Raw genomic sequence first — 114843 nt, 5'->3', positions numbered from 1 at the left:
CTGGCGGTGCCGCCGCAGGAGGCTCGCAGAACTCCGCACGAGACGCCCGCCAGCAGGGCCCCGGCGCACCCGCTGCCGAGTCGCCGCGCGAGCGACAGGCCTCGCTCAACGACCTGCCCAAGGACCCGTCGACGCGCCTCGAGCAGGACGCCCTTCGCGCGATCCTGCAGCTGCCCCAGCACCTCGAACGCCCCATGCTGGAGCGCGCGGTCCAGAGTTCGGTCGCCAACAGTTCCCTCGCCGTGGTGCGCGACGCCATGAGTGTGAGCCTGGACCACCTCGGGACGAACGCCTGGCTCGAGACCGTCATCGCGCAGGTCCCACCCGGCTTCGACGGACTGGTCCGCGAGCTCGGGGTGTCACCACTGCCCGAGACGAACGAAGAGAAGCTGCCGAGCTACGTCCGGGACATCGCGCGGGCGCTGATCGACCGCGACCTCCTCGGTCGCAAGGCGGCGCTGCTCGGGTCGTTGCGCCGTACCGACCCCCGCGACGAGTCCCACCGGGAGATCACCCGGCAGCTCGCAGACGTCGAGGCCGAACGGCGTGCGCTCCGCGCCGAGGCCTGACGCGGTCCGCCTCCTCCGAGCGTGGCACGTGGCCCCGCCGGGATCGCCGGATACACTCGATGGCGATCCGGTGGCTCCCCGTGCACCGGAAGGAGAGGTCTCATGAAGCACCCAGAGCAGGACGGACCGGCGGTCCGGGCGAGTGATCTGAGCGTCGACTACGCCGCGCACGGCGTGAGCCCGAGCAATCGAGCCCTGGACGGCATCAGCTTCGAGCTGCCCGTCGGCGGCTCGCTCGGGGTCATCGGCAGCTCGGGCTCGGGGAAGAGCACGCTCCTGCGGGTACTGTCCGGACGCCACCTGACCGGAGCGGACTCACGTCCGTTCGTGTCCGGCGGCGACGCGAGCACGCTCGGTCGCTCCATGCGCAAGGTGGGCCGCAAAGAACTCACGAAACTCACGTTCGAGGTGTCGCTGCTCGAGCAGGAGGCCGGTGCGCACCTGAAGCCCGAACTCACCGTCACGGAGCTCATCTCCGAACCCGTGCTCGCTCGCGACAAGAAGTTCAGCGAGCAGGCGCTCGGCGTCCGGGTCGCCACACTGCTGGACGCCGTGCAGATGCCCCTCTCCAGCCTCGACAAGTACCCCTACGAGCTGAGCGGTGGTCAGCGACAGCGCATCGCCATCGCGCGCGCCCTCGTCCTCGGCCCGAAGGTGTTCATCGCCGACGAACCGACGGCCGGCATCGACATCACGGTCCGGCACACGGTGACCGAGTTGCTCGACGGGTTCCGACGCGACGGCGGCACGGTCATCGTCGTGACACACGACCTCGCCATGCTCCGCGAGGTGACCGACGACGTCCTGGCGCTCCACCAGTCACGGGTCGTGGGCTACGGCCCGATCGACGCGATGCTCGCCGATCCGCCGCACGAGTTCCTCGCGGCGCTCGCCCAGTCGGGCGGCACCGAGACCCAGTACGAGACGCCCGAGGCCGTCGGCATCGATTGATCGCGTGTCGATTTGGAGTCTGCGAATCCTTTGCTACAGTAGATACGCGCTGCAACGCAGAGGCCGGATTCGTCCGGCCGGTCGAAGCACGTATTCCTCGATAGCTCAATTGGCAGAGCAATCGACTGTTAATCGATAGGTTGTTGGTTCGAGTCCAACTCGAGGAGCTGCACAGAATCCCTCGGTCCATACGGACCGGGGGATTCGTCGTTGGCGGCCGGTTTCACGAAACCGGCAAGGACGCCGTAGACTAGGCAACGAGGCCCGAAGACTCCACTCTTCGGGCCTCGTTGCATGTCCGGACACCCTGCGCCTGTCGAGGGGACACCGTGCCGATGGTGCCGGCGTCGTCTCCGTCGAGCTGGTTCAGCCCTCGAGGTCGTCGCGACCCGGCAGCCAGGAGATCCCGGGGACGCCCCAGCCAGCCTTGCGGATCGCCTTCGCCGCTCGGCGCGAGTGCGGCAGTTCCAAGCGGTCCACGTAGAGCACACCGTTGAGGTGGTCGAACTCGTGCTGCAGGATGCGTGCGCGCCAGCCGACGACCCGCAGCTCGACCGGGTCGCCCTCGAGGTCGGTCCCGGTGAGCATGGCTGCTTCCGCGCGACGGAGCGGGTGCCGCTCGCCGGGGACGGAGAGGCAGCCCTCCGACTCGGCCTCCTCGTCGAGCTCGCCCACCGGCGGGGGACTGATCCACAGCACCGGGTTGATCGCGACGCCACGCCACGGCTGGCCGTCGTCGTCCTCGTAGCTGTAGACGAAGAGGCGGAGCGGGACGCCGACCTGCGGGGCCGCGAGTCCGACGCCGGGAGCGAGGTCCATGGTCTCGTACATGTCGGCGACGAGCCGTCGGAGGTCGTCGTCCACCGTGGTGACCGGCCGGGCGACGGAGTGGAGCACCGGGTCACCGGTCACGTGGATCTCGAGAATTGCCATTGCTCGAGCCTATCCGCTGGGCTCGGCCTGCCGCGCCGGGATCAGCGGGACCGCGGGGTACCCTCGACGGGTGATCCACTCCGCCATCGACATCGCCGACCTCGCGGACGACTTCACCCGCAACCCCTCGCAGCTCCTCGGTATCCCGTTCGCGCTCCTCGGCGCTGTCTTCCTCTCGCTCGGCGCGCAGCTGCAGCACCGGGGCGTGGCCAAGGTCGAGTCGTCGAGCGGCACCGACGCGACGTCGGGGCTCAACGTCGCTCAGCTCCTGGCGCTGCTCAGTCGGCCGTCCTGGGTGACCGGAACGGTGATGCTCGGGCTCGCGATCGTGCTCCAGCTCGGCAGTCTGTCCCTCGCACCGATCACCCTCGTCCAGCCGTTGGGTGCGGTCGCGCTCGTCATCACCGCGGTGGTGAACAGCAGGATCAGCGGCGTCCGGTTGAACCGTCGATCGGTCGTCGCGATCGTCGCCTGCGTCGGCGGCGTCGGTCTGTTCGTGACGATCGCGGCGGTCTTCACGGGCGAGCACCGGATCACCGAGGCCGAGCTCGTCACGATCCTGGTGATGCTCGGCGTCGTGCTCGTCGTGTTCGGACTCGGTTTCATGGTGTTCCGTTCCCGCTTCACGGCCATCTTCTACATCGTCGGGACCGGCGTGCTCTACGGCTTCGTCGCGACGCTCGCCAAGGTCATCATCGGACGGCTGCAGCAGGGCGAGTTCGACTGGCTCACGGTCCTCTGCGGGCTCGGCCTCGTCGCCGCGAGTGCGCTCGGCGGCTACTTCGTGCAGACCGCCTACTCCTCGGGGCCGCCCGACCTGGTCATCGCGGGCCTCACCGTCATCGATCCGATGATCGCGGTCGGCATCGGCATCATCGTGCTGGGGGAGGCGAGCAACGCACCGTTCTGGGCTGGCTTCGGCTTCGTCGTGGCCGGCGCGATCGCCGTGTGGGGAGTCTTCCAGCTCGCTCGCCATCACCCACAGGTGAGCCAGACGCCGGCGGCCGCAGCAGCCGCGAAGGCCCTCGCGACCGGCGACGCGCCCGCCTGAGCCCTGGAGCCCGAACGGGCTGCAGGTATGCTTGAGCATGGCGTTCCGCGCCGCATCAGGGTCGTGAGCGACCGCCCGCACCCCCTCACATCACTGGCCAAGCACAGAGGAATCACCGATACCTTGACTTCTCCCGACGACCAGCACCTCGCGAAGGCGTCCAGCACGACGCCGAGCGCCGACACCCACAAGCCGCTGCGGGTGGTCATCGGTGCCGACACCTTCTCGCCCGACGTGAACGGCGCCGCACGCTTCGCCGAACGCCTCGCGGCCGGACTCGTCCGCCGAGGCCACGACGTCCACATCGTGGCGCCCGCCGGCTCGCGCAAGTTCGGCACGTGGAAGGAGACCCACGAGGGTCAGACGATGACGGCGCACCGCCTCTTCAGTCTCCGGTGGTACCCGCACGACTGGCTGCGCTTCGCGATGCCGTGGTCGATGCGACGGAACGCCCGGAAGATCCTCGACCGCGTGAAGCCCGACGTCGTGCACCTGCAGTCGCACATCGTGGTGGGCCGTGGCCTCTCGATCGAGGCCGAGCAACGCGGCATCCGCATGGTGGCGACGAACCACATCATGCCCGACAACATCCTCGACTTCACCGTCATCCCCAAGCGCACCCAGGAGTGGCTCGTCCGGACGCAGTGGGCTGCCGCCCGTCGCGTCTTCGATCGTGCCTTCGCCGTGACGACCCCGACGCGCAAGGCCGCCGACTTCCTGGAGCAGTTCACGGGCCTGACCGGTGTGCACGCGATCTCCTGCGGGATCGAGGCCGGACAGTACACGCCGTCGTTCGAACCGCGGAAGCGCAACACCATCCTCTTCGTGGGTCGCATCACGAGCGAGAAGCAGATCGACGTGCTCCTGCGCGCGCTCACGAAACTCCCGAAGGAACTCGACGCCCACGTCGACGTCATCGGTGGCGGCGACCAGGCGAAGAACCTCGAGCAGCTGACCCAGCAGCTCGGCATCGGCGACCGCGTCCGATTCCTCGGCAAGGTGTCCGACGATGAGGTGAAGCAGGCCTACACGAACGCCACCGTCTTCGCGATGCCGTCCATCGCGGAGCTGCAGAGCATCGCGACGATGGAGGCCATGGCCTCCGGTCTCCCGGTGGTCGCGGCCGATGCCATGGCGCTGCCCCACCTCGTGCACGATCAGGTCAACGGGTACCTGTTCGAGCCGGGCAACGTCGACGCACTGGCCGAGCGGCTCGCGACGGTACTCAGCGCCTCGCCCGAGGAGTACCGCCGGATGCAGGACGCCTCGTTGGAGCTCGTCTCCGCACACGACATCGAGCGCACGCTCGACACCTTCGAAGCGCTCTACCGCGGCGAGCAGGTCGTCGACCCGACGACCGAGCGTCACACGGCGACCGCAGACCGCCAGGAATCCCGCGACTGACTCCCGCCCGGCGGGCCACTCGGTACACTGGGTTCCGCACGGGGCGGTAGCCAAGCTGGTGAAGGCATTCGGCTCATAACCGAACGATGCGTGGGTTCAAGTCCCACCCGCCCTACCGATATCCGGTCCACCAGCCTTGGTTCCGGCCCCTGAGCTTGTCGAAGGGCGCCCTTCGACAGGCTCAGGGACCGGGGTGGGGCGGCTCAGGGACCAGGATGGGGCGGCTCAGGGACCGGTGGGGTCGCTCAGGACCGGGACGTGCGCGTTCAGTCCGCGAGGACGAGGGCGGCAGCACCGATGAGCGGGCCGTCGGCGTCCAGCCCGGCCGGGACCACGCGGAGTTCCCGGGCGTAGGCGTGCAGCGCAGCCGCGGTCGCAGCCGCTTGGACGAGGTCGAGGTAGTCGGGGGAGACCCGCGAGAAGCCGCCTCCGATCGCGACGCGTTCCAGGTCGAGCAGGGTCGTGATGCTGCCGAGGGCTTCGCCGACCGCCTCGGCGGAACGTCGGACGGCGCGGATCGCGATCTCCGTTCCAGCTGCGTAGTCGGCCCCGAGCTGTTCGCCCGTCGTGCCGGTCCATCCCTGGGCGCGCGCCCAGGCGACCGTCGCGGTCCCCGACGCGATGCCCTCCAACGTCCAGGGTGTGCCGACAGCATCCGGTTCGCGTCGGCGGAGCTGCATCTGGCCGAGGTGGCCGGCGTTGCCCGAGGTGCCGGGGACGAGTCGGGATCCGAGGATGATTCCGCCACCGATCCCGGTGGAGACGACGATGCCCATGCTGTTCTCGGTTCCGCGGAGTGCGCCCTGCCAGTGCTCGGCCAGGGCGATGCAGGTGCCGTCGAGTCGGAGTTCCACCGGACCGGACGTGAAGCACCGGAGCTCCGCCACGACGGGGAAGTCGGCGAGTCGGGGGAGGTTGATCGGCGAGACGGTACCGTCGGTCCTGCCGATGGGGCCCGCCGAACCGATCCCGACGCCGGACACCGGCCTGCCATGGGCCGCGATGCTCCGTTCGGCGGTCTGGAGGATCGACGCCACGAGTTCCTCGCGGGTGGCCGCGGCGCCCGTCGGACCGCGGAACCGGGTGCCGGGCAGGATCCGTCCCTCGGCATCGACGACGGCCGCTTCGACCTTCGTGCCGCCGATGTCGATCGCGAGGGCCTCGTGCATCACCGCTCCATCCTGGAGGGCCGTCAGTCCGGGCCGGCTCCCGATCCAGCGTACTGGGAACGACACGGTTGTCATTCCTCCAGGTCATGGGGCATAATGCTCGTATCGGCGCGAGTCGAACAACTGCATACACGGAGGTCCGGTCAGCCGGACACCGACATGGATCACACTGCATGGGTCGTTGGGGAAGACGCACCCGGACGCAGTGGAGGAATCATGTCGACACCGATGACGAAGGGTGTGCTGTTCGTGCACTCGTCGCCTCGCGCGCTCTGCCCGCACCTCGAATGGGCGGCAGGTCGCGCTCTTGGTCGTGCCATCAGTTTCGACTGGGAAGATCAGCCGATCCTCCGCGGTGCGCAGCGTGCCGAGGTCTTCTGGGAAGGCCCGCACGGCACCGGTGCCGCCCTCGCCTCAGCCCTGCGCGGCTGGGAGCACCTCCGCTACGAGGTGAGTGAAGACCCGGCCCAGGGCGTCGACGGTGCCCGTTGGATGCACACACCCGACCTCGGGATCTTCTACGCGCAGACCGACAGCATCGGCAACGTCGTCGTCCCGGAGGATCGCATCCGGTACGCCATGGAGGTCGGTGCCGGGAACGCCGCCGAACTCCAGCGCGAACTCCGCGTCGCGCTCGGACAGCCGTGGGACGACGAACTCGAGCCGTTCCGTCACGCCGGCGACGGGTCCTCCGTCATCTGGCTGCACAACGTGGGCTGATCCGGCCCCGCCGGCGCGGCGGCACCGCGCACGCGAGACAACTTCACAGACGACAGGGTGCCCACGTGGCGTGGACCGTGCGAGGTCGGTGACACTCCCGGCAGACACGAGGTGACGAAACGGCGGCACCCTGGTCAGTAGACGACGACGGGTCGTGGTGCATGCACCACGACCCGTCGTCGTCTCCGTCGCGGACGGCTCAGTAGCTCCGGAACGCGACGACCGCGTTGTGGCCGCCGAACCCGAACGAGTTGCTGATGGCGAGCAGGTCGCCGGACCCGAGCTCACGCGGCGTCGTGACGACGTCGAGCGGGATCTCCGGGTCCTGGTTGTCGAGGTTGATGGTCGGCGGGATGACCCGGTGGTGCAGGGCGAGCGCCGTGTAGGCCGCTTCGATGGCGCCCGCGCCACCGAGGAGGTGGCCGGTCGAGGCCTTGGTGGCCGTCACGGCGATGTCGTCGAGGTGGGCACCGAAGACCCGACGCAGTGCGTTGTACTCCGCGATGTCGCCGACGGGGGTGCTCGTGGCGTGTGCGTTGACGTGCACGACGTCGTCGAGCGACGCGCCGCCGTTCTCGACGGCCGCACGCATGGCGCGGGCAGCAGCCGAACCCTCGGGGTCGGGAGCGGTGATGTGGTACGCGTCGCTCGTCACCGCACCACCGAGGAGCTCGGCGTAGATGCGGGCGCCACGGGCCTTGGCGTGCTCCTCGGTCTCGACGATGAGCGCTGCCGCACCCTCACCGAGGACGAATCCGTCGCGGTCGACGTCGTAGGGACGCGAGGCGATGGCGGGGTCGTCGTTGCGCTTGGACAACGCCTGCATGGCCGCGAAGGACGCGAGCGGGAGCGGGTGGATGGCGGCTTCGGAGCCACCGGCCACGACGATGTCGGCGAGGCCGGCCTGGAGGTGGTCGTAGGCGTTGGCGAGCGACTCGGTGCTTGACGCACAAGCGGAGACGACGGTGCGCTCTCCACCGCGGGCGCCGAGGTCCATGCCGATCGCCGCTGCCGGGCCGTTCGGCATGAGCATCGGGACGGTCATGGGGAGGACGCGGCGGGGGCCCTTCTCGCGCAGGGTGTCCCAGGCGTCGAGGAGCGTCCACACGCCGCCGATGCCGGTGGCCCAGTCGACGAGGAGTCGCTCCGGATCGACCTCGGGGGCGCCGGCGTCCTGCCAGGCCTCGCGCGCGGCGATCAGGGCGAACTGGCTCGACGGGTCGAGTCGCTTGACCTCACGACGGTCGAGGATGTCCGCGGTGGGGACGGCGGCCTGTGCGGCGAAGCGTACGGGCAGCTCGAGCTCTTCGGCCCATGGCTGCTCGAGACGGCTTGCACCGCTCTTGCCGGCGAGGAGGTTGTCCCAGGAGTCGGTGGCGTTGCCGCCGAGGGGAGTGGTGGCACCGATGCCGGTGATGACGATGCGTTTGGTGGTCATTCAGTCAAACCTTCTGTGGAGACGACGAGGGGGTCCGAGCCCTGCGGCGGTCGAGCCCGTGTCCGGACGGACGAGCCGCCTCGAACGCTGAAGGGCCGGTCGGCCAACTGCCGGCCGACCCTTCAGCACTGCGCTGGGACTAGCCCTGAGCCTTGACGATGAAGTCGACGGCGTCGCCGACGGTCTTCAGGTTCTTGACTTCTTCGTCCGGGATCTTCACGTCGAACTTCTCCTCCGCGTTGACGACGATGGTCATCATGGAGATCGAGTCGATGTCGAGGTCGTCGGTGAACGACTTGTCCAGCTCGACGGTGTCGGTCGCGATGCCGGTCTCGTCGTTGATCAGCTCGGCCAGGCCGGCGAGGACTTCTTCGGTGGACAGTGCCATTGTTCTACTCCTTGGGTGAGGTTTGACCGTAGTCGAGTGTAGTCGCGTCGGGCGTCCTGCTACGGCAGGACGACGACCTGAGCGCCGAAGACCAGTCCGGCACCGAATCCGATCTGCAGGGCGAGGCCGCCGCTGAGCTCGGGGTGCCCCTGGAGGAGCCGGTGGGTGGCGAGCGGGATGGACGCCGCCGAGGTGTTGCCGGTGGTCTCGATGTCGCGCGCGATGACGACGGTCTCCGGCAGCTTGAGCTGCTTGGCGAACTCGTCGACGATGCGCATGTTGGCCTGGTGGGGGATGAAGGCCGCGAGGTCGGAGGCTTCGACGCCCGCTTCCTCGAGTGCCTGCTTGGCGACCTTGGCCATCTCCCAGACCGCCCACCGGAAGACCGTCTGGCCCTCCTGGCGCAGGGTCGGCCAGGCGGCCGTGCCGTCGCGGAACTCGGTGAGCGTACCGCTCATGCCGACGGCGTCGGCCTTCGAGCCGTCGGATCCCCACACGGTGGGGGAGATGCCGGGGAAGTCGCTCGGACCGACGACGGCCGCGCCTGCACCGTCGCCGAGGAGGAACGAGATCGACCGGTCGGTCGGGTCGACGATGTCGGACAGCTTCTCGGCGCCGATGACGAGCGCGTAGTGGGCCGCGCCCGATCGGATGAGGGCATCGGCCTGGGCGATCGCGTAGGCGTATCCGGCACATGCGGCGTTGAGGTCGTACGCGGCAGCGGGGTTCGCGCCCACGCGGTCGGCCACGACGGCCGCCATCGACGGGGACTGCTGGACGTTGCTGATCGTCGCGATGAGGACGAGGTCGACCTGGTCGGGCGAGATGCCCGCGGCCGCGATGGCCTCGGCGCCGGCTTCGGCTGCGAGGTCGACGGCGCTGACGTCGGCCGACGCCCGCGTGCGGGTGACGATGCCGGTGCGCTGCTGGATCCACTCGTCGGACGAGTTGATCGGACCGACGAGGTCGTCGTTCGGGACGCTGAGGTCTCCGCGAGCTGCGCCGAGGCCGAGGATGCGGGTGAACTCGGGACCGCGCGACTGCTTGAGGGTGGGGGTGGTCATTGACTGGTTCTCCGTCTGCGCTACTGCTGGGCGATGAGGTCGAGGGCTGCCGGCAGGTCGTCGGGGGTCTTGATGGCGACCGTCGGCACGCCCTTCAGGCCGCGACGTGCGAGTCCGGTGAGCGCCCCGGCGGGGGCGAGCTCGATGAGTCCGGTGATCCCTGCGGCGCTGAACGCGTCCATGCACAGGTCCCAGCGTACCGGGGAGGCGACCTGACCGATGAGGAGGTCGAAGAACGCCGTACCCGAGGTGACTTCGGTGCCGTCGTGGTTCGTCCAGATGCGGAGCGTCGGGTCCTGGGGCTCGACCGTGCGGCTCGCCCCGGCCAGCCAGTCGCGGGCCGACTGCATGTAGCTCGTGTGGAAGGCGCCGGCGACCTGCAGCGGGATCACCCGCGTGCCCTTGAGCGGCTCGTCGGCGAGGCGGGCGAGGGCGTCGTGCGCGCCGGCGACGACGATCTGGCCGCCGCCGTTGTAATTGGCGGGCTCCAGCCCGAATGAGCGGACGTGCGCGACGACGGCGTCCTGGTCGCCGCCGAGGACGGCACTCATGCCCGTCGGGGTGGTGGCTGCGGCTTCGGCCATTGCTACGGCGCGTTCGCTCACGAAGCTCATCGCGTCGCTGTCCGAGAGGATGCCGGCGCCGTAGGCCGCGGTGATCTCGCCGACGGAGTGTCCGGCGATGCCGCCGAACGGCGCGGCGTCGGCGGGGAGGGCCTTGCGCAGGGCGTCCAAGGCGACGATGCCGGCCGCGACGATGAGCGGCTGGGCCACCGCGGTGTCGCGGATGGTGTCGGCGTCGGAGACGGTGCCGTGCTTGACGAGGTCGAGTCCGGCTTCGTCGGAGAAGCGCGCGAGCGCGTCCTTCGCGGAGGCGTCCTGCAACCAGGGGTCGAGGAAGCCGGGGGTTTGGGAGCCCTGTCCAGGGCAGGCGATGACGATCACCGCTCTAGTCTGCCAACCGGAGGACGCCCAGCAGTGGAGCAACACCACGAACCTTTGGAAAAAGTGTTGTGTGGAGTCCACAAAACCGACCGGTCGAACGGCCCAGCGAGCGTCAGGAGGTCAGCCGACGTCGGGACGGCTCAGGCTCAGCGATGGCACCGAGGATGAGCGCCGCCTGCAGGATGAGCGACTCGCGGGCACCGGTCGCGTCCCAGCCGATGACCTCGGAGACCCGCTTGAGGCGGTACCGGACCGTGTTGGGGTGCACGAACAGCTCGCGCGCGGTCGCTTCGAGCGAGCGGCCGTTGTCGAGGTAGCACCAGAGCGTCGTCACGAGCTCGCCGGAGTAGTCCTTGAGCGGGCGGTAGACCCGCTCGATGAGCGTGGTCTTCGCGAGGTTGTCGCCGGCGAGGGCGCGTTCCGGAAGGAGGTCGTCCGCGGCGACCGGACGTGGCGCGTGTCGCCAGGACTTCGCCACGGCGAAGCCGGCCAGTGCAGCCTTCGCGCTGCGCGACGCCTCGATGAGGGAGGGCACGGCGTGACCGAGCACCAGGTGCCCCGGCCCGAAGCCGTGCTCGAGCTTGGCGGCGATGTCGAGGAACGTGAGTTGTGAGCTGGTGCGGGCGTCCGCGGCGGCCTGTTCGGCCTCGTCGACGGGCTCGCCGTCTCCGGGCTCGGTGCCGGGCAGCTCGGCGCGACCCAGGACGAGCACGAGCCGGTTGCCCTGGACGCCGATGAGGACGTCGGCGTCGAGGTGGCGGGCGGTCCGGCGGAGCATGTCGACATCGAGCACCCGTGGGGTCGTCCCGACCAGGACGCAGGCCTCGCCGTGACCGTGCCACCCGAGAGCGGCGATCCGGCTCGGTAGCTCGTCGTCGGCCTCGCCACTGAGGATCGAGTCGACGACGAGGGCCTCGAGGCGGGCGTCCCAGAGTCCGCGGGCTTCGGCCGCACGGGCGTACACGTCGGCCGAGGCGAACGCGATGTCGCGTGAGTAGAGGAGGATCGCCTCGCGGAGGTCGACGCTTCCGGACGCGACGCGTTCCTCGACGACCTCGACGGTGACCTTGATGAGTTGCAGCGTCTGCTGCAGGCTGACGGAACGGAGCAGCTCGCGAGGAGCCGCCCCGAACACGTCGGCCGCGATCCACGGCGTCGACCGGGGATCGTCGAACCACGAGATGAACGAACTGATGCCCGCCTGGGCCACCAGGCCGACCGCTGAGCGGCGGCCTGGTGGCATCTCGGCGTACCAGGGAAGGGTGTCCTCGAGGCGTTTGAGCGTCGCGGTCGCGAGCTCACCCGAGATCCGGCGGAGCCAGTCGAGTGTCTCGGCCTTCGTCTTCGTCTTCGTCACCGTGGTAGCGATGGAATCAGCTCTCGCCACCCGCGTTACCGGTGTTGCCGGCGTTCACGTCGTGGAGGCGGTAGCGGTCGATCGCCTGCTGCGGGAGGCTCGCGTCGACCTCACCCCGAGCAGCGAGCTGCTGGAGGGTGCGGACGACGAGCGACGGGCCGTCGATCTTGAAGAAGCGACGGGCAGCGGCGCGCGTGTCGGAGAAGCCGAAGTCGTCGGCTCCCAGCGTCGCGAAGTCGCCAGGCACGAACTGACGGATCTGGTCCGGCACGGCGTGCATGTGGTCGGTCACGGCGACGAACGGGCCTGCGGCACCGCTCAGCTTCTCCGTGACGTAAGGCACACGACGCTCCTCCTGCGGGTGCAGGAAGTTGTGCTGGTCTGCGGCGAGACCGTCGCGACGGAGCTCGGTCCAGCTCGTGACGCTCCAGACGTCTGCGGAGACGCCCCAGTCGTCGGCGAGGAGCTGCTGCGCCTCGATCGCCCACGGGACCGCGACACCGGAGGCCATGAGCTGAGCCTTCGGGCCCTGCTTGTCGCTCGTGCTGATGCGGTGGATACCGCGCACGATGCCGTCGACGTCCACGCCCTCGGGCTCGACGGGCATGACCATCGGCTCGTTGTACACCGTGAGGTAGTACATGACGTTCGGGTCCTCGTGCTCGCCGCCGTACATGCGCTGGATACCGCTGCGCACGATGTGCGCGATCTCGTAGCCGTAGGCCGGGTCGTAGCTGACGACCGCGGGGTTCGACGACGAGAGCAGCAGCGAGTGGCCGTCGGCGTGCTGGAGGCCCTCACCCGTGAGCGTCGTGCGACCGGCCGTGGCGCCGATCATGAAGCCACGGGTCATCTGGTCGCCGGCAGCCCAGATGGCGTCGGCGGTGCGCTGGAAGCCGAACATCGAGTAGAAGACGTAGACCGGGATGAGCGGCTCGCCCTGCACCGAGTACGAGGTTCCGATCGCGGAGAAGGCCGCGACGGCGCCCGCCTCGTTGATGCCCACGTGCACGATCTGACCCTGCGGGCTCTCCTTGTAGGCGAGCAGCAGTTCGCGGTCGACCGAGGTGTAGTGCTGACCGTTCGGGTTGTAGATCTTCGCGCTCGGGAAGAACGCGTCCATGCCGAAGGTGCGTGCCTCGTCGGGGATGATCGGGACGATCCGGTTGCCGAAGTCCTTGGCGCGGAGGAGGTCCTTCAGCAGTCGGACGAACGCCATGGTGGTGGCGATCTCCTGCGTGCCGGAGCCCTTCTTCGCTGCCGCGTACGCGGAGTCGTCGGGCAGGTTCAGCTGCGTGTACTTGCTGCGACGCTCGGGGACGTAGCCGCCGAGCGCGCGGCGACGCTCGTGCAGGTACTGGATCGCCTCGTCGTCCTCGCCCGGGTGGTAGTACGGCGGGAGGTAGGGGTTCTCTTCGAGCTGCGAGTCGGTGATCGGGATGCGCATCGTGTCCCTGAAGGTCTTCAGGTTGTCGAGCGTCATCTTCTTCATCTGGTGGGTCGCGTTGCGGCCCTCGAAGCTCGGGCCGAGGCCGTAGCCCTTGATGGTGTGCGCGAGGATGACCGTCGGCTGGCCCTTGTGCTCGCTGGCCGCCTTGAACGCCGCGTAGACCTTGCGGTAGTCGTGGCCGCCGCGCTTGAGGTTCCAGACCTCGTCGTCGGTGTAGCCCTCGACGAGCTTCAGGGCGCGCTCGTCGCGGCCGAAGAAGTTCTCGCGGACGTAGGCGCCGTCTTCCGTCTTGTACGTCTGGAAGTCGCCGTCGGGCGTGACGTTCATGAGGTTGAGGAGCGCGCCGTCGGTGTCGCGGTTGAGGAGGTCGTCCCACTCGCGGCCCCAGATGACCTTGATGACGTTCCAGCCGGCGCCGCGGAAGAAGCTCTCGAGCTCCTGGATGATCTTGCCGTTGCCGCGGACGGGACCGTCGAGGCGCTGCAGGTTGCAGTTGATCACGAAGTTGAGGTTGTCGAGGCCCTCGTTCGCGGCGACCTGGAGCTGACCGCGGCTCTCGACCTCGTCCATCTCGCCGTCGCCGAGGAAGGCCCAGACCTGCTGGTCGCTGGCGTCCTTGATGCCACGGTTGGTGACGTACTTGGCGAGGTGCGCCTGGTAGATCGCGTTGATCGGGCCGAGACCCATCGACACCGTCGGGAACTGCCAGAAGTCCGGCATGAGGCGCGGGTGCGGGTACGAGGAGAGCCCGTGCGGCGCGTGCGACTTCTCCTGACGGAAGCCGTCGAGCTGGTCGGTGCTGAGGCGGCCCTCGAGGAAGGCGCGGGCGTAGGTGCCGGGGGAGGCGTGGCCCTGGATGTAGATCTGGTCGCCACCGCCCGGCGCGTCCTGGCCGCGGAAGAAGTGGTTGAAGCCGACCTCGTAGAGCGCGGCCGACGACGCGTAGGTGGAGATGTGCCCGCCGACACCGATGCCGGGGCGCTGCGCGCGGTGCACGGTCATGGCCGCGTTCCAGCGGATCCAGGCGCGGTAGCGGCGTTCGATGTCCTCGTCGCCCGGGAAGTCGGGCTCGTTCTCCGAGGCGATGGTGTTGATGTAGTCGGTGGTGGGCACCATCGGCACGCCGAGGTGCAGCTCCTTCGAGCGCTTCAGGAGGCTCAGCATGATGTCGCGGCCGCGACCGCGGCCACGTTCGTCGACGAGGGCGTCGAGGGACTCATTCCACTCGGACGTCTCCTCAGGATCGGCGTCTACGTGGTTGGACGAGTATGGATCCTGGTCGTGAACAGTCACCGTCGACCTTTCTCTCGTGGCAGATCGTGCCTGGGTTGTGATGGTGAACTCCATGCGTCCTGATGGGTATGGACGCGGGCGCCACCTTTCACCCTATCCGGTCACCCCAGGGAACGGTGACCGAGCGGCGCACCCCTCCGGGTTTGTGCAGCTGCGGTGCGGGGTTAGGATGTGTGACCGGATCGGACCCGTCCACCGCTCGGGCGATCCGGAGCAGGCGAACCCGCCTGAAAGGACCCTCATGGCACTCGAGAACGACACCCTGGCACCCGACTTCGAACTGGCGAACCAGTTCGGTGAACTCGTCAGGTTGAGTCAGTTCCGCGGCAGTTCGGCTGTCGCCCTCGTCTTCTTCCCGCTGGCGTTCTCCGGCACCTGCACGGGGGAGCTGTGCGAGTTGCGCGACAACCTCAGCCTGTTCACGGACGACCAGGTCACGCTCGTCGGCATCTCCGTCGACTCGAAGCACACGTTGCGCGCGTGGGCGGAGCAGGAGCAGTACGGCTTCCAGCTGCTCGCCGACTTCTGGCCGCACGGCCAGGTCGCCAAGGAGTATGGGGTGTTCCTGCAGGAGAAGGGGTTCGCGAACCGTGCGACCTTCCTCATCGACCAGCAGGGCATCATCAGGGAGAGTTTCATCACGGCACCGGGTGAGGCTCGCTCGCTCGCGGCCTACCGCGCTGCGCTCGAAGAGCTGCGTCAGCCTGCCTGAGCCGCGTCTCACGCTGGCTGATCCGGATCGCCCGGTGTCTCAGCCGGTGATCGTGACCTCGGGCGCACGCTCGTAGCGGATGAACCGGTAGGGGACGCCCGTTCGTGACTCCGACCACCCGTGTGCCGGGTCGATCGTGACCGGCACCCACTCCTCGCCGATGGTCGGTGCGAAGGTGTCGCCCGCGACGTCGAGGTCGAGTTCGGTCACCTCGAGCCTGTCGGCGAGCGCGAGCGCTTCGGTGAAGAGACCCGCGCCGCCGGTGACCCAGGCCTGACCGTTGCCGGCGAGCTGTGCCGCTTCGAACGCGTCCTCCAGGGAATGCGCGACGATCGCGCCGTCGGCGGACCACGCGTGATCGCGGGTGACGACGATGTTCGGGCGTCCTGGGAGCGGACGGAACCGTGGGGGGAGTGAATCCCACGTGCGGCGTCCCATGATCACCGCATCCGACCCGGTGAGCGCCTTGAAGTGCGCGAGGTCTTCGGGGACGTGCCAGGGCATGTCGCCATCGGCGCCGATGACGCCGTCGTGGGCCTGGGCCCAGATGAGCGCCAGGCTCATACGGCGACGGCAGCTCGGATGGCGGGGTGGTGCTGGTAGTCGACGATCTCGAGGTCGTCGTACTCCACATCGAAGATGCTGTCGCGCTTCGTGTTGATACGCAGCTTCGGGTAGGGGAACGGGGCACGCGTGAGCTGCTCCGTCACCTGCTCGACGTGGTTGTCGTAGATGTGGCAGTCGCCGCCGGTCCACACGAAGTCACCGACCTCGAGGCCGACCTGCTCGGCGACGAGGTGGGTGAGGAGCGCGTAGCTGGCGATGTTGAAGGGGACGCCGAGGAAGAGGTCTGCGCTGCGCTGGTAGAGCTGGCAGGAGAGCCTGCCGTCGGCGACGTAGAACTGGAAGAAGGCGTGGCATGGGGCGAGCGCCATGTTGGGGATGTCGGCGACGTTCCAGGCGGAGACGATGATGCGGCGCGAGTTCGGATCAGTGCGCAGCTGGTCGATGACCTGCGAGATCTGGTCGATGTGCGAGCCGTCGGGGGTCGGCCAGGACCGCCACTGCACGCCGTAGACGGGACCGAGTTCGCCCTGGTCGTCGGCCCACTCGTCCCAGATGGAGACGCCGTGCTCCTGCAGCCAGCGGACGTTGCCGTCGCCGCGGAGGAACCACAGGAGTTCGTAGGCGATGGACTTCCAGTGCACCCGCTTGGTGGTGATGAGCGGGAAGCCCTGGGAGAGGTCGAAGCGGAGCTGGCGGCCGAACACACTGCGCGTGCCGGTTCCGGTGCGGTCGCCTTTGGTGGCGCCGTGCTCGAGCGTGTCGCGCAGGAGGTCTTCGTACGGGGTGGGGATCGTCGTATCCATCCCCTCGATCGTACGGCCAGGGAACGTCACCGCGCCCGACCGATCGTCCGGTGTCGCGGCGGATGCGCACGGACCCGGGTTGTGGAGCGTTCCGGCTCCGACGGCGACTCCGGCTAGACTCGACGAGTCGCATCGGATGGTTCCATCCGATCGCGGGCCTTTAGCTCAGCTGGTAGAGCGCCACGTTTACACCGTGGATGTCGTCGGTTCGATCCCGGCAGGGCCCACCGATCACGAAGCCCCTCACCACGAGGGTGAACCTCCAGGCGGGTGTCCTGGTCAGCAAACGTTTCGTGGGTGCCCTACAGGATCACCGAGCTCTTGTCCGAAGTTGTCCGACGTGCGCGCCCCTTCGACCGTTCGTGCGCATCGGAAGCCAATGTGCGTCGTTGCAGTGTCCTCGGTCTGAGGGGAGCGGGCAGCTGGCCTATACCGTCGACAGTATTCGGGTGCACACAGGTGCGAGCCGACTTTGAGTACACGCCGCGAACTGTTCGATCCGATCTCAACGCTGCTGGCGGCGAGCAGTGTCTTACGTCCTTCTCCCGAGACGAAGTCTTCCGATTCCGGAGGAAGGTGGCGTGCCGTGTAGAAGTCGGTGGTCCACACCCAGACGTTGCCGATCATGTCGAGGAGGCCGTGATCGTTCGGGGGAAGGTGCCGACGGGAGACGTACCGACCCAACCACGCGCACCTGCGTTGAGAAACGGGAATCTCCCGTTCCAGTGATTCGCCAGGAGGCTCTCGACATCCGGATCATCGCCCCAGGCGTACGGTGCACCGACGAGTCCGCCCCGGGCGGCGTACTCTCATTCCGTCTCTGTGGGCAGACGCTTTCCTGCCCAGGCCGCATACCGGGAGGCGTCCTCGAACGCGACTTGCACTGGCTAGTCGGCCACGATGTCGACGACGACCTTGTGGAGCAGGCCGGTGAAGCGGAATGGCACGTCGTAGTCTCGGACGACGGGCGTGCCTCCTGCCGCGGCGTACGCACCGCCGCATAGAGCACGGTCACCCCAGGATTCCGCGCCCATGGTCGCCAGGCCCGACGACGGACCATGTCTCGCAACTCTGCACCTTTCCGAGACCCACAGAGTGAGTCAGATGGGTCACCTCATCGGGCAGGTTCACCGGGCGGGGCAAGCGGGACGCTCGGCGCCGGCGGAAGAGTGGCGTCGAGATCCGCAGTCGGATCTCCGTACGAGGACCGGCTATCGGTCACCGAAACAACCCGCGACACCTGGTCGGTGCCGCAGGGATGTGCGTATGGGTCAGCCGCGGTCTCGCGCCATCCCCGCCTCGGTATTGCGGGTGCCGACGGCAACACCGTGCGGTGAGGCCGTCTCGATCCGTTCGAGGTCGCTGGCGGTGAGCACAACGTCCGCGGCGGCGACGTTCTCCTCGACCCGGGACGCCTTCGTGGTTCCGGGAATCGGGACGACGCCAGCTTGGATGAGCCACGCGAGCGCGAGCTGCGCGGTGGTGACGCCCTTCTCGTCGGCGATGACCCCGAGTGCGTCGACGACGCGGAGGTTCGCGTCGATGGCTTCGTCTGAGAACCGGGGAAGGTTCCGGCGGGCGTCACCCTCGGGCAGGTCGTCTTTCCGGGTGAGCGTGCCGGAGAGGAACCCGCGGCCGAGTGGGGAGAACGGTACGAACCCGATGCCGAGCTCCGAGGCGGTGTCGAGGACGCCATTGTGTTCGGCGTCACGCTCGAAGAGGCTGTACTCGGACTGGATCGCTGTGATCGGGAACGTCGCGTGCGCTCGTCGCAGGGTTTCTGCTGAGGTTTCTGAGACGCCGATGTATCGGGCCTTGCCTGCGGTGACGGCTTCGCTCATCGCTCCGATGGTGTCCTCGATCGGCACGTTCGGGTCGGCGCGGTGCAGGTACCAGAGGTCGACGTGGTCGGTGCCGAGGTGGCCGAGTGACCGGTCGATCGCGCGGCGGGCGTGCTCCGGAGACCCGTCAAGGCCGATCGGGGTGCCGTCGTCAGTGAAGTCTGTGGCGAACTTCGACGCGACGACGACCCGGTCCCGGTCGGCGCCGAGAGCCCGGCCGAGCAGTTGCTCGTTCGTGAACGGTCCGTACGCCTCTGCCGTGTCGAACAAGGTGATCCCGAGGTCGAGTGCGCGGCGGATGGTCTCGACGGAGCCGGCTTCGGTGGCGCCGCCGTAGAAGGCGCTCATCCCCATACACCCGAGTCCGAGCGCGGATGTGACGAGGCCCTGGGAGCCGAGAGGAATCAGCTGCATGTGTGTTCTCCGTTCACCGCCGGGTCGACCCGGACGACCCAACTCTCGACCCTGGTGCGCACACCATGTCAAGTGGGAGACTCAGGGCATGCTGCTTCCCGAGGTCCAGGTCGACGAGCCCGTCACGATCAGCGTCGCCGCTGAGTTACTCGGCATCACGGTCGACACGATCCGCTACTACGAGAAGGAAGGCATCGCGCCCGCGCCCGGCCGTGGTCCGGACGGGTGGCGTCGGTACGACACGGCTGCGTTGAGTTGGCTCGCCGGAACGGTGATGCTCCGCGGCACAGGGATGAGCGTCCAGGAGATGCGCGAGTACGCGGCCGCGTACCGGGCCGGCGCTGATGATGCCGAACGACTGGCCCTCCTCGAACAACACCACGCGGCAGTCCTCGACCGACAGGCCGAGGTCCAGCGGCACCTGGCCGCGCTGGAACGCAAGATCGCCGCGTACCGCCAGGCCATTGCCACGACGAGTTCCAGCGCGCAGCTCGAGGTCTGACGACGCTGACGGCACAGGTATCTGGCCGCACGCGCCACGGGTCTACAGATGGCCTGGGGTGTGCTGAGAGCTACGTTGGGCGCGACAGGCTCCCCGCCTGTCGCAGGTTCCTGGTCACACGCCCCCCGCGTGTTGGCCAGGAGCCGTTCTCAGCGCTACGGACACCCGCTGGTAGCCTCCGGTGGCTTGGTCCCCGGTATTGGTGCGCGGCAGCAACAGCTCCTTGCGCCCCGTGTGTGGCAGGCCTACTATCGCTCCCGCCCGGGGCAGTGTTGCCAGTACGGATTCGGGTTCCGGGTGTGCCGCTGCTCTGGTTTTCGGGGCGGCACGTTCGGGCGTGCCGCCCCGCCGCCTGTCCGCTCCAGCGTTATGCGAGCGTGCCGGGGTCGACGGTCGCTTCTCGGGTCAGGGAAGCGATCCACTGTGTGGTCGCGGCCGGGAAGTAGTAGCCGTCTGGCCAGCTCGTCACCCAGCAGGAACCGGAGGTGAGGTGCCCGCCGACGCTGAGGATTTCTGCTCGTGCGTCCGCGGGCACGAGGAGCCCCGTTGTGCTCGATCAGGTACTGCCGGGTGGCGGGTTTGAGTTTCGGCCACCACCGTTCGATGTGCATCATTGCTCCGCTCGTGTTGCCCAGAATCACCGGCGCTGGTGAAACAGATGACCCGCCGCTCAACGCTGAAGGGCGGGCCACTTGGTTCAGGCGCGGAGACTCTTGCCCCGCTGTCTCTCCGGACCCTAGTCATCCGATGCAGGCTCTCGTCGGGTGATGACCTGTTCGGAGCCTAGACCCAGCGAACACGCGCCGTCCGATCAGATTTGCGAGCGTCCACAGAAGTCCCAAAGGCGCCTGCGGAGACAGTGCGGAGACTCTGCCGTCAGATGGAGCTTGCCGTGGCTCGCTCCGCTGAACGTCGACGAGATGCGTGCCGGTGGAAATCCGAGGACATCGCAGTCGTGCACGAGCTACGCAATGGATGCATCGGTACCTCGGGGCGGGCATTCGGGCATCTGGTAGTTGCTATCCGGCGGTGCGTTCAGCTTGGGTGCGGTTCGTCTGGTCTGGTTCGAGTGCTCCGGGTGCAGTCTTGTCGGCACCGTCCCCTCGTGAGCTCGATGAGGATCGTGTGGGTCGGGGTGTGGCCGGTGTTCTGTCCAGAATGGCGCTGGATGGGAAGCCACATCGCCTGACCAGCGGCGAAGGGGACATCGAAAGTGCGCGCATCGGCCGAGTGCTGCCGTGAGAAGTCGCTGAAGGTGACAGTGGGCGCCTCACGCGATCACGGCTCGTCACCAAGGCGTCGCCTCACTCTGCAATGCGAGTGCCTAACGGGGCCTCTGGGCGAGCACTGAAGCCCGGAAACACGGGGAACCGTCCGACACGGGAGTATTTACACCCTGGATGTCGTCGGTTCGATCCCGGCAGGGCCCACCAGAGGAAGCTCCGGCAGCAGCAGAACCATCCGCCCACCGTCAGGCGTCGAGCGGTAGCTGTCGTTCGGTGCTGCGCATCCGTCCCGCGGTGGGTGCCACGAGGGCCAGTGCGGGCGGTACGACTCCCGCGACGACGAAGATCGTTTCCGCGGGGACGATCAGCGACAGCGGACCTGCGATCGCAATCGAGACGGGCATGAATGCGATCGAAACGCTTGCGACTCGACCGACCATGTCCCGCGAGACGAGTCGTTGCAGCAAGGTGCCCCAGATGACGACGCCCGCCCCGGTTGCTCCGCCGACGACGAACAGTGCTGCCGACATCAGCGCCAGATTGTCGGTCAGGCCCAGCAGGACGAGGGGGAGTGTTCCGCCGCCCCAGCAGAGGATCATGAACGTCAGGTAGCGGCGAGGCAGTCTCAACGAGGAGACGACAAGCGAGCCGACCGCACCGCCGATTCCGAACGCTGCCAGGAGAATTCCGAACGTCGCTTCCGCGTCGTCGAATCGGTCGCGGGTGAGGAACGGCAAGAGAACTTCGATCGGCCCCTGGATGATGAGCGCGAGCGATGATCCGAAGATGAGCGTCCAGAGCAGCCACCGAGTATGGGAGACGTAGCGGACGCCCGCGCGCAGGTCGTCCCACGCGTTCGTCTTCTCGGCAGGCGTCGCGGGGTCGGCTGTCTCGTGGCGTCGGCTGAGGAAGAGCACGATGACGAATGCGACCGTGTAGGACGCAGTCACGATCACCGCGCCGATCGCCGGGAAGAACGCGCCGACGATGATCCCGCCGAGCGCAGGCCCGAGGCCTTGCCCCAGCGAGGGGCGCAGCGCTCCTTCGAGGCCGTTCGCGGCGAGGAGATGCTCGGGAGGGAGCACTTGGGGGAGATAGGCGCTGTACGCGGGGTAGAAGAACGCACTGCCGGCGCCCATCGCGAACGAGGCGACCCCGACGTGCCACAGCTCGATCGTCCCGGCGAGGGACAGGGCTGCCACCGCGGCCATGACCACGGCAGTGCATCCCTGCACGGTGATGATGATGCGCCGTTTCGAGAACCGGTCGGCGACGACCCCTCCGAGGATGGAGAACGAGAACAGGCCGAGGCTCATCCCCGTGGCTACAGCGGACAACGCCAGTGGACTGTCGTCGAGGGAAATCACCTGGAACACCATGACGATGGTCCACATGCCGGTGCCGAAGACCTCGATACCGACGGCTGCGAACAACAGTCGGTAGTCGCGGTTGGCGAGGGGGCGCAGCGCGCGATGCGCGGCAGGATTCTTCTTGCTCATGCCTGTGCCTCACCCTCGGTCATCGCGTGAAGGCGCAGCGGCGGCCAGTCGTCGACGTCGCGGAGTAGCTGCCGGTCATGGGTGGAGATCACCACGGCTGCTTGCGTCGCCCTGAGGGCGTCGGTGAGTTCGTCGACGAGCGCGATCGACAGGTGATTGGTGGGCTCATCCAGCAGCAGGACGTGGGGTTTCGCCGCGAGCACCAACGCCAGGTCGAGTCGGCGTTGCTGTCCCATCGACAGTTCGCCGATGCGTTTGCTCGACTCCCGGGCGCGGAGGAGTCCGAGCTGCGAGAGCCCGATCGCTTCGGAGGCGTTGAGGATCCCAGCAACCTCCAGTGCATCGGCGTGCTCGGCGAAGACCTCGCTCGCCCGCCGATGCAGCGGCAGAGCCGTCTCCTGTCGAAGGAAGCCGAGACGGACGCTCTGTGGCATCCGCACTGAACCGGTGTCGGGGCGCAGCTCGCCGGCGAGCACGGCGAGCAGGGTCGACTTGCCGGCCCCGTTCAGGCCGGTCACAACGAGGCGGCCGCGGTGCGAGAGTGAGAACGACACCTCTTGCGCGAATCGGCCGGCGACGCTGACGCGCTCCGCACTCAGCAGGGCCGCGCCTGTCCTGATCGGCAGATCGGGGAACCGGAAGTGCAGGGGCGGTTCCGGCACGGTCACGGCGTGCGCTTCGAGCTGTTCCTGTCGGCGGTGGACGCTCTGTACGAGCCCGCCCGCACGGGTCGCGCGGCCGTGCTTGTTCGTGCCCTTCTCCGGTCGCCACCCCGAGACAAGGCGGTTCTGCGCGGAGGTGAGGCTGTCCTGCAGGCGAGCCTGCTCGGCTCGTTGCCGGTCGTACTCCTGTTCCCACCGTTCCCGCTCGGCCGTCCGACCCTCGCGATACCCGGCGTACCCGTTGCCGTACACCCGCACTCGACCGTCAGGCGTGGGGTCGAGGTCGACGATGGTCTCTGCCACGTCTGAGAGCAGCGCGCGATCGTGCGTGACGATGACGACCCCGCCGGCACGGGCTCGGAGCTGCGAGCTCAGAAACTCGAGGCCGGATCGGTCGAGGTGGTTCGTCGGCTCATCGAGCAGCAGGAAATCATGTTCCGCGCCGAGCAGGCACGCCAGGCGCACCCGATACCGCTGTCCCACAGAGAGGTCACCGAGCAGCCTGGCCGGATCGGTTTCAGCGTCGAGGGCATTCAGCGCTCTTCGCACCCGCCGTTCGGCGTCCCAGGCATCGAGCCCTTCGGCATGCTCCAACGCGGCCGCGTAACGCTCATCAGTGCCGGCCCCGCCGGCCGAGAGCGAACGGGCGGCCTCGTCGAGTGACGCCAGAGCTGCGAGCGGTTCGGCGATCACTTCCGCGATGGTCTGGCCCACGGTGCGGTCATCGTCCGCGGACATCTCCTGTTCCGCGACCGCGAGCGTTCCGATGCGCTGCACCGTGCCTCCATCAGGAGTCAGGGTGCCGTCGAGCACCTGGAGCAGCGTGGACTTCCCGCGCCCGTTCTCCCCGACGACAGCGATGCGGGAGGAAGCGGTGACGGTGAGGTCGACGTGGTTCAGGACACGGGTCGCTCCGCGAATCACGGAGATGTCGGAGGCGATGAGTTGGGCGCGCTGGCGCGCCGGTGGATGGTTGGTCGGGGTAAGCATTCGTGTCCTTCGAGACGACGCGCCGATGACACCGCAAGCGGCGGGGAGGGTGCGCAGGTGACGGCGACCCGCGAGGGGTCGGGAACGAGCGGCCGCCGCTGGCTCGGATGACTCAACGAGCGCGGTGGGCCTCACTCAACCGTCAGAGGAAGTACAAATGCACCCTTCGATCGTACGGGCCGCCACAGCGTGCCGCAAACGAAGGCCGGACGCTCGCTACGGCTCGCAGCTCCGAATGATGCGCCCCACGTGAGCACTGACCCATTCCGAATCGAACGGCCGGGTGCGAAGCAACCAGCGGTAGAAGATCGGTCCGACGAACAGCTCCGCAACGTCGCCTGGCGCAGGCACCCCGGCCTCATCGAGCCGAGCGGAGATCGCGCTCAATTGAGGCTCCAGCAGCAGCTCTCGGTACTGCGCGGCGAGAGCTGCATCCGATTGTAGGTCGGCAGTGACTGTGCGCAGCAAAGCCTCCTCGACCGGGTCGGTCAGCTCCGCGATCATCCCCGTAGCCATCGTGAGGAGGTCGCTCGCCAGATCGCCGGAGTTCGGCACCAAGACGCGACCGCTCTCGTCGGCGCTGCGCGCCAGGAGCGCATCGAACAGGACTGCCCCGGTCGACGGCCACGACCGATAGACGGTCTGCTTGCTGACGCCCGCCCGCGCAGCAATTCCCTCCATCGTGAGCGCCCCGGTCGCGCTCTCGTCGAGCGCCAGCGACAACGCGGCAGCATGTACCTTCACACGGGTTCGATCGCGAGCCATGTCCATACGATACCCGAGCAAACGAGACGCAACGTCCAGTTTGGCGGTACGCTGGGGATATGAGTTCACCGCAGACCTGGATGATCACCGGAGCCAATCGCGGCCTGGGCCGCGCCCTCGTCGACGCCGCCCTGGAAGCCGGACACGTCGTCGTTGCAACCGTCAGAGGAGAGCGTGCGCTACCCGAACGCGATCGCCTGACGGTGCTGAACCTCGACGTGCGGGATCACTCAGCGGCACAGGCCACAGTGCTGCGTGCGGCCGACATGCTCGGAAGCATCGATGTGCTCGTGAACAACGCCGGCTACGGACTCGTCGGCGCGATCGAAGAGGCGACCGAGGAGGACGCGCGCGCGATCATCGACACCAATCTGCTGGGCCCCCTCTGGCTGAGCCAGGCCGTCATCCCCATCATGCGTCGCCAAGGAGCCGGCCACATCGTCCAGATTTCCAGCGTAGGAGCGGTCGGAACGATGCCGATGCTCGGGCTCTACAATTCCACCAAGTGGGGTCTGGAAGCGTTCAGTGAGGCGATGGCCGCTGAGGTCGAGCGGTTCGGCATCCGCGTATCTCTGATCGAGCCGGGAGCCCTCGCAACGGATTGGGCGGGTGGCAGCATGCGATTCAGCTCGCCGCTAGACGACTACGACGCGCAGCGGATCGAGTTGTTCGCGACGGCCACGGTCCCCTGGCCATCTCAGCACGATCCAGCAGGCGGAACAGCGCCACGCGATGCTGCGGAAGTGATTCTTGAGCGGGTAGCCGCGGCCGATGATCGCCGCCTTCGGGTGCTCATCGGTGACGACGCACCTCTGCAGGTTCGGCAGGCGCTCGATCTCCGCCTGGAGGATTACGCCCGCGATCCCCGCTACGAAGGCACCGCCCGATAGGGAAGGCGGTCTCACCCGGTCAACGCGCCACCCAGGATCGATCTGGTGGTTCGTGTCTTCACGAAGGATCAGCGTGGGGCTCAGGTCACGCTGATGAAGATCGGATTCGTGTACAGCCAGGTGTCGGCCCAAGGGTCGGCTGGGGAGACCGGGTACGGCTGGGGTGCCCGCGGATCGACCTCGGCGCCGAGCGGACCGACCCCGTGCACTTGGCCGTCGCTGCCGCGAAGGCGGACGTAGCCGTTCTCCGTGGCCGGCTCGAGCGGCACCACGACACGGAACGGGGAGTCGCTGCGGTCGGCGACGTCGAGCATCTCGACGACTCGGGTGCCGGGTGCGCGCTGTTCATCACGGTCGGCGACGGGCCCGGTGACGCGCCCGCGGATCAGGTCGAGGTGCGCGAGTCTCGGCGTCGTGCCCCGCGAGGTGGGCGTCGTCGTGGGCGTGACGTCGACCACGAGCTCGAGGGCGGTGCCGCTTGCGACGGTGAGGGTCCCACCCAAGGTGGTGCTGATCTCCGGCTGGTCGGTGGCGCGGAGCACGACGGAGAGCCCGGCGACGAGGTGCCCGTGGTCGACCCAGACTCGGCCGGCGCGGATCGCGGCGAGCAGGGAGGCGGACGATCGGTCGACGGCCCCGACGTGCGTCCGACTGAACTCGCCCGGCCAGAAGTCGGCGCCGTTCTGGGGTGTGTCCGTCGCGATCGGGTCGGGCCGACGGCCGGCGCGGTTGAAGTTCGCGAGCGTCGCCCCGGACTCCCAGCCCGGCCCGGTCGGGAAGTCGCCGACGCGGGTCGCATCGGACTCCTTGAGGTGGAGATCGCTGTTCGTGGTGATCCACCAGCGCCGTCCCTCGCTCAGGAGCGAGTCCCACACGCCGCCGACGACGGCCGTCGTCCAGTCGAAGCCGCCGTGCGTCAGATAGGCCTCCGCGGGGTAGCCGGGGAACGAGAACTCGCTGGGGGTGTTCTCGTACTCGCCACGCCGTGAGCGTTCGGTCGCGTTCGCGGCGATCGCTCCGGCTTGGGCGCCGGGAGCGCCCTCCATGCCGACGAACACCTCGGGGTCGGCGTCCTGCCAGGCACGGAGCTCGCCGGGCGAGTCGATGCCGAGCCGGCTCGGGTGGTTCGCCAGGACGATCACGTCGTCGATGACGCCTGCACGCTTCTGGGCGCCGAGCCAGGCGATCCCGTCGGTCGCGTGCACGAGCCACTCGGCGGCGTCTTCGGTGCCGGGGCGCGGTTTCTCCCATCCGTTGAGCTTGCCGTCGTGGTCGAGCTCGAAGCGGCGCAACACGAGGGTCGTCTGGGGCCCGGGCGCGATCAGCACGGTCGCGTGCTCGGCTCCCGGGATGTACCACTCGAGCCCCTGGAGCACGAGCATGTCGGGGCGAGCCGCCCGCGCGGTGTCGATCTCGCGTGCCGCGTTGAACACCCCGCCGACGTTGGCATGCCCCTTGTTGCTGTGCTCGGTGAAGGCGATCGCGTCGACCGCGAAACGTTGCGCCTGGTCGAGGATCGTCGTCATCGGGTACTTGGCGTCGTGCGAGTAGACCGAGTGCACGTGGTGGTCGAACACCAGCCAGGTGAGCGCGTCCGGGTCGACGACTGCCGACGCGGACCGCAGCGGCGCGGCCTGGGCAGAAGCCGCGCTTCCGAGCCCCTGGGCGGTCGCTCCCACTGCGACCGTCGCAGCGACGGAGGCCCCCAGGAAGGACCGGCGTGAGAGGCCGTACCGGGCCGATGCGCCCCGCTCATCCTCGGGCACGGACGATGCGCCACCGGTTGGCGCGGGCTGCTCGGGGCGGGGATCGAAGGGCATGGCATCACTTTCATCGGACGGACGCGCCGATCGTAGGCAGCGGAGGTGAACCTCGGCCCAACGGCCGGTGCCGTGGGTGACGCCCGGCGTTCACGACCCATTCATCTGCGTCGGCAAGAGTCCTGGCGTCGCCGGGTATCCCCGTCCCGGAGGCCCACCGCACCCACCAAAGGTCCCGATGTCTTCCACTGCCCCCGTCATCCACCGTTCCCAGTTCCGTGCCGCAGGCCGCGCCCTGCTCGTCGCGGCAGCTCTCAGTGCCAGCGCAGTGCTCTGCCTCGTCGGCGCTGGTGCTGCCGTCGCCGCCTCGGCACCGGCACCGCTCACGCTGCGCGACACCACCGGCGCCGCGGTCACGTCAGGTGACGCGCGCGCCGTCCCGTCGTTCGGCTCCGCGGTGCTCGCCGCGGGCTGCCCAGCCGATGCGGACGACGCCGCCCGACTCTCCGTGACGGCGGGAGGGGTCACCGTCGTCACGTCTCCGACCGTCACTGTGGCCGCCGGGCAGCCGGTCGAGGTGCCGATGGCCATCTCGTTCCAGGAGGTCGTGGACGGCGGCGTCGAACAGGGAGATGCGACCCTCGCGCTCGAGTGCCTCGTCCTCGAGTCGGGCATCCCGTCGTCGGTGGTCACGGCGGCAACCCTGCCCGTCACGTTCGCCGCAGGAACCTGGTCCGTGCCCGGCGCTCAAGTCGAGCCGGTCCCTCCGACGGCCACTCCGACCGCTGGCCCGCCCTCGGGAGGTCCTGGAGCAGGGGCGATCGCGTCGCCGAGCCCGTCGGCCGCAGCACGACCCTCCGCTGACGGAGACCTGGCGCTGACGGGCTGGCAGCTCGGCGGGGCTGGCGTCGTCGCCGCCGGCCTGCTCGCGGGCGGAGCCGCCCTGCTCCTGCGCAGGCGTCTCCGGTAAAGCTCCGCGGTCAGGTCTCGCTCGGTGTCTCCTCCGCCGCTGCCAGGTTCTTCTGGACGGCGAACTGCGTCCGGTGCAACTCTTCGTACCGCCCACCGGCAGCGAGCAGCTCCTCGTGCGTGCCCCGCTCCACGATCGACCCTTCCTCGACCACGAGGATCAGGTCCGCACTGCGAATGGTGGAGAGCCGGTGCGCGATGACCATCGCTGTCCGGCCCTCGAGCGCCTCGCTGAGCGCCGCCTGCACGGCGGCCTCCGAGGTCGAGTCCAGTGCCGCTGTCGCCTCATCGAGGATGACGACGCGCGGCTGGGCGAGGAGCAGTCGTGCGATGGTCATCCGTTGGCGTTCACCACCGGAGAGTCGGTAGCCACGCTCACCCACCATGGTGTCCAGCTGGTCCGGCAGGGACCGGATGAGTGGTTCGAGCCGCGCGCGGCGGACGGCGTCCCACACCTCGTCCTCGGACGCCTCCGGACGTGCGAGACGCAGATTGGAGCTGATGGTCTCATGGAACAGGTGACCGTCCTGCGTCACCATGCCCAGGGTGTGCCGCATGGAGGCGAAGGCGACATCGCGGACGTCCGTCCCCGCGAGACGCACGGCGCCCTCATCGACGTCATACAGCCGCGACAGCAGCTGCGCGATCGTGGACTTCCCCGCTCCTGACGAGCCGACGAGGGCGACGGTCTGCCCCGGCTCGATCCGGAAGGAGACGCCGTGCAGCACCTCCTCGCCGCCGCGGGTGTCCAGCGTCGAAACCTCTTCCAGGGAGGCGAGGGACACCTTGTCCGCGGACGGGTAGGCGAAGTGGACGTCGTCGAACTCGACGGACACCGGACCATTGGCGACGGTGACGGCGTCGGGCTTCTCCTGGATGAGCGGTTCGAGGTCGAGCACCTCGAAGACGCGCTCGAAGCTGACCACCGCGCTCATGATCTCCACCCGGGCGTTCGCGAGGCCGGTCAGCGGCGCGTAGAGGCGGGTGAGGAGGAGCGCCAGGGTGACCACCTCACCGGTGTCCAGCTGCCCGGCGAGTGCGAGGAAACCGCCGAGGCCGTACACGAGGGCGAGCGCGAGGGCGGAGACGAGCATCAGCGCGGTGAAGAAGACGAACTGCAGCATCGCCGTCCGGACGCCGATGTCGCGGACGCGGGCGGCACGGACGCGGAACTCCTCAGCCTCCTGATCCGGTCGACCGAACAGCTTGACGAGCGTGGCACCGGGCGCTGAGAAGCGCTCGGTCATCTGCGTGCTCATGGCCGAGTTGTGGTCGGCGGCTTCGCGACGCAGCGCGGCGAGGCGGCTACCCATGCGGCGCGCAGGTACCAGGAAGATGGGCAGCATCACCACGGCGAGGACCGTCACGAGCCAGGACGTGCTGAGCATGACGATCAGCGTGAGGATCAGGGCCACGAGGTTCGTGATCACCCCGGACAGCGTGCCGCTGAAGGCCTGCTGCGCGCCGATCACGTCGTTGTTGAGGCGGCTCACGAGCGCGCCCGTCCTGGTGCGGGTGAAGAACGCGATCGGCATCTGCTGCACGTGGTTGAAGACGGCGGTGCGGAGGTCCAGGATCACGCCTTCGCCGATCCGGGCCGAATACCAGCGCGTCACGAGGGACACGGCGGCGTCGGCCACGGCCACGAGGGCGATGACGACGGCGAGGCGGACGATCGTGGCCACCTCGCCCCGGGCGACGATGACGTCGACCACCTGGCCGGCGAGCACCGGGGTCGCGACCGCGAGGAACGCTCCCGCGACGGAGAGCGCGATGAAGACCAACAGCTTGGACCGGTAAGGCACCGCGAACGTCATGATGCGCCGCACGGACTCACGGGAGATGCCGTGCTTACCGTCCTTGGCGGTCGAGATCTTGTACAGCGAGCTCCAGGCCGCGCTCTCCATGCTCATTGCGACTCCTCACGCCCCGCTGCGCATGAGCACGTCCCCGACCCCGGTCACGACCCGGGTGGCGACGCGAACGCAGACCTGCGAGAGCGTATCAGCCTCGCCGTTCCCGACCTGAACGCTCTGGCGTCGTCAGCGTTCGGCGCGCAGGGCCGTCCACATCACGACGAAGGCGGCGGCGATGCCGAGCACGCTTCCGGCGAGCCCGACGATCATGGCGGGATGGCCGGTGTCGGCGAGGCCGATCGAGCAGGCGACCACACCGACGCCGGACGCCATCAGCGCGACGAAGCTGAAGGCGGCGAGGATGAAGCGCTTCGTGGTCCGGGTGGGATCGGGGGCGGGAGGGAGCGACATCGTGCCTCGTTTCCGCCGTCGCGTGGGCTGCGTCGGCTCTTCGGCATCAGGCTAGAGGGCCGCCCATCGTTGCGGTGAGGGGGTATCCCCGGTCCTCACGACAGAACCGTCACGAACGCCTCCGGACTTCGTGGACGAGGAGCCAGACGAGGTAGCCGCCACCCACGATCACGGTGACGACCCCCACCGGGAGCGACGTCGGCAACAGGTGCTGCGCGACGATGTCGGATGCCAGCAGCACGAGGGCCCCGAGCAGCGCGGACGGCACCAGCGCGATGCCGGCCGTGCGGGTGATCCGCTGCGCGAGCTGCGGGGCGGCGAGCGCGACGAAGGCGATCGGCCCGGCTGCTCCCGTGACGACAGCGGTGAGCGCGACGGCGCACGCCACGAGGCCGAGCCGTGAGCGTTCGACCCGCGAGCCCAGCGCCTTCGCCGCGTCGTCGCCGAGCTCGAGTTGGCGGAGCGATCCGCCGAGCGGACCGAGGATGATTGCGATGGCGATGATCACCACTGCGGCGGGGATGAGCTGAGCCCAACCGACGGCGTTCAGCGAGCCAGCACCCCACACGGTGGCGAGCATCGCGACTTCGAGCTTCGCCCGCAGCACGAGGTAGGAGCTGAGCGCTTCGAGCATGGCCGAGACGCCGATGCCCACGACGATGAGCCGGAAACCCTGGATGCCGCGACGGTAGCTGAGGAGGTAGACCAGCGCCGTGGCGATCAGGCCGCCACCGATGGCACCGCCTGCGACGGCGGCGGAACCGGCGCCGGCACCGATCACGATGATCACGATGAGACCGCCCGCGTACGATCCCGCGGTGAGCCCGATGATGTCGGGGCTCGCGAGTGGGTTGCGGGTGAGGGACTGGAAGATCGCGCCGGAGAGTCCGAGGGCCCCTCCGAAGAGCAGCGCGGCGAGGACCCGCGGGAGGCGCCACTCGAGCACCACCGTCTGCACCAGACCGCCTGGCCCGCCGAGGAACGCCGACGCCACCTCGTCGACCGACAGTGGCAGGTCGCCGAGACACAACGCGAGCAGCGCCAGGGTGAAGAGGACCGCGCAGAACACGCCGCACACGACGATCGTGCGCAGCCGGACGCGGACGGAGAGGGATCGCCGACGCCACACGACCGTGCGCGGTCCCGTCTCGACGCCGGTCACAGTGCGCTCGCCTTCGCGCGCCGCACGAGGTGGATCAGCACGGGCGCGCCGATGAACGCGGTGACGATCCCGACCGGGACGTCACTCGGCCAGAGGATCACGCGACCGATCACGTCGGACGTGAGCAGCACGGCCGGCGCTATCAGGATCGAATACGCCACGATCCACCGCTGGTCGGGACCGACGATCCACCGCGCGATGTGGGGCACCATCAGGCCGACGAAGCCGACCGGCCCGGCGATCGCGGTCGCCGCACCAGCCAGCAGGGTGATCGCGACGACGGCGAGCACGCGGGTGCTCACGAGGCGAGTACCGAGTGAGGAGGCGAGATCGTCGCCCAGCGCCAGGGCGTTCAGCGATCGCGCGCTGAACAGCGCGATGACGACGCCCGCGACGACGAAGGGGAGTGCGGGCAGGATGACGTCGAAGCCGCGCTCCACGAAGGACCCGGCGTTCCAGCCGCGGAGCTGCCTGAAGGCGACCGGATCGAGGAGCATCATGGCGGTCGTGATGCCGCTGAGCACCGCTGCCAGGGCGACGCCGGCGAGGGTCAGCCGGACCGGATCCGCGCCACCACGTCCTGCCGAGCCGATCACGTAGACGAGTGCCGTCACGACCAGGGCTCCCAGGAACGCGAACGGCAGGTACTGCACGGGCGTGCGAGCGCCGAACAGGACACCGATCGCGACGAAGAGTGCCGCGCCCGCGTCGACGCCGAGGATACCTGGATCACCGAGGGGATTGCGGGTGAGGCCCTGGATCAGGGCGCCGGAGACGCCCAGCCCGACGCCGACGACGAGTCCTGCCACGGTGCGGGGGATCCGCAGATCGAGGACGACCAGATCGGTGACGGAGCCATCGGGCCTCGTGAGTGCCCGCCAGACGTCCGTCGGGCCCACGGGGTGGGACCCGACGAGGACGCCGAGCAGGACCGCGGTCGCGAGTGCCGCGACCGCGATCCCGAGCCCCAGCGAACGGCGCCCGCGAGGGGTGCGCGAGGTCACCGACGGGTCAGCCGTCGACGCTCTGCGGAGCTGTGCCGGCGACGGCGTCCACCAGGCGCGGCACCAGCTGCTCGAGGACGTACTTCTGGCTGAGTGGGGTGAGGAAGTAGATCGCGCCGGCGAGCTCGCCGTCGGTGAAGACCGCTCGCCCGCCGGTCACGGCGTCGAGGCTCGAGGTGGTGCCGAAGCCCAGCACCTCCTGGACGGCATCCGCGGACTCCGTGGCGAAGACGATCACGTCAGCGTCGATGACACCGACGTTCTCCGCGGCGATCTGCGCCTGTCCGCCCTCGCTCGGGACGTACTGCTGCAGCCCGGGCGTGATCGTGAACCCGAGATCCGTCAGGAAGTCGGTGTTGAGGCCGTCGGGGTAGACCCACAGGTTGCCGTCCCACGGCCCACCCTGCGAGAAGGTCGCCGTGAGGCCCGCGAACTCCGGGTGCGCTGCCGCCGCCGCAGCGTAGGCCTCGTCGACGCCGGTGATGAGCGCCTCGCCTTCCGCCGACCGACCCACGGCTTTGGAGACCATCCTGGTCTGGTCCCGCCAGTCCGCGAAGTAGAGCCCAGCGCCCTCCTCATTGGTCACGGTCGGCGCGATCTCCGCGAGCTTCCCGTAGTTCTCCTCGGTCATGCCGGCGTTCGTCCCGATGATCAGGTCCGGCCGCAGCGATGCGATCTTCTCGTACTCGAACCCGTCTGTCGTGGTGAGGACGGTCGGCTCAGCATCGCCCAGGAGATCCGTCGCCCACGGCCACACCGCATACGGCTGCTCGCCGTACCATTCCGTCGTCGCGATCGGTGTGACACCCAGTTCGAGGAGGATGTCCTGCTCGGTCAGGCCGACCACGACGATCCGCTGCGGTTCCGACGGGATGACCGTCTCGCCGTACTCGTGCTCGATCGTCACCGGGAACGAGTCGCTCGGCTCGGTCGTGTAGTTCGGGTTCTCGGCGGTGGTCGACGCGGCGCTCGAGCAGGCGGAGAGCGCGACACCGACGAGGGCGAGCGCGCTCACCGCGGCAAGCAGACGAGCGGTCCTCGCGCTCGGGGCGCGGTGGTGCTTCGGGACGATCATGGGGTCCTTCATCGGTTCGGCTGGCGGGATGACGACAGTCAGGTTAGCCTTGCCTAATCGCTTCGCGCTATCGCGCTGAGTGGACAGGACTTGTCGAATGGAGACAGCTGGATGTCTGGTCGCGATCACTCGGACGGCGGAATCAAGCTCCTCGGCCCGCTGGATGACGCCGAAGGGACATCGGGGGAGTTCCGGGTTTCCCGCTCGCGGGTCGACGCGACGACACGGTTCGATGAGCACTCCCACCGCGAGGACCAACTCGCGTGGATGAGTTCCGGCGCGATGGAGGTGTCGGTCCCCGGCGATCGACGGCGACTGCGGCGAGAGCACCTCGCATGGATCCCCGCGGGGATGGTGCACGAGATGAGCTTCAGCGAGCCCGGCGAGCTCATCAGCGTCTACGCCGACCCGGAACTGCGCCCCCAGGGCGGCCGGTGGAACGGTGCACGGACCGTCCGGGTCGACGAGCTGTCGGCAGCGCTGCTGGCCCACCTGCTCGACGCCGACCCGACCGGGCGCCGGCGATGGCGATGCTGGTCGCTCCTGATCGACTTGCTGTCGGCGGCGGCTCGCGACGATGAGGCGTTGGCCATGCCCCGTGAACCGCGCGCGCGTGCCATCGCGTCGGCCCTGATGGCGGACCCCGCCGACCCGCGTGGGCTCGACGATTGGGCTTCGGCGGCGGGCGTCAGCTCGAAGACGATCGGCCGGGCGTTCGTGGACGGCACGGGGTGCACCTTCCGCGAGTGGCGGGTCCGCGTGCGCCTGCATGCTGCCGCGGGCATGCTCGGACGGGGTGCCGCCGTGCAGGACGTCGCACCCGCGGTCGGCTACGAGTCGGTGAGCAGCTTCATCGGGGCGTTCCGGGCCCGGTTCTCCATGACCCCCGCCGTCTACGCCGCGAGGCGCCGGTCGGCGGAGGTCGTCTGATCCGAAGACGGGTGCGGCTTCAGACGCTCTGAGCAGACCGACCGCCCCCGTGGGTCTGGCCGACGCCTCGGCTTCCGCTCTAGGGTGGCCGTATGGCCCACCCGCATGCACAGCGGGCGACCACCCGGACACGTCTCGTCCTCCGGGTGACCGCCGGTGTCGTCGCCGCCGCGGCCGCCGCCGTGTTCCTGCTGGCGATCTGGATGGTGGTGTCGAGCCGGTTCGGCTGGGACGAACGCGACGTCCACGGCTACAGCCTGCTCTTCGGAACCCCGATTGCACTCTTCGCCGGGCTGGTCATGGCAGTCTCCTTACCGCTGGCGGTGCCGCCGGCGCACCGGAGCCGTACGCGGGCCGTGTCCCTGGGAGTGCTTGCGGCGACCGTCGTGCTGCTCGTCATCGCGGTCGTCACCGCCTGAATCCACCCAGCGCGACCTCTCCTCATCGCTCCTCAGCGATCAACCGGTCTCGGCCGATCGTAGGCGGGCTCGGAGTCCGAGCAGGACGTCGACCACGACGAAGGCGGCGAGGCTGAGGCCGAGGAGCGGCAGGAGCGTGCCGATACCGGCCGCGACGATGAGGACCGCGACGATGCCCCACCAGGGTGCACGGCGGATCGCGCCGCGCGCTGGTGTGCTGCCGACGAGGCGTCCAGGTTCGCGGGTCGGTCGTCGCTGCCACCACATGACGTAGCCCCAGACGACCATGGCGACGATCCCGGACGCGAGGGCGAAGAGGAGGAGCTGGTTCGGGAGGCCGAACATGGAGCCCATGTGGGTGTCGACGCCCCATCGGGTGAGCTTCGCGGCGAGGGGGAAGTCCGCGAAGTCGACCCGATCGGTGACCTGCATCGTCCGTCCGTCGATCGCGACCGCGTCGACCTCGGTCGGGAAACTGCGCTGGATCTCCTGCACCACCCACGCCGTGCCCGCGGTGGCCGGTGGCGTGATCTCGACGAGGCCCGTGTTGACGTTGACCTTCCGGGCGACGGAGAGCACCGCGTCGAATGTCGCCGGGTTCGCCGTCACCGTCTCGGGATCGGATGTGGGAGCCACGGTGCCTCCGTGGCCGGCGTGCTCATCGGCCGGTGCGGACTCACCGCCGAGGTCGGTGGTCACGGATGGCGTGGACCAGTCGAAGGCGGCGCGGATGGTGCCGACGTTGCCGCCCCCGTATTGGGACCAGGTGATGCCGGTGGCGGAGAGGAACAGTGCGCCGACGAGGAGCCAGATGCCGGTGGAGGTGTGCCAGGAGAGGATGCGCCGGTACCCCTTGGCTCGGTTGTTCGGGCGGACGAAGTCCTTCTTGGTGCGGGCTTTGCGGATGCGGGCGATCCAGAGGCCGAGGCCGGCGAGGGCGATGACACCGAGCCAGGAGGCGGCGAGTTCGCTGTAGAGGCGTCCGACCTCGCCGAGGTGCAGGTTACGGTGGAGCTGGTCGATCCAGGTGCGCAGCGGCAGTGCTCCGCTGGTGCCGTACGCGGTGAGGTCGCCGCGGATCTGGGCGGTGGCCGGGTCGACGAACACGGCGCGGGTCTCGCTCTCGCCGAGCCCGTCACCGGTGTACATGACGCGCGTGGTGTCGCCGGGGTTCGGGGCGGGACGCACGGCGACGATGGTGTCCTGGTCCTTCGTGTACGCGTTCGCGGCTTCGATCTGGTCTGCGAGCGGCAGATACTCGGCTTCCGGCGCATGGAGCTGCTCGGCGTACACGAGCTGCTCGAGTTGCGGGGTCAGGGCGTAGAGCGCGCCGCTGGTCGCCGCGACGAGGATGAACGGTCCGACGAAGATCGCGGCGATGAAGTGGAGGCGGAGCAGCAACTGCGGGAACCAGCCTCGGCTGCGGTCAGGTTTCGGGGGTGGGCCGTCGGCGTCGAGTTGGGTCGGTGCGTGTGTGGTCACGGGTGGTCCTTTCGAGGGGCCTGATCGTGGTCGTTGATGCGTGCGAGGCGGGCGTTGTAGTCGGTGAGTTCCGCGTCCCCGTCGCGGTCTGCACGGCGGTCGTAGCGTTTCGCGGCACGTTCGTCACTCCGCACCCATTGGGAGACGACGATGAGGGCGACGAGGACGGCCGGGATCTCGCCGACGCTCCACGCGATGCCGCCGCCGACCGCTTGATCGGCGAGGAGCGCCGCGGTGTTCGTGTAGCCGAGCGCGGTCCACCACCCTTCCGCGAGCACGGTGGCGCTGGACATGATCGCGAGTCCGAAGAAGGCGTGGAAGGCGAGGGTCGCGAGCAGCAGGATGATCCGGAACGGATAGGCCGGACGGTTCGGGCCCGGGTCGATGCCGATGAGGACCCAGAAGAACAGGTACCCGGTGGCGAGGAAGTGCACCGTCATCAGGATGTGACCCTGGTGGGCGAGCATCGCCCACTCGAACCAACCCGTGTAGTAGAACACCACCAGACTCCCGGCGAAGAGCACTCCTGCGACGGCCGGTTTCGACAGCAGCCGCAGGTACCGCGAGTGCACGACGGCGAGGATCCACTCCCGGAGGCCTCGGCCTCCGTCGGTGCGACTCGGCAGGGTTCGCAGTGCGAGGAGGATCGGGCCGCCCAGGACGAGCAACGGCGGCACGATCATCATGAGCGCCATGTGCTGCAGCATGTGCGTGCTGAAGTGGATCTGCCCGTACACGGCGAGGCCACCGCTGGTCGCGTACAACAGCGCCGCGCAGCCGGCCAGCCAAGCGATCAGGCGGACCACGGGCCAGGCGTCGCCGCGGCGCCGGAGCGTCCGGAACGCCCACAGGTACCAGGCCGCACCGACCACGGCGAGGCCGGCCCACATCCAGTCGACGTGCCACTCGGTGAACATCCGCAGTGGCGTCACCTCCGGCGGGTAGGCGAACCCGAGGAGCCGGCGGCGGACGTCGTCGGCGACCGGCTCCTGCGACACCGGCGGTTGGCTGCGCGACAACGCGACCGAGACGCCCATCGTGACCGCCATGACGACGACCTCGACGACGGCGAGCCGGATGAACGTCGACCGCTTCCCGGGTTCGGCCTGCAGGCGGGGGATGAGCCGGAGCCGGTGCCACACGCCGGCGAGTCCGAGCAGCACGAGGGCGACGGTCTTCGCGACCAGGAGCAGCCCATACGGGGTGAGGAGGTCCATCGGGCCCGCGAGGCGCAGCGAGGCGTTCACGACGCCCGAAAAGGCCACCGCACCGAACGCCCAACCGGCGAGCACCGAGTAGCGTGCGACGACCGCGCCGATCTGATCGCCGACCTTCCGACGGAGCAGGATCACGGCCACGAGACCGCCGACCCAGGCGGTGACGCCGATGAGGTGGATCGCGAGCGAGTTGACCGCGTTGCCGTGCTCGTCGGAGCCTGCCGCGTGACCCGACAGGGACAGCGGAAGCAGTGCGAAGACGGCGATCGCGTTCGCGGCCGCGATCCACGCCAGACGTCGGGCGAGGAGCACGATGCAGAACACCACCAGCACGCACGCGAGCGAGAACACCAGGGTCTGCCCGAGCTCCAGCTCCATCGCGTAGAACAGGAAGGTCTTCGCGAACGTCGGTGAGGACACCGGCACGCCGATGGAGTTCGCCGCGGTGAACACCAGCACCGCGATCCCCGCCGCGAGCCAGACTGAGGCCGCCCAGGCCGCCCAGCGGATCGCCTTCGACTGCGAGAACGACACGACACCCGGGAGGATCCGCTGCCCTGGCAGCAGGAAGGTCGCCGCGATGAGCAGGCCGATCGTGACCGACGCGGCCGCATCGTGGACGACCCTCGCGACCGGCAGACCGCGAGTGACGATCACCCCCGGATCCGACAGCAGCGTGCCGGTCGTGAACGCACCCGTGAACTGCAGCGCGGAGAGCGCCACGACGACCGCCACCGGCAACGCAGCCAGCATGACGGCTTCAGGTGCACGGATCGGGACGAGGACGGGCGACTGGCCTCGCTGACCGCTCGGATCGGCTTCGGGCGCACTCGACGGAATGGTTGTTTCTGCCACAGGAGGTGGCTCCTTCCCCGCGGGCTCGAGTGGACGAACCCAGCGGCACAGCTCACCCGGTGAGCCCGCGACCGCACCCGAACGGGCGCCGGGGCAGGACCGAGCGGCGGAAATGGTGGCACTCCGCCGGTGCACGGCGCATCGAGACGACGCTGGTTCGAGCGTCGTCGTCGAGGAAGCGTCCTATGCGCACGCAGCGGTGACCGTCGACCGAGCGTGCAGCTCGGCGAGGTCGTGCCGTGATCTCAGAGGAAGGACAGCGCCGGAGGCCCGCGCAAGGCGGTCGTCTCCGGATACACGCCGAGTGGGCGCAGGATCGGCACGTCACGCTGCGGCAGCACCCGGGCGGGCAGCACCGGCGACGCCAGAGCCGCGAGGACCGCGGGCACCAGCCGTGCGAGGACGAACTCCGTGATGGCTCCGGCCGTCGACAGCAGCGTCTCGGCTCGGTGGAGCGCGGCGATGGTCACGAGGCCGGCGACGAGGTGGGCGAACCACATGGCGGCACCGGCGTGGCCGTCGTGCATCATCGGCATCGACGACGTCTCGAGGATCACCGGTGATCCGTGGGAGAGGTGGCCGCTCGGCGTCGTCGTCGAGGTGGTGCCCTGGGCGGTGCCGAGGACGAAGAGCGTGTGGAACAGGACCTGACTCACCGCGACGGAGACTGACAGACGGACGATCGAAAGCCGTCTGCCCGCGAGCAGGACGCAGACGACGGTCGAGAACACGAGCGGCACGACGAGGCCGAGTGCTCCGGGTATGGTGCCGCCGCCGGCGACGTGCGACAGGAGTGCGACGAAGGTCGAGAACGCCGCGGCGACCACACCACGAAGGGTGCGGGTCGAGCGGGCGGACGACATGTGCCCATTCTTGCAGACCGTCACCACCGTCATGAGGCCGCGCCGTGCCGCCAGGCGAGCAGCGCCACCCCGATCGAGCGCGGTGCTGACGCGCATGCCCGGCGCTGATGGCAGACCGCGGCTTCCCGGCGCAACCCCGATGCGGCAGGACCATGCCAGGTTCGGCGACGGTATACCGTCGAGGCATGAGCCACACCCTGGAACCGGGTACGACCGCTGCACCCGCCGGGTCGCCGATCGAGGCACGCCGCAGGCACTACGCGGAGTTCTACGGCCTCGCTCCGTTGCCGACGGACTTCGGGGTGGTGCTCGGCAACTGCCAGGCGGAATCCCTGCGCACCGTGATGGATGCGCCGGACCGCAGGTTCGTGCGCGTGCCTGCCGTGCATGAGATGACCCCCGAGGACGCGGAGCGGCTGCACGAAGTGGTGGGCGTCGCGCACACCGTGGTGTCGCAACCCGTTCGGGACGATTACCACGATCTGCCTCTCGGCACGCGTCAGGTGGCAGCCTCCACGAGCGGCCGCGTGCTCACGGTGACGCCGGTGCGCTTCGGGGGCTTGCATCCGTTCCAGGCCGCCGTCCGGGTCCCCGGCGTCGAGGAGAACCCGCCGATCGTGGCGTACCACGACGTCCGGACGCTCGCCGCCGCCGCAGGCCTCCCCGTCGCGTCTGCGCTCCAGCCGGACGCCGTGCGCGGGATCGGCCGCGCCTCCGTCGAGGAACTGCGGAGACGCGAGGCCGCGACCGACGTGCCGGTCTCCGACCTCTTCGACTCGGTCACCGCCGACCACGCGCGCACCGTCAACCACCCGGGGAATGCGATCTGGTTGCCGCTCGGCGCCCGCGTCCTCGAAACCCTGGGGGCCCCTGGCGGCGTCACCGACCCCGGGCGCCCTTTGCTCAACGCGGTGCGCGCGCCCATCGCACCCGAGGTCGTCGACGCCTGGTCCCTGACGGACGAGCCCCGCGACCACTGGATCATCGATGGCGTCGAGGTCGATGATGCCGAGGTGCGCGCCGCCCACATCGATTGGTATGCGTCCCACCCCGAGTTCGTCGTCGCTGCCGTCGACCGGCTCGCGGCCCTGCTTTCCGTGTGGCGCAACGCGTGACCGGGAGTGCGCAGCCGTGGGTCGTCGGCAACCGGTGGGACACGCTCGACGACGTCCATCCTGATCCGCTGCCACGCGTCTCGGTGATCGTCGCGCACTACGACCAGCCCGGTGAGCTGCTCCGGACCCTGCACGCCCTCGCCGCGCAGGACTACCCGCGTCACCTCCTGGAGGTGATCGTCGCCGACGACGGATCCCCGGGTGACGTGTCGGTTCCGGACGACGTGATCCTCGTCCGGCAGGAGGACCAGGGGTTCCGGCTTGCCGCCGTCCGCAACCTAGGCGTGGGGGCGAGCAGCGGCGAGGTGTTGTGCTTCCTCGATGCCGACACGGTCCCCGAGCCGGGGTACGTGCGCGCGCTCACGCGGCTGCCCGCCCTGCTGCCCGAGGCGGTCACGGTGGGGCGGCGTCGCCACGCCGATTTCGCCGGGGTCGCCCCGGAGACACCGGTCGTCGAGGCGGCCGCCGGCCGTGAGCTCGCCGAACCGGCGTGGCTCGCCGAGGAGTACGCGCGCAGTCGAGATCTGCGCGACGCGGACGACCGCTCCTATCGATTCATGATCGGCGCGGTCATCGCATGCTCGCGGAGCATGTTCGACGAGGTCGGCGGATTCGACGAGTCCTTCACCTCCTACGGCGGGGAGGACTGGGAGTGGGCGCACCGCATGTGGCAGGCGGGAGCGGTCTTCGCCCACGTCCCGGCCGCGGTGGCCTGGCACGACGGCCCCGAATGGGCTGAGCGCGACGGCTCAGGCGTGGACCGCGCGAACGCCCAGACCATGCGGCTCCTCACGTCGATCCCCGTGTCGGGGTCAGCGCCACGAGCGCTCTGGTCGGACACGGTGGATCTCGTCGTGCGGTTGCGGGGCGCCCACACGGCGGCCGCTCGGTTCGTCGCGGCGGACTCGCTGTTCACCGCCTTCCCGCAGGCTCGGTTCGTCCTCGAGGACGGCGGAGCTGAGGAGCTCAGGGCAGACCCGCGCGTCCTGGGTGAAGTAGCCGGAGTCGACGCCCGAGTGACGTGGGAGCTCGACCGTCCGGTCGTGATCCTCGACCCGACGTGGATCGTCGATCTCGTCGCGCGCCTCGGCACCGGAGACGTGGGCACCGTCGAGCTCGTCGACCCGGACGGCGCGTTGCTCGGCCGCGTGCGATCCCGGCGGGCCGCGCGGCGTGAGGAACGCTGGGGCAGTCCCGATGCCTTCGAGACGCAGCAGCTCGTCGCCGACGGCGTCCACCAGCTCCGGCCTGATCCCCGGGTGGCGGCCTGGGTCGGCGGCTGGGGCGGACCCTCATCGTTCTGTTGACCCGATCGGCGACGACGCGCTCCACGCATGGATCACGCGGCCCGAACGCCGGCCCTCCGTCGGACGTCTGCACCACCGGACGCGCTGAGTGCAACCCCACCGGTTCCGGCCTGCGTCTCGTTTAGCGTGGTCGTCATGTCTCCGCGTGACCAGTACGACCTGACCAACCCCGTGACCCAGTACGACCGGGTCGAGCCCCCGCTGCAGCACCAGCCGGAGCCCGGCGTGCAGGCCAGGATGACCCCCGTTCCCGACCTCGGCGAAGCGAGCTACCGGGGCAGCGGACGCCTGAACGGTCGGAAGGCGCTCATCACGGGTGGCGACTCCGGGATCGGTGCGGCAACAGCGATCGCGTTCGCCCGCGAAGGCGCGGACGTCGTCATCGCCCACCTGCCTGGTGAGGAGGAGGACGCCGAGCACGTGCTGTCGCTCATCGCCGAGGCAGGGCGCCGAGGCAAAGCGATCGTCGCCGACATCTCGCACGCCGACCAGTGCCGCCGGCTCGTCGCGGAGGCCGCGGACTTCCTCGGAGGCCTGGACGTCCTCGTCAACAACGCGGGCAAGCAGATCGCGGTCGACCGGGTGGAAGATCTCAGCGACGAGCAGTTCGAGGAGACCTTCCGGACGAACGTGTTCGCGAACTTCTGGATCACCAAGGCGGCGCTCGAGCACCTGGGCGAGGGCGCGAGCATCGTGAACACGGCGTCGCTCGAGGCGTACAAGCCGTCACCCGACCGGCTCGACTACGCGGCGACCAAGGCCGCGATCAACAACCTCTCGAAGGGGCTCGCACTGCAGCTCGCCTCGCGCGGTATCCGCGTGAACGTGGTCGCTCCCGGCCCCGTGTGGACCGCGTTGCAGGTCTCGGACGGCGTCTCCGACGAGCAGATGGAGCACTTCGACGATGAGAACACGTATCAGCGTGCCGGGCAGCCGGCCGAGCTCGCGCCGGCGTACGTCTACCTCGCCTCGGCGGAGTCCGGTTACGTCTCCGGGGCCACGTTGAACGTCAACGGCGGCATGGTCACCCCGTGACCGCGGCTGTGTGCACGGTCTTCTTCCTCCCCGGGCTGGGCCTCGACGCCGCCGCTGTCGCACCGATGGCCCGTGAACTCGACGCTCGGTTCCGGGTGATCGCCGTCGAGCTGCCCGGCCAGGGCGACACGGCCGACGCGCCGGACGGCTCGGTCGAGTCGCAGGTCGACGCTGCCCTCGCCGTGATCGCGGAGCAGGCCGACGGCGGACCCTGGATGCTGTGCGCCCACAGCATGGGCGGCAAGGTCGCCGCCGGGATCGCCGCCCGGGTCCGCGACGGTGACGTCCCCGTGTTCGGGCTCCTCGGCGTCGTGCTCCTGGCACCGTCACCGCCCACGCCCGAGCCGATGCCGGACGCCAAGCGCCACCAGATGCTCACCTGGATCGAGGACGGGCCCATCGTCGAGGCGGACGCACAGACCTTCGTGGACGACAATGTTGGTGCGCCCCTGCCGGCCGAGCTGCAATCAGCCGCCGTGGCGTCCGTCCAGGCCATGTCGCCCGTCGCGTGGCGCCGCTGGCTGGAGCAGGGCAGCCTGGAGGACATCGCGTCCTCCGTCGGCACCCTCGACCTCCCGTGCACCGTGCTCGCCGGAGATCAGGACGATGCACTCGGAGCCGCGGTGCAGCCCGAGCTGCTCTCGGACGTCTACCCCCGCGCACGATTCGTGCCGTTCGCCGGAGCCGGACATCTGCTCTCCTTCGAGCGTCCGGTCGAGGTGGCGCGCGCGATCACCGAGCTGTGGGACGAGATCGTCGCACACAGTGCGGTCGTCCCCGCGGAGTGGGGGCTCGTCATCGCGTCCCCGCGGACCACGCCGCGGGTGCGGCGTGCGCTGGCACGACGCGCCTTGCCGGACGACCCCCGGTATCGGTCCCGCACCCTGAGCAGGGAACAGCTGGACCTGCTCCGCGCCGTCGCCGATCGCCTGGTTCCGCAGCCGGCGGGTGGGCGGATCGACCTCGCCGCGCGGGTCGACGCCGACCTCGCAGCCGGTGGTGGCGACGGATGGCGGCCGGTCGGAGGACTCACGGACGACGAGGCCTACCGCGCCGGACTGGATGCCCTCCGAACCGCTTGGCCGGACTCGGCCGATGACCAGGATGCGTTGGTCGGCGCCGTGATCGACGGCCAGGGCGTTCCCGGGGGTGCCATCGATGCGGATGATCTGCGTCGCTGGTTCGAGGACCTGCGCGTGGACGTCACGCGGGAGTGGCTCATCCACCCAGCGTCGTTGGCCCGGGTCGGGTACGACGGGTTCGCGACCGGCGCTGAAGACGTCGACTTCGCCGGCTATCGCGAGCTCGGTGCCGACACCCGAGACGACTGGGAGCCCTCCGACCTCGGCGCCGCGCCCGCACCCACGCACGAACAGCAGCAGGAGGACGCAGCGTGAACCTGGACGCGATGAAGACCTACGACCTCGACGACAGCGTCGATGTCGTGGTGGTCGGTACCGGTGCAGGTGGTGCACCACTGCTCGCGCGACTCGCTGAGGCGGGGTTGCGCGTCGTCGCGCTCGAGGCCGGGCCGAATCACGACCCCGCGGAGTCAACGCCGGACGAGGTCGACGCGACGACGATCAACTGGATGTCCAGCCGGTTCAGCGGCGGGGACGCTCCGACGGCGTTCGGTCCGAACAACAGCGGGTTCGGCGTCGGCGGTGGCACCGTACACTGGGGCGCGTTCACGCCCCGTCCGGACGCACGCGACCTGCGTCTGCGCAGCGAGACCGGTCTCGGCCGCGACTGGCCCGTCGACCATGCGGAGTTCACCCGCTACGTCGAGGAGGTCGAGGCGACCATCGGTGTCTCCGGGCCGACGCCGTATCCGTGGGACCCGTCGCGCACCTACCTGTATGCGCCGCCGAAGCGCAACGCCCCGGCGGACCTCATGGCGAAGGGCGCCGAGTCGCTCGGTATCCGTGCGACCGACGCACCCGCCGCGATCATCACCCGCGACCGCGATCAGCCGCACCACGGCCTGCGACGCGCCACGACGAACGTCGGCTCGATCCACCAGGGCGAGCGCCACGGTGCGAAGGCGACGACCGCCATCACGTACCTGCCTGCTGCGGTCGCGGCGGGGGCGGAGATCAGGCCGGACGCCGTCGTGCACACCATCGAGCGTGATGCGCGCGGTCGGGTGACGGGCGTCGTCTATCGCCAGGACGGCGTCGACAAGCGGCAGCGCTGCGAGGTGCTCGTGTTGGCCGGCGGAGGGGTGGAGACTCCTCGGCTCCTGCTGCACAACGACCTCGCGAACGCGAGCGGGCAGGTCGGACGCAACTTCCTGGCCCATGGCGCGGTGCAGGTGTGGGGACGGTTCGACGGGCAGATCCGCGGCTACCGCGGCTACCCGTCGGCGCTCATCACCGAAGACTTCGTCCGCCCTGAGGGCGCGGACTTCGCCGGAGGCTACCTGCTGCAGAGCCTCGGCGTCATGCCCTTCAACTATGCGACGACCCTCGTCCGCGGCGGCGGCCTCTGGGGCTCCGAGCTGGTCGACGAACTCGACGCGTCTCGGTACAACGCCGGCATCGGGATGAACGCCGAATGTCTGCCCGCCGACGGCAACCGGCTCGAGCTGTCCTCGGAGGAGGACGAGTGGGGTCTGCCGCGTGCGACCATTTCCTTCTCGCCCGGCGACAACGAGCAGGCCATCGACCGCCACGCCATCCGCACGATGACGGACATCCTCACGGCGGCCGGTGCGCGGAGCACCAGGGTCCTCGCGCGCACGGCGCACACGCTCGGCACGTGCCGGATGAGCGACGATCCGGGTGACGGCGTGGTCGACGGGGATGGTCGATCGCATGACATCGACAACCTGTGGATCTGCGACAACTCCACCTTCCCGAGCGCGCTCTCCGCGAACCCGGGCCTGGCGCAGATGGCGCTGTCGCTGCGCACGGCCGATCGGATGCTCGCGGCGCGGTAGCCGCCACAGCACGGCTCGGCGAGGAGTCGGACCGTGCTGTGGCGCCGTGACGCACAGCAGCAGTGGGCCGAGGCGCTTCGCACCTTCATCGATGCGCAGTGAGATGAGGCCGTGCGGACGGTTCTGGGCGGCCGTGTCGCCTTCCCCTGGCCCGCGGTCGGCGTAAGGTCGGCTTATGCACCCCGAGCGAACCCGCCAGCCGGCCGGGCGGCGAGCACCATCGAGGCCGCCGGCCGCGTCATCCACGGCGGCAGCCTGGAACGCCTTCCTGCTTCGAGCCGAGGCGAGGGCGTGGATCAGTGCCTCGGAACAAGGACGACGACAGCCCGAAGTCTCCGACGTCGCACTGGAGGTCCTGCTCCGGGAGTACGAGCGACCTGCGCGCTTGCTCCTCGGCCTCGCCGCCGCCGTGACGTTCGTCGTTTCCGCCACCCTGTCCGTGGCGACCGTGACGGTCTTGAATTCGTACTCGGCGGAGGCAGGGGCTGGCAGCCTGGGCATCGTGCTTTTCATCGGACTGGTCTTCGTGTTGCCGAGCGCCATCGTTTTGCTCCTGCTGCAGGTCTCCGGGTACCGAATGACCCGTTCCATCGCGGCGTGGTCCGGTGCGACACCGCAGACCGCCGGCAAGCCGGAGGCCCCCACCAAAGTGGCGGACGCCGTCGATCGTCGGGAGTCGGTGGCGTTGCGCGCCCTCTTCCTGACGGTCTCGGGGGTCGGGATCGCCTGCACGGTCGGTGAAGCCTTCTGGCTGTCCTCCGCCGAAGGCGGGTCGTTCGTGCTGCCACTCGTCGTCGCTGCGGTCCTGCAAGCGATCATCTGGCTCGCGGTCTGCGCCGGGGTCGTCCGCGTACTGCGGTCGTCGCGGGTCTGACGAGCGCGACGGTCGACCGTGTCGCGGTGCTCAGCTGACTCGGTCGGAACCGAGCCCGGGGCGAACCTACTGCTCGTGAACGATCCGAACGCGCGTGACCGAGAAACCGGCTCGATCGAAGGCGCCGCGCATCGGGGTGTTCGCGGCGTCCGTGGTGCCGACGATCCGGTCCTGCCCCGACCCGTGGTGCATGTGGACCATCTCCGCCAGGAGGTCGTGCACGTACCCGTGTCCGCGATGCTCGGGGAGCACACCCAGGTAGCTGATACTCGCGTCGTACGCCGTCCTCGTCGGGATGATGTACCCGACCATCGTCCCGTCGAGCAGCTCTGCGACCCGCCATGCGTCCCGTTCGCCGGGGAGCGAACGGTAGAACGCCAGGTCGTCGTCCGCGAGCGCCTCGAGTCCTTCGCGCGCGACCATGTCCTGCGTGTGCGCATCGAGGGTGCCGGTCGCGACCAGGGCGAACAGCTCGTGGAACGCGTCGTCCGGGGCGGCGACGAAACGAAGGCGCTGCGATCGTGCCGGCACCGGATCGGAGCTGGACCTCGCGAAGCTGACCCGCTCGGTCGTGCGCGAGAACCCACCCGCGCGAGCAGCCTCGTGGCGCCAGCGCACCGCCTCCACACTCGCAGCGTCATCCGCCCACGCAGGGGAGACGTCGACGTTGAACTCCAGTGCGGGACCCGCGCCGAAGGCGTCCAGTCCGGCACGGATGAGTGCGGCGCCGACACGTTCGGGCTCCGCGACCTCGACCGTGCTGGTGAGGCAGTCGAGCGTGGCGGGCCGGTTCGCGTCCGCCTGGCCCCACCAGAGTGCTCGTGCCATCGGGCGACCGTCCTGCTCGGCGATCCACGACCACTCCGGTCGATAGTTCCGACTCGCGAGTTCGGCGGTCAGCCGTTCCGGGTCGATCCAGGCGACGGGTTCGTCGCAGCTCCACGCTTGCAGGAGGGGGACGTCGTCCGGAGTGGCTCGTCGGATGGTGAAGTCGTCGCGGGTGTCGGTCATCGGTTCTAGCTTGGACAGGGTCGACTCGTTTGTCCAGGTCGGGCAGGAACACTGGGGCTACGCCGCCCAGACGGGAAGCGGACGCGCGGTGTTCGAGTGGGCCTTCACCCGATTTGTGCGGCCGCGTCACGGAGACACGCGATGAACGCGTCGTGGACCGGGCTCTCGTCCGTCCGTTCCTGACGAGCGGCCAGCAGGCGTGTCGTCGGCGAGCCGGCGAGCGGCACGACGACGATCGACGGCGGCACCAGCTGCCGCACCGACTCGGGCAGGATCGTCGTACCCACGCCGGCCGCGACGAACCCGAGGGCGGTCTCCTGATGGACGACCTCCTCGACCACCTGCGTCCGACTCGACGTGCCGAGCACCTCCGCGACGCGGTCCACGAATCCCGGCATGAGCGCCCGCGGGTAGGAGATCATCGGGACCTCCATGAGCTCCTCCGCGGTGACCTCGGGTCGCCCTGCCAACGGGTGACCGACCGGGAGGCACGCCACGAGACGCTCCTCGAAGACGACCTCGGTCGTGAGCGCGGGGGAAGTGTCGGACGGCGTCTGCGGGACCTCGTCACGGACGATCCCGACGTCGAGCGTGCCGTCGCGGAGCCGGTCGAACTGCTCGCCCGAGGTCAACGGCACCAGGCGTAGCGTCACCCCGGGGCGGCTCGCCCGGAACAGCTGCACGACACCGGGGAGGACCGTGTAGTTGGCCGAACTCACGAACCCCGCGGTGAGCTCCCCGGCGAGACCGTCGACGAAGTCGCGCATCTCACCCCGGACCGTGTCGAGCTCCTCGACGATGTGTCTCGCCCGCGCCTGGAGATGTCGTCCAGCGGGGGTCAGCGCCACCCGCCTCGTCGAACGGTCGAACAGTGCGGTGCCGACCTCCTGCTCGAGCCGTGCGACCTGGACGCTCAGCGGTGGCTGCGACATGTGCAGCCGTCGAGCGGCGCGCCCGAAGTGGAGCTCCTCGGCGACGGCGAGGAAGTAGCGCAGCTGGCGGAGCTCCATCCCATCGACGATACGACCGTCGTATTACCACGCTGTTTCGTCCAGATTGCGAGCGAAACGCTCTCAATCGAGGTTCGAATCGGTATTTGACCAGGACGATCGCGACCGTGTTCGCTGAGGACCACACACCCCGACCTGGAGGACCACCCGTGACCGCAGACGCTTCCCCGAACACCCGGATCGACATGCTCTACCTGAGCGAACCGGAGGTCATCGCCGCCGGCATGAAGGACATGGCCCACTGCATGGAGGTCATGGAGGAGGTGTTGGTGCTCGTCGCGAAGGGTGACTACCGGATGGCCGGCCCGACCGCCAACTCGCACGGAGCACCGATCGGGTTCCCCGCCACTTCACCGTTCCCCGGCATGCCGCTGGACGCCGCCGACCGTCGGTTCATGGCGATGCCCGCCTACCTCGGCGGACGCTTCGACACCGCCGGCGTCAAGTGGTACGGCTCGAACGTCGACAACCGCGAGCGAGGCCTCCCGCGCTCCATCCACCTCATCGTGCTCAACGACAAGGACACCGGTGCGCCCTACGCGATCATGTCCGGCAACCTCGAGAGCGCCTACCGCACCGCTGCCGTGCCGGGAGCCGCCGCGAAGCTCCTGGCGCCGGTGGACGCCAAGTCGCTCGGCATCATCGGGCCCGGCGCCATGAACAAGAGCGCCCTGCACGCCATGACCACCGCCCGTCCCTCGCTCGACACCATCCGCATCCACGGGCGCCGACGGTCGACGTCCGAGGCGTTCGCCGACTACGTCCGCGAGCACTACCCGCAGTTCACGACGATCGAGATCGCCGAGACGGTCGAGGCCGCCGTGCGTGACTCGGACATCGTCTCCGAAGCCGTCACCGGCCTGGTCGGCTCGGAGAATTACCCGTTCATCGACGGCGACTGGATCAAGCCGGGCGCCTTCCTGAGCCTGCCCGCGAACCTGCGCATGGACAAGGAGTACACCCTCTCCGGCAAGGCCCGCCTCATCGCCGACGCGAAGAAGATCTACGAGGCGTGGGCCGAGGAGTACCCGGCGCCGTCACACGAGACCGCGTTCGGGATGATCGGCCTCTACTGGCAGGACCTCATCGGGACCGGCGAACTCGACGAGTCCCGCGTGGTCAACATCGGAGACGTCTTCGACGGGAGCGCCGTCGGGCGCGAGTTCCCCGAGCAGCCGGTGCTCTTCAGCGTCGGTGGGATGGGCGTCGAGGACGTCGCCTGGGCGAAGACGATCTACGAGAACGCCGTCGAGCAGGGGATTGGCACGAAGCTCAACCTCTGGGAAGCCCCAGACCTGGCCTGACCGCCGACCGGCACCGAGCACCGACACCTGTTCCACCCGAACCCGACGCCGCGGCCGTCCGGCCGCTGTGCACCTCGAACGATGGAGTGATTTGTGGACGCTGGAAACGTCGCCTGGATCCTGACGAGCTCGGCGCTCGTCGCCCTCATGATCCCGGCCCTGGCTCTGTTCTACGGCGGGATGGTCTCGTCCCGCCGCATCCTCAACATGATGATCATGTGCTTCGGCGGGGCCAGCCTCGTCGCGCTGCTCTGGGTGGCCTTCGGGTACTCGCTCGTCTTCGGTGACTCCGTCGGCGGGCTCGGACTCATCGGGAACCCGTTCGAGTTCGCAGGGCTCGACCAGGCACTCGTCGACGACCCCGATGCCGGCATTCCCCTCGCACTCTTCGCGGCGTTCCAACTGCTGTTCGCCGGAGTGACGACGGCGCTCGTCGCCGGTGCCGCCGCCGGTCGCATGAAGTACGGCGCGTGGTTGTTGTTCGCCGGGCTCTGGGCGACGCTCGTGTACTTCCCGGTCGCGCACTGGGTGTTCGCCTTCTCGAACGACACGGCGACCGGTGGATGGATCGCGAACACCCTCGGTGCCGTCGACTTCGCGGGCGGGACGGCCGTGCACATGAACGCCGGCGTCGCGGCGCTCGCACTGGCCCTCGTGCTCGGGAAGAGCAAGGACTGGGGCGGCAAGCTCCGTCCCCACAACCGCCCGCTCGTCCTCGTCGGCGCCGGGTTGCTCTGGATCGGTTGGTACGGCTTCAACGCCGGTTCAGCGCTCGCAGCCGGTAATGCGGCGAGCGTCGTGTTCCTCAACACCACCGTCGCCGCCTGTGCCGGGCTCATCGGCTGGTCCATCGTCGATCGACTCCGCCACGGAGCGGTCACGAGCCTCGGCAGCGCATCGGGGATCATCGCCGCCCTCGTGGCGATCACCCCCGCCTGCGGCGCCGTCTCGCCCATCGGTGCGATCATCATCGGGGCCATCGCGGGCGTCGTCTGCTGCCTCGCCATCGAGTGGAAGTTCCGGCTCGGGTTCGATGACTCCCTCGACGTCGTCGGGGTCCACCTCGTCGGGGGCATCATCGGGACGCTCCTCATCGGAGTGTTCGCGACGGATGCGGCTCCGAACGGACGCTCCGGTCTGCTGTACGGCGGCGGATTCGAACTGCTCGGCGTGCAGACGATCGCGACCGTCGCGGTCCTCGCCTATTCGTTCATCGTCACCTGGGTGATCGCGAAGCTGATTCAGATCACCATCGGTCTGCGGATCCCCGAGGAGCACGAGGTCGCCGGGATCGACGAGCACGCGCACGCCGAGCGCGCCTACGAGGACGAAGACCTGGAAGCACGCGCATGACGAGCGTCATCGTCGTCGGAGCCGGGCTCGCAGGTGCTGCGGCGGCCTGGCGCCTCGCCCAGGCCGGGCACGACGTCACCGTCCTCGAGCGGAGTCGCCCGGCCAACGAGTGGGGATCGTCCCACGGATCGGCCCGGATCTTCCGCTACGCCTACCCGGAGGCGTCCTACACCCGTCTCGTCCTCGCGGCGGCGTCAGGGTGGGACGAGCTCGGCCTGGAACACGGGCGTCCACTGATCACGCAGACGGGGGCGCTCGACTTCGGGACGACCCGCCGCCCGGAGCACCTCGCGTCAGTGCTGGCGGAGCACGGCATCGATCACGAGCTGCTCTCCCGAGACGAAGCCAGAGCCCGTTGGGACATCGGCTTCGACACGCCCACTCTGTGGCATCCGGGAGCCGGCGTCATCGACGCGGAGCGGGCGGTGATGGCGATGCTCGAATCCGCCGTCCGCGCCGGGGCCACGGTCCTGAACGATCAGCCGGTCGAGCGGGTCGCGCGGACTGCCACCGGATACCGGGTGCTCGGGTCTCGGGGGAGGGCGTTCGATGCGGAGCAGGTGGTCGTCGCAGCCGGCGGCTGGCTTCCGGACCTCCTCGGCGAGCTCGCGCTGCCGGGCGGGTTCCTCGATGCGTTCCCGGCCCTCGAGGTCCGACAGGAGCAGGCGTACCACTTCCCGTACCGGGACCGACTTGGCATCGACGCGGAAGACCCGGCACGATCGGGAGCCGTGTGGCCCACCTTCATCCACAAGTCCGAGCGGATGCAGGTCTACGGGCTCCCCGGAGGGCGCGACGCCGACTGGCGTGGTCAGAAGGTCGCCGAGTACAACGGTGGCAGGCGCATCCCCTCGGCCGCCGATCATGACGGCGTCGTCGACGCCGCCAACCGCCGACGGGTCGTCGCCTACGTCCGCGAGTTCCTCCCGAGCCTCGTCCCGGAACCGTATGCCGAGACGACCTGCCTGTTCACGAACACCCCGACGGAGGACTTCGTCATCGACAGGGTCGACGGGATCACGGTCCTGGCGCCCTGCTCCGGCCACGGTGCCAAGTTCGCCCCGCTCATCGGCGAATACGCCCTCGCGCTGATCGAGGGCCGAGACGTTGTGCCGGCGATGTTCCGGCCGAGCCTGGCAGCGGTCCGGTGACCCGCGACACCGTGGTCTCGCTCCTGGACGAGATCGCGGGGATCGGTCGGGACCACCGTCGGGGAGGGTACTCGAGGCCCGTCTACTCCACCGCCGAACTCGAGCTGCGGGAGTGGTTCGTCGGTCAGGCCGAGCGCCGCGGCCTCGACGTGGACATCGACGGCAACGGGGTCATCCGCGCCTGGTGGCATGTGCCGTCACGTTCGACGACGGGTGCGGTGGTCACCGGGAGCCATCTCGACTCGGTACCGGGCGGTGGCGCCTACGACGGACCACTCGGGGTCGCATCGGCGCTGATCGCGATCGACCACCTGCGCTCGCGAGGCTTCGAGCCGACCAAGCCGATCGTCGTCGCGGTCTTCCCGGAGGAGGAGGGCTCGCGCTTCGGCGTCGCATGCCTCGGCTCGCGGCTCCTCACCGGTGCGATCAGTCCGGATCGGGCGCTGGCCCTGCGCGACGTGGAGGGGGACACGTTCGCCGAGGTCCTCGCACGCAATGGTGTCGATCCGCGGGGTGTTGGTCCAGATCCGGCCGGGCTCGGAGCGATCGACGCGTTCGTCGAGCTCCACGTCGAGCAGGGGCGGGCGCTGGTCGACCTCGATCGCCCGGTCGCGATCGGCTCGAGCATCCTCGGGCATGGACGGTGGCGGGTGTCGATCCGCGGTGAGGGGAACCATGCGGGGACGACGCTCATGCAGGATCGACGGGACCCGCTCGTCGCGGCTGCGCGGATGATCACCGAGATCCGCACGATCGGGCGGGCCACGCCGGACGCTCGGGCGACCGTCGGTCGGGTGCTCCCGTTGCCGGGAGGCACGAACGTGATCGCGTCGAGCGTGGACTTCTGGATCGACGTCCGTCATCCTGACGACGTCGTGACCGCCGCGATCGTGGCGGGGATCACCGAACGCTTGTCGCTCGTCGCAGCGGAGGAGGGATGCGAGGCCGCGATCACCGAGGAGTCGTTCAGCGCCACGACCGACTTCGACCCGTTCCTCCGCGGGCGCCTCGAACGGATGCTGCCGGAGGCGCCTGTGCTCGGTACCGGAGCGGGGCACGACGCCGGAGTGCTCGCGTCGCACGTGCCGACCGCGATGCTCTTCGTCCGCAACCCGACCGGCGTCTCCCATTCGCCGGAGGAGTACGCCGAGGACGCCGATGCTGAGGCCGGTGCCGTGGCACTCGCAGACGTCCTGCAGGGACTGGCGGTCGGCGTCGGGCCCACCTGAGCGGGGGAGCCACCGGCCTCGTCGGATCCGACCGCTGTCGGCCGATCGTGTGAGACTCGACCTCGTGCACGAGAACGTATCCATGACCATCGACGCGGTGTGCTGGGACTGGAACGGCACGCTCCTCGACGATGTCGAGGTGGCGCTTGCCGCGATGAACACCGTCCTCCGGCAGCGGGGTCTTGCCGAGATATCCGACCAGGAGGCGTATCGGGCCGTGTTCGGCTTCCCCATCCGGGCTTTCTACGCCCGGCTCGGTGTCGATGCAGCCGACTTCCTGGAGGCGGCCGACGAATATCTCGCGCTGTTCGCCGCCGGCGTGGGAGCGGCGTCGCTCCAACCGCAGGCCCGCGCCACCCTTGCGGCGATCGACGCGCTCGGCGTCGAGCAGGTCCTCATCTCGGCGACCCCAGAGGTCACCCTCGAGCGTCAGCTGGCTCCCCACTCGCTGCACGGCCATTTCGCACACGTCCACGGCATCACCGATGTCTATGCGGCGTCGAAGGAGCATGTCGTGACCGCGTGGTTGGAGGACTCGGGCCATGATCCCCGGCGGGTGTTGATGGTCGGCGACACCAATCACGACGAGGAGATCGCCGAAGCGCTCCAGGTGCGGTTCCTGCGATTCGACGGTGGTCACCAGGACGCGCCTTCGCATCGACGTCACCCGGTCATCAGCAGCCTCGGCGAGATCGTCGGCAGTCTCACCCCGTCGCCGGAGGCACTGCGAGACCTCCGCCGACGATGAAGCAGGCGGGCCCCGCCGACGACAACGCGCCGTCCGAACGACAGTCGCAGACCGCGAGGTCGGAGGCCCATCATGGCCTCAGTGGTGGAGTCCGTGGACGACGGCGTGCCCCTTGCCGCGGCTGATCAACCAACGGTTGACCGGTGTGGTGACCATGAAGGCCAGGGCGAGAGCGGCGACCAGGGAGCCCCAGAAGAGGCCGCTGGTGAGGCCGGCGTCCATCGCTCCGGGGATGGCGAGCATCGCGGTGTTGTCGATGATCTCCATGACCGCGATCGACACGGTGTCCGCGGCCAGCGCGACACCGATGGCGGCGCGCCAGGACAGGCCCGCGCGGAGCACGCCGCGCATCGTGAGCGCGTAGCCGAAGACGAAGGCCAGTGCGATCGAGAGCACCACGGTCCCGAGATTGTGCAGTCCGAGACCGGTGCCGATCACCATGCCCAGCACCTCGCCGATGGCACAACCGGTGAGGCAGTGGAGGGTGGCGGTGGCGGCCATCCGCCAGGAGGTCGCGTTGTCGGATGCTTGGCCGTGGTTGTGGTGGGTGTGGTCGCTCATGAGCACTCCTTCGGTTCGTTCAGCAAGCCGAACGATACCCCTCCGGGGTATATTCCAAAGCGCTGGTCCGCTTGCACGGACATCGACGCCGACTCAGGATGTGAGCGCCTCGTCGATCACGGAGAAGACCTCGGGATCCCAGGTGAGCGCGCGCTCCCACGGGAGGTCGAAGGCGTCGGCGAAGAAGATGCTGTGGACGTCCTCCTCGGAGGAGTGGCGGACCACGAGGGGGAGCACGTCGACCGGGACGTCATCGGCTCGGGCACTTCGCAGTGCCACCAGACCGTCGTGCGGCCACAGCTGTCGCGGCTCGACCGCCGTGTGGAAGTGGCCCGCCCCGATGGCGGTGACGGCGAGGTCGTCGAGGAACCCGGCCTGTGTCGTGTTCCACTCGTGCAGGAACCGGCGTGAGACCTCGTCGGCAGCGCCCTGTGAGTTCTCGGCGGCATAGCCGCTCGACCCCTCGAGGATCGTCGTGGTCCCCTCGTCACCGTGGGCGTCGTGGACCGAGACCTCGCCGGTGAGTACATCGCCGAGGAGCGATCCCTCCCACGGCGTGCCGAGGGTGACGAGCCGGCCGATCGACGGCCCGGAGCCGCGCAGTTCTCGGATTGCGGCACGAGAGAAGAGACCGCCCATGGAGTGGGCGACGATGTCGACGCTCGCGAAACCGTGTTCGTCGGACAGCCACCGCAGGAACGCGGCCAGGCTGGCTCCGCCGGCGTCGATCCCACCGACGGCGTTGACGGTCACCTCGGCGGGCAGCACGATCGGGACATCGGCGAACCCCTGCCAACCCGTGTCCTCGTGCACCTCCCCGGCACCGATGCGTGCCGGTGCGGTGAAGACCGGGATCGCCCGCCCGAGCAGGTGCGCTCTCAGCGCGGTGAGGGTGTTCCCGGCGGCGAGGCCGGAGCCGGCGGCATGGTCCGGACCCGTGAACGGGGTCACGGCCGCACCCCCTGACACGAGGATGATCGCATCGGCCATGGTGCTCCTTCCGGCTGGCTACGACGTCAGCGTACTGGTCGGGCGAGGTCGATACGCAGCGCGTTGTGACGCTCCAGAAGAGAGGGCCAACGCTGTTCGACAGAGACTTCTCCGATTCCGTCAGGGCAAATAGGAGCCTCCGTTCCGCGGGCATCGACGGGCGGCGTGGCGACAAGACGTGGTGACCCTACTCGTTCAGCATGATGCCGACCGTTCACCATTCGCGGTCGCCCAGCCTCTCCCATCGTCGCGGGAGCTACGGGCTGGGCTCATGCAGGTCTCATTGGACAGAGAGGTGCATTCAGTGCGAGATGACACACGCCCCCCGAAGAGCTGTTCCTCCCGAGGGTGCTATGGAGACGCCTACTTCCTGATAGGTCGTGGACCCTGGGCGACACCAAGTGCAACTCCGCCTGCTCTTCATTGCCGTGTATTCGGTTCGGTGCGCTTGATTCCTCTGTCCTCCGGCGCTGATCATTAGCAGTTGTTGAGACGCGCGACTGATTTCCTTCCAAACCGTGTCGTGAGCGGCATTTGCGGAAGCATGATGCGGGGCGGAGCTTGCGCGGAGGGTCCGGATGAGCTTGCTGAGTCCGAGTGGGCCGGAGTGCTTAAGCCACTCGCCGTCAGTATCACTCCAGATGATCGATCCACCCTTCGGTGAGAGTGGTCCGTTCCAGAGAAGAGTGCACAAGGCTCGGCGATTCTGAACGGTTATCCGTGTCAGTGCGTACGTGAATGGGAGACCGGCAGGGACCTGAACGGCTAGAGCGTGCGGAGCCTCGAATGCGTTCGCGAGGGTAACGTTTCCCGGATCCCCCTCAAGGTTCCATCCTCTATTCGAGCTCATCAAGGCGAGGTCAATGGAGAAATACCTGATATACACCGAACTATTGAGTGCCGCTTTGAGAATGGAAATTAGCGTCCTAGCGCGAAACCTGACTCGTTTGATGATTTCAGCCAAGTCACTGGCGCCGTACCAGCCCGCCGAGGCAGGCCGAATACTGTTAAGTGAAAACCCTTGCTGCGGCCTTGCTCCTGAAAGATCCCACGATCGAAGGTTCTGTTCAGCCTGAGCGAGAGTCACCGCGAGTGGTGGAGCGCCGCCGTCGGTCGCCGTCTGCTGAAGCAGTCTGGCGATCGATAACTCAAGATCCCGGACGTCTACCGTCCCGAAACCAGCGGAGAGTGAGGTGCCGGGCGCAGTATTGGCGATCTGTCGCACGAGTAGCGCCCATTCGGCGGGAACCCACAGCTCGCGGAGGCTCTTTTTCGCTCCGTTGATGAGTTCGACAGCTCCCCGAACATGATCCGAGTCGTCGTGGCTCAGGATCAAGATCTGGGGATTGAATGAAGCTGCGTGACGCCCTATCGAAGCGGCCCCTCCGGCATCGATCGCCACTACCTTGGAATCCGAGGTTCGTGTCCAGATGAAACACTCCCCATGGCCTGGACCTGGAGAAGGGCCGACGATCGCTCGTAGCTTGTTCATCGTCGGTCTACCTTCTCCTTGTTGCGGGTCGCAGGTGCTCATTGACAGCCACCCCGGTGACCAGCGGCCGACCAAATCATTAGACAAGAATGCTCAGTCTAAGAGGAGCTTAGTCCCAAGAGACATTTGCGCGTGATCGACACCCTAACTATGGGACACCCATCTTGCGCCTTCGCGAGTACAGAGAGGGTCTTAGTTTTTGATGACGATATCAACGATGGTAGGGAAATCGACAAAACGCGCAATGTGCCGCATGGATTGCTCGTTTGAGCTCTAGTGCGCGAGGTCGATCCGCAGTGCGTTGCGACGCACGTCGTCGATCGCGGTCGCGACCGCACCCTGCGCCACCATGTCGGCACCGAGTTCCGACGCGACGAGCAGGGGAGGTTCCGCGCTCATGTAGCCGGGGATGCGCTCCGACGCGACCTCGAGCAGCTGCGACATCGACGGAGCGATCCCGCCGGCGAACACGATGCGCTCCACGTCGAGCAACCCGCCCAGGATGGCGCTCATCCGCGCGATGCGATCACCCATCCGGCGCACCAGATCGAGTGCGACCGTGTCGCCCTGATCCGCCGCAGCGAGGACCGACTGCGCATCCACCTGCGCGACCGGTACGCGGCTGAGCGGGCTGCTTTCCGGAAGCCCGCCGCTCTCGCGATACTCGCGACCCCAGTCGCGCAGGAGCGCGGCGATGCCTCGCGACGAACCGACGCCGTCGACGAGGTCGAGGAGGTGCAGCTCGCCCGCCCGGCCGCGACCGCGGACGAGACGACCGTCGACGACGTATCCGGCTCCGAGCCGCTCACCGGTGACCACCGTGATGTAGGAGTCGACACCGACGCCGGCGCCGATCGCGCCCTCGGCGACGGCGGCGAGGTTCGCGTCGTTGTCGGTGACGACCGCGCAGCCGTGGTCGCGGATGCGCTCACCGAGCCAAGGGTTCATCCGATCCCAGAAAACGTTGCCCTCGGGTGATCGCCCGAGCGCGTCGATGGGGGCCGGGACGCCGAGCACGATGCAGAGCGGCGGCTTCGGTCCGCACTGTCGCAGGACCTCGTCGATCGCCGCGTCGACGGCGTCGACCCGCGCCTCAGCGGTGGCCGCCGGATCGACGGTGTGGTGCGACCTCGCGAGTTCCCGACCGCGCAGGTCTGCAGCGATGGCGGTGATGGAGTGGGCTCCGGCGTCGACACCGACGACGATCCCGGCGTCGATGCGCAGCTCGTAGCGTCGGGCGGGGCGACCTTTCCGATAGGCGGCACCAGCCTGACGTGCGTCATCGAGCTCCGTCAGCCAACCCAGTCCGATGAGTTCGTCGGAGAGCGTGATCGCCGTCGATCGTGACAACCCGGTGGCGGTGATGACGTCGGCCGCGGTGAACGCGGACGTCGCCCAGGCGTGATCGAGGACGGCGGTGATGCTGGAGGAGCGCGGCTCCGATGCCCGCTCCGTCGTCGTCGCTTCCATGACCGACAACGATATCCACGATCCGAGGGCCCGCGTGGACACCGTGCCGCGGAGGCACTGCACCGTGCGCAGAACCGTGAACGATCACGGTGTCCGACCCGTGGATGTCGTGATGGAACCGGTGCTTGACCAGACGTCGAACGGATGGCAGAGTTTCCGTCATCAGTTGATTTACTCTCTGTATTTAGTCAGCGGATCCATCGAGGGCTCCGCGGAAGGACAATGATGTCGAACCCACTGAAACGCGCGATACGCGCCACGGCCGGAGTGGCGGGTGTGGCGCTCCTGGCCAGCGTCCTCGTCGGTTGCTCGAGTGATGGCCGGGAGACCATCCACTTCACGTTCAGCAAGCGTGAGGCGTTCACCTTCATGAACCAGGCCGTCGCGGACTACAACGCCTCGCAGCAGCAGTACGAGGTCGTCATGGACACCTCGGGGCCCGATCCGCTCGCGGCGAGCTTCGTCCGTGGCAACCCGCCGGACCTCATGCTCTCGAACTACAACCACGAGGTGTCGCGTTTCGTCGAACGGTGCGCGCTCTCCGACCTGTCCGACACGACAGCGGCGGCGTCCATCCGCGACGACCTCCAGCCGTTGCTCGACCAGTACGGCGTCTGCGAGGGACGCACGAGCGCGCTGCCCTACTCGGTGATGGCCGCTTCCGTCATCTACAACAAGACGATCTTCGCCGAGTACGGCCTCGAGGTGCCGACGACGTGGAGTGAACTCATCGCCGTCTCCGACACGCTGAAGGCGGCCGGCGTGGCGCCGTTCTACGCGACGTTCGCCGATGCCTGGACCGCCAACCAGGGCTGGTTCGACTACTCGGTCGGTGGCGCCGTCGACATCCCGGACTTCTACGACCGGCTCGCGGAGGAAGGCACCGAGGTGGGACCGGATGCTCCGGTCTCGTTCGAGAAGGACTTCCTGGAGCCCATCGAGAAGATGCAGCTGCTCGCCAAGGAGTACACGCAGGCTGATGCGCCGAGTCGCACCTACGACGCCGGCAACGTCGCCTTCGCCGAGGGCAAGGGCGCCATGTACCTGCAGGGCCCGTGGGCGTTCAGCCAGATCGCACTCACCGCACCGGATCTCGACCTCGGGACCTTCCCGCTGCCGATGACCGAAGACCCGAAGGACCTCAAGGTCCGGGTGAACCTCGACCTCGTCACCATCATCCCCGAGGAGGCGAAGAACCCCGAGGGTGCCCGCGACTTCCTCGAGTACCTCTTCCAGCCGGAGGTCATCCAGGCCTACAACGAGTCGCAGCTCGGGTTCGTCCCGACGGACGACGGCACGGCTCCCGACGACCCGCGCGTCGCGGGCATGATCCCGTACTACGACGCCGGCGCGTTCTACCAGGGGCCGGGCGTGCTCAACCCCCGCGCCATCCCGACCGAGAACTACGCGCAGTCGCTGGTCCTCGGCACCAACGCGGCGTCGATGCTCCGCACCATGGACGCGGACTGGGCACGCCTCGCGTTCCGACAGCCGCCCGTCACGAGCAAGGAGGGTTCCGAATGAGCGCCACCACATCGATCGTGACCGGGGGCAACCCGAAGGTCCGACGCAGCACCAAACGGGTCGAGCCGATCTACTACTTCTTCCTGTTCCCGGCCGTCATCCTGTTCACCCTTGCGATCACGCTTCCCGGCGTCGTCGGCATCTTCTTCAGCTTCACCGACTCCATCGGGATCGGCGACTGGGAGTTCATCGGCTTCACGAACTACATCGCCGCGTTCAGCGATCCGGCCATCCTCACGAGCTTCCTCTTCACCTTCGGGTTCTCGCTCGTGACGGTCATCGCGGTGAACGTCATCGCGTTCCTGCTCGCGGTCGGCCTGACCGCGAAGATCCGCTTCAAGATGGGGCTCCGCGGGATCTTCGTCATCCCGATGGTCATCTCGGGCATCATCATCGCCTACGTGTTCCAGTTCCTCTTCATGAACTCGGTACCGGCCGCCGGCTCGGCGCTCGGGATCCCGTTCCTCGAGACGAGCATCCTCTCCAACCCGGACCTGGCCTGGCTCGGCATCGTGATCGTGACGGCCTGGCAGTCGATCCCGGGCACGCTGCTCATCTACATCGCAGGCCTCCTCGCGGTCCCCGGTGACGTCTACGAGGCGGCGTCGCTCGACGGCGCGAACAAGCGCCAGCAGCTGCTGCGGATCACCCTGCCGCTGGTGATGGGATACGTCGTGATCAACGTGATCCTCGGCTTCAAGAACTACCTGAACGCCTACGACATCATCGTCGGTCTGACCAACGGTGGCCCGGGCACCTCCACCCGGAGCATCTCGATGACGATCATCCGCGGGTTCCAGACGGGTGACTACGCCTACCAGATGGCCACGGCCACCCTGTTCTTCATCATCACGATCATCATCGCCCTCGTGCAACTCTCGGCGACGCGCGGAAGGAACGCACTCTGATGGCTACGCCAACCGTGCTCAGCACCCAGTCCATCACCACGGCGAACGCCACCCCGAAGCAGCGGACGAGGGGAGAGCGGGTGAGCTGGTCGACGACGATCATCCTGCTGCTCTGCGCAGTGACCGTCCTCCTGCCGCTCTACGTGACGATCTCGATGGCGTTCAAGACCGACACCCAGTCGGTCGACGGCAACGCCTTCTCGCTCCCGGCACCGTTCAGCATCGACGGTTTCGTCCAGGCCTGGACGCTCACGAAGTTCCCGGTCGGCTTCGCGATGTCGCTCCTCGTCACCGCAGGGACCGTGGTCGCGACGATCATCCTGGCCTCCTTCGCCGCGTACGCCATCGTGCGCAACTGGGATCGCCGACTGTTCCGCTTCTCGTTCTTCTACCTGCTCGCCGCGATGTTCATCCCGTTCCCGGTCGTCGCACTGCCGCAGATCCAGCTGACCGGTCGGGTCGGACTCGACAACCCGTTCGGGGTGATCATCCTCGCCACGATGTTCCAGCTGAGCTTCAGCGTGCTGCTGTTCACGGCGTTCCTGCGATCGATCCCGATCGAACTCGAGGAGAGTGCGCGCATCGACGGTGCGAGCACCTGGCAGACATTCTGGAAGCTGATCTTCCCGCTCCTGGCTCCCATGAGTGCCACCGTCGGCATCTTCGCGTTCCTCTACGCCTGGAACGACTTCATGATGCCGTCGCTCATCATCTCGGACGCGGGACTGCAGACCCTCCCGGTGCGACAGAACCTCTTCCAGACCCAGTTCAGCAGCAACTACAACGTCGCCTTCGCCTCGTACCTGATGGCGATGGCCCCCGCGATCATCGCCTACCTGTTCGCGCAGCGTTGGGTGATGTCGGGCGTCACCCAGGGTGCCGTCAAGGGGTGACCCGCCCGACCGACCGCCCGACACCGGATCCATCCACCATCAGAGAGACCGAGGACCACGCCGTCATGACCGACGCACTACTCGTCGACACCGACACCGAGTCCGCCGACGCCGGGCGGACGGCCGCCGCCAGCTGGTGGCGTCAGGCCGCCGTGTACCAGATCTACCCGCGGAGCTTCGCCGACGCGGACGGGGACGGTCTCGGCGACCTGCCGGGCATCCGCTCGCGGGTCGACTACCTCACGGACCTCGGGATCGACGCGATCTGGCTCAGTCCGTTCTATCCCTCGGCGCTGGCCGACGGCGGGTACGACGTCGCGGACTACCGCGACGTCGACCCGCGGCTCGGCACGCTGGAGGACTTCGACGAGCTGATCGCCGCCCTGCACGACCGCGGGATCCGGGTCATCGTCGACATCGTGCCGAACCACACCTCGGATCTGCACGAGTGGTTCCAGGAGGCGCTCGCCGCCGGCCGCGGGTCGGCGGCTCGCGACCGGTACGTCTTCCGCGAGGGGAAGGGCGCATCGGGGGAGGAACCGCCCACCGACTGGGAGTCGGTCTTCGGTGGCCCCGCCTGGGAGCGGGTCGAGGACGGCCAGTGGTACTTCCACAACTTCGCCACCGAGCAGCCGGACCTCAACTGGGACCACCCCGAGGTCCGCGCCGACTTCCTGAAGACGCTGCGGTTCTGGTCGGATCGGGGCGTGGACGGCTTCCGGATCGACGTCGCGCACATGCTCACGAAAGACCTCACCGAACCGCTGCCGAGTCGTGCTGAACTGGAACTGATGCCGCAGGATGGCAACCATCCGCTCCTCGACCGCGACGACGTGCACGAGGTGTACGCCGAGTGGCGGCGGGTGTTCGAGGAGTACGACCCGCCGCGCACCGCGGTCGCCGAAGCGTGGGTGAGTTCGCCGGAGCGTCGTGCCAAGTACGCCTCGGCGGAGGGGCTCGGCCAGGCCTTCAACTTCGATCTGCTCGAGGCGGACTTCGATGCCGCCGAGTTCCGCACGGTCATCACCGACAACCTGGCACAGGCGGCGGAGACGGGGTCGTCGACGACCTGGGTGCTGTCCAACCACGATGTGACCCGTCACGCCACACGGTACGGACTCCCGCCCCTGGCCGGACGACCGGTGAAGCAAGGCACCGAATGGGTCGCGGCGGGTGGTCCCGAGGCTGACATCGATCGCGACCAGGGGCTCAGGCGCGCCAGGGCGGCGACCCTCCTGCTCCTCGGGCTTCCCGGCAGCACCTACCTCTACCAGGGGGAGGAGCTCGGCCTGCAGGAGGTCGCCGCGATCACGGCGGAGCAGCGCCAGGATCCCGCGTTCTTCCGCGGTGGCGAGTACGACGGGCTGGGTCGCGACGGTTGCCGAGTGCCGCTGCCGTGGTCAGCGGACCGACCGGCCTTCGGCTTCGGAGGTGCGGTCGCGCACTTGCCGCAACCGGCCTGGTTCGCCGAGTACGCGGTCGATGTGGAGGCTGCAGATCCGACCTCGACGCTCTCGCTCTACCGCGAGGCGCTCCGACTGCGGAGGCTGCTCCAGACCGAGGAGCACCTCGAGTGGGTCGAGACGGGGCGGGCGGACGTCATCCGGTTCGTGCGGCCGAACGGTTGGCAGGTCCTGACCAACTTCGGCACTGAGCCGTTCCCGCTCGAAGCGGAGCACGATGCCGTCGTCCTGGGCGCCCTCCAAGCCGGCGCGGTTCCGGGGGAGTCCACCGTGTGGATCGCGCCGGTCGGCCTGCTGGGGTGATGGTGGCCGTGGGCGCACGCCCCACCGCGGTCAGAGGCAGAGGCGGTCGAGCTGCTCCTCAAACCGGATCTGCACGTCCTCCGGCTCGGCGTCCTCCTCGGTGCTCCAGATCGCGTCGAGCTCCTGTTGGACGGACGCCGGGAGGGCGGCGAACTTCTCGTCCCACGCGGTGATCGGTGTCCAGTACCCGACCACCTTGAAGCGGGTGGCGGGTAGCCCGAGCTCCTTGCGCAGATACTTGCGCACGTCGCGGAGGGCCACCGTCTCACCCGCCACCCAGATGTAGCCCTGATCGAGCGGGAGACGCTCGTCCACGACACTCCGGACGAGTCGGCCCAGCGCACTCGGGCCGTGTCCGTTGCCGCCCACCACCCAGGTGACCGTCACGTCGTCGTTCGTCTCGACCGCGATCCGATCCCGCTCGCTCGGTACCTCGAGCACCACGCGGGTCCGCAGTCCGGGCGGTGTCTGTGCGACGATGCGCTTGACTGCGGGAAGACCGGTGAGGTCAGCGACGAGCACCTGCCAACCGATGTCGGCGGGCGGCGCGTACAGGCCGGTGGGCGAGTTCAGGCCGAGCACGTGCCCGGGCTGGGCGCGAGCCGCCCACGGCCCCGCGACCCCGGCCTCGTGCACGACGAAGTCGATGTCGATCTCGACCGGATCCTGCCGCACGGCGCTGATCGTGTACGTCCGCATCGGTGCCTGCGGGGAGCCCTCCGGCGTCTCCCACCAGTCGCCCGCCGGTACCGGGAGCGAGACCTCCGTCGGGTCGGAACCGTGGGGGAAGAAGACGCGGACGTACTCGTCACCCGTGCCGGTGCTGACGAAGTCCTCGACGCCCGGACCGCCGAGGGTGATGCGGATCAGGTTCGGACTCAGGGGTGTCGCTGCGGTCACGATGCCGCGGTGGATCTTCATGGCGTCTCGGCCTCTCGGGTCGGTTCGGTGTGCTGGGTCGGGTGCGGGCTGTGCGCGAGCCAGGACTCGCGGTAGGGGCCGGGGGAGGCGAGGAGCTCCGCGTGCGTGCCGTGTTGGACGATCCGACCGTCCGCGAAGACCGCGATCCGGTCGGCGGTGGCGGCCTGCTCCAACCGGTGCGCGATCAGCAGCGCGGTCCGGTCCGTCCGAAGGACGGCGATCGCCGCTTCGACGGCGTCGCGATGGTGCAACCCGACGTCGGCCGTCGCCTCATCGAGGATCACGATCGCCGGGTCCGCCAGGAACGCCCGAGCGACTGCGAGTTGCTGGATACGCCCCTCATCCAGCGGCACGGGCGACTGTGTCGATCCGGTCAAGTCCGCCGCCGGGTCGTCCTGCAACGCGGTGACCGCCCACTCGGCTCCGACGGCACGGAGCGCCGAGACCATCTCGTCCCGGCTGGCGTCCGGCGCGCCGAGCCTGAGGTTGTCGGCGATCGAGCCACGGAAGTGGTGGAGCTCCTGCGACAGGTAGTACGGGGTGTGGCCGACGAGCACCCGCCCGGACGTCGGGGGATGGTGCCCGGCGACGACCCGCGCCAAGGTGCTCTTGCCCGAGCCGGACGTGCCGACGAGCGCTGTGGTCGTGCCGGGCGGTACGTCGATGGTGACCTCCGCGATCCCACGATCCGTGGTCGGATACCGGAACGTCAGGTCGCGCACTCGGATCCCGGGCGCTGCGGCGACGCCGCCTGCGGGCGAGGGCGACTCCGGCATCGCGGACGACGCTGCTGCGAGGTCGATGACGCCGACGAGCCGGGCCAGCCCGACCGTGGCCCGCTGGATGTCGTCGAGCCCGAAGATGAGCCGGCCGACCGGATCGAACAGCCGGTGGAACAGGAGCGCGGCGGTGGTCACGAGCCCGACGGTGATCGTGCCCTGCAGGTTGAGGAGGAAGCCGGTCGCCAGGATCGCCGACAGCCCGACGAGCTCACCCGAGTTGATCCGTCGGAACAAGCGGTTCGCGACGCGCACGCCCTCGATCTGCGCGTCGATGGAGGCGGCCGCGCGTTCCCGGACGCGTTCGAGCGCGTGGTCCGTGCCCGCGAACGCGGCGAGGGTCTCCGCGCCGTCGACCGCGTCCAGCACGGCCTGACTGCGCGATGCCTCGCGGATCCTGACCGTGCGGAACACCACTCGGGATCGCCGGAGGAACGCACGGGTCCCGAGGACGTAGCACGGCGCCGAGGCGAGACCGGCGAGCGCTAGCCACGGGTCGACGGCTGCCAGGGCGACGGCCGACACTCCGATCGCGAACCCGGCGGAGAGGAGTGTCGGGGCGACGTTCCCGCCGGCCTCCGCGACCGCGTCGACGTCGCCGGTGACCCGGGACAGGAGATCGGCACGCTCGCCGTCGTCGACGGCGCTCACCGGGAGCCGCATGGCCGAGGCGAACACGTCCTCGCGCAGTTCGGCGAGGAGGTCCTGTACCAGCCCCGTGAGCACCCGAGTCGCCCACAGCGTCACCGCGACGGCCCCGATAGCGCCGACGGCGGCTGCGGCCACCCAGCCTGAGACGACGCTCAGTCCGGCATCGGAAGCGACGGCGTCCACGATCCGCCCGAGACACGCGGGCATCACGACGCCCAGTGCAGCTGCTGCGAGGAAGAGGACCACCACGGCGGCGGTCCGTCCGCGGTGTCGTCGGAGGAGGGCACCGACGACGGTTCGGACGCGGGAGCCGTCGGCGACGGGGAGCATCTCGGCGGTGGTGGGCTCCGTGGCGTGATCAGTCATGGCGGGTCTCCGAACCGGGAGTCAGCTCGACGACGCGGTCGCAGGCGTTCAACAGGACCGGCGAGGTGGTGATGACGACGACGGTGCCGTCGTGCGCCGCGAGCGCTCGGGCGATGCGGGTCTCCGTGAGGACGTCGACGGCCGACGTCGGTTCGTCGAGGACGAGCACGTCCGCACCGGCATGGAGCGCCCGGGCGATGCCGACGCGCTGGCGCTGCCCGCCGGAGAGCCGTCTGCCCGCCTCACCGACCGGTGACGACCAGCCGCCGAGCTGCACGACCGCGTCGTCGAGCGCCGCCATGCCCACGAACATCGCGTCCGGGTCGCCGGTCACGTCATGACCGCGGACCGCCTCCGCCAGGGTGCCGCTCATGATGCGCTGGCCGTGCGGTGGCGCGACCACACGACGGCGGTACGCCACCGGGTCGAGGTCCAGCTGATCGACGAGTCTGCCGTCGACGGCGAGCGAGACGCTGCCGCGCTCGGCGGGGGTCCGCATGCCGAGCAGACGGGAGAGGGCGCGCGCCGTGTCGCTGTCGGGCGGCCGGACGCCGAGCAGTTCACCAGCACGGACGTCTACCGGTCGGTCCTGGTGTTCGGGGTGGAAGGACAGCACGACGTCGGTCGCAAGGCCGGAGTCGGACGGCTCGTCCAGCCGACCGCCCGCTTCGAGCAGGTCGTCGGCGTCGACGACCGCGGCCAAGCGCTTGGCGGAGGCGAGCTTGTGGATCCAGTTGGACGGGAATGATCCCGCCTGTGCGAGGTATCCGCTGATGAACTGCGCGAGACCGAGCACCGTCACGAGCTCGCCGATGCTGATCCGCCCCTCCGCGGCGAACCACGCGGACAGGCCGACGAGTGCGGCCATGACGAACGCCGCCAGCGTGCCGCTCACGGCGTCGAAGAGGGCGAGGGACCGCCCGGCGGCCGTCGCAGCGCGTCGTGAGACGTCACTGGCGGCGTCATATCGCCGGACGGCTTCAGCCCGCCCGCCGATGCCGACGAGCACTCGGAACCCGCTCATGAAGTCGGCGGCCACCGCTCCGGCCTCGGTCGCCGCCCGTTGCTCGGCGAACCCGCGGCGCTCCAGCGGGCGTGACACGACGCGCATGACGAGCATCATCCCGATGGTCGACACGAACACCACGATCGTCGCCACGGGCGAGATCACCGACATCGCCAGGGCGGCTCCGATGATCGCAGCGATGGTGGCGGACTGCTGCGCGACCGACCAGGCGACGCCGGCCACCCGGTAGGTGTCGGACGTGACGACCGTCAGGGCCTCACCCGCCGAAAGGTTCTGTCGTGAGAGCTGCGGCCGAAGCATCCGGGACAGCGTGAGGTGCCGGAGCGCCTGTTCGCCGTGCCCGTAGATCGACACCATGAGCCGCGAGGCCGACTGGTAGCTCACCGTCAGGACGAGGAAGGTTCCGACCAGGACACCGATCCAGACCCCGAGGGCGACCGGATCGGACGGCACCACCGCGCGGTCGATGGTCGCCCCGATGATCACGGGGATCGCCGCCTCCGACAGGGCGTGCACGATGAGGAGGCCGGTCGCGGCGACGAGCATGGCGCCGCGACCGTCCGCTCCCAGCGCGATGCCGAAGAGGCGCCGCGGCGTACTCGTCGTCGTCCCGCTCACCGGCTCCACCGTCCGAGCGGGAGCACCAGCGGGGTACCAGAGACGGGGTCGGTGATGACCTGGCATGGCAGGTCGTACACGGCCTCCACGAGGTCGGCGGTGATGATCTCCTGCGGATCGCCCTGGGCGACGATCGCGCCGTCGCGCATCGCGACGAGATGCGTCGCATAGCGGGCGGCGTGGTTGAGGTCGTGGAGGACCGCGACGAGGGTGGTGCCGCTGCGGTGCAGATCCGTGAACAGCTCCATCAGCTCGATCTGGTGCGCGATGTCGAGGAACGTCGTCGGCTCGTCGAGCAGCAGGTGCTTGGTCTGCTGGGCGAGTGCCATCGCGACCCAGACGCGTTGCCGTTGGCCGCCCGAGAGCTCGTCGACCAACCGGCGGGACAGCTCCGTGACCCCGGTCGCGGCCATCGCCTCCGAGACCGCCGCTTCGTCGGCGCTGCTCCACGTCCGCATCGCGCTCTGGTGCGGGAACCGCCCACGCCCGACGAGGTCGGCGACGGTGATCCCGTCGGGGGCGATGGCGGATTGGGGGAGGAGCCCGAGTCGGCGAGCGGTGTCCTTCGGCTTCGACGCGCGGATGTCCGCCCCGTCGAGGAGGACGGCACCGGCGGTCGGGCGCAGGAGCCGTGCGAGTCCGCGGAGCAGGGTCGACTTGCCGCAGGCGTTCGGTCCGATGATGATCGTGAACGAGTCGTCCGGCACCTCGAGCGACAGCTCGGAGACGATCGGAGCATCGCCGTAGCCCAGGGTGAGGTCGCGGGCGAGGAGCGACGTGGTCATGGGAGTTCCTTTCACGTGCGGCGCACGAACTGGGCGGCCAGCAGGCAGGTCAGATAGATGCCACCGACCGAGAGCGTCACCACACCGACCGGGACCGCGAGCAGCTGCGCGACGGCGTCGGAGACGACGACCAGGGCGGCTCCGGTGAGCATCACCGGCGCGAGGCCCATCGGGGTGTTCGAGCGGGTGAGCCGTTGAGCGATCTGCGGGGCGGCCAAGGCGATGAACGAGATCGGGCCGGCGGCGGCGGTGACGATCGCGACGAGGGCCACACCGACCACCATGGCGATCAGGCGAGTGGGTCCAGGACGCACCCCGAGGGCCATGGCGGCGTCGTCGCCCATCTCGAGCACGGGGAGCGATCGTCGGAGTGGCCCTGCCAGCAGGGCGAACACGACGAAGGCCGTGGCGGCGGGGAGCAGCTGGTCGAAGCCGAGCGAGGCGAGAGAGCCTGCGCCCCAGGTGGCCGCCATCATCGCCTGCTCGACGCTGACGGAGATGAGGATCCAGGAGGTGAGGGAACCGAGCCCTGCCGAGACGCCGATGCCGACGATGATCAGCCGGAAGGACGACATGGTGTGGCGGTTCGCGAGGAGGGCGACCAGTAAGGCGGTCAGCAGACCGCCGACGAGTGCCCCGGCGGCTTTGAACAGGTAGGTGTTGAGCCCGAGGACGAGCATCGTCAGCGTGACGCCGAACTGCGCGCCGACACCGAACCCGATGATGTCCGGTGAGCCGAGCGGGTTGCGGGTGAGCGACTGGAAGATGCCCCCGGCGAGCGCGAGCGCCGCCCCGCAGAGCACCGCGAACAGCACCCGCGGCAGTCGCCACTCGGTCACGACCTGGCGGACGTCCGGGTCGGACGCGGGGTCGACGATCGCCCGGATGACCGTGTCGAAGCCGATCTGGTACGCACCGATCGTCATCGCGAACAGCCCTGCTCCGATGATCACCACGACGAGTCCGAGGCACACGAGGACGGACCGCACGGGTACGAGCGTCGCGATGTGCGCGGTCTCCACTCGGATCAGCCGTCGTCCATGGTCGATGACGCTCACAGTCCGCTCACCCGCTTCCGACGCACCAGCATGATCAGGATGGGAGCGCCGAGGAGCGCCGTGACGATCCCCACCCGGAGCTCTCCGGACGGCAACACGATCCGGCCGAGGACGTCTGCGAGCAGCAGGAACGCGGGGCCGATCACCATCGAGTACGTCAGCACCCAGCGCTGGTCGGGGCCCGTGAACCACCGCACGACATGGGGGATCATGAGTCCCACGAAGGCGATGGGACCGGCGGCTGCGACGCCCGTACCCGCCAGGAGGGTGACGGCCACGACGACCCATACCCGGGTGCTGCGCACTCGCACCCCGAGCGCCTGTGCGAGCTCGTCTCCCAGGGTCAGGGCGTTCAGCGACCGGGCGCAGAGCAGACCGATCACGAGGCCCGCGACGATCAGCGGAGCAGCCCACGTGAGCTGGTCGAGGGTGCGGCCTCCGATGGATCCCACGCTCCAGAAGCGCATGACCTGGAGGGTGCCTTCGTCCCGCAGCACGATCGCGGTGGTGAAACCGGTGCAGGCGGCACCGAGGGCGACCCCCGCGAGGGTCAGTTTCATCGGGGTCGCACCCGAGGCCCCGACGGATCCGAGCGCGTAGACGATCACCGTGAGGATGAACGCACCCGCCAGGGCGAACGGGACGTAGGTGCCGGGAGTCGTCAGTCCCAGGACACCGACCGCGAAGGTCACGGCGAACGACGCGCCGGCGTTCACCCCGAGGATGCCCGGGTCGGCGAGCGGGTTGCGGGTGAAGGCCTGGATGAGCCCGCCGCAGACGGCGAGCGCCGCACCGACCAGGATGCCGAGCAGCGTCCGTGGGACGCGCAGCTCCATGACCATGAGGTGCAGGGGGTTCGCGTCGTCGTAGGCGACGAGCGCGCGGACGACGGTCAGGGGATCGATGGCCCGATTGCCGATGGCGAGTGAGGCGACGGCTGCGGCGATCAGCATCACCGTGGCGACGAGGAGCCCGACGGCGAGCGTCCCGGTGCGGTGGGGCGAGACGTCTGCGCGTCCGGCCCCACCGGGCATCGGGACGTCCGTCGGCCCGCCCGCAGCAGGCGCTGCTGACGGGACGGCGGTCCGGGATATCTCCGACGTCACTTGCCGTCGATGGTCGGCTCGCCCTGCAGTGCCGCTGCGAGGTCGTCGACGTAGCCGGGCAGGACGTACTGCAGGGACAGGACGGTCGGCGCGCTGATCGCCGAGGCCTTGGCGGCGTCGGCGTAGATCACGTAGGACCCGGCGGCGATCGGCGACCAGCGCGACACCACGGCGTTCTCGACCGTGTACGTCCCTTCCTCGGCACTTCCGCCCCATGCGGCGAACAGGTCGGCGTCCACGTCGTAGAGCTGTTCGAGGCTGACGCCGGTGTACCAGTTGTCGCCCTCGGCGCTCGCGAGGAAGCTGTCCATCGCCGAGGTCGAGGTGAAGCCGAGCGCTTCGGTGATGCGGACCCGCGGGTCGTACTCGAGGTAGACGCCGAGGTCCGTACCGCCCTCGTTCAGGGTGAGGCCCCAGACGAAGCTCTTGTCGTCGAACTCGGGGTGTGCGTCGGCGAGGGAGGTGATGAGGTCCTCGGTCTCGCCGATGAGCTCCTCGGCCTTGGCCTCCTCCGACATCGCCTTCCCGACGGTGCGGGTCATGCCCTCCCAGGTGCCCGGGTTCCAGGGTCCCTCGATGTAGGGGACGGTCGGGGCGATCTCGGTGAGCCGCTCGTATTCGATGTCGGTGACACCGGAGTAGAGGCTCAGGATCAGGTCGGGCTTCAGGGACTTGATCGCCTCGTAGTTCGGGCCGTCGTCCGTGAAGGGGATGATCTCGGGCATCTCGCCGTACGCCTCGGAGACGTAGTCCTCGAACCAGGGCTGGTAGCCGTTCTCACCGGCACCCCAGACCTCTTCGATGCCGACGGGGTTGGTGCCGAGGGCGGCGACGATGTCAGGCGTCATCCACCCGAGAGCCACGATCCGTTCCGGCTTCTCCGGGATGACGGTCTCACCGTGGGCGTGTTCGATGACGACGCCGTCGGTCGATGCCGTCGTCGATCCGGTGTCGCCGGTGGCGGCCGAACATCCGGCGAGGGCGAGAGCGGTGGCGATGACGGCGGCGAGGAGGGTGGATCCTCGGCGGACGTTCGGGCGCGCGAAAGCGTGCGGCATGGGGCTCCTTTGAAGAGGGGGGGAGTGGGATCACCGCTGGCGATCCAGAAGTTAGGTAAGCATGTCCTAACAGAATGATCGTAGGGCGCTTCCGCGCGCGACAGCGTCGAGGAACCGACGAGTTCTGTCGCGGATCCGACACGATGATGCGTGCCCTGGTGGATCAGCGCCAGTAGAGCTGGTGGGCGGGGTCCGCCTGCACCCGTGCGACGTACTCCCGCGGGGTCATGCCGAACCGGGCTCGGAAGCTCGCGGAGAAGGCGCTCGAGGACGCGTACCCGCACCGGTGCGCGGCCGCCCCGATCGGCATGCCGTCGATGATCAGCCGCGCCGCCAGCGTCATCCGGACGCCCGTCCGCCACCGGGCGAAACTCATCCCGGTGTCGTGCTGGAAGATCCGCAGCACGGTGCGCTCGTGGAGGCCGTGCACGTCGAACAGCTCGCGCGCGCCCCGGAGGTCACCCGGATCGGCGAGGATCGCACGGACGAGCGGACGGACACGATCATCGGACGGCATCGGGATCTCGCCCCAGCCGTCCGCCGCCTCCGGCGCGGGCTGCTGCAGCATCTCGATGAGGACCGCCTGCGCACGGACCCGGAGGTCGGTCGGCATGTCGTTGATCCCGAGGTGGAGCAACATCTCCTGCACCGCACGCGGGACCAGGACCTGGGTGACGGTCTCGACGGGCGCGATCAGCGAGGTGGCGGGGAGGTAGGTGTAGCACCCGGTGGAGTCGCGCTCGTGGTGCGCGGTGTGCGGCGTGTGTGCTGGGATCCAGACGCCCTGACCCGGTGCGAGGCGCCACATCGCGTTCGGGAGATGCACCCACACGGTGCCGCGGTAGCACCAGGCGAGCATGGCGTCCGGATGACGGTGCGGTGGCGAGAGCGGGCGACTCCCGGTGTCCTCGTCGGTGACGACACCGGTGCCCATCAGATACGGTTCGGCGACGGATGACGGATGCTCGGGGCTCGCGTCCCAGTCGATCCGGCTGTACGGGCTCAACGAGCGCTCGTACCCGCGTCGCCGATCAGCGGGAGGCCGTCGTCGTCGAAGCGGACGCCGTTCGCGGCGAGCCGGCGTTCCGCCTCGTGATGGACGACGCCGCGCTTGCGCGGATCGGCTTCGAGGAGGTGGATCAGGAGATCGTCCGTCGCGTTCGGGTGCAGCGCGATCTCGATACGCGCACCCCAGAAGCGGTCCTCGAGGAAGAGCTCCAACGCCGCTGGGTCGGCTGCCGGATTGTGCGCCGCAGCGGCGCGGATCGCCTGATTGGGGTCGTTCGCCAAGACGGAGAACTCCTCGAACGTGCTCGCCGATCGCGCGAGCTCGTAGCGTCGTTCCTCGTCCGCGATCTGCTCCGGCGTCTTGCGTCTGGCCACGGTGGTCCCTTCATCCCGTCGCCGTCAACCTACCTGGCTCGCCTGATGTTCGACAACGACGGCTTGCCGCGATGACCCGCAGACGGGACACTGGGGTCGCTGCATGGACGTCATGAGCGTGATCTTCGGGGGAAGGAGCAGCGATGACCGCTGCACCGGGATGGTACGAGGCGGGGACGCCGGGCAAGCTGCGCTGGTGGGATGGAACGCAGTGGACCGCTCAGGAGGCCGACGCCGCGCGACCGGTGCAGCAACAGCAGGTGTCGGTCGCACCGCAGGCGCCGACTCCCATGGTGTCGCCGTCGCAGCTGCCGTCCGGACCGCAGCTGGGCTGGTATCCGACGGGGCCGGATCAGCTCCGATGGTGGGACGGCTCGCATTGGACGGGGCTCAGGGTCAAGAACGGGAAGCCCGGGACCGATTGGGCGACCACCGAGCAGCCGAGCTTGGCCTGGGTGTTCGGATCGGTCTTCCTCGTGCTGGCGATCGCGCAGTTCAGCCTCGGCGCGCTGTCCACCCACCTGTCGTTCAACGGATTCCCGATGCTGCTCCTGACGCTGCTCTGGTTCGGTATCGCCGCCCAGACGACGGCCGTGCGGCGGATCCCGCAGCCGGTCGGCACCCCGGTGGTCACGGACGTGGTCCGTCCGTTACCCGGTGAGCAGGACGGTCCCGGTGCCGGTTGGTACTCCGTGTCGTCTCGGGCGACGAGGTGGTGGACCGGCTCACGCTGGGCCCAGTACGTCGGAACCCAGTACGGCATCCGGCCGACGTTCCATGGAGCGCGCGCGTTCCGCACCTATCTCGTCATGTCCTGGGTCGTCCTCGGGATCGGTGTGCTCGCCTTGGCCGTCGGCGTGGTCATCCTCGTCAACAGCAGCGGCGACGGCTACGGCTTCCTCGGAGGGTTCATCGGCGGCATCGTCGTCGGTGGCGGCGTCCTGTTCGCGGTCCTCGGCGGGGTGCTCCTGATCATGTCGCGGATACAGCGCCGGCTCCTGCTCCTCCCGGAGCAGCCGCCCGGGCACTGACCGCGGCGCGGCACAAGGGGAGGACGGCCCGTCGTCCGCGGGTAGGCTCGTCAGTCGGATGCGAAGCGTCCGACCACCGATCCGAAGGGCACATGATGACCACGCAGGAACTGACCATCTCGAACTTCGAGGACACCGTGTCGGCCGAAGGCATCGTCCTGGTCGACTTCTGGGCCGAGTGGTGCGGCCCGTGCAAGGCTTTCGGCCCCGTCTTCGAGCAGTCGAGCGAGCAGCACCAGGACGTCGTGTTCACCAAGGTCGACACTGAGGCGAACCAGGAGCTCGCGAGCGGGATGCAGATCACGTCGATCCCCACGCTCATGGCGTTCCGCGACGGCGTGCTCGTCTTCTCGCAGGCCGGTGCCCTCCCCGCGCCGGCACTCGAGGACCTCATCTCGCAGGTGCGCGGTCTCGACATGTCCGAGGTGCACGCCGCCATCGCAGCGGCGAAGGCCGAGGCACAGGCCGAGTAGCCGACGTCCTGAGGAGGCGGTCAGTCTTCCTGATCGCCGGGCGGACGCGCGAACTCGAGCCGGTGGACACCGGGCTCGTCGAGCCTGATCCGCAGCCGCCCGGCCGGCGCGCCGTCCTCCAGCCGTGTCGGCAGTGCGCCGCCAGGGCCCGTGATGGCGATCATCGAGCCGTCGTCCGGCAGCTCGACGAGCACGCCGCCAGCCGTGAGAAGCAGGGTCGCCGCGACGGGGCGATGACGGCTCCACTCGACATCCGCGACGTGTCCACCCCGGACCCGGAACCCTCGGAACCGTCCCGCCGACCACTCGGCCGGGAGGGTCGGCAGCAGCGACAGGACACCGCCGTGTCCCTGGACGAGCAACTCGACGACACCGGCCGTCCCACCCAGGTTGCCGTCGATCTGGAACACGTCGTCGAGGTCGCCCATCGGGTGCAGGTCGAGCAGCGAGGCCGATGACAGCGGACCGAGCAGCGTGTCGAGCGCCTCGGACGCGAGCCCTGGATCACGGAGTCGTGCGGCCAGGCAGAGGACCCAGGCCATGCTCCACCCGGTTCCGCCCCCGCCGTTCGCGAGTCTCCGTCGCAGTGCGCGTCGGGCTGCCTCGAAGTGCTCGGGCGTGGCCGATTCGGTGATCCGCGTCCCCGGATACAGGCCGTACAGGTGGGAGAGGTGTCGGTGGCCGGGCTCGGTCGGCTCCCGCTCCTCGGCCCACTCCAGGAGTGTTCCGTCGCGGCCGACCTGCGGCAGTCGGAGGGTGGCCACGGTGTCGCGTGCTCGAGCCAGGAGCCCGACGTCCGCGATGCCGTCGCCGACCCGCTCCGCGAGGGCGAGGTACTCGCGGAGGCACTCGTGCGCCAGCTCCTGATCCATCGCCGCGCCGGCCGTCATCGCCGCCGTGTGATCCGTGTCGACCACGAACCGGTTCTCCGGTGAGGTCGACGGACTCACGACCAGCGATCCGGCGGCATCCGTGACGACCATTCCCAGGACGAACGAGACCACTGGCTCGACGGTCTGCAGGACGGCGACGCGCGCGGCGTGATCAGCGCCACCGTCGTCCAGACGACGGTGGAGGTGCGCGACGAGCCAGGGGAGCGCGCTCGGCCAGTTCGCCCAGTGCGCGTCGAGCGGCACGGCGTCCGTGTGCCGCCAGAGGTCGCTGTTGTGGTGGGCTGCCGCCCCGTCGAGGCCGTAGGACTCGCCGCCGGTGCGCTGTCCGGCGTCCACCAGTTCACCGATGAACCGGGTGAGTGGCTCGACGAGGTCACCCAGGCCGGTGCTCTCCGCCGGCCAGTAGTTCATCTGGAGGTTGATGTTGGTGGTGAAGTTCGCGCTCCAGGGCGGTCTGACCTGATCGTTCCAGACCCCCTGGAGGTTCGCCGGCTCACTCCCCGGTCGGGAGCTGCCGATGAGGAGCGCCCGTCCGAGGTCGAAGTAGCGCTCCGCGAGGTCGGCCGATGCGGACGCCGATGCCGAGAGGTCCAGTTCGACGCGGTCGAAGAGCGACCGATGGTCGGCGACGTGCCGATCGAGCAGCGCTTCGCCGGATCGCTGCAACGCACGCGAGACCGTCCCCTGGGTGTGCTCCAGCAGCGTGGACGGGTCGCCCGACGGTCGTTCTCGCCACCCGCGGTGCCCGGAACGTGCACCGGCGACGAGGCGGAACCCGCCCGGGATCGGCTGCACCGCGACCACCAGCGCCCATGCCATGCCGGCGTCGACGAGACCCTCGGCGTCCGGGACGTCGGTCGGGTACCGGATGGCCTCGTCCTCGTCACCGCCGAGATACGAGGGTCGCACGCTCGCCGGCGCACGGCCGGTCACCGACCACCACCGGGTGTCGCCGACCGTGCGCTCCTCCGTCGTCGACGGGTGCGGCGTCGCGAACCCGACCAGCGGTTCACGGACACCGTCACCCAGCAGCTCGGCGACCAGCACGTCGTCCACCGCCGACACGAACGCGTGGAGCGTGACCGCCTCGCCACCGCTCGTGGACGTCGTCTCGACGACGCCGCGCGCGAGATCGGAGGTCCGTGTCGAGCGCGAACCGCTGTCGGGCGACGCGTAGTCGATGGTGAGGCGCCCGAGCGGCTGGAAGGACTCGGTGAACGCGGTCCCGCGCAGTGCAGCCGAGCGGGCATCGGCCGCCACGGGATCGCCGTCGGCGATCGCCCGGCGCACGGACTCCAGCGGACTGGGAAGCGAGCGGCCCGCCGGCCCGTCGCCCGGACGTCGCGGACCTCCCGACCACAACGTGTCCAGCGAGAGGTCGATGCCCTCCCGTCCGGGCACACCGTCGAGCGCCGCGCCCAACGTCCCGTTCCCGATGAGGAACCGATCGACGAACCGGGTGCCCGGTCCGTCGAGTTCGATTCGATGACGCTCGACGCGCTGCTGTCGGCGATCCATCAGTGGTCGAGTCGGAGCAGCACGGCACCGTGCGCGGGCAGGGACGTGTCGACGGCGCCGTCGACGACCGGCAACGGCCGACCACTCCACAGCTCGGTGACGGACGATCGATCGGCGCAACCGAGATCGGCCAGGTGCACCCGCAGCCCGGTGTCCGCATCACCGAGCCAGAACACCGCGCGCCACCGGGTCTCGCCGAGCTCAGCCGCCCAGACGACGAGGTCGCCGTCGCGGATGATCTCCCGGGTCCCGTCGCTGCCGAGCAGTGCGAGCACGTCCGGGTTGGTCAGGAGCGCGAGCGTGTGCGCCGGGGTGTCCGGGAGGTGGCCGCCGAAGAAGAGCGGCGACCGGCCGATGCACCAGAGGGTGATGAGCGTCTGCTGCTCGGCCGGGGTGAGGCGACTCAGCCGGTCCGAACCGACGTGGGCGCGGATGCCGATCCGCCCCAGCGGGAGCATGTCCGCATCGGCCCACGCCCCCGGACGCTGGAGGGGCGCCCAGCGGGCGAGGCGCTGGAACTGTTCGAGCACCGCCGACCAGTCGTCCCAAAGATCGTCGGAGATCCGCCACAGCTGCGCCGTCGATCGAAGAGTGTCGAGGTGCTCGGTCGAGAGTCGCTTCCCCGGGGACAGGCTGAGCACCATCGGTCGACCAGTCGCGTCGATCGCCCGCGAGATGGCCTCGATCTCGGCGGTCTGGATCGGTGGGTAGAGCACGTCGTCGAGCTTGATGAGGTCGACACCCCAGTCCGCGAGCTGTGCCATGACCGAGTCGTAGTAGGCCTGGGCGCCCGGGGCGGTCATGTCGACGCCGACGTTGTCGGGGTTCCACGAGCAGACGTTGGACGGATCGGCGATCTCCCCGCAGCGGGCGGTCGAACCGAGGATCGGTAGGTCGAGGTCGACGGCCAGACGCGGCACGCCACGCATGAGGTGCACCCCGAAGCGGAGCCCGAGCGCGTGGACGCGGTCGGCGAGCGCGCGGAAGCCGCCCGACGCCGCAGACGGGAACCGGTTCGGAGCGGGTTGCGGTCGGCCCCAGGCGTCGAGCGTCGGCTGGGAGACGCGCTCGTAGTCGCCGACGCCGGGCGCCGGTTCGTACCACTGGATGTCGACGACCACCGTGTCCCAGCCGACGGGCAGCAGGTGCTCGGCTAGGAACGCGGCGTTGGCAAGTACCTCGGCCTCCGTGACGGACCCTCCGAAGCAGTCCCAGCTGTTCCAGCCCATCGGCGGGCGGTCCGCCCGCGCCCGACGTGCTGCACGCACCTCGGTGACCGCGATCTCAACCTCGCTCATGGCGCGACGACCTGAGCCGTGATCGTTGCGAACGAGTGCGGTGGGAGCGTGACGCGAAGACCCGTCGGTGTGACGTCGAGACCCGTGAGCGGTCGCGGTGACACGGCGTCGGTCTCACCGGGACGGTTGTGGGCGTCGGGCCGCGCAGCGGTGAGCAGCCGGCCGTGCGGCTCGACCACGGACCCGCCACGGACGTCGACCTCGATGACGAGTGGCGCGTCGAGGTCGACGTTCGTCAGCGAGCAATGGAGGACGCCGTCCTTGACGCTCGCCGAGGCGGAGACGGTCGGGATGCCACCCGCGTGTGCGGCGTCGGCGTCGCGGACCGGCCCGACCACGTGCGTCGGGAGGGACGTGGCGTCCTGGTGCGGGCTGTTCATCTCGAAGACGTGGAAGGTGGGCGTCCGGACCATCTCGCCGCCGTCGGGATCGGTCAGGAGCATCGCCTGCAGGACGTTGACCGTCTGCGCGATGTTGGCCATGCGCAGCCGGCCCGCGAATCGGTGGAACACGTCGAAGTGCCAGGCGGCGACCATGGCGTCGCGGATGGTGTTCTGCTGGAACAGATGCCCGGGGTGCGTGCCCGGCTCGACGTCCCACCAGGTGCCCCACTCGTCGAGCACCATGCCGAACCGTTCCTCCGGGTCGTACACGTCCATGACGGCGGCGTGCGACGACAGCAGCTGCTCGACGCCCTGTGCTGCGGTGATCGTGCTCCAGTACTCCGCGGCGTCGAACCCGGTCGCGCTGCCCTTCGCCTTCCAGCTGCCGCCGATCGTGTAGTAGTGCACCGAGACGGCTTCCCAGGGGGTCGCCGAGAACGGGTGGGTGGCCACGTCGGCGACGACCTCCATCAGCGTTTTGGTCCAGGCCACGTCGAACCCGTCGGCGCCGGCGGCGACCCGGTAGAGCGGCACCTTCCCGCCGCTCTCGCAGAAGGTACCGAACTGGCGTGCGAGGTCCGCGTAGGCGCCGGCGCGCAGGTTGCCGCCGCATCCCCAGGGCTCGTTGCCCAAGCCCCAGAACGGGACGTCCCACGGCTCCTCCCGGCCGTTCGCGCGACGCAACTCGGCCATCGGGGTCTCCCCGGCACCGGTCAGGTACTCGATCCAGTCGGCCATCTCCTGCACCGTGCCCGAACCGAGGTTGCCCGAGACGTAGGCGTCGGCGCCGAGGAGCTCGCACAGCTCCATGAACTCGTGGGTGCCGAACGCGTTGGTCTCGCTCGTCCCGCCCCACTGCGTGTTGACGAGCTTCGGGCGGTCCTCACGAGGTCCGATGCCGCTCGTCCAGTGATAGCGGTCCGCGAAGCAGCCGCCCGGCCAACGGAGGTTCGGGATGCGCAGTTCGCGGAGCGCCTCCACGACGTCGAGCCGGATGCCGCCGACGTTCGGCACGGGCGAGTCCTCGCCGACCCAGAAACCGTCGTAGATCCCGCGCCCGAGGTGTTCCGCGAAGTGGCCGTAGACGTGTCGGCTGATCGTGGGTCCTGGCCGGTCGAGGTCGACGGTGACGGTCGCAGTGGAATCCATGGGTGATGTGGTCCTGTTCTGTGCAGCGGGTCGAGGGTCAGACGGCGGTCACGAGGATCGTGATCGCGCGGTCGGGCTGGAAGGTGGGGAGGTCGAGGCCGATCACGGCCAGCTGGCCACCGCTCAGCACGGGCGCCGCCACGAGCGTGGCCGGGTCGGCGTCGAGTGGCGGCGCATCCCGGAGCCACTGGGGGATCACCCAGCGCGGGCCGAGGGAGTCGTCCTGCGCGACGGCGAGGCGGTAGTGACCGTCCGGGCGGAGTCCGGGAAGGCGGACCCGACGACGGGAGTCGGCCGACCGCGGGGGAGTCACAAGGGTGAACAGCGCGGTGGTGCCGTCCTCCGCGACGACCCCGCGCAGGGTCGGAGCGTCGTCGTCCCACTCGCCGTCGCCGACGACGCGGCCGGTGGCGATGAGTCCGCGATGACGCGTGAACACGGCGATCCATCTGGCGAGGGTCGTCCGATCCGCATCGTCGAGCTCGCGCAGATCCCACTCCACGCCGAAATGCCCGAGGAGGGCGACCGCGCACCGGGTGTGGAGCGTGTGCGTGCGTCCGGTCGTGGCTGATCTGGCCGAGGCCACGTGCGACCCGAGCATCTCGGGCGGGACGAGGAGCCCCGTCCACCGGAGCATCCGGGCCCGCTCGATCGGGTCGTGGTTGTCGGAGGTGTGGACGCGATCGGACCGCTCGAGGACACCGAGGTCGACGCGGCCTCCACCCGAGGCGCAGCTCTCGATCTCGAGGTGCGGGTGCCGCGATCGGAGGTCGTCGAGCAGCCGGTAAAGGGCTTCGGTCTGGTCGTGCACGGCCGCCCGCCCGGTCGACGGATGCCCGGCATCGACGAGGTCGCGGTTGTGGTCCCATTTCAGGTACGCGATCCCGAGCTCGCGGACCAGTGTGTCGATGGCCTGCAGGATGTGGTCGAAGGCCGCCGGATTGCCGAGATCGAGCACCTGCTGGTGCCGGACGGGCGAGGGGAGCTCGTCCCTCGCCCGCAGGATCCAGTCCGGGTGCTCGCGTGCGAGGTCTGAGTCCTCGTTGATCATCTCGGGTTCGAACCACAGCCCGAACTCCATGCCGAGCGATCGCACCCGGTCGGCGAGCGGCGCGAGACCATCCGGCCAACGCTCGGGGTCCGGTGTCCAGTCGCCGAGGCCGCGGGTGTCGTCGTGACGTCCGCGGAACCATCCGTCGTCGAGCACGTAGCGCTCGACGCCGATGGCCGCGGCCCGGGTCGCCAACTCGGAGAGGACGTCGAGGTCGTGATCGAACAGGACCGCCTCCCAGACGTTCAGGGTGACGGGGCGCGGACGCCGAACCGCCCGCGAGGTCGAGCGCAGCCAACGGTGGTACCGCGACGAGGCGGCATCGAGGCCGACGCCGTAGGCCCCGTACACCCATGGAGTCCGGTGGTCCTCACCAGGGCCGAGTCGGACCTCGCCGGGCAGGAGCAGCTCGCCGCCACGGAACGCGAGGTGTCCGTCGGTGCGTTCGACGCCGATCGTGTGGTTGCCGCTCCAACCGACGTGGCACAGCCAGACGTCACCGGTCCGGCTGTCGAACCCCGGTGTTCCGATCGCGGTGACCCCGGTGGCGTCGAGACCGGGGCGACCGTGCCGCGACTCGCGGAGGTGTGTCCCGGTCGTGACCGGAAGCCGCTGCGGCAGCTTCTCGTTGCCCCACCGGCCGGCGAAGTCGAGGATCTCCCGAGCCGACGTCGGGATCGGGAGGGCCGGCACGACACCCTCGACCTCCAGGAGGTCGTCGCCCCGGTTCGTGACCGTCACGCGCGTGCGCAGCAGGCCACTCGGTGTCAGTTCGATCGCCACGAGGAGAGCGATGCCGGTCTGGTCGTCGAGCGCGGTCACCTCGACCAGCGCGGCGCCGTACTGCCGCACCTCGCCGGCCGGGAGGGCCGCCCCGTCGACCTCGACCGAGGCAACGTCGAAGCGCGACGACCAGGCCGTCCCGGTGCGATGCGCGCGGAGACCGGGGAGACCTGGCCAACCCGACGCGTGCTCGGGCAACAGGCTCGGTTCGTACGGCGCGTCCGAGCCGTCGACGAGGTCGCCCCGCACGGTGGCCGTGGCCGCGGCCAGCCAGTCGAGGTCGTCGGCCTCGACGGCGGCACCCCAGTGCGCGATCGTCGGGAGACGGGTCCCGTGCTGGACGAGGACGACGGAGACGCCGTCGCACTGCAGATGGACGACGCGGTGTTCGAGCGTCGCTGCGAGGTCGGACATGGTTCCTCCGAACCGGTCGGTGAGGCGTGTGTGACGGCCAGGCAGGCCGAAGGTCAGGCTGAGTCCCGGACGACGAGCGTGGTGTCGAGCCAGCGCGGAGCGGTCGTCCGACCGGCGATGAGCTCCATGACGAGTTCCGCGGCGACCCTGCCCATCTGCTCCAACGGCTGGCGGACCGAGGTCAGCGGTGGCTCCGCCGTGGCCGCGACGACCGTGTCGTCGAATCCGACGAGCGCGATGTCGTCCGGGACCGTGCGGCCGCTGGCCTCGAGGACGCGCATCGCTCCGACCGCCATGAGGTCGGAGCCCGCGAAGACGGCGTCGAGGTCCGGGTACCGGGAGAGCAGCCGCGCCATGGCCGACGACCCGCTCGGCATGGTGAAGTCGCCTCGGGCGACCGCACGGGTGTCGAGGCCGCGTTCGGTGAGGACGTCCCGCCAACCTCGGACACGGTCGCTGGAGGCGGCCATGTCGGCGGGACCCGAGATGACGCCGATCCGCGTGCGGCCGAGCGCGATCAGGTGTTCCGCCGCGAGCCGACCGCCGGCGTAGTTGTCGGAGTCGACGAAGGTGACGTCCTCCGTGTGCTCACCCATCGGGCGGCCGACGAAGACGATGGGGAGGTCCACCGAGGCGAGCGCCTGGGTGATGGTGCTGATCTCGTGCTGCAGGATCACCACCGCCCCGTCCACGTAGTGCGCCGCCAGGTAGGCGACGAGCGCGTCGAGTTGGCGCGGGTCGGCGAGGAAGAGTGCGGGTTGCTGAGCTGCCGAGAGGAGCGCCGCGGTGGCGCCTTTGAGCGGTGCCGCGACGAACGATCCGGAGAACGGCTCGAGCTCGCCCGCTGCGAGGACGATCGCGACGGCGCCCGTCCTGCCGCCGGCGAGCGACCGGGCTGCGACGTTCGTGCGGTAGGCCAGTCTCACGGCTGCTTCGCGCACCGCGACGACCATCGAGGCGTCGACCGTCGAGGCACCGGCGAGGACCCGCGACGCGGTTGCTCGGGAGACGCCGGCCTCTCGGGCGACGTCCACCAGGGTCGGTTTGCGCATCCTCGCTCCTTTGCGATCCTCCACCTGCCGGTGGTCTGGCAACGAGCATCGCAGAATCCGAGAGAGCGGTCTCCGAGTTGCGCAATATTGCCCTGGTGCCCTGGAACCCCGCTGCCTATGGTGATCACCACGCCCGAACGGTCCGGATGCTCCCCGATCCAGTCGGCATCGGCGCGAGCCGGAGAGCGATCTCCGGCCGGTGACCGCAACGTAGCGCGACACCGCGGAACACGATCCCGCATAGGAGGGGGATTTCCAGTGAAATTCCGTCTTGCAGCAGCAGCAACCGTCGCCGTCATGGTCGGCGCCCTGGTCACCGGTTGTTCCGGGTCCGGCGGCGGCGATGACAAGACCTTCCAGTTCTGGTCCTTCACGGGCATCAACCAGAAGGCCGATGTCGAGAAGTACAAGGAAGCGCACCCCGACATCACCGTCAAGCTCACCGAGGTCGGCAGCACGCAGGAGACCGCCCAGGCGCTCACCGCGGCGTTGGCCGGCGGCAAGGTCCCCGACCTGGTGCTCATCCAGGGGGACGACATGCCCAACTTCGTCGCGAACCCCGACAACTTCGTCGACCTGAGCACGATGGGCGCCGACGACATCTCAGGGGACTACCTGCCGTGGGTCTGGGACCAGGCGGTGGCCCAGAACGACGCCGTCATCGGGGTGCCGACCGACGTGGGCGGGATGTCGATGGCGTACCGCGCCGACCTCTTCGAGGCCGCCGGCCTGCCGTCGGAACCGGACGCGGTCGCTGCGCTCTGGCCCACCTGGGACGACTTCATCTCCGTCGGCCAGCAGTACGTCGCCGCCACCGGGAAGCCGTTCCTCGACAACGCCGGCACCTCGGTCTTCTTCCAGACCGTGAACCAGGTCGACGAGAAGTACTACACGCCCGAGGGTGAGCTCGTGTACGACACGAATCCGCAGGTGAAGGAGGCGTTCGACATCTCGATCAAGGCGATCGAGGCCGGTATCACCGCGAACGTCCCCGCCTTCTCCACCGGCTGGAGCACGGGCAAGACCAACGGCGCCTTCGCCGCGATGGCAGCTCCCTCCTGGATGCTGAAGAGCATCAAGACGGACGCTCCCGACACCTCGGGCCAGTGGCGCGTGACGACGGTCCCCAAGGTCGCCGGCAACTGGGGTGGCAGCTACCTCGCCATCCCGAAGCGCGCGGCGAACCCGGAGGCGGCGTGGGCCTACATCAAGGAGATGCAGTCGCCCGAGTCGCAGCTGAAGAACTTCACCGACACCGGCGCCCTGCCCAGCACGGTCTCCGCGTACGAGTCCACGGCGATCGCCGACTACACCGACCCGTTCTTCGGCGACTCGAAGATCGGTGCCGTGCTCGGTAAGTCCCTGCAGGAGTTCAAGCCGTTCTTCAACGGTCCGGAGACGGCGACGATCGGTTCGGCGATGATCAACACCGTGACGGACGTCGAAGCCGGCAACACCCCACCGGACAAGGCCTGGGACGTCGCGATGAAGGCCGTGAAGGACGCCCTCGGCGGCTGACCCGACGACCCCGTCCACCCGTCCGCTCCGACCCGGGGCGTTCCGGCCGAGCAGCACGCCGGAACGCCCCTGAAGGATCATCGTGACCACGCACATCGCCCCACCTCGGCTGCTGCCGAAACAGTCGCCACCCGGTATCGGGACGCGGATCCGCAACACCCTGCCGGAACGCTTCGCCCCCTACGTCTACATCGCCCCGTTCTTCCTGATCTTCGCCGTCTTCGGCCTGATCCCGCTCCTGTTCACCTTCGTGGTGTCCCTCTTCGACTGGAACCCGATCGGTCAGCAGACCTTCATCGGCTTCGACAACTTCACCAGGCTCGCGGCCGACCCACGGTTCTGGAACGCGATGCTCAACACCTTCGCGATCTTCATCATCTCCACGGTGCCGCAGCTGGTCATCGCCCTCGGCCTCGCCCACCTGCTGAACCACGTCCGCCTGCGCTTCGCCACCGGGTTCCGGATGGCGATGCTCGTGCCGTACATCACCTCGGTCGCCGCGACCACGATCGTGTTCGCCCAGCTGTTCGACCGTGACTACGGGCTCTTCAACTACCTCATCAGCTTCTTCGGCGGTGATCACGTCGACTTCCTCAACGACAAGGTCGGCTCGTGGTTCCTCGTCGCGCTCATGGTCGTCTGGCGGTGGACGGGCTACACGACGCTGCTCTACCTGGCGGCGCTGCAGGCGATCCCTCGCGACGTGTACGAAGCGGCCGCCGTCGACGGTGCCGGCGGTTGGAAGCAGTTCGTCTACATCACCATCCCGTCGTTGCGTCCCATCATCGTGTTCACGATCGTCACGTCGACGATCGGCGGGCTCCAGGTGTTCACCGAACCACTGCTGGTGAACCCGGCCACCGGCCTCACCTGCGGTGCGGCACGACAGTGCCAGACGCTCACGCTGTTCCTCTACGAGCAGGGGTTCGGCCAGTTCGAGTTCGGATACGGCTCGGCGATCGGCGTCGCGCTGTTCGTGATCGTCGTCCTCGTCGCCCTGCTGAACTTCTTCCTGTCCACCCGCACCCGAGGAGGACGCTGATGTCCGAGACGCTCAACTCCACCCAGCTGATGGCGAGCGCGACCTCCGCCGGTCGGAAACGGAACGGCGGCCGCATCGGTCGCATCCCCTGGTACACCTACGTCCTCCTCGTGTGCGCCGTCATCGTGAGCATGTTCCCGCTGTACTTCATGTTCGTCGTCGCGACCACGGACTCGGCGACGGCGACCACCCTGCCACCGCGGCTGTACCCGGGCGACAACCTGTTCCACCTCGTGGGGCTCGTGCTCGAGACCGTGCCGTTCATCCAATCGATGATCAACAGTCTCATCGTCGCGCTGTCGATCGGCGTCGGATCGGCCCTGCTCTGCGCCCTGGCCGGGTTCGCCTTCGCGAAACTCGAGTTCCGCGGCCGCAACGCACTGTTCATCCTCGTGGTCCTCACCATGACCGTGCCGACGCAGCTGAGTGTGATCCCGCAGTACCTGATCATCTCCGCGCTCGACTGGGTGGACACCCTGCAGGCACTCATCGTCCCCGGCCTCGCGAGCGCGTTCGGCATCTTCTGGATGCGTCAGCACATCTCGAGCTCCGTGAGCGACGAGCTGCTCCAGGCCGCGAGACTCGACGGTGCCAACACCTGGCAGATCTTCTGGCGGATCGTCTTCCCGGTCATCCGACCGGCGGCGTTCGTCCTGGGACTGCTCGGCTTCGTCGGATCCTGGAACGACTTCCTCTGGCCGTTCATCGTCCTGAAGTCGCCCGAGATGTACACGGTCCAGATCGCGATCAAGGCCCTGCAGTCGCAGCGGTCGATCGACCTCGGCCTGGCGATGGCCGGGTCGTTCCTGGCCACCATCCCGCTGCTCATCGCGTTCATCTTCGTCGGCAAGCGCATGGTGACCGGGATCATGGACGGAGCGTTCAAGGGATGACCCTGCAACACGACGGCGTCACGCCGACCACGGCGGGCGCCGTCCGCGGCGTCTGGAACGACCGACGGGCGTCACCCGACGAGCGGGCGCGAGCACTCCTCGATGAGATGACCCTCGAGGAGAAGGTCGGTCAGCTCGGTTCGGTCTGGTTCACCGACACGGCGGGCGACTTCGCGCCGAGCGTGGACGGCTCCGACGACCCGGCTGCGCCGACATCGGCGCCCACCGGCGACTTCACGGGTGGCCTCGGGCAGTTGACGCGCATCTTCGGGACCGAACCGGTGACGGTGGCCGAGGGCGTTGATCGCCTGCGGGAACGGCAACGGCAGGTCGTGGCCGGCAACCGGTTCGGCATCCCCGCGATCGCGCACGAGGAGTGTCTGACAGGGTTCGCCGCGTACGGTGCGACCGCCTTCCCGACGCCGCTCGCCTGGGCCGCCTCGTTCGACGAGGAGCTCGTGGAGCGGATGGCTGAGGCGATCGGAGACGACCTTCATTCGGTCGGTGTCCATCAGGGACTCGCGCCGGTCCTCGACGTCGTCCGGGACTACCGCTGGGGCCGGGTCGAGGAGACGCTGGGGGAGGACCCCTACCTCGTCGGCCAGCTCGGCGCCGCGTACGTGCGTGGTCTCGAGCGGTCCGGGGTCGTGGCGACGCTCAAGCACTTCGCCGGCTACGCCGCGTCCCGAGGCGCGAAGAACCACGCCCCGGTGAGCATGGGGCGCCGCGAGCTCGCCGATGTCGTGCTTCCGCCGTTCGAGACGGCGATCCGGCTCGGGGGAGCGCGAAGCGTGATGAACGCCTACACCGATCTCGACGGCGTCCCCGCCGGTGCCAGTGTCGAATTGCTCACCGACATCCTGCGCGACGACTGGGGATTCGACGGCACCGTCGTCGCCGACTACTGGGCGATCCCGTTCCTCGCGACCATGCACCACGTCGCGAGCGGTGCGGCGGAAGCCGGCGCGCTCGCCCTCACCGCCGGGATCGACGTCGAGCTCCCGGAGACCGCCGGCTACGGCGCCGGCCTCGTCAGGCTCGTCCAGGACGGGGCGCTCGACGGGCGGCTGGTCGACCGAGCCGTGCTCCGGCACTTGCGGCAGAAGATCGAGCTCGGCCTGCTCGACGGGGGCCCGCTCGTGCCGGAGCACGCCGCATCGACCGATCTCGACTGCCCCGGCAACCGAGCCATCGCGACGCGTCTGGCCGAGGAGTCGGTCGTCCTCCTCAGGAACCGCACAGTTCTCCCGCTCCGGACCACCGCGCGCATCGCCGTGATCGGGCCGGCGGCCGACCAGTTCCGCAGTCTCGTGGGCTGCTACGCGTTCCCCAACCACGTGCTGTCGAAGCATCCCGGGCACGATCTCGGCATCACCATCCCGACGATCCTGGACGCGGTGCGTACCGAGTTCCCCACGGCGGACATCGTCGTCGAACCGGGATGCAGCATCACCGAGATCGGTCAGGAGGACGTTCCGGCCGCCGTCGAGGCCGCCCGTGCGGCCGACGTCGTCGTACTGGCCGTGGGTGACATCGCGGGCCTGTTCGGCGATGGCACCTCGGGAGAAGGCTGTGACGCCGAGGACCTGCGCCTCCCAGGGGGTCAGCACGATCTCGTGCTCGCCGTCCTCGCGACCGGGACGCCCGTCGTCCTGACCGTGCTGTCCGGGCGACCCTACGCGCTGGGGGACTACGACCGGGCCGATGCCCTGGTCCAGGCGTTCTTCCCCGGCCAGGAGGGCGCGGCGGCCGTCGCGGGGCTGCTGTCCGGCCGGGTGCAGCCGAGCGGACGGCTCCCCGTGCAGATCCCTCGCTCACCGGCCATGCCGGGCACGTACCTGCAACCGCCGCTCGGTCTGGCCTCCCGCGGGATCAGCGTGCTCGACCCCACGCCGCTCTTCCCGTTCGGTCACGGCCTCACCGCCGGGGACGTCCGCTACCGATCGCTCACGAGTGCAGCGGAGCTCGCCGTCGACGGTGAGGTCCTCGTCGACGTCACCGTCCAGAACATGGGCGTCGACGACGCCGTCGAGGTGATCCAGCTCTACGGCACGGATCCGGTCGCCTCCGTCGTGCGTCCCTCGGTCGAACTGCTCGCATTCGCACGCCTCACGGTCGCTGCCGGGACGTCGGCCACGGTGCGTTTCGCGGTGTCGGCCGACCGCTTGTCCTTCACCGGGGTCGACGGCAGCCGGGTGGTCGAACCTGGGACGTACGTCCTGTCCGCCGGGCCGTCGGCACTCGAGCGTCCGCTCACCCACACGATCGAGGTGACCGGCAGCAGGCGGGAGCTGGTCGGGCCGCGCGAGCTCCGCGTGGACTGGCGGCGTGTCGATGCGGGCCCCGGGAAGGCCTGACCATGCCGTTCGTCCCGATCTCCCAGGTCACCCTCACGGGTGGGCCCCTGTTCCGGGCGCAGGAGGCCGACCGCGCCTACCTGCGAGCCCTCGAACCCGACCGCCTGCTCGCCCCGTTCCTCCGTGAGGCGGGTCTCGAGCCCCGGGCTCCCTCCTACGACGACTGGGAGGTGCGCGGGCTCGACGGCCACACCGCAGGTCACTACCTCTCGGCCTGCTCCCTCATGGTCGCCTCCACGGGAGACCACGTCCTGCGCTCCCGACTGGAGTACACGGTCGCCGAACTGGCCCGCGCACAGGACCACCTGGGGACCGGATACGTCGGTGGAGTCCCTCGGAGTGCCGAGCTCTGGGCCGAGGTCGCAGCGGGGATCACCGAATCGACGTTCCGCGCCGGCCGCTGGGTGCCCTGGTACAACCTGCACAAGCTGTACGCCGGTCTCATCGACGCGGCCCGATTGACCGGGAACCAGGTGGCACGCGACGTCGTCCTGCGCCTCGCCGCGTGGTGGGAGGAGCTCTCTGCCGGGATCGACGACGAGCATTTCCAGCTCATGCTCGAGACCGAGATCGGCGGGATGAACGAGGCGTACGTCGACCTCTTCGATCTCACGGGCGATCCCCGCCATCTCGCGATGGCAGCCCGCTTCACGTCGACCGCCCTCAGCGAACCGCTGTCGCGTCGTTCTGACGAATTGACCGGCCTGCACGCCAACACCCGCATCCCGCAGTTCGTCGGGTTCGCCGCCCTCGCCGCTCGGAGTGCTGATCCGGCGCTCGCCCGCGCGGCCCGGTTCGCCTGGGAGACGATCCTGACGCGGCGCACGGTCGCGATCGGCGGCAACAGTGTCCGGGAGCACTTCCATGCCATCGACGACTTCACCCCGATGACCGAGGACCGGGAGGGCCCGGAGACCTGCAACAGCTACAACCTCATCAAGCTGGGCCGACGGCTCAGCGCCGACGAATCCGACCCGGCGATCGCCGACGCGCTCGAACGGATCCTCTTCAACCACCTCCTGTCATCGCAGCACCCCGAGCACGGCGGCCTCGTCTACTTCACCTCGATGCGACCCGACCACTACCGCGTCTACTCCTCGCCGGAGCACAGCTTCTGGTGCTGCGTCGGGACCGGTCTGGAGAGCCATGCGAAACACGGTGAGTCGCTGTACCGGTTCGACGACGACGCGGTGTCGGTCGAGCTCTTCGCGCCCTCCGTCGTGCGGATCCCGGAACTCGGTCTCGAGCTGGAGCAACGGACGGCCTTCCCGTCCGACGGCGTGGTCGGACTCACCCTCCGGCTCACCGGCCCGCGGCGGTTCCGGCTCCGCGTCCGGGTCCCCGGGTGGAGTGATCCGACACCCGAGGTGTTCCTCAACGGCGCTCCGGTGACCGCCGGACTCGAACGCGCCCATCTCGTCCTGGAGCGTGAGTGGAGCGACGGCGACACCGTGTCGTTCGAGCTCCCAATGGGCGGTCGTGCGGAACCGTACCCGGACGGCTCGGACTGGACGTCGCTCCTCTGGGGTCCGTCCGTCCTGGCAGCCCGTGGCGAGTCGCTGCCGACCGACGTGGTGCTGGCCGGCCGCGCCCATGCCCCGCACACGGCGGTCGGCCCGCTCACCCCGCTCGCCTCGGCACCGATCGTCCCGCGGTCGGCTGTGCCCTACCGGGACGCCGACGGGCGACTCCGGATCGACTCCGACCGAGGACCGATCCCGTTGGAACCGTTCGCAGGTCTGCACGACGCGCGGTACACCGTCACGTTCCCCGTGGCGTCGACGGCGGACGAGGACGCCGTCGCTCGGCGCCGCACCGCCTTGGTCGAGCGGGACCGACGCGCCGCGAGCATCGACGGGCGGACGGTCGACCGGGTCGCTCTGGGCGAGCAGCAGCCCGAGGCGGATCACGGGTTCGAGGGGGTGGCCAGCGCCAGCGGCGCGGTGGGTGGTGTCCGCTGGCGGAGCACGGCCGATCGTCTGTCCGTGACGCTCGTCGACCCGCATCTCCTCGGCCGGGTCGTCAGAGTGACCTGGCTGCACGACCAGGCGGGCCGCGGTTTCACCCTGGAGATCGACGGCACCCCGGTCGCTCCGCAGGAGGGCGGGCGAGACGACGACCTGGAGTGGGCGGAGTACCCGCTGACGCCCACCAGCGCCGGGTGGGGTGTCCGGCGGTTCGCGCTCGTCGCGCAGCCGGATCACGAGACCCCGCGATGCACCGAGCTCCGCGTGCTGATCGCCGAAGGCGCATGACCACCGGTGCCGATGCGCACGGCACCTCGGGATGCGGGACCATGGAGCCATGACGACGACGCCGGAGCGGGACGATCTCAGCGTGACGCTTGCGGACGTCGCCGCGAGGTCGGGGTGCTCGGTCTCGCTCGTCTCCCGGGTGCTCGCCGGGAAGCGCCATGCATCCCCGGACACCCGGGACCGCATCCTCGCCGCAGCGAACGACCTCGGCTACGACCGCGCCGCACAACGTCGCGGCCGACCTCGCTCGGTCCCGCGCCTGCTCGACCTGGCGATGAGTCAGTGGGACGACCCCTGGGCGAACACGGTCGTGACGAGTGTGCGGCGAGCGGCCGCTGCGGCGAACTACGACCTGGTGCTCACGCCGGAGAGCGAGTCGATGGTCGACGACTGGCCCAGTCGGGCACGTGCGCGGGGATCGGCCGGTGTCGTCGTGTGCCTCATCCGTCCCAACGTCTCGCAGCTCGACATCCTCGCCTCGGCCAACATCCCCGTCGCGCTCCTCGATCCGCGTGCGGAGCCAGCGCGGAGTCTGCCGAGCGTCGGGTCCACCGACTGGCAGGGCGGCTTCGACGCTGGTCGGCATCTCGCCCGGCGGGGGACACGTCGGTTCCTCATCATCACCGGCCGGCCGAAGTACCGGTTCGGCCGTGCGAGGGAGGCCGGTTTCCGAGCGGCGGTCGAACGGCACGCCGACGGGGCGACGGTCGAGGAGATCTCGTCGCCGTGGTCCTCGGAGAGCGCCTTCGTCTCCGTGCGCAAGCTCCTCAGGCAGGGCGGGCTCCCGATCGGCGTCTTCAGCTGCAACGACGAGATGGCCTACGGCGTCTACCGCGCCGCTGAGGAGCTGCAGCTCCGCATCCCCGACGACATCCGGGTCGTCGGCTTCGACGACCTCCCGCAGTCCAGGTTGATGCCGCCGCCGATGACGACCGTGCGACAGCCGATGCGCGCGATGGCCGCGCGTGCGGTCCAGCTCGTCCTCGAGGCGGAGCCCGGGACGGACCCGGGGGACCGGGCGGAGTTCCCGACCGAACTCATCGTCCGCGCCTCGAGCTGACGCGGACGCGGGAGAATGGTCGCCATGACGGGATCAGCGGACACCGACGAGGTGTCGACGGAGCACTCGAGCGTGTCGACGTGGATGCAGGCGCTCGGCACGGCGACCGGGAACCCCGGCGGCGGGGCCGCATCCGGACTCATGCTGGCGATCGCCGCCGGCCTCACCGCGATGGTCGCCGGCTACACCCGAGCCACGCACGCCACCGATGACGCGAGCGGGCGGGACTCGGCCAAGGCGACGATCGCCGCACTCCGCGCTCGCGCTGAGGCACGCTCCGAGCTGGCGCTGCGTTTGGCCGACGAGGACGCCCACGCCTCGCGAGCGTTCGGCAGTGCCTTCCGTCTACCGGCCGGCGTCGGACGCGACGAGGCGATCCGTGCTGCGTCCATCGAGGCGGCCGCGGCCTCGGCACGCCTAGGCGAGCATGCCGTCGACGCGATCGACGATCTCGCGTGGCTGACCGAGCACGGCAACCCGGCGCTGATCGCCGACGTGGCGGTGGCGATCGGCGCACTCCGCGCCGCGATCACGGGAGCGCGGACCAACGTCAGCTTCGATCTCGGTTCGGTCCGCAGCGCACACGGGTCCCTCGAGGAGATCCGCGCCGACGAGCCGCGCCTGTGGGAACTCGTCCCCGTGTTCGACCGCGCCCTCGAGCGGATCGACCGGCTCGCGGCGTCGATCGACCCCGAGGCCGCTCCCTCCGACGCGGCGTCGTAGCCGGTGGTCAGCGCCCGCCGGGGCGCGCCGGGCCGCTCGGAACCCGGACGATCAGGGCATGGTGCAGGTTCGTCAGCGAGACCGAGATCACCGAACCGTGCGAGTCGCCGTCCAGTTGGATCTCCTGCGGCTCCTCGAGTCTGAGGTGCATCGTCCGCGCCTGTGCGTAGCTGATCGCGCGTGCCTTCGGCGAGAATCGTCCGACCAGCCGGCCGAACCGCGTGCGGTGCAGCATCCGGTTGAACGTCAGGCGGTAGCCGATGTTCCCCCAACCCGGACCCTTGCCAGGGCGCAGCATGACGGCATCGAGCAGGCCGTCGTCCACGACGGCCTCGGGGAGCAGCAGGACCCCACCGGTGAGCGTGCCGGAGTTCCCGACGATGATCGTGTGCGCTCGGGCAGCCGCCTCCGGACGGTCGTCGAGTCGATAGTGCAGGTCGAACTGCCGGTTGCCGATGATGCTCCGCGCGATCGGGTCGGAGTAGGCGAGCCAGCCGATCCGTCGCTTCAGCCGCTCATTGGTGTGGCCGGCCATGTGCGCGTCGAGGCCGATGCCGGCCATGACGAGGAAGACCTCGTCCCGGTTCGTGCCGTCGCTGCGCCCGAGACTGACCTGGCCGACGTCGACCACCTGGTCACGCCCTGAACAGGCGATGTCGACCGACCGCTTGAGGTCGCCCAACGGCAGGCCGAGCGCTCGGGCGAAGAGGTTCCCCGTTCCGGCCGGGACCAGCCCGAGGGGAATGCCGGTGGACGCGATGGCCTCGGCGGCGACCCGCAGTGTCCCATCGCCTCCCGCGACCAGGATGACCGAGGGCGCCGAAGCGATCGCGGCCGCGGACGCACCCCGGCCGTCGTCGGCGGCGCTCGTCTCGTGCCAGGTGGAGGGTGCCAGTCCGTGCGTCGATTCAGCGGCTGCGACGGCCGAGCGGAGGACCTTGATGTCGACCTTGGAGGGATTGACGACGACGGCTGCGCGTCGACGTCCGCGTTCGGCTGGTGCATCGTTCACAGCGTCAAGGATAGGAGGCACCGGCTCGGAACCAGCGGTGGACGCGAGCCGTGCCGCGGGTTCGTGAGACGCTTGCCCCATGGACCTCGAGGTTTCGCCCGGACTGACGATCCCAGCAGCCGAGCTGCAGTGGCGTTTCTCCCGGTCGTCCGGCCCGGGCGGACAGCACGTCAACACCTCCGACAGCCGTGTCCAATTGACGTGGAGTGTGGCCGAGTCGACCGTCCTCACCGACGAGCAACGATACCGACTGCTCGAGCGGCTCGGCGCCCGGCTGGTCGGCGGTGCCATCACCGTGACCGTCTCCCGCGAGCGATCGCAGCTCCGGAACCGCGAACTCGCACTCGAAGCGCTCGCGACACGCATCAGGTCGGCCCTCGCGCCGCCGGCGCCGACGCGCCGACCCACGCGTCCGACCCGCGGATCGGCGCGACGCCACCTCGCAGCGAAACAGCAGCGGAGCGCCACCAAACAGCAACGGCGACGTCCCTCCGACGACTAGCGGGTCACACCGTCGCCTCCCGCAAGGGCGTGCGTCGGACGGTCCGGTCCATTAGCGTTCCCGGGGAGCGCACCCGTCGACGCCGTCGTCGTGCGCGAACGGAGGAACACCATGCGCATCGTCGTCATCGGCGGGACCGGCCACATCGGCACCTTCCTCGTCCCGCGACTCGTCCGGGCCGGCCACGAGGTCGTGAGTGTGAGCCGCGGCGATCGTTCGCCGTACACGGATGCGCCCGAGTGGGACCGGGTCGAGCGGATCCGAGCCGATCGGGAAGCCGAGGACCGGGACGGTGTCTTCGCGCGACGCATCGCGGACCTCGGCCCGGACGTCGTCATCGATCTGGTCTGCTTCACGGTCGCCTCGGCGACGGCGCTCGTCGAGGGACTGCGCGGCAACACGGGTCAGCTGCTCCACTGCGGATCGATCTGGCGCTACGGTCCCAGCGCGTCCGTCCCCATCGTCGAGGGCTCCGGGACGGCGCCGTTCGGCGACTACGGCGTCCAGAAGGACCAGATCGCCCGGCTGCTCCAGCAGGAGACCGCCGACGGAGGACTGGTGACGACCTCCCTGCATCCCGGACACATCGTCGGACCGGGGTGGGCGCCCATCAACCCGCTGGGCAACCTCGACCTCGGGGTCTGGCGGACCCTCGCACTCGGTTCACCGCTGCGCATCCCCGGGCTCGGTGCCGAGCTGCTGCACCACGTGCACGCCGACGACGTCGCGCAGGGGTTCGAGCTCGCCGTCGCGAACCGGGACCGTGTCGCCGGCGAGGACCTCAACGTGACCTCGGCCGCCGCGGTGACCGTCCGCGGCTACGCCGACGTCGTCGCCGGCTGGTTCGGACGTTCGGCCGAGCTCGAGTCGGTGACCTGGGAGCACTTCCGAGCCGAGACACCGACGGAGCACGCCGACACCACCTGGGAGCACCTGGTGCGGAGCCACTGCGCGTCGATCGACAAGGCACGGTCGCTGCTCGGATACGAACCCGCCTACACCTCGACGGAGGCGGTCCTCGAGTCCGTCCGTTCGCTCGTCGCCCGCGGGGAGTTGGACCTGCCAGAACCACGAGCAGCCCTGAACACGAGCCGCTGACGAAGCGATCCTTCAGGGGGCCTGCAACGAGCTCCGGAGTCCGTGCGGTGCGTCGACCTTCGGACGCTGAAGGATCCCGCGGCGTCGGAGGATCGGCACGAGTTCGTCGAGCATGCGGTGCACCGTCACCGGATGGAGGTCGCCCGAGAAGATGAACCCGTCGTTGTCCGCCTCGCTGCCGGCGCGTTCGATGTGGTCGGCCACCTCAGCCGCCGTGCCGACGACACCGCTGCCGTCGGTGATCCGCCCGAGGCGTGCCTTGGGCACGAGCATCTCCCGGAGCGTCGCCGCTGCGAAGGACTCGTACGGTCCACGCAACGCGTCGAGGCTGCCGCGCGACACGTGGTCGCCGAAGACGGCCGGGTCCACCGGTCGGTCGAGGTCGAGCGCGGTGAGGTCCGTCTCGAGGTCGCTCGACCACGCGAGTGCGACGGAGCGCAGCGTCTCATCGTCCGGCTGTTCCGAGGCGGCGACGAGACGGTCGGCCTCGGCACTGCTCGACACGATGACGGGCTTGAACACGAACAGGATCGCGGGAGGGGTGTCCCGACCGACGGCAGCCGACGCGTCGAGGACCCGTCTCCGGTACGCACGGAGGCTCGCGATGTCGAGCGGTGCGAGGGCGAGCTGGACGTCCGACTGTCGTCCGGTGAAGGCGAGCCCTCGCGGCGAGGACCCCGGTGACACGATGACGGGCTCCCCACCGGAGTCCTCGTCGAAGGGGAGGGCGTTGAGCGGCCCGTCGAAGTCGTAGTGTGCGCCGCGATGCTCGACGCGGTCGAGGTGGCGGCCGTCGGCGAAGCGTCCGGAGGCGGTGTCGCCCACGTACGCGCCGGGTCGCCAGCTCCGCCAGAGCGCGCGCACGCCGTCGAGCCACTCCTCCGCCCGCTCGTAGGCGATGTCGTGCGGCACGACCGGCTCGCCGAAGTGCCGACTGCTGCCGACGTCGGTGACCACGTTCACCCCGAACCGTCCGCGACTGAGGTGCTGCAGGGTCGCGAACTGCCGTGCCGCCTGGTACGGCGGCAGTTGCAACGGGTTCACGGTCGGGACGATGCCGATGCGCTCCGTCACCGCGAAGAGGAACGGGGCGAGGCTCAGCGGGTCGTGCTTCGGCCCGCCGTAGGCGCCGCGGATGCGGAGGTCGAGCGTCTCGGGGTTCCCCAGTGACAGGGCGTCCTCGATGATCAAGAGGTCCAGGCCCGCCTGCTCGAGTTCGCGGACGGCCTGCTGGTAGAGGGCGGGCTCCTGCCAGCGGTAGTCCCAGTCGAGGTACGGGTGCCCCCAACCGTGCGGACCGAACCCACGTGACAGGAACCAGCCGAAGCGTTGCCGGGCGCTCATGCGGCGACCGCCACATCCGCCGTGACGCTCGCGTCCGTGCTCGTCGACGGTTCCCGGACCGGGAGCGCGTCGAACGCCGAGGCGAGGTCTGCGATGAGGTCCGCGATGTCCTCGATGCCGACGGAGATCCGCACGAGTCCTTGACCGATGCCGCTCGCCGCGAGCTGCTCGGCCGAACGCTGGGCGTGCGTGGTCGAGGCCGGGTGGAGGATCAGCGACCGGACGTCGCCGAGATTCGTCATCCGTGTGAACAGGCCGACGTGGTCGATGACCGTCCGTGCTGCGTCCCGTCCGCCGTGCAGGGTGAACGAGAACACGGATCCCTGTCCATCGGGCAGATACCGGTCCGCCAGGCCGCGGAACGGACTGTCGCTGAGTCCCGAGTAGTCGACCGAGGCCACTTCGGTCCGGCCCGCCAGCCAGGTCGCGAGGGCGAGGGCGTTCTCGCTCTGCCGTTGGACGCGGAGTGACAGCGTCTCGATGCCCTGTGCGATGAGGAACGCGTTGAACGGCGACGGCGTCGGGCCGAGACGCAGCGCGACCGATGCCCGTGCGTAGGCGGCGAGAGCGGCACGCCCGTCCGCCTCGACGTGGCTGCGCCCGCCGAGCGCGGCGAGCGGCGAGGTGAGGTGTCGGTAGCGGTCTGCGCGAGCGGCCCAGTCGAACGTGCCGCCGTCGACGACGACCCCGCCCAGCACGGTGCCGTGGCCCGCCAGGAACTTGCTGGCCGAGTGGACGACGATGTCGGCGCCGTGCTCGATGGGACGCAGGAGGTAGGGCGTGGCGAAGGTGTTGTCGACGACGAGCGGGACCCCGTGCGCATGGGCCACGTCGGCGACGAGACGGAGATCCGTGAGGTCGTTGCGGGGGTTCGGGATGGACTCGACGAAGATCGCGCGCGTCTCGGGTCGGATGGCACGCGCCCAGGCGTCGGCGTCGAGCGGATCGGCGACCTCGTTCGTGGTGATCCCCAGCCGACCGAAGTTCTCCGTGAAGAGGCTGCGCGAGCCCTCGTACAGACTCGGCGCGGTGAGCAGATGGTCGCCGGCCTCGAGCAGGGAGAGCAGGGCGACGCCGACGGCCGCCTGTCCGGAGCCGAGGAGCAGCGCGTCCACACCACCCTCCAACGCGGCGAGACGGCGCTCGACGGCGTCGATCGTCGGATTGCCGACCCGGCTGTAGCTGTATCCACCAGGGTCCGGTCCGAACCGCCGCTCCGCCTCGTCGAAGTCCGTGAACACGAACCCGGCACTCGCGTAGATCGGCAGAGCCCGGGGTTGGAGCGGCGCATCGGGTGCGCCACCGGCGTGCAGCTGTCGGGTGCTGAAGCCCCCTCGGTCCCGCTCGTGCATCGCCTCGTCCTCTCCGTCAGCTCGGCCGTCGTCGACGCCCCGGCGTCGGTGACAGGCACTCTACGGTCGGCACCGGGGCGGGCGCAGGTGACGACGACATGCGCGGACACAATCGGCCGGCGACGCAGCCGTCGGGGGAGGCCCCGTACCCTGGAGAGGCGTCGGCCGCGGACACGGTGACCGGCGCCGACGGATCGGACGAGGGGGAACCGTGAAAGCACTCATCGCATCGGGGAGTGGTCGGTATGCGGATCCGTGGCACCCGTACGCGCGCACGAGCCCGCTCATCGCGGAGGTCCTGGAGACGGCCGGCTTCGCGGTCGAGATCGACGAGGACGTCGATCGTGCGATGACGCGACTCGAGGGCGTGGAGCTCCTGGTGGTCAACGCCGGCGACCCGTGGCGGTCCGAGGATCAGGGCCGAGCGCCTGCCGCCGCGATCGACGCCTTCGCGGAGGCGCTTGGTCGAGGGATCGGCGTGCTCGCGATGCACGCGGCGCTCGCCTCACTCCGCGACTACCCGGACTGGGCGCCGACGATCGGGGCGCTCTGGCTACCCGGTGTGTCCTGGCATCCGCCGATGGGCCCGACCGTCGTCCGCGGCCTGGCGTCTCCCGACGGCGGACCGCTCGCCGACATCCCGGTGGACGACGAACAGTACCTGCGGCTGCAACCCGTCGGTCGGAGCACCACCGTCGCCGAGCACGACGTCGACGGCGAGCGGTTCCCTGCGGTGTGGGTCCGCGAGGTGGGGCCCTCGCGCGTCGCCGTCGACGCACTCGGACACGACGAGCGTTCCTACGCCTCGGCGGAGCACCGTGCCCTGCTCGCAACGCTGGCACGGTGGGCGGCCCGGGCACCGTCCGCGTGATCCGTCACGGATCCTCGACCGGCCTCGTCTGTGTCGCGACCCCCGTCGGCGCAAGCCCCCGTCGAACGGGAGTCGGGCGTCCTGAGCGGGTCTATGCTCCTGTTCGGGGCTGCGAGCGACCATGATCGCCGGCCGCGGCCCGCGTCAGGAATCGGAACCTCGAGAAAGCCGCACCACGTGTCACAGGACCTCATGTCACCTGAGAACAACGTCCAGCGCATCATGCGCACCGGAACCGTCTGGTTCGGCGTCGCGGTCGGGAGCACCGCGATCGTCCTCGGACTCCTCCTCAGCTCTGGCTGGCGGCCGGCCGTCCTCGCCGAGGGACTCCGCGTGGTGTGGTGGTGCTGCTCGGTCATCGTGGGTCTGAGCATCGGCCTGCTGGGCTGGTCCGGGTGTCCGATCCTCGAGGTGGACGTCCCGACCGCGTCACGCAACAAGTCGCTGACCATGCAGCTCGGAACGATGCTGTTCATCCTCGGAAGCCTCGGCGCCATGTTCACCGTGCTGGCCGGGTCGCCGAGCTGACACCCGCGGCGCGGGCACGTCCGGCTCCGGCGGCGTCGTAGAGTCGATGCATGGCCCGATCCTCATCACCGCTCCGCAGACTCGGCTTCCTCACGATGGGCCTGTTCGACCCCGAGGAGCCGGCGGCGGGGCACGAGGCGACCCTGCAGCTCATCGAGCTCGGTGAACGACTGGGGTTCGACAGTGCCTGGCTGCGGCACCGGCACCTGCAGTTCGGCATCTCCTCACCGGTCGCCGTCCTCGCCGCCGCGACGCAGCGCACGAAGCGCATCGCACTCGGCACCGCGGTCACACCGCTCGGCGCGGAGAACCCCTTCCGGCTCGCGGAGGATCTGGGCACGGTCGACGTCCTCTCGGGAGGCAGACTGCTTCCCGGCTTCAGCACCGGGGAGCCGATGCGGTTCGACGCGTTCAAGCACGCGATCTATCCGTCGACGCTCGACCAGGAGGACCTCGGCTACGACCGCGTCCTCCGCCTCCGCTCCTTCATCCGCGGTGACGTCGTCAGTGACAGCGCCGGTCGTGAGGGCCAGGAGGACTACTCCTCGCGGGTCGAGCCGCATGCCGACGGTCTGGCGGAGCGGCTCTGGTACGGAGCCGGCAGCCTGCGGTCGGCCGGTTGGGCCGGCGAGCACTCCTTCAACCTGCTCACGAGCAGCGTCATCGCCGCCGAGGACGGCACGACGGACTTCGCCGCGAACCAGGCCGCCCAGGTGCGTCGGTTCCGAGAACTCCACCCGGCGGGTGAGCGGGCCCGCGTGTCACAGGGGCTCGTGGTCATCCCGACGGACTCCGCGACCGCGTCCCAACGCGCCCGGTACCACGAGTACGTCGACTCGAGACGGCACCGCGTCGGCGTCGCCCATGGGCCGCGGCGGATGCTCTTCGCGGAGGACCTCGTCGGCAGCAGTGCGGAGATCGCGGAGCGGCTGCACGAGCACGCCGGATTCCAGGAGGTCGACGAGGTCGCCTTCGCCCTCCCGTTCACGCTCGAACCGGACGACTACACGCAACTGCTCACCGACATCGCCGGCGCGCTCGGGCCAGCCCTCGGCTGGCGACCGGCCGCGGACGGGGAGTCCCGTCCGGCCTGAGCGGACCGGTCGGAGACGGCTTCCGGTCGCGCGTACAGTGCAGGTATGACGCAGCACGGGTTCAGACGGTACGTGGCCATCGGCGACAGCTTCAGTGAGGGCTACGGGGATCTCCGGGAGGACGGCACCCTCCGCGGATGGGCCGACTTCGTGGCCCTCGGCCTCGCCCGGGCGTCCACGGAGACCGTCAGCTACGCGAACCTCGCCATCCGCGGGCGGAAGCTCCTGCCGATCCTCGACGAACAACTCGACCGTGCGATCGCGATGGGTCCGGACCTCGTCAGCTTCAACGGCGGCGGCAACGACATCATGCGCCCGCGGGTGTCGATCGACGGCGTCGCCGACCGCTTGGACGGTGCGGTCGAACGCCTGCGCGCCGGTGGAGCCCACGTGCTGCTGTTGAGCGGGGCGAACCCTTCCGCTCACATCCCGATGGGTTCGCTCCTCGCCCGCCGCGGCGAGCAGCTGGCCCAGGCCGTGCGGGTGCGGTATCCGCGTGACGGGGTGACCTTCGTCGACAACTGGGCTGATCGGACGCTCGCCGACCTCCGGTACTGGTCGGTGGACCGCCTGCATCTCAACGCCCTCGGCCATGCCCGGGTGGCGAGCAACGTGCTGACGGCGCTCGACGTGCCGGTCCCGGAGGAGTGGGGGATCGACGACGTCGCTGCGGCGCCGCCCGGTCCGCGTCAACGTCGCACCGCGGCCTACTACCGCGAGCACGTGCTGCCCTGGATCGGGCGCCGCCTGACCGGACGTTCCTCCGGCGACGGCCGCGAACCGAAGATCGCCCAGCTGCAGCCGGTCGACACCCGCGGCTGACCGGCACCGGTCAGCCGCGTATCGTCAGCCGACGCGGACGAGCGTGCGCTGCCAACCGGAGGATCCGTTGGGAGCGATCGGCGCCTGCTCCTCGATCTGGAGGTTCCCGGCCTTGTCGGTCGCACGGACGGCGACGTAGTGCGTACCGGCGGTCGCCTCCCAGTCCATCCACCACTGCACCCAGGTGTCGTCGTTGATGGCGGTCGTGAGGTTGACGCTCTGCCAGTCGCCGTTGTCGATGCTGACCTCGACCTTGGCGATACCGACCGTCTGCGCCCAGGCGACACCAGCGATCTTCGCCGGTCCGGCCGGCAGCTGCTTGTCGATCCGGGGCGTGTCGATCCGCGAGGAGAGTTTGATCGGCGCCTTCGCGTCGTAGCCGCGCGGGGTCCAGTAGGCCTCGTCCTTGTCGAAGGTCGTGACCGTCAGCTTCGTCAGCCACTTGGTCGCCGACACGTAGCCGTAGAGGCCCGGGACGACCATGCGCACGGGGAAGCCGTGCTCGAGCGGCAGGGGCTCGCCGTTCATCGCCACGGCGAGGATCGCGTCCAGGTTCGGGTCGGTGAGCGACTCGAGCGGCGTGCTCGCCGTGAAGCCGTCCACGCTCGTGGACAGGACCATGTCGGCCTTCGAGTCCGGCATCGCGCGCTTGAGGACGTCACGCACGGGGATACCGAGCCACTTCGCGTTGCCCAGGAGGTTGCCGCCCACCTCGTTCGAGACGCAGGTCATGGTGATGACGTATTCGTCGAGCCCCATGGCGAGGAGCTCCTCGAAGGTGATCTGCACCTGCTCGCCTACCATGCCGTCGATCGTGAGCGTCCAGGTGGCCGGGTCGACCGTCGGCACGGTCAGCGCGGTGTCGACGCGGTAGAACTTGTCGTTCGGTGTGAAGAGCGGGCTGAGGCCGTCGACGTCCGCCTCGGCTCCGTCGGGGATCGTGACGGTCGACTTCGGCGCCGGGAGCTTGAGGGCGTCGCGGACGGCCGTGATCGACGAGGTGGTGACGTTCACGAGGCGTGCGCCCACGCCGACGACGACGGCACCGGCCGCCGCGATGCCGGCCACGCGGAAGAAGCCTCGGCGGTCGAACGCCGCGCGCTCGTCGTCCGAACCGTTCGCGGCTCGCTTCGGCAGGCGACGACTCAGGAGGATGAGGATCACGACGCCGGCCGCGAGACCGAGGATCACGGGGACGACGGCGAGCGGAGTGGCACCGGCGCGGGTGACGGTCGTCGCACCGGCGAAGACGCCGGCCGCGATGAGGACCACGACACCGAGCGGTGGACGGATCTGCTGCAGGACCCCGGCGATCGCCGCGGCGATCACGACGGCGACCCCGAGACTCACCAACAGGAAGATCTTGTCGTTGCCGCCGAAGGTCTCGATCGCGAACTCCTTCGCCCACCGCGGGACGATGTCGATGACGAACGATCCGACCGTGAGGAGAGGACTGCTGCCTCGGGCGAACAACAGCGCCGCCAGCTCGGCGATCGCGAGGAACACCGCTGCTGCGACGATGCCGGACAGTGCTGCCGCGAACCAGACGAGACGTCGTCCGCTCCGCGTGGTGCCGGTCTGGTGCTTCGATGGCATGTGCTTCTCCCTGATCGTGGCTCGACAGGAGTTCGGAGCACTGCCCGGATCAGACGGGTCGGATCCGTCGTCCGCCCGTCGTCTCGGCGTTCAGGCCGTCGAGACGGCCAGCCGCAGTCCCGTCTCGGACGCCAGCTGGAGGGCCTCGGCGAGCTCCTGCTCGCTCCGTTCGAGCTGCGCTGCGAGCGCCGGATCACGGTCGGCGAGGGTCAGACTCGTCGTGATGACGTGGACGTCCATGCCGAGCGCTCCGCCGAACAGCGTCCGCAGCGCCGGCACCTCGTGATCCCAGCCCTCGGTGGGGCTGCCCGCGTCGTAGGCGATCCCGCGGCTGGTGGCGATGACGACCGGCCGGCCGGTGAGCGCTCCCGTGTCCGCGGACGTGACACCAGGCACGTGGATGTGGTCGATCCACGCCTTGAGCGACGACGGGATCGAGAAGTTGTAGAGCGGCGCGCCGATCACGACGACGTCGGCGCCGAGCAGCTCGTCGAGCAGGACGCGCTGGAGGGTCTCGGCCTCGGCGGGCGGGTTCGCGCCGGGGAGGCGGTCGGCCGGCGCCCAGTGGAGACTCGCGTCGGCGAGGTGGGGGACCGGATCCCGGTGCAGGTCGCGACGGACGACGATGCCGGTGGGGTCGGCGGTCGACCAGGCGTCCACGACGGCCTGCGAGAGCCGGCGGGACCGGGAGGTGTCGAGATCGGCGGAGGAGTCGAGGTGCAGGAGGGTGGGCATGCGGCAACGCTAGCAAGCCGCGTCCCGTCCGCTTCCTTGCGGCACGCACTGGTGGCGGTTACCGTCGCAGGATGGTCGACGCCCCAGCCCCCACCACGTCCGCCCGCCCGGACGCACGCGTCCTCGACGAGACCGACCCGCTCGCGGAACACCGCGCGGCGTTCGTCCCGGCCGAGGGCGTCGTCGCGTACCTCGACGGGAACTCCCTCGGGCGGCCGTTGCGGGCCACGGCGAAGCGGCTGCAGTCGTTCATCGCCGAGGAGTGGGGGACGAGGCTCATCCGGTCGTGGGACGACCGCTGGTTCGAGCTGCCGCTGACGCTCGGCGACCGCCTGGGATCGGTCGTGCTCGGTGCAGCAGCAGGTCAGACGGTCGTCGCCGATTCGACGACTGTGCTGCTGTACAAGCTGATCCGCGCGGCGGTCGACGCGACGTCGTCCGCCAGAGGAGCCGCTGGGCGCGACGAGCTCGTGATCGATGCGGGGAACTTCCCGACGGACCGCTTCGTGATCGAGGGGATCGCCGCTGAACGGGGTCTGCGCGTCCGATGGATCGACGCCGACCCGGTCAACGGTGTCGCCGCGCACCAGCTGCGCGAGGTGGTCCACGAGCGGACCGCACTCGTCGTGCTCAGCCAGGTCGACTACCGGTCCGGAGCGCTGCTCGACGTCGAGGAGCTGACCGCGATCGCGCATCAGGCGGGAGCACTCGTCCTCTGGGACCTGTGCCACTCCGCCGGTGCGGTCCCGATCGAGCTCGACGAGTGGAGCGTGGACCTCGCGGTGGGCTGCTCCTACAAGTACCTCGGCGGCGGACCCGGTGCTCCGGCCTTCGCCTACGTCGCGGCGCGCCATCAGGGCCGGCTCCTCCAGCCCATCCAGGGGTGGATGGGCGCCGCCGACGTCTTCGCCATGGCCGACGCCTATCAGCCGGCCGTCGGGATGCGCCGGTTCCTCAGCGGGACGCCGCCGATCGTGGGCATGCTGCCGCTCGAGGACTCGCTGACGCTCATCGAGTCCGCCGGGGTCGCCGCCATCCGGGCGAAGTCCGTCGCGCTCACCACGTTCGCGATCTCCTGGGCCGACGAGCACCTCGCAGGCTCCGGCGTGAGGGTGATGACCCCTCGTGACGCGGCGCGTCGCGGTGGTCATGTGACGCTCGGTCACCCGTCGTTCCGCGAGATCACCCCGCTGCTCTGGAATGCGGGTGTGATCCCCGACTTCCGGCACCCGGACGGTCTCCGCATCGGGGTCGCGCCCCTGAGCTCCGGCTTCGCCGAGCTCGAACTCGGGCTGATCCGGATCGCCGAGGCCGTCCACCGGTGGACGGCGTCACACGGCTCCACCCCGCCTGGCGGACGTCCGTCGTAGGCTTGGCGGCATGCCCGCTGCCTCTGGAACCCAGTACCGTCTCCACCACGCCGGTCCGCAGGGCGAGGTCCGAGCGACGGTCACCGAACTCGCCGCCGGACTGCGCGAACTGACGGTCGGCGGACGCACCCTCGTGCAGTCCTTCGGTGAGTACGTCGTCGCCCCGATGGGGTGCGGGATGGTGCTCGTGCCGTGGCCCAACCGCGTCCGGGATGCCCGGTGGACGCTCGACGGTGAACCGCAGCAGCTCGACGTCACCGAGGCGGCGACCGGGAACGCCTCCCATGGTCTCCTGCGCAACACGGGGTACCGGGCGGAGGATCACACCGATCACGCGGTGACCCTGCTCGCCTCGGTGTTCCCGCAGCACGGCTACCCGTTCCGCCTCGACACCTCGGTCGCCTACACGTTGGACGACGACGGCCTCCGGGTGACCCACACCATCGTGAACCGGTCGAGTCGCCCCGCGCCGGTCGCCGTCGGCGCTCACCCCTACCTGGCGCTCGGCGACGTGCCGACCGCCGACCTCACCGTGACGCTGGCGGCCGACACCTGGTTCGAGACGGACGAGCAGCGCATCCCGGTCGTCTCCCGTCCCGTCGACGGGACCCCGTACGATCTGCGCTCGGGCGCTCGAGTGGGCGATCTCTCGATCGACGTCGGCCTGGGTTCGGTCCGGCAGGTCGACGGTGCCGTCCGACACCGGCTCACTGCACCGGACGGCGACACCGTCGAGCTCTGGGCGGACGACGACTTCCGGTTCGTCCAGGTCTACACGCCGAAGAACTTCCCGGGGGCAGACGGACCGACGCAGGCCATCGCCATCGAGCCCATGACGGCTCCCGCCGATGCGCTGAACAGCGGGACCGGACTCCGGTGGTTGGAGCCCGACGAGCGGTGGTCGCTGTCCTGGGGGATCCGACTCACGCAGGTGTGACCGGCACGCCGTTCGGCGGACGGTCGACCGTCCCGCGGGCGGAGGAGGATCAGCTCACAGGATGACGCCGCGGGGACGATGATCGCCCCGGCGTCCGATGTGCCGCCCCCGGGTGTCGACGGACACTGGTGGCATGACCACGCACCTGGACACCAGCCCGAATCTCTTCACCCTGTCCACGCCCCGGGTCGCGCAGACCGAGCGGCTTCAAGTGGCGCGGTCGACGGCTCGACCGCGCGGACGATTCGGCGCCTTCGTGGGCGTCCTCCTGGGGAACATCGTCCTCTGGAGCACGCTCTTCATCACGATCGGCATCGTGCTCGCACTGCAACTCGGCATCGTCGGCGTCATCGCCGCGTCGATGTTGCGCTGAGCTCGATCCGCGCGTCAGGTCCCTGAGCCGGCGAGACCCATACCGGATTCGTCTGCTGCGTCCTCGGCGGGCGCGTCGTCATCCAGCGACTCGTCCTCGACCACGGCGTCCGGGAGCCCGGGCAGCATGGCTGCGGCGCCCTCGTCACGGATGCCTTCGACCGCCCCGAAATCAGACATGATGCTTCCTCTCGATCGTCGTGCCCGCCAGCGTAACCGGCGGACACGACGATCGACAGCCCTTGCGGGCGGGAGCTTCGTCAGTCGACGATCGACACCGTCACGTCGATGTTGCCGCGTGTGGCGTTCGAGTACGGGCACACCTGGTGCGCCTGGTCGGCCAGCTGCTGGGCTTCATCGTGCGTCACGTTCGGCACGTAGACGTCGAGCTCGACGGCCAGGCCGAAGCCGCCCTCACCGTTCGATCCGATGCCGACGCTGGCCGACACCTCGGCGTCCTTCGTGTCGAGCTTCGCGGTGCGCCCGACTGCGTGGAGGGCGCTGAGGAAGCACGCGGCGAAGCCGGCGGCGAACAACTGCTCGGGGTTGGTGCCCTCGCCGCTGCCGCCGAGTTCCTTCGGGGGACGGGTGTCGAAGTCGAGGAGGTCGTCCTCACTGCGGACGTGTCCGTCTCGTCCGCCTCCGGTGGCATGGGCAACTGCTGTGTACGCGATATCCATTGCTCCATCCTTGCACCGTCGTGGGTGCCCGGTGCACCTTCTCCGGGACCTCTCGGCAGTCGTTCAGTGCAGCGAGGATCGGGCCGCGTCGACCACTGCCGTCGTGACGAGCTCGAGCAGTCGGGAGTGGAGTCGCCACTGCTGCCAGAACAACGGGACGTCGACGCCGCCGGTCTCGTCGAGCACGACGAGTTCGCCCCTGCGCAGCGGCGCGTCGGACTGCGCGTCCGGGAGCATGCCCCAGCCGAGACCGAGGCCGACGGCGGTCGCGAAGTCCGCCGAGGCCGGAACATGGTGTCGCGGCGGGGTGGCGGGGTCGACGCCACGTCGTCGGAGGTAGGCGTCCTGGAGATCGTCCTTCCGGTCGAACACGACGACGGGCGCTGCCGTGAGCGCCTGAGCGGTCGCACCGTTCTCGAACCAGCGCGTCGCGAACGCGGGTGACGCCATCGGTCGGTAACGCATCCGACCGAGGAGCCGCACCGTGCACCCCTGGACGGGCTCGGCGTTCGAGGTGACCGCGGCCATGACGCTGCCCGCACGGAGGAGCTCCGTCGAATGGTCCTGGTCCTCGCGAGCGAGGTCGAAGACGACCGACTCCCGGGCGGCGACGTCCGCCAGCACCGGCAGCAGCCAGGTGGCGAGGGAGTCCGCGTTCACGACGATCGGGATCACCGCCGGGGTGGCGGGGGCGAGCGCGTCGTCGGCGTGCAACTCGAGCGCCGCGTCGTGACCGAGCAGGTGCACCGCGCGGCCGAGGCGGAGCACGATCTCACCTGACGCCGTGATGGTGATCGGTTTGGTCCGGAGCAGGAGGACCCGTCCGACGCTCTGCTCGAGGGTCTTGATGCGTTGGCTGATGGCCGACGGCGTGACCATCAGCTCCCGGGCGGCCGACTCGAAGGTGCCGTGGTCGACCGCAGCGACGAAGGCCCGCAGTTGCTCGAAATGGAAATCCATCCTAAGAGGATCTTATGATTCATCAGAATATTGAACTGGATTCATCATGCTGCGCCTCCTACGGTCGGAGGATGACCTCCGCACTGCAGGCCGCGATCGCGGGCCTCGGCCTCGGCCTCTCACTCATCGTGGCCATCGGCGCCCAGAACGCCTTCGTCCTCCGGCAGGGCATCCGGCGCGAGCACGTCCTGCCGGTCGTCCTCGTGTGCGCACTCTCCGACGCGGTGCTCATCATCGCCGGTGTCAGCGGCATCGGATTCGTCGTGGAGCGGTTCCCCGTGGTCCTCGTCGTCCTCCGTTGGGCCGGCGCGGCCTTCCTGCTCGGCTACGGTCTGCTGGCCGCACGCCGTGCGCTCGCCCCGTCCGGTCTCGCCGCCGACCGCGGTGGCAACGGCCTCTCACTCAGGGCGGCGGTGCTCACCGTGGTCGGCCTCACCTGGCTGAACCCCCACGTGTACCTCGACACCGTCCTCCTCCTCGGCTCGATCGCGAACACGCACGGGGAGGTGGGGCGCTGGTGGTTCGCCGTCGGCGCGGTCCTCGGGAGCATCCTGTGGTTCACCGCGCTGGGGTACGGCGCTCGGTTGCTCCGCGGCGTCTTCGCGAAGCCGGTGGCCTGGCGCATCCTCGACGTCGCGATCGCGGTCGTCATGATCGCCCTCGCGATCATGCTCGTCCTGCGCCCCTGAGCGTGCTCGAGGGTGCCTGGTTAGGATTGCCGGGTGATGAGAACCCTGCGTGAGGTCAACACGGTCGTCGAGCGCCTCTGGCCACTGTCCGGAGCCGAGGACTGGGACGCCCCGGGGCTCCTCGTCGGCGACCCGGACCAGCCGGTCGGGCATGTGCTCCTGGCGATCGACGCGGTCGGCGTGACCGTCGACGAGGTGCTCGAGCGCCCCGACGGCCTGCTGCTGGTCCACCACCCGCTGCTGATGCGCGGTGTCACGACCGTGGCGGGTGACCGGTACAAGGGGTCGCTCATCACGCGCCTGATCCGTGGCGGCGCCGGACTCATCGCCGCACACACCAACGCCGACGTCGTCGTCGACGGGACCTCGGACGTCCTCGCGCAACGTCTCGGCCTCCACGACCCGGCTCCGATCGTCCCGGCCGCCGACGGCCTGACCGGGTTGGGTCGGGTCGGCGACCTCCCGGAGGAGACGACGCTCGGCGCGATCGCACGTGCCCTCGCCGAGATCCTGCCGGCGACCGCCACCGGGGTCCGTGCCTCCGGGGAGTATGACCAGGCCGTCCGGAGGATCGCGCTCTGCGGGGGAGCGGGTGACTCGCTCCTGTCCCACCCCGCGGTCCGCGCGGCCGACGTGTACATCACGGCCGACCTCCGCCATCACCCGGCGTCCGAGGCCCGGGAGCAGGCACTCCTCGGTGGCGGGCCGGCCCTCGTCGACGTCTCCCACTGGGCGAGCGAGTGGCTGTGGCTGGAGGGGGCCGCCGACGCGCTCCGACGAGAGCTCCCGGGACTCGACGTCCGGGTCAGCGAGCTGCGTACCGACCCGTGGGACTTCGTCGTCACCCAGTAGTCGGCGCGGCCGGTAGGGTGATGAGTCGAGAGTTTGGAACAGACGTGAAAGCCAGCCCAGCAGACCAGAAGACGTTGCTCACCCTGCAGAGCATCGACACCGGCGTGCAGCGCACCGCCCACCGCGCGGCGAACCTCCCCGAGGCCGCGCGCATCGCGCAGCTCCAGGCCGAGATCGAGACCGTCCGCCTCCGTCGGCTGGAGCGGGTCGGCGTCCGCGACGACGCACAGACCGAGCTCGGGCGCATCGAGTCCGACGTCGCCGTCGTCGCGGCCCGGATGAAGCGCGACGCCGACCGCCTCCAGTCGTCGACCTCCGTCAAGGACGTCGAAGCGCTGCAGAGCGAGATCGCCTCGTTGCAGAACCGCCAGAACAACCTCGAGGAGATCCAGCTCGACGTCATGGAGCGGGTGGAGGCCGCGGAGGACGCCGTCGCCCAGGTCGACGCCGAGCGCGCCGGACTCCAGGAACTCCTCGACGAGGTCGTCGCCAAGCGCGACGCCGAACTCGTCGAACTCGAGGCCGAACGGACACGACTCACCGCCGACCGCGAGTCTCTCGCACCCGGCATCCCCGCCGACCTCCTGGCCCTCTACGACCAGCGCCGCGCCCGCGGCGGTATCGGTGCAGCACTGTTCCGCGCCGGCACCTGCGGCGCATGCAAGATGTCGCTCACCGGCAACGACCTCCAGGCCGTCCGCGCCGCACCGTCCGAAGTGGTCGTGCAGTGCCCGGAGTGCGCCGCGATCGTCGTCCGAACGGACGAGTCCGGCCTCATCTGAGCCGGACGCTGGCTGCACGACACCGGCGGTCCACGGCCGTTGTCGCGGGCCGGTAGACTCGTCTCCGTGAACGGGCCGGCTAGACGGTCGCGTCACCGAGACCTCCGGGTGTCGGTGCCGAGGAACGTCCGGGCTCCACAGAGCAGGGCGGTGGGTAACACCCACCCGGGGTGACCCGCGAGACAGTGCCACAGAGAACAGACCGCCGTGGGCGACCACGGTCAGGGTGAAACGGTGGGGTAAGAGCCCACCAGCGACCGGGGTGACCCGGTCGGCTCGGTAAACCTCGTCCGGAGCAAGGTCAACAGGGAACGCTGAGGCTGCTCGCCAAGTTCCCGGGTAGACCGCTAGAGGGCGGCGGCAACGTCGTCCCGAGAGAGATGGCCGTCCAAACGCGAGAGCGTGGGACAGAACCCGGCGTACCGGTCGACCCGTTCACACCCCACTCCCACGCCAAGCGCTGCGACGGAACCGCCGCAGCGCGTGGCGCAGTGCTCAGGCGATGCGTTCGGCGGGGCCGGCGGCGAGCGCGGCTGCGCCGAGGATGCCCGCGTTGTTCCGGTGCACGGCGGGGATGATCGGGGTGTCGAGCTTCAGGAGCGGCAGGAAGTGGTCCGCGTGCTTGGACACGCCGCCGCCCACCACGAACTGATCGGGCGAGAAGAGGAACTCGAGGCGCTCGTAGTACTTCTGGAGGCGCTTGGCCCACTTCTCCCAGCTCAGGTCCTCGCGCTCCTTGACCGCGTAGGACGCCCGCGTCTCGGCGTCTTTGCCGTCGATCTCCAGGTGCCCGAGTTCGGCGTTCGGGATCAACGTGCGGTTGTAGATGAGCGCCGTGCCGATGCCGGTGCCGAGGGTCGTCAGGATCGTGAGACCGCTTGCGCCCTTGGCTGCCCCGAACTCGGTCTCGGCGTACCCGGCCGCGTCGGCGTCGTTCACGAAGGTGATCTCCCGCCCGAGGCCCTGCTCGAACAGCTGCTCGGCTTCGAGGCCGATCCAGGCGTCGGAGACGTTCGCCGCGGACATCGTCCGGCCGTTGCGGACGATCGCGGGGAAGCAGACGCCGAGCGGGAGTCCGTCGGAGGCCGGGGACAGCTGCTCGAGCACCTCCCGCACCGTCACGACGATGTCCTTCGGCTCGCCACCCTTCGGCGTGGGGATCTTCACCCGATCGGTGAGGAGGGCACCCGTCGTGAGATCGACGACCGCACCTTTGATGCCGGTCCCTCCGATATCGATGCCGACGGCGGACCGGGGAGCTGCGTTCGTCATGCGTCCAGCCTAGAGCGCCGCGGGCGCTGCGGCGGTGTCGATCGTGCTCGGAAGGGTCAAGACCTCGGCCCCGCGTTCGGTGACGACGAGCGTGTGCTCGAACTGCGCGGTCAACGACCGGTCGCGGGTCGTGACCGTCCAGTCGTCGTCCCACTGCTCCCAGTCCTGGGATCCGATCGTGAGCATCGGCTCGATCGTGAACACCATGCCCGGCTCCATCACCGTGTCGTACAGCGGCGCGGCGTCGTAGTGGGGGACGATCAGCCCCGAGTGGAAGGACCGGCCGACACCGTGGCCCGTGAAGTCGCGGACGACGCCGTACCCGAACCGCTTCGCGTAGGACTCGATCGCACGACCGATGACGTTGATCTGCCGGCCGGGGGCGACGGCCTTGATACCGCGGTTGAGGGCTTCCCGGGTGCGCTCGACGAGGAGACGGGTGTCGTCGGCGACGTCGCCGACGAGGAAGGTCACGTTGCTGTCGCCGTGCACGCCGTCGAGGTAGGCGGTGATGTCGATGTTCACGAGGTCGCCCTCGCGCAAGGCGGTGTCGTCGGGGATGCCGTGGCAGACGACCTCGTTGACCGAACTGCAGATCGACTTGGGGTAGCCGCGGTACCCGAGCGTCGACGGATAGGCGCCCGCACCGATGACGAACGCGTGTCCGATGGCGTCCAGCTCGTCGGTGGTCACCCCGGGACGGACCGCCGCGCCGACGGCTTGGATCGCATCGGCGGCGATGGTCCCGGCGACCCGGATGCGTTCGATCTCCTCAGCCGAATACAGATCGCCCCGGGTGTCGGTGGCCGGTGCGGCGCGGCCGACGTACTCGGGGCGGACGATCGTCTCCGGCACCGATCGGGGGCGGCCGACGCGACCGGGGATCAGGTGACCTGCGGTGTCGAAAGGCATAGGATCAAGCCTAACCGAGCAGGGGAGACGCGCCGTGGCGAAGGAACCATCCGAGCAGTACTGGTACAACACGAAGACCGGTCAGGTCGAGTTCGGCTTCGAGTCGAGTGTCGTCGACCGCGTCGGCCCCTTCGAGACGGCTGCGGAGGCCTCGCACGCACTCGAGCGACTGCGCGCCAACAGCGCGAAGTGGGACGCCGACGAGGCTGCCGAGGACTGAGCCACCCGGGTCGCAACACGAGCGGATTGCGGGCAAGCCCTCTTCCGCAGGCGTGGTGTGATCCGCCAGGATGGGCCGAGCGATGAAGCTCGAGCGGGGGGAACATGCACAGGATCGACCGTCCGCGGAGGCGACCGATCGCCGTCGGACGAGGTGCCGTCGCGGCCCTCACCCTCGGACTCCTCCTCATGCCGGCGTCGCCCGCCGGTGCAGCGCCGATGGTCACCGCCGAGGTCAGTACCGCCGAGTGCGTCACCGCGGTCCCCGGTGGTTCCCGCTGCGGCGTGTTGACGGTGCCCCTGTCTCGCGCGGTGCCGGACTCGGCGGAGGCGACCCTGCCGTACGTGCTCGTACCGGCCGCCCTCGAGACCGGGCGACCGCCGCTCGTCTACCTCGCCGGCGGGTCGGCGCTCTCGACGCTCGACATCCAGCAGCTCGCGGTCGAGGGCGGGCTGGCCTCCGACCGCGACGTGGTGTTCGTCGAACGCCGGGGCGGTCGCGACGCCACGCCGTCGCTCGACTGTGCGCCGGCGACCGCGGTTATCCGCGCCTCGCTCGGCGCTGATGGGGACCGTGCAACCCGCGTCGCCGCGGTCGGCGCGGCCTTCGCCTCCTGCACCGCGGCCTGGCAGGAGGACGGCGTCGTGCCGAGCGACTTCGGCGTCGCGCCTGCGGCGGCCGACCTCCGTGACCTCCGGCAGCAGCTCGGTTACGACCGGTGGACCATCCTGGCCGTGGGCTCGTCGGCCGGCGTGGCCCTCGCGGCGTCCGACGTCGATCCGGGTGGTGTCGACGGTGTCGTCCTCGACGGCCCCGACCTGGGTGCACCCGGGATCGTCTCCGCGGGCGGTGTGGCGGCCGCCCTGGCCGTCGTCCGTGCGCGCGGCGAGGAGCCGCAGGGTCCCGTTCCG

The 114843-nt window shown here is 69.4% G+C and carries 103 protein-coding genes, 3 tRNA genes, 1 other RNA gene and 1 pseudogene (1 of these 108 only partly in view); 53 read left to right on the top strand and 55 right to left on the bottom strand.

What is annotated here, in order from left to right; translation table 11 throughout:
• From dnaG to IFT89_RS02845, 3 genes are all read left to right on the top strand, one after another.
• Window positions 1-569 carry the 3' end of a DNA primase gene (dnaG, locus tag IFT89_RS02855; protein WP_202938157.1) on the top strand. Its footprint begins 1306 nt before the window's first position, so 569 of the gene's 1875 nt are visible here — the last part of the coding sequence; its start codon lies beyond the left edge, outside the window; the stop codon is at window positions 567-569.
• Window positions 570-671: 102 nt separating this feature from the next.
• Entirely contained in the window at window positions 672-1520 is an 849-nt protein-coding gene (locus IFT89_RS02850) for an ATP-binding cassette domain-containing protein (protein WP_079705766.1), read from the top strand.
• Between the two features lie 94 nt (window positions 1521-1614).
• Window positions 1615-1687 (top strand) — tRNA-Asn (locus tag IFT89_RS02845).
• 199 nt (window positions 1688-1886) lie between these two features.
• Here IFT89_RS02845 and def read toward each other — a convergent pair.
• Window positions 1887-2453, bottom strand: coding sequence for a peptide deformylase (def, locus tag IFT89_RS02840; protein WP_192018048.1), 567 nt, complete (start codon window positions 2451-2453; stop codon window positions 1887-1889).
• Between the two features lie 70 nt (window positions 2454-2523).
• On the opposite strand from def, the gene IFT89_RS02835 reads away from it, so the two are divergent.
• From IFT89_RS02835 to IFT89_RS02825, 3 genes are all read left to right on the top strand, one after another.
• The gene (locus IFT89_RS02835) at window positions 2524-3504 is read left to right on the top strand and encodes a DMT family transporter (RefSeq protein WP_229939903.1); all 981 of its coding nucleotides are present in this window, start codon (window positions 2524-2526) and stop codon (window positions 3502-3504) included.
• 123 nt (window positions 3505-3627) lie between these two features.
• Window positions 3628-4908, top strand: coding sequence for a glycosyltransferase (locus IFT89_RS02830; protein WP_369821876.1), 1281 nt, complete (start codon window positions 3628-3630; stop codon window positions 4906-4908).
• Between the two features lie 40 nt (window positions 4909-4948).
• Window positions 4949-5023, top strand: a tRNA-Ile gene (locus IFT89_RS02825).
• Between the two features lie 151 nt (window positions 5024-5174).
• Here the strand turns inward: IFT89_RS02825 and IFT89_RS02820 are convergent.
• Window positions 5175-6143 (bottom strand): ROK family protein, encoded by a 969-nt coding sequence (locus IFT89_RS02820; protein ID WP_307783402.1) that lies wholly within the window; start codon window positions 6141-6143, stop codon window positions 5175-5177.
• 150 nt (window positions 6144-6293) lie between these two features.
• Here IFT89_RS02820 and IFT89_RS02815 point away from each other — a divergent pair, with 150 nt between their 5' ends.
• Window positions 6294-6797, top strand: a complete 504-nt coding sequence (locus IFT89_RS02815) for a DUF3145 domain-containing protein (RefSeq protein ID WP_064293650.1) — start codon at window positions 6294-6296, stop codon at window positions 6795-6797.
• Window positions 6798-6996: 199 nt separating this feature from the next.
• Here the strand turns inward: IFT89_RS02815 and IFT89_RS02810 are convergent, their stop codons facing one another.
• From IFT89_RS02810 to aceE, 6 genes are all read right to left on the bottom strand, one after another.
• Window positions 6997-8235 carry a beta-ketoacyl-[acyl-carrier-protein] synthase family protein gene (locus IFT89_RS02810; protein ID WP_071260783.1) on the bottom strand — a complete coding sequence of 413 codons (1239 nt, stop codon included), beginning with the start codon at window positions 8233-8235 and terminating at the stop codon, window positions 6997-6999.
• 139 nt (window positions 8236-8374) lie between these two features.
• Complete coding sequence (locus tag IFT89_RS02805; protein WP_056006457.1) at window positions 8375-8623, bottom strand: acyl carrier protein; 249 nt, start codon at window positions 8621-8623, stop codon at window positions 8375-8377.
• A 59-nt stretch (window positions 8624-8682) separates the two neighbouring features.
• A complete protein-coding gene (locus IFT89_RS02800) occupies window positions 8683-9687 on the bottom strand; it encodes a beta-ketoacyl-ACP synthase III (RefSeq protein WP_202938156.1) in 1005 nt (334 codons plus the stop codon).
• A 20-nt stretch (window positions 9688-9707) separates the two neighbouring features.
• Window positions 9708-10631 carry an ACP S-malonyltransferase gene (locus tag IFT89_RS02795; RefSeq protein ID WP_085510735.1) on the bottom strand — a complete coding sequence of 308 codons (924 nt, stop codon included), beginning with the start codon at window positions 10629-10631 and terminating at the stop codon, window positions 9708-9710.
• Window positions 10632-10743: 112 nt separating this feature from the next.
• Window positions 10744-11988, bottom strand: coding sequence for a PucR family transcriptional regulator (locus tag IFT89_RS02790; protein ID WP_202938155.1), 1245 nt, complete (start codon window positions 11986-11988; stop codon window positions 10744-10746).
• Window positions 11989-12004: 16 nt separating this feature from the next.
• Window positions 12005-14731, bottom strand: a complete 2727-nt coding sequence (gene aceE / locus IFT89_RS02785; protein ID WP_085510736.1) for a pyruvate dehydrogenase (acetyl-transferring), homodimeric type — start codon at window positions 14729-14731, stop codon at window positions 12005-12007.
• Window positions 14732-14972: 241 nt separating this feature from the next.
• On the opposite strand from aceE, the gene IFT89_RS02780 reads away from it, so the two are divergent.
• A complete protein-coding gene (locus IFT89_RS02780; protein ID WP_064293656.1) occupies window positions 14973-15443 on the top strand; it encodes a peroxiredoxin in 471 nt (156 codons plus the stop codon).
• A gap of 39 nt (window positions 15444-15482) precedes the next feature.
• Here the strand turns inward: IFT89_RS02780 and IFT89_RS02775 are convergent, their stop codons facing one another.
• Both IFT89_RS02775 and IFT89_RS02770 read right to left on the bottom strand, forming a co-directional pair.
• Complete coding sequence (locus tag IFT89_RS02775; RefSeq protein ID WP_137241785.1) at window positions 15483-16007, bottom strand: dihydrofolate reductase; 525 nt, start codon at window positions 16005-16007, stop codon at window positions 15483-15485.
• Window positions 16004-16813 carry a thymidylate synthase gene (locus IFT89_RS02770; protein ID WP_202938154.1) on the bottom strand — a complete coding sequence of 270 codons (810 nt, stop codon included), beginning with the start codon at window positions 16811-16813 and terminating at the stop codon, window positions 16004-16006. Before IFT89_RS02770 ends, IFT89_RS02775 begins: the two co-directional genes overlap by 4 nt.
• 154 nt (window positions 16814-16967) lie before the next feature.
• Here IFT89_RS02770 and IFT89_RS02765 point away from each other — a divergent pair.
• Window positions 16968-17040, top strand: a tRNA-Val gene (locus IFT89_RS02765).
• Window positions 17041-17092: 52 nt separating this feature from the next.
• On the opposite strand, the pseudogene IFT89_RS02760 reads toward IFT89_RS02765, so the two are convergent.
• The 3 genes and pseudogenes from IFT89_RS02760 to IFT89_RS02750 all read right to left on the bottom strand — a co-directional run bounded on the left by IFT89_RS02760 (window position 17093) and on the right by IFT89_RS02750 (window position 19068).
• Window positions 17093-17697: pseudogene (locus IFT89_RS02760) on the bottom strand (SUMF1/EgtB/PvdO family nonheme iron enzyme).
• Window positions 17698-17700: 3 nt separating this feature from the next.
• Window positions 17701-17847, bottom strand: a complete 147-nt coding sequence (locus IFT89_RS20095) for a hypothetical protein (protein WP_202938153.1) — start codon at window positions 17845-17847, stop codon at window positions 17701-17703.
• Between the two features lie 237 nt (window positions 17848-18084).
• Entirely contained in the window at window positions 18085-19068 is a 984-nt protein-coding gene (locus IFT89_RS02750) for an aldo/keto reductase (protein WP_202938152.1), read from the bottom strand.
• An 88-nt stretch (window positions 19069-19156) separates the two neighbouring features.
• Here IFT89_RS02750 and IFT89_RS02745 point away from each other — a divergent pair, with 88 nt between their 5' ends.
• Window positions 19157-19570, top strand: coding sequence for a MerR family transcriptional regulator (locus IFT89_RS02745; RefSeq protein ID WP_202938151.1), 414 nt, complete (start codon window positions 19157-19159; stop codon window positions 19568-19570).
• A 367-nt stretch (window positions 19571-19937) separates the two neighbouring features.
• On the opposite strand, the gene IFT89_RS02740 is transcribed toward IFT89_RS02745, so the two are convergent.
• The 4 genes from IFT89_RS02740 to IFT89_RS02725 form a co-directional block, all read right to left on the bottom strand.
• Window positions 19938-20105 carry a hypothetical protein gene (locus IFT89_RS02740; RefSeq protein ID WP_202938150.1) on the bottom strand — a complete coding sequence of 56 codons (168 nt, stop codon included), beginning with the start codon at window positions 20103-20105 and terminating at the stop codon, window positions 19938-19940.
• Window positions 20106-21041: 936 nt separating this feature from the next.
• Window positions 21042-22295, bottom strand: coding sequence for an MFS transporter (locus tag IFT89_RS02735; protein ID WP_202938149.1), 1254 nt, complete (start codon window positions 22293-22295; stop codon window positions 21042-21044).
• Window positions 22292-23947, bottom strand: a complete 1656-nt coding sequence (locus IFT89_RS02730; RefSeq protein ID WP_202938148.1) for an ABC-F family ATP-binding cassette domain-containing protein — start codon at window positions 23945-23947, stop codon at window positions 22292-22294. The genes IFT89_RS02735 and IFT89_RS02730 overlap by 4 nt, the downstream gene beginning before the upstream one ends.
• 216 nt (window positions 23948-24163) lie before the next feature.
• Window positions 24164-24712 (bottom strand): TetR/AcrR family transcriptional regulator, encoded by a 549-nt coding sequence (locus IFT89_RS02725; RefSeq protein WP_202938147.1) that lies wholly within the window; start codon window positions 24710-24712, stop codon window positions 24164-24166.
• Between the two features lie 59 nt (window positions 24713-24771).
• On the opposite strand from IFT89_RS02725, the gene IFT89_RS02720 reads away from it, so the two are divergent.
• Complete coding sequence (locus IFT89_RS02720) at window positions 24772-25602, top strand: SDR family NAD(P)-dependent oxidoreductase (protein ID WP_244650552.1); 831 nt, start codon at window positions 24772-24774, stop codon at window positions 25600-25602.
• An 80-nt stretch (window positions 25603-25682) separates the two neighbouring features.
• On the opposite strand, the gene IFT89_RS02715 is transcribed toward IFT89_RS02720, so the two are convergent.
• The gene (locus IFT89_RS02715; RefSeq protein WP_202938146.1) at window positions 25683-27422 is read right to left on the bottom strand and encodes a PHP domain-containing protein; all 1740 of its coding nucleotides are present in this window, start codon (window positions 27420-27422) and stop codon (window positions 25683-25685) included.
• 178 nt (window positions 27423-27600) lie between these two features.
• Between IFT89_RS02715 and IFT89_RS02710 the strand changes: the two genes are divergently transcribed.
• Entirely contained in the window at window positions 27601-28332 is a 732-nt protein-coding gene (locus IFT89_RS02710; RefSeq protein ID WP_202938145.1) for a hypothetical protein, read from the top strand.
• Window positions 28333-28342: 10 nt separating this feature from the next.
• Here the strand turns inward: IFT89_RS02710 and IFT89_RS02705 are convergent, their stop codons facing one another.
• From IFT89_RS02705 to IFT89_RS02685, 5 genes are all read right to left on the bottom strand, one after another.
• A complete protein-coding gene (locus tag IFT89_RS02705) occupies window positions 28343-30244 on the bottom strand; it encodes an ABC transporter ATP-binding protein (RefSeq protein ID WP_202938144.1) in 1902 nt (633 codons plus the stop codon).
• A 129-nt stretch (window positions 30245-30373) separates the two neighbouring features.
• Window positions 30374-30598 (bottom strand): hypothetical protein, encoded by a 225-nt coding sequence (locus IFT89_RS02700; protein ID WP_079705792.1) that lies wholly within the window; start codon window positions 30596-30598, stop codon window positions 30374-30376.
• A gap of 109 nt (window positions 30599-30707) precedes the next feature.
• Complete coding sequence (locus tag IFT89_RS02695; RefSeq protein WP_191941007.1) at window positions 30708-31760, bottom strand: FecCD family ABC transporter permease; 1053 nt, start codon at window positions 31758-31760, stop codon at window positions 30708-30710.
• Window positions 31757-32764 carry a FecCD family ABC transporter permease gene (locus IFT89_RS02690; protein ID WP_202938143.1) on the bottom strand — a complete coding sequence of 336 codons (1008 nt, stop codon included), beginning with the start codon at window positions 32762-32764 and terminating at the stop codon, window positions 31757-31759. Before IFT89_RS02690 ends, IFT89_RS02695 begins: the two co-directional genes overlap by 4 nt.
• A 7-nt stretch (window positions 32765-32771) precedes the next feature.
• Window positions 32772-33839 (bottom strand): ABC transporter substrate-binding protein, encoded by a 1068-nt coding sequence (locus IFT89_RS02685; protein ID WP_086473402.1) that lies wholly within the window; start codon window positions 33837-33839, stop codon window positions 32772-32774.
• A 111-nt stretch (window positions 33840-33950) separates the two neighbouring features.
• Between IFT89_RS02685 and IFT89_RS02680 the strand changes: the two genes are divergently transcribed.
• A complete protein-coding gene (locus IFT89_RS02680) occupies window positions 33951-34769 on the top strand; it encodes a helix-turn-helix domain-containing protein (RefSeq protein ID WP_191941010.1) in 819 nt (272 codons plus the stop codon).
• Window positions 34770-34861: 92 nt separating this feature from the next.
• On the top strand, window positions 34862-35188 hold the full coding sequence (locus IFT89_RS02675; protein ID WP_202938142.1) for a hypothetical protein: 327 nt from the start codon (window positions 34862-34864) through the stop codon (window positions 35186-35188).
• Between the two features lie 39 nt (window positions 35189-35227).
• Here the strand turns inward: IFT89_RS02675 and IFT89_RS02670 are convergent, their stop codons facing one another.
• The 3 genes from IFT89_RS02670 to IFT89_RS02660 form a co-directional block, all read right to left on the bottom strand.
• Complete coding sequence (locus IFT89_RS02670) at window positions 35228-36670, bottom strand: PepSY-associated TM helix domain-containing protein (RefSeq protein ID WP_202938141.1); 1443 nt, start codon at window positions 36668-36670, stop codon at window positions 35228-35230.
• Entirely contained in the window at window positions 36667-38742 is a 2076-nt protein-coding gene (locus IFT89_RS02665) for a cytochrome c oxidase assembly protein (RefSeq protein ID WP_307783399.1), read from the bottom strand. Before IFT89_RS02665 ends, IFT89_RS02670 begins: the two co-directional genes overlap by 4 nt.
• A gap of 245 nt (window positions 38743-38987) precedes the next feature.
• On the bottom strand, window positions 38988-39605 hold the full coding sequence (locus IFT89_RS02660; RefSeq protein WP_202938140.1) for a hypothetical protein: 618 nt from the start codon (window positions 39603-39605) through the stop codon (window positions 38988-38990).
• 185 nt (window positions 39606-39790) lie between these two features.
• Between IFT89_RS02660 and IFT89_RS02655 the strand changes: the two genes are divergently transcribed.
• The 6 genes from IFT89_RS02655 (at window position 39791) to IFT89_RS02630 (ending at window position 46877) form a co-directional block, all read left to right on the top strand.
• Window positions 39791-40720 (top strand): WcbI family polysaccharide biosynthesis putative acetyltransferase, encoded by a 930-nt coding sequence (locus tag IFT89_RS02655; protein ID WP_202938139.1) that lies wholly within the window; start codon window positions 39791-39793, stop codon window positions 40718-40720.
• Window positions 40717-42027 carry a glycosyltransferase family 2 protein gene (locus IFT89_RS02650; protein WP_307783398.1) on the top strand — a complete coding sequence of 437 codons (1311 nt, stop codon included), beginning with the start codon at window positions 40717-40719 and terminating at the stop codon, window positions 42025-42027. Before IFT89_RS02655 ends, IFT89_RS02650 begins: the two co-directional genes overlap by 4 nt.
• Before the next feature lie 135 nt (window positions 42028-42162).
• Window positions 42163-43062 carry an SDR family oxidoreductase gene (locus tag IFT89_RS02645; protein ID WP_202938137.1) on the top strand — a complete coding sequence of 300 codons (900 nt, stop codon included), beginning with the start codon at window positions 42163-42165 and terminating at the stop codon, window positions 43060-43062.
• On the top strand, window positions 43059-44459 hold the full coding sequence (locus tag IFT89_RS02640) for an alpha/beta fold hydrolase (RefSeq protein WP_202938136.1): 1401 nt from the start codon (window positions 43059-43061) through the stop codon (window positions 44457-44459). The genes IFT89_RS02645 and IFT89_RS02640 overlap by 4 nt, the downstream gene beginning before the upstream one ends.
• On the top strand, window positions 44456-46003 hold the full coding sequence (locus IFT89_RS02635; protein ID WP_307783396.1) for a GMC family oxidoreductase: 1548 nt from the start codon (window positions 44456-44458) through the stop codon (window positions 46001-46003). Before IFT89_RS02640 ends, IFT89_RS02635 begins: the two co-directional genes overlap by 4 nt.
• Before the next feature lie 175 nt (window positions 46004-46178).
• Entirely contained in the window at window positions 46179-46877 is a 699-nt protein-coding gene (locus IFT89_RS02630) for a hypothetical protein (RefSeq protein WP_137241764.1), read from the top strand.
• 66 nt (window positions 46878-46943) lie between these two features.
• Here the strand turns inward: IFT89_RS02630 and IFT89_RS02625 are convergent, their stop codons facing one another.
• Together IFT89_RS02625 and IFT89_RS02620 are read right to left on the bottom strand one after the other, a co-directional pair.
• The gene (locus IFT89_RS02625) at window positions 46944-47888 is read right to left on the bottom strand and encodes a GNAT family N-acetyltransferase (RefSeq protein ID WP_202938135.1); all 945 of its coding nucleotides are present in this window, start codon (window positions 47886-47888) and stop codon (window positions 46944-46946) included.
• A gap of 104 nt (window positions 47889-47992) precedes the next feature.
• A complete protein-coding gene (locus tag IFT89_RS02620) occupies window positions 47993-48898 on the bottom strand; it encodes a LysR family transcriptional regulator (protein WP_202938134.1) in 906 nt (301 codons plus the stop codon).
• 149 nt (window positions 48899-49047) lie between these two features.
• On the opposite strand from IFT89_RS02620, the gene IFT89_RS02615 reads away from it, so the two are divergent.
• The 5 genes from IFT89_RS02615 (at window position 49048) to IFT89_RS02595 (ending at window position 54683) form a co-directional block, all read left to right on the top strand.
• On the top strand, window positions 49048-50202 hold the full coding sequence (locus tag IFT89_RS02615; RefSeq protein WP_307783395.1) for a tyramine oxidase subunit B: 1155 nt from the start codon (window positions 49048-49050) through the stop codon (window positions 50200-50202).
• Window positions 50203-50295: 93 nt separating this feature from the next.
• Window positions 50296-51555, top strand: coding sequence for an ammonium transporter (locus IFT89_RS02610; RefSeq protein ID WP_086473388.1), 1260 nt, complete (start codon window positions 50296-50298; stop codon window positions 51553-51555).
• Window positions 51552-52706, top strand: a complete 1155-nt coding sequence (locus tag IFT89_RS02605) for an FAD-dependent oxidoreductase (RefSeq protein ID WP_202938133.1) — start codon at window positions 51552-51554, stop codon at window positions 52704-52706. Before IFT89_RS02610 ends, IFT89_RS02605 begins: the two co-directional genes overlap by 4 nt.
• Entirely contained in the window at window positions 52703-53935 is a 1233-nt protein-coding gene (locus tag IFT89_RS02600) for an allantoate amidohydrolase (protein WP_202938132.1), read from the top strand. The genes IFT89_RS02605 and IFT89_RS02600 overlap by 4 nt, the downstream gene beginning before the upstream one ends.
• 82 nt (window positions 53936-54017) lie before the next feature.
• The gene (locus tag IFT89_RS02595; protein WP_202938131.1) at window positions 54018-54683 is read left to right on the top strand and encodes an HAD family hydrolase; all 666 of its coding nucleotides are present in this window, start codon (window positions 54018-54020) and stop codon (window positions 54681-54683) included.
• Between the two features lie 78 nt (window positions 54684-54761).
• Here IFT89_RS02595 and IFT89_RS02590 read toward each other — a convergent pair whose 3' ends face one another.
• The 3 genes from IFT89_RS02590 to IFT89_RS02580 all read right to left on the bottom strand — a co-directional run bounded on the left by IFT89_RS02590 (window position 54762) and on the right by IFT89_RS02580 (window position 59196).
• Window positions 54762-55244 carry a DUF4396 domain-containing protein gene (locus IFT89_RS02590; protein ID WP_202938130.1) on the bottom strand — a complete coding sequence of 161 codons (483 nt, stop codon included), beginning with the start codon at window positions 55242-55244 and terminating at the stop codon, window positions 54762-54764.
• A 93-nt stretch (window positions 55245-55337) separates the two neighbouring features.
• The gene (locus tag IFT89_RS02585; protein WP_202938129.1) at window positions 55338-56234 is read right to left on the bottom strand and encodes an esterase/lipase family protein; all 897 of its coding nucleotides are present in this window, start codon (window positions 56232-56234) and stop codon (window positions 55338-55340) included.
• Window positions 56235-57999: 1765 nt separating this feature from the next.
• Window positions 58000-59196, bottom strand: coding sequence for an ROK family protein (locus IFT89_RS02580; RefSeq protein WP_202938128.1), 1197 nt, complete (start codon window positions 59194-59196; stop codon window positions 58000-58002).
• A 225-nt stretch (window positions 59197-59421) separates the two neighbouring features.
• Between IFT89_RS02580 and IFT89_RS02575 the strand changes: the two genes are divergently transcribed.
• The 4 genes from IFT89_RS02575 (at window position 59422) to IFT89_RS02560 (ending at window position 64287) form a co-directional block, all read left to right on the top strand.
• A complete protein-coding gene (locus tag IFT89_RS02575) occupies window positions 59422-60720 on the top strand; it encodes an ABC transporter substrate-binding protein (RefSeq protein WP_202938127.1) in 1299 nt (432 codons plus the stop codon).
• Window positions 60717-61628 carry a carbohydrate ABC transporter permease gene (locus tag IFT89_RS02570; RefSeq protein ID WP_079002413.1) on the top strand — a complete coding sequence of 304 codons (912 nt, stop codon included), beginning with the start codon at window positions 60717-60719 and terminating at the stop codon, window positions 61626-61628. Before IFT89_RS02575 ends, IFT89_RS02570 begins: the two co-directional genes overlap by 4 nt.
• The gene (locus tag IFT89_RS02565; protein WP_064293707.1) at window positions 61628-62521 is read left to right on the top strand and encodes a carbohydrate ABC transporter permease; all 894 of its coding nucleotides are present in this window, start codon (window positions 61628-61630) and stop codon (window positions 62519-62521) included. The genes IFT89_RS02570 and IFT89_RS02565 overlap by 1 nt, the downstream gene beginning before the upstream one ends.
• A gap of 65 nt (window positions 62522-62586) precedes the next feature.
• On the top strand, window positions 62587-64287 hold the full coding sequence (locus tag IFT89_RS02560) for a glycoside hydrolase family 13 protein (protein ID WP_202938126.1): 1701 nt from the start codon (window positions 62587-62589) through the stop codon (window positions 64285-64287).
• 30 nt (window positions 64288-64317) lie between these two features.
• On the opposite strand, the gene IFT89_RS02555 is transcribed toward IFT89_RS02560, so the two are convergent.
• The 9 genes from IFT89_RS02555 to IFT89_RS02515 all read right to left on the bottom strand — a co-directional run bounded on the left by IFT89_RS02555 (window position 64318) and on the right by IFT89_RS02515 (window position 74039).
• Window positions 64318-65208: a siderophore-interacting protein gene (locus tag IFT89_RS02555; protein ID WP_202938125.1), complete on the bottom strand. Its 891-nt coding sequence runs from the start codon at window positions 65206-65208 to the stop codon at window positions 64318-64320.
• A complete protein-coding gene (locus IFT89_RS02550; RefSeq protein ID WP_202938124.1) occupies window positions 65205-67004 on the bottom strand; it encodes an ABC transporter ATP-binding protein in 1800 nt (599 codons plus the stop codon). The genes IFT89_RS02555 and IFT89_RS02550 overlap by 4 nt, the downstream gene beginning before the upstream one ends.
• Window positions 66997-68649 (bottom strand): ABC transporter transmembrane domain-containing protein, encoded by a 1653-nt coding sequence (locus IFT89_RS02545; protein WP_202938123.1) that lies wholly within the window; start codon window positions 68647-68649, stop codon window positions 66997-66999. The genes IFT89_RS02550 and IFT89_RS02545 overlap by 8 nt, the downstream gene beginning before the upstream one ends.
• Window positions 68646-69434, bottom strand: coding sequence for an ABC transporter ATP-binding protein (locus IFT89_RS02540; protein WP_202938122.1), 789 nt, complete (start codon window positions 69432-69434; stop codon window positions 68646-68648). The genes IFT89_RS02545 and IFT89_RS02540 overlap by 4 nt, the downstream gene beginning before the upstream one ends.
• An 11-nt stretch (window positions 69435-69445) precedes the next feature.
• Entirely contained in the window at window positions 69446-70492 is a 1047-nt protein-coding gene (locus IFT89_RS02535; protein WP_202938121.1) for a FecCD family ABC transporter permease, read from the bottom strand.
• Entirely contained in the window at window positions 70489-71526 is a 1038-nt protein-coding gene (locus IFT89_RS02530) for a FecCD family ABC transporter permease (protein WP_202938167.1), read from the bottom strand. The genes IFT89_RS02535 and IFT89_RS02530 overlap by 4 nt, the downstream gene beginning before the upstream one ends.
• Before the next feature lie 68 nt (window positions 71527-71594).
• Window positions 71595-72656 (bottom strand): ABC transporter substrate-binding protein, encoded by a 1062-nt coding sequence (locus IFT89_RS02525; RefSeq protein WP_202938120.1) that lies wholly within the window; start codon window positions 72654-72656, stop codon window positions 71595-71597.
• 163 nt (window positions 72657-72819) lie between these two features.
• Window positions 72820-73662: a helix-turn-helix transcriptional regulator gene (locus tag IFT89_RS02520; protein ID WP_202938119.1), complete on the bottom strand. Its 843-nt coding sequence runs from the start codon at window positions 73660-73662 to the stop codon at window positions 72820-72822.
• Entirely contained in the window at window positions 73659-74039 is a 381-nt protein-coding gene (locus tag IFT89_RS02515; protein ID WP_202938118.1) for a hypothetical protein, read from the bottom strand. Before IFT89_RS02515 ends, IFT89_RS02520 begins: the two co-directional genes overlap by 4 nt.
• 143 nt (window positions 74040-74182) lie before the next feature.
• Between IFT89_RS02515 and IFT89_RS02510 the strand changes: the two genes are divergently transcribed.
• Window positions 74183-75070: a DUF2510 domain-containing protein gene (locus IFT89_RS02510; RefSeq protein ID WP_202938166.1), complete on the top strand. Its 888-nt coding sequence runs from the start codon at window positions 74183-74185 to the stop codon at window positions 75068-75070.
• A 95-nt stretch (window positions 75071-75165) separates the two neighbouring features.
• The gene (gene trxA / locus IFT89_RS02505; protein WP_056006082.1) at window positions 75166-75543 is read left to right on the top strand and encodes a thioredoxin; all 378 of its coding nucleotides are present in this window, start codon (window positions 75166-75168) and stop codon (window positions 75541-75543) included.
• 20 nt (window positions 75544-75563) lie between these two features.
• Here the strand turns inward: trxA and IFT89_RS02500 are convergent, their stop codons facing one another.
• Genes IFT89_RS02500 through IFT89_RS02480 form a run of 5 tightly spaced genes read right to left on the bottom strand, consistent with a single transcriptional unit; the run spans window position 75564 to window position 84084 of the window.
• Window positions 75564-77954 carry a glycosyl hydrolase family 95 catalytic domain-containing protein gene (locus IFT89_RS02500; RefSeq protein ID WP_202938117.1) on the bottom strand — a complete coding sequence of 797 codons (2391 nt, stop codon included), beginning with the start codon at window positions 77952-77954 and terminating at the stop codon, window positions 75564-75566.
• Entirely contained in the window at window positions 77954-79252 is a 1299-nt protein-coding gene (locus tag IFT89_RS02495; RefSeq protein WP_244650551.1) for a glycoside hydrolase family 27 protein, read from the bottom strand. Before IFT89_RS02495 ends, IFT89_RS02500 begins: the two co-directional genes overlap by 1 nt.
• The gene (locus IFT89_RS02490) at window positions 79249-80784 is read right to left on the bottom strand and encodes an alpha-N-arabinofuranosidase (RefSeq protein ID WP_124769270.1); all 1536 of its coding nucleotides are present in this window, start codon (window positions 80782-80784) and stop codon (window positions 79249-79251) included. The genes IFT89_RS02495 and IFT89_RS02490 overlap by 4 nt, the downstream gene beginning before the upstream one ends.
• A 37-nt stretch (window positions 80785-80821) precedes the next feature.
• Window positions 80822-83032: an alpha-galactosidase gene (locus tag IFT89_RS02485; protein WP_202938116.1), complete on the bottom strand. Its 2211-nt coding sequence runs from the start codon at window positions 83030-83032 to the stop codon at window positions 80822-80824.
• A 53-nt stretch (window positions 83033-83085) separates the two neighbouring features.
• On the bottom strand, window positions 83086-84084 hold the full coding sequence (locus IFT89_RS02480) for a LacI family DNA-binding transcriptional regulator (protein ID WP_192004965.1): 999 nt from the start codon (window positions 84082-84084) through the stop codon (window positions 83086-83088).
• Window positions 84085-84342: 258 nt separating this feature from the next.
• On the opposite strand from IFT89_RS02480, the gene IFT89_RS02475 reads away from it, so the two are divergent.
• The 7 genes from IFT89_RS02475 (at window position 84343) to IFT89_RS02445 (ending at window position 93932) form a co-directional block, all read left to right on the top strand.
• Window positions 84343-85602 carry an ABC transporter substrate-binding protein gene (locus IFT89_RS02475; RefSeq protein ID WP_159453329.1) on the top strand — a complete coding sequence of 420 codons (1260 nt, stop codon included), beginning with the start codon at window positions 84343-84345 and terminating at the stop codon, window positions 85600-85602.
• 82 nt (window positions 85603-85684) lie between these two features.
• Entirely contained in the window at window positions 85685-86644 is a 960-nt protein-coding gene (locus IFT89_RS02470; protein ID WP_079705845.1) for a carbohydrate ABC transporter permease, read from the top strand.
• The gene (locus IFT89_RS02465; protein WP_162852288.1) at window positions 86644-87537 is read left to right on the top strand and encodes a carbohydrate ABC transporter permease; all 894 of its coding nucleotides are present in this window, start codon (window positions 86644-86646) and stop codon (window positions 87535-87537) included. Before IFT89_RS02470 ends, IFT89_RS02465 begins: the two co-directional genes overlap by 1 nt.
• Complete coding sequence (locus IFT89_RS02460) at window positions 87534-89894, top strand: beta-glucosidase family protein (protein WP_202938115.1); 2361 nt, start codon at window positions 87534-87536, stop codon at window positions 89892-89894. The genes IFT89_RS02465 and IFT89_RS02460 overlap by 4 nt, the downstream gene beginning before the upstream one ends.
• A gap of 2 nt (window positions 89895-89896) precedes the next feature.
• Window positions 89897-92149: a glycoside hydrolase family 127 protein gene (locus IFT89_RS02455; RefSeq protein WP_202938114.1), complete on the top strand. Its 2253-nt coding sequence runs from the start codon at window positions 89897-89899 to the stop codon at window positions 92147-92149.
• 49 nt (window positions 92150-92198) lie between these two features.
• Window positions 92199-93209 (top strand): LacI family DNA-binding transcriptional regulator, encoded by a 1011-nt coding sequence (locus IFT89_RS02450; protein WP_194644563.1) that lies wholly within the window; start codon window positions 92199-92201, stop codon window positions 93207-93209.
• A 24-nt stretch (window positions 93210-93233) separates the two neighbouring features.
• Window positions 93234-93932: a cyclodeaminase/cyclohydrolase family protein gene (locus tag IFT89_RS02445; protein ID WP_202938113.1), complete on the top strand. Its 699-nt coding sequence runs from the start codon at window positions 93234-93236 to the stop codon at window positions 93930-93932.
• 7 nt (window positions 93933-93939) lie between these two features.
• Here IFT89_RS02445 and IFT89_RS02440 read toward each other — a convergent pair whose 3' ends face one another.
• Window positions 93940-94944, bottom strand: a complete 1005-nt coding sequence (locus tag IFT89_RS02440; protein WP_307783391.1) for a diacylglycerol/lipid kinase family protein — start codon at window positions 94942-94944, stop codon at window positions 93940-93942.
• 79 nt (window positions 94945-95023) lie between these two features.
• Here IFT89_RS02440 and arfB point away from each other — a divergent pair, with 79 nt between their 5' ends.
• Together arfB and IFT89_RS02430 are read left to right on the top strand one after the other, a co-directional pair.
• Window positions 95024-95446 (top strand): alternative ribosome rescue aminoacyl-tRNA hydrolase ArfB, encoded by a 423-nt coding sequence (arfB, locus tag IFT89_RS02435; protein ID WP_202938111.1) that lies wholly within the window; start codon window positions 95024-95026, stop codon window positions 95444-95446.
• Between the two features lie 111 nt (window positions 95447-95557).
• Complete coding sequence (locus tag IFT89_RS02430; protein ID WP_202938110.1) at window positions 95558-96544, top strand: NAD-dependent epimerase/dehydratase family protein; 987 nt, start codon at window positions 95558-95560, stop codon at window positions 96542-96544.
• A 12-nt stretch (window positions 96545-96556) separates the two neighbouring features.
• Here the strand turns inward: IFT89_RS02430 and IFT89_RS02425 are convergent, their stop codons facing one another.
• Window positions 96557-97888 (bottom strand): LLM class flavin-dependent oxidoreductase, encoded by a 1332-nt coding sequence (locus IFT89_RS02425; RefSeq protein WP_202938109.1) that lies wholly within the window; start codon window positions 97886-97888, stop codon window positions 96557-96559.
• Window positions 97885-99240, bottom strand: a complete 1356-nt coding sequence (locus tag IFT89_RS02420; RefSeq protein WP_202938108.1) for an O-acetylhomoserine aminocarboxypropyltransferase/cysteine synthase family protein — start codon at window positions 99238-99240, stop codon at window positions 97885-97887. The genes IFT89_RS02425 and IFT89_RS02420 overlap by 4 nt, the downstream gene beginning before the upstream one ends.
• Before the next feature lie 211 nt (window positions 99241-99451).
• Between IFT89_RS02420 and IFT89_RS02415 the strand changes: the two genes are divergently transcribed.
• The 4 genes from IFT89_RS02415 to IFT89_RS02400 all read left to right on the top strand — a co-directional run bounded on the left by IFT89_RS02415 (window position 99452) and on the right by IFT89_RS02400 (window position 102555).
• Window positions 99452-100111, top strand: coding sequence for a ThuA domain-containing protein (locus IFT89_RS02415; RefSeq protein WP_307783390.1), 660 nt, complete (start codon window positions 99452-99454; stop codon window positions 100109-100111).
• 177 nt (window positions 100112-100288) lie between these two features.
• A complete protein-coding gene (locus IFT89_RS02410) occupies window positions 100289-100639 on the top strand; it encodes a hypothetical protein (RefSeq protein ID WP_079705855.1) in 351 nt (116 codons plus the stop codon).
• Window positions 100640-100689: 50 nt separating this feature from the next.
• Window positions 100690-101733, top strand: coding sequence for an LLM class flavin-dependent oxidoreductase (locus IFT89_RS02405; RefSeq protein ID WP_202938107.1), 1044 nt, complete (start codon window positions 100690-100692; stop codon window positions 101731-101733).
• 45 nt (window positions 101734-101778) lie between these two features.
• Window positions 101779-102555, top strand: a complete 777-nt coding sequence (locus tag IFT89_RS02400; protein ID WP_137241732.1) for an SGNH/GDSL hydrolase family protein — start codon at window positions 101779-101781, stop codon at window positions 102553-102555.
• A gap of 24 nt (window positions 102556-102579) precedes the next feature.
• On the opposite strand, the gene IFT89_RS02395 is transcribed toward IFT89_RS02400, so the two are convergent.
• Entirely contained in the window at window positions 102580-104151 is a 1572-nt protein-coding gene (locus IFT89_RS02395) for a molybdopterin-dependent oxidoreductase (RefSeq protein ID WP_202938106.1), read from the bottom strand.
• 90 nt (window positions 104152-104241) lie between these two features.
• Entirely contained in the window at window positions 104242-104886 is a 645-nt protein-coding gene (locus IFT89_RS02390; protein WP_202938105.1) for an FMN-dependent NADH-azoreductase, read from the bottom strand.
• Window positions 104887-104957: 71 nt separating this feature from the next.
• Between IFT89_RS02390 and IFT89_RS02385 the strand changes: the two genes are divergently transcribed.
• The 3 genes from IFT89_RS02385 to IFT89_RS02375 all read left to right on the top strand — a co-directional run bounded on the left by IFT89_RS02385 (window position 104958) and on the right by IFT89_RS02375 (window position 107566).
• The gene (locus IFT89_RS02385) at window positions 104958-106256 is read left to right on the top strand and encodes a kynureninase (protein WP_202938104.1); all 1299 of its coding nucleotides are present in this window, start codon (window positions 104958-104960) and stop codon (window positions 106254-106256) included.
• A 10-nt stretch (window positions 106257-106266) separates the two neighbouring features.
• Window positions 106267-107193 (top strand): aldose 1-epimerase family protein, encoded by a 927-nt coding sequence (locus IFT89_RS02380; protein ID WP_191941068.1) that lies wholly within the window; start codon window positions 106267-106269, stop codon window positions 107191-107193.
• A gap of 133 nt (window positions 107194-107326) precedes the next feature.
• A complete protein-coding gene (locus IFT89_RS02375) occupies window positions 107327-107566 on the top strand; it encodes a hypothetical protein (RefSeq protein WP_124769288.1) in 240 nt (79 codons plus the stop codon).
• Window positions 107567-107580: 14 nt separating this feature from the next.
• Here the strand turns inward: IFT89_RS02375 and IFT89_RS02370 are convergent, their stop codons facing one another.
• The 3 genes from IFT89_RS02370 to IFT89_RS02360 all read right to left on the bottom strand — a co-directional run bounded on the left by IFT89_RS02370 (window position 107581) and on the right by IFT89_RS02360 (window position 109205).
• Complete coding sequence (locus tag IFT89_RS02370) at window positions 107581-107745, bottom strand: hypothetical protein (RefSeq protein ID WP_159878695.1); 165 nt, start codon at window positions 107743-107745, stop codon at window positions 107581-107583.
• A gap of 80 nt (window positions 107746-107825) precedes the next feature.
• Window positions 107826-108245 carry an organic hydroperoxide resistance protein gene (locus IFT89_RS02365; RefSeq protein ID WP_064293757.1) on the bottom strand — a complete coding sequence of 140 codons (420 nt, stop codon included), beginning with the start codon at window positions 108243-108245 and terminating at the stop codon, window positions 107826-107828.
• A 63-nt stretch (window positions 108246-108308) separates the two neighbouring features.
• On the bottom strand, window positions 108309-109205 hold the full coding sequence (locus tag IFT89_RS02360; protein ID WP_202938103.1) for a LysR family transcriptional regulator ArgP: 897 nt from the start codon (window positions 109203-109205) through the stop codon (window positions 108309-108311).
• A gap of 71 nt (window positions 109206-109276) precedes the next feature.
• Here IFT89_RS02360 and IFT89_RS02355 point away from each other — a divergent pair, with 71 nt between their 5' ends.
• From IFT89_RS02355 to rnpB, 4 genes are all read left to right on the top strand, one after another.
• Window positions 109277-109894: a LysE/ArgO family amino acid transporter gene (locus IFT89_RS02355; protein ID WP_191941069.1), complete on the top strand. Its 618-nt coding sequence runs from the start codon at window positions 109277-109279 to the stop codon at window positions 109892-109894.
• 36 nt (window positions 109895-109930) lie between these two features.
• Entirely contained in the window at window positions 109931-110746 is an 816-nt protein-coding gene (locus IFT89_RS02350) for a Nif3-like dinuclear metal center hexameric protein (protein ID WP_191941306.1), read from the top strand.
• A 44-nt stretch (window positions 110747-110790) separates the two neighbouring features.
• Window positions 110791-111528 carry a zinc ribbon domain-containing protein gene (locus tag IFT89_RS02345; RefSeq protein ID WP_202938102.1) on the top strand — a complete coding sequence of 246 codons (738 nt, stop codon included), beginning with the start codon at window positions 110791-110793 and terminating at the stop codon, window positions 111526-111528.
• Between the two features lie 71 nt (window positions 111529-111599).
• Window positions 111600-111966, top strand: an RNA gene (gene rnpB / locus IFT89_RS02340) — RNase P RNA component class A.
• 57 nt (window positions 111967-112023) lie between these two features.
• Here rnpB and ppgK read toward each other — a convergent pair.
• Both ppgK and map read right to left on the bottom strand, forming a co-directional pair.
• A complete protein-coding gene (gene ppgK / locus IFT89_RS02335; protein ID WP_085510829.1) occupies window positions 112024-112800 on the bottom strand; it encodes a polyphosphate--glucose phosphotransferase in 777 nt (258 codons plus the stop codon).
• 9 nt (window positions 112801-112809) lie between these two features.
• On the bottom strand, window positions 112810-113712 hold the full coding sequence (gene map / locus IFT89_RS02330) for a type I methionyl aminopeptidase (RefSeq protein ID WP_137241724.1): 903 nt from the start codon (window positions 113710-113712) through the stop codon (window positions 112810-112812).
• A 34-nt stretch (window positions 113713-113746) separates the two neighbouring features.
• Between map and IFT89_RS02325 the strand changes: the two genes are divergently transcribed.
• Both IFT89_RS02325 and IFT89_RS02320 read left to right on the top strand, forming a co-directional pair.
• Complete coding sequence (locus IFT89_RS02325; RefSeq protein WP_064293764.1) at window positions 113747-113932, top strand: hypothetical protein; 186 nt, start codon at window positions 113747-113749, stop codon at window positions 113930-113932.
• A 104-nt stretch (window positions 113933-114036) separates the two neighbouring features.
• Window positions 114037-114843: hypothetical protein (locus tag IFT89_RS02320; protein ID WP_202938101.1), on the top strand; the 807-nt coding region annotated here is incomplete at its 3' end.

This window comes from Plantibacter sp. CFBP 13570 (genome assembly GCF_014841395.1).
In the GTDB taxonomy this organism is placed as follows: domain Bacteria; phylum Actinomycetota; class Actinomycetes; order Actinomycetales; family Microbacteriaceae; genus Plantibacter; species Plantibacter auratus.
This window is presented reverse-complemented; position numbering and strand designations above follow the sequence as displayed.

Coding starts and splice junctions, on each gene's coding strand:
- IFT89_RS02625 (WP_202938135.1), bottom strand. CDS start 47,888: ATGACCGACACCCGCGACGACTTCACCATCCGACGAGCCACTCCGGAC.
- IFT89_RS02395 (WP_202938106.1), bottom strand. CDS start 104,151: ATGCCATCGAAGCACCAGACCGGCACCACGCGGAGCGGACGACGTCTC.
- IFT89_RS02525 (WP_202938120.1), bottom strand. CDS start 72,656: ATGCCGCACGCTTTCGCGCGCCCGAACGTCCGCCGAGGATCCACCCTC.
- IFT89_RS02780 (WP_064293656.1), top strand. CDS start 14,973: ATGGCACTCGAGAACGACACCCTGGCACCCGACTTCGAACTGGCGAAC.
- IFT89_RS02565 (WP_064293707.1), top strand. CDS start 61,628: ATGGCTACGCCAACCGTGCTCAGCACCCAGTCCATCACCACGGCGAAC.
- IFT89_RS02450 (WP_194644563.1), top strand. CDS start 92,199: ATGACGACGACGCCGGAGCGGGACGATCTCAGCGTGACGCTTGCGGAC.
- IFT89_RS02725 (WP_202938147.1), bottom strand. CDS start 24,712: ATGGCTCGCGATCGAACCCGTGTGAAGGTACATGCTGCCGCGTTGTCG.
- IFT89_RS02370 (WP_159878695.1), bottom strand. CDS start 107,745: ATGTCTGATTTCGGGGCGGTCGAAGGCATCCGTGACGAGGGCGCCGCA.
- IFT89_RS02355 (WP_191941069.1), top strand. CDS start 109,277: ATGACCTCCGCACTGCAGGCCGCGATCGCGGGCCTCGGCCTCGGCCTC.
- IFT89_RS02350 (WP_191941306.1), top strand. CDS start 109,931: ATGAGAACCCTGCGTGAGGTCAACACGGTCGTCGAGCGCCTCTGGCCA.
- IFT89_RS02620 (WP_202938134.1), bottom strand. CDS start 48,898: ATGGAGCTCCGCCAGCTGCGCTACTTCCTCGCCGTCGCCGAGGAGCTC.
- IFT89_RS02815 (WP_064293650.1), top strand. CDS start 6,294: ATGTCGACACCGATGACGAAGGGTGTGCTGTTCGTGCACTCGTCGCCT.
- IFT89_RS02420 (WP_202938108.1), bottom strand. CDS start 99,240: ATGCACGAGCGGGACCGAGGGGGCTTCAGCACCCGACAGCTGCACGCC.
- IFT89_RS02810 (WP_071260783.1), bottom strand. CDS start 8,235: ATGACCACCAAACGCATCGTCATCACCGGCATCGGTGCCACCACTCCC.
- IFT89_RS02360 (WP_202938103.1), bottom strand. CDS start 109,205: ATGGATTTCCATTTCGAGCAACTGCGGGCCTTCGTCGCTGCGGTCGAC.
- IFT89_RS02485 (WP_202938116.1), bottom strand. CDS start 83,032: ATGTCCGACCTCGCAGCGACGCTCGAACACCGCGTCGTCCATCTGCAG.
- IFT89_RS02490 (WP_124769270.1), bottom strand. CDS start 80,784: ATGGATTCCACTGCGACCGTCACCGTCGACCTCGACCGGCCAGGACCC.
- IFT89_RS02705 (WP_202938144.1), bottom strand. CDS start 30,244: ATGAGCATGGAGAGCGCGGCCTGGAGCTCGCTGTACAAGATCTCGACC.
- IFT89_RS02605 (WP_202938133.1), top strand. CDS start 51,552: ATGACGAGCGTCATCGTCGTCGGAGCCGGGCTCGCAGGTGCTGCGGCG.
- IFT89_RS02655 (WP_202938139.1), top strand. CDS start 39,791: ATGAGCCACACCCTGGAACCGGGTACGACCGCTGCACCCGCCGGGTCG.
- IFT89_RS02390 (WP_202938105.1), bottom strand. CDS start 104,886: ATGCCCACCCTCCTGCACCTCGACTCCTCCGCCGATCTCGACACCTCC.
- IFT89_RS20095 (WP_202938153.1), bottom strand. CDS start 17,847: ATGGGCGCGGAATCCTGGGGTGACCGTGCTCTATGCGGCGGTGCGTAC.
- IFT89_RS02660 (WP_202938140.1), bottom strand. CDS start 39,605: ATGTCGTCCGCCCGCTCGACCCGCACCCTTCGTGGTGTGGTCGCCGCG.
- IFT89_RS02770 (WP_202938154.1), bottom strand. CDS start 16,813: ATGGATACGACGATCCCCACCCCGTACGAAGACCTCCTGCGCGACACG.
- IFT89_RS02555 (WP_202938125.1), bottom strand. CDS start 65,208: ATGAAGATCCACCGCGGCATCGTGACCGCAGCGACACCCCTGAGTCCG.
- IFT89_RS02560 (WP_202938126.1), top strand. CDS start 62,587: ATGACCGACGCACTACTCGTCGACACCGACACCGAGTCCGCCGACGCC.
- IFT89_RS02730 (WP_202938148.1), bottom strand. CDS start 23,947: ATGCTTACCCCGACCAACCATCCACCGGCGCGCCAGCGCGCCCAACTC.
- IFT89_RS02550 (WP_202938124.1), bottom strand. CDS start 67,004: ATGACTGATCACGCCACGGAGCCCACCACCGCCGAGATGCTCCCCGTC.
- IFT89_RS02405 (WP_202938107.1), top strand. CDS start 100,690: ATGGCCCGATCCTCATCACCGCTCCGCAGACTCGGCTTCCTCACGATG.
- arfB (WP_202938111.1), top strand. CDS start 95,024: ATGGACCTCGAGGTTTCGCCCGGACTGACGATCCCAGCAGCCGAGCTG.
- IFT89_RS02710 (WP_202938145.1), top strand. CDS start 27,601: ATGTCTTCCACTGCCCCCGTCATCCACCGTTCCCAGTTCCGTGCCGCA.
- IFT89_RS02645 (WP_202938137.1), top strand. CDS start 42,163: ATGTCTCCGCGTGACCAGTACGACCTGACCAACCCCGTGACCCAGTAC.
- IFT89_RS02530 (WP_202938167.1), bottom strand. CDS start 71,526: ATGCCCGGTGGGGCCGGACGCGCAGACGTCTCGCCCCACCGCACCGGG.
- IFT89_RS02735 (WP_202938149.1), bottom strand. CDS start 22,295: ATGAGCAAGAAGAATCCTGCCGCGCATCGCGCGCTGCGCCCCCTCGCC.
- IFT89_RS02385 (WP_202938104.1), top strand. CDS start 104,958: ATGGTCGACGCCCCAGCCCCCACCACGTCCGCCCGCCCGGACGCACGC.
- IFT89_RS02375 (WP_124769288.1), top strand. CDS start 107,327: ATGACCACGCACCTGGACACCAGCCCGAATCTCTTCACCCTGTCCACG.
- IFT89_RS02465 (WP_162852288.1), top strand. CDS start 86,644: ATGTCCGAGACGCTCAACTCCACCCAGCTGATGGCGAGCGCGACCTCC.
- IFT89_RS02590 (WP_202938130.1), bottom strand. CDS start 55,244: ATGAGCGACCACACCCACCACAACCACGGCCAAGCATCCGACAACGCG.
- IFT89_RS02455 (WP_202938114.1), top strand. CDS start 89,897: ATGCCGTTCGTCCCGATCTCCCAGGTCACCCTCACGGGTGGGCCCCTG.
- IFT89_RS02595 (WP_202938131.1), top strand. CDS start 54,018: ATGACCATCGACGCGGTGTGCTGGGACTGGAACGGCACGCTCCTCGAC.
- IFT89_RS02630 (WP_137241764.1), top strand. CDS start 46,179: ATGCACCCCGAGCGAACCCGCCAGCCGGCCGGGCGGCGAGCACCATCG.
- IFT89_RS02445 (WP_202938113.1), top strand. CDS start 93,234: ATGACGGGATCAGCGGACACCGACGAGGTGTCGACGGAGCACTCGAGC.
- IFT89_RS02500 (WP_202938117.1), bottom strand. CDS start 77,954: ATGGATCGCCGACAGCAGCGCGTCGAGCGTCATCGAATCGAACTCGAC.
- IFT89_RS02850 (WP_079705766.1), top strand. CDS start 672: ATGAAGCACCCAGAGCAGGACGGACCGGCGGTCCGGGCGAGTGATCTG.
- trxA (WP_056006082.1), top strand. CDS start 75,166: ATGACCACGCAGGAACTGACCATCTCGAACTTCGAGGACACCGTGTCG.
- IFT89_RS02750 (WP_202938152.1), bottom strand. CDS start 19,068: ATGCAGCTGATTCCTCTCGGCTCCCAGGGCCTCGTCACATCCGCGCTC.
- IFT89_RS02460 (WP_202938115.1), top strand. CDS start 87,534: ATGACCCTGCAACACGACGGCGTCACGCCGACCACGGCGGGCGCCGTC.
- IFT89_RS02430 (WP_202938110.1), top strand. CDS start 95,558: ATGCGCATCGTCGTCATCGGCGGGACCGGCCACATCGGCACCTTCCTC.
- IFT89_RS02675 (WP_202938142.1), top strand. CDS start 34,862: ATGGCCCACCCGCATGCACAGCGGGCGACCACCCGGACACGTCTCGTC.
- IFT89_RS02720 (WP_244650552.1), top strand. CDS start 24,772: ATGAGTTCACCGCAGACCTGGATGATCACCGGAGCCAATCGCGGCCTG.
- IFT89_RS02510 (WP_202938166.1), top strand. CDS start 74,183: ATGACCGCTGCACCGGGATGGTACGAGGCGGGGACGCCGGGCAAGCTG.
- IFT89_RS02365 (WP_064293757.1), bottom strand. CDS start 108,245: ATGGATATCGCGTACACAGCAGTTGCCCATGCCACCGGAGGCGGACGA.
- IFT89_RS02800 (WP_202938156.1), bottom strand. CDS start 9,687: ATGACCACCCCCACCCTCAAGCAGTCGCGCGGTCCCGAGTTCACCCGC.
- IFT89_RS02575 (WP_202938127.1), top strand. CDS start 59,422: ATGTCGAACCCACTGAAACGCGCGATACGCGCCACGGCCGGAGTGGCG.
- IFT89_RS02580 (WP_202938128.1), bottom strand. CDS start 59,196: ATGGAAGCGACGACGACGGAGCGGGCATCGGAGCCGCGCTCCTCCAGC.
- IFT89_RS02805 (WP_056006457.1), bottom strand. CDS start 8,623: ATGGCACTGTCCACCGAAGAAGTCCTCGCCGGCCTGGCCGAGCTGATC.
- IFT89_RS02685 (WP_086473402.1), bottom strand. CDS start 33,839: ATGATCGTCCCGAAGCACCACCGCGCCCCGAGCGCGAGGACCGCTCGT.
- IFT89_RS02585 (WP_202938129.1), bottom strand. CDS start 56,234: ATGGCCGATGCGATCATCCTCGTGTCAGGGGGTGCGGCCGTGACCCCG.
- IFT89_RS02570 (WP_079002413.1), top strand. CDS start 60,717: ATGAGCGCCACCACATCGATCGTGACCGGGGGCAACCCGAAGGTCCGA.
- IFT89_RS02425 (WP_202938109.1), bottom strand. CDS start 97,888: ATGAGCGCCCGGCAACGCTTCGGCTGGTTCCTGTCACGTGGGTTCGGT.
- IFT89_RS02540 (WP_202938122.1), bottom strand. CDS start 69,434: ATGACCACGTCGCTCCTCGCCCGCGACCTCACCCTGGGCTACGGCGAT.
- IFT89_RS02715 (WP_202938146.1), bottom strand. CDS start 27,422: ATGCCCTTCGATCCCCGCCCCGAGCAGCCCGCGCCAACCGGTGGCGCA.
- IFT89_RS02745 (WP_202938151.1), top strand. CDS start 19,157: ATGCTGCTTCCCGAGGTCCAGGTCGACGAGCCCGTCACGATCAGCGTC.
- IFT89_RS02495 (WP_244650551.1), bottom strand. CDS start 79,252: ATGAGCGAGGTTGAGATCGCGGTCACCGAGGTGCGTGCAGCACGTCGG.
- IFT89_RS02480 (WP_192004965.1), bottom strand. CDS start 84,084: ATGCGCAAACCGACCCTGGTGGACGTCGCCCGAGAGGCCGGCGTCTCC.
- ppgK (WP_085510829.1), bottom strand. CDS start 112,800: ATGACGAACGCAGCTCCCCGGTCCGCCGTCGGCATCGATATCGGAGGG.
- def (WP_192018048.1), bottom strand. CDS start 2,453: ATGGCAATTCTCGAGATCCACGTGACCGGTGACCCGGTGCTCCACTCC.
- IFT89_RS02680 (WP_191941010.1), top strand. CDS start 33,951: ATGTCTGGTCGCGATCACTCGGACGGCGGAATCAAGCTCCTCGGCCCG.
- IFT89_RS02775 (WP_137241785.1), bottom strand. CDS start 16,007: ATGAGCCTGGCGCTCATCTGGGCCCAGGCCCACGACGGCGTCATCGGC.
- IFT89_RS02400 (WP_137241732.1), top strand. CDS start 101,779: ATGACGCAGCACGGGTTCAGACGGTACGTGGCCATCGGCGACAGCTTC.
- IFT89_RS02700 (WP_079705792.1), bottom strand. CDS start 30,598: ATGTCGCTCCCTCCCGCCCCCGATCCCACCCGGACCACGAAGCGCTTC.
- map (WP_137241724.1), bottom strand. CDS start 113,712: ATGCCTTTCGACACCGCAGGTCACCTGATCCCCGGTCGCGTCGGCCGC.
- IFT89_RS02380 (WP_191941068.1), top strand. CDS start 106,267: ATGCCCGCTGCCTCTGGAACCCAGTACCGTCTCCACCACGCCGGTCCG.